Origin of the sequence: Alcaligenes sp. SMD-FA, assembly GCF_025960365.1 — a bacterium.
Taxonomy (GTDB): Bacteria; Pseudomonadota; Gammaproteobacteria; order Burkholderiales; family Burkholderiaceae_B; genus Alcaligenes; species Alcaligenes aquatilis.
On record NZ_CP110108.1, the window covers coordinates 461374 to 575797 of the forward strand.

At 55.0% G+C, this 114424-nt stretch carries 101 protein-coding genes, 1 tRNA gene and 6 pseudogenes (2 of these 108 running past the window's edge); 52 read left to right on the plus strand and 56 right to left on the minus strand.

The annotated features are described in order from the left end of the window. The 7 genes from OKX01_RS02060 to OKX01_RS02090 form a co-directional block, all read right to left on the minus strand. Positions 1–442: the 5' portion of a hypothetical protein gene (locus OKX01_RS02060; protein WP_264672372.1), read on the minus strand. It extends 734 nt beyond the left edge of the window; only the first 442 of its 1176 coding nucleotides appear in the window; its start codon is at positions 440–442; its stop codon lies beyond the left edge, outside the window. Further along, positions 439–1413: a hypothetical protein gene (locus OKX01_RS02065; RefSeq protein ID WP_264672373.1), complete on the minus strand. Its 975-nt coding sequence runs from the start codon at positions 1411–1413 to the stop codon at positions 439–441. The genes OKX01_RS02060 and OKX01_RS02065 overlap by 4 nt, the downstream gene beginning before the upstream one ends. Before the next feature lie 16 nt (positions 1414–1429). Beyond that, the gene (locus OKX01_RS02070) at positions 1430–4384 is read right to left on the minus strand and encodes a type I restriction endonuclease subunit R (protein WP_264672374.1); all 2955 of its coding nucleotides are present in this window, start codon (positions 4382–4384) and stop codon (positions 1430–1432) included. Between the two features lie 9 nt (positions 4385–4393). Further along, a complete protein-coding gene (locus OKX01_RS02075) occupies positions 4394–5686 on the minus strand; it encodes a restriction endonuclease subunit S (protein ID WP_264672375.1) in 1293 nt (430 codons plus the stop codon). Then, a complete protein-coding gene (locus OKX01_RS02080; protein WP_264672376.1) occupies positions 5683–7527 on the minus strand; it encodes a DUF262 domain-containing protein in 1845 nt (614 codons plus the stop codon). The genes OKX01_RS02075 and OKX01_RS02080 overlap by 4 nt, the downstream gene beginning before the upstream one ends. After that, the gene (locus OKX01_RS02085) at positions 7527–9878 is read right to left on the minus strand and encodes a type I restriction-modification system subunit M (protein WP_264672377.1); all 2352 of its coding nucleotides are present in this window, start codon (positions 9876–9878) and stop codon (positions 7527–7529) included. The genes OKX01_RS02080 and OKX01_RS02085 overlap by 1 nt, the downstream gene beginning before the upstream one ends. A gap of 76 nt (positions 9879–9954) precedes the next feature. After that, a complete protein-coding gene (locus OKX01_RS02090) occupies positions 9955–11130 on the minus strand; it encodes a Fic family protein (RefSeq protein WP_264672378.1) in 1176 nt (391 codons plus the stop codon). Between the two features lie 231 nt (positions 11131–11361). Here OKX01_RS02090 and OKX01_RS02095 point away from each other — a divergent pair, with 231 nt between their 5' ends. The 6 genes and pseudogenes from OKX01_RS02095 (at position 11362) to OKX01_RS02120 (ending at position 16506) form a co-directional block, all read left to right on the plus strand. Continuing rightward, the gene (locus tag OKX01_RS02095) at positions 11362–11748 is read left to right on the plus strand and encodes a hypothetical protein (RefSeq protein ID WP_264672379.1); all 387 of its coding nucleotides are present in this window, start codon (positions 11362–11364) and stop codon (positions 11746–11748) included. A gap of 22 nt (positions 11749–11770) precedes the next feature. Further along, a pseudogene (locus tag OKX01_RS02100) lies at positions 11771–12664 on the plus strand (DUF932 domain-containing protein); the annotation flags it as partial. A gap of 149 nt (positions 12665–12813) precedes the next feature. Next, a pseudogene (locus OKX01_RS02105) lies at positions 12814–13809 on the plus strand (YqaJ viral recombinase family protein). 97 nt (positions 13810–13906) lie between these two features. Then, entirely contained in the window at positions 13907–14407 is a 501-nt protein-coding gene (gene radC, locus OKX01_RS02110) for a RadC family protein (RefSeq protein ID WP_264672380.1), read from the plus strand. 82 nt (positions 14408–14489) lie between these two features. Further along, positions 14490–15305 (plus strand): annotated as a pseudogene (locus OKX01_RS02115) (hydrolase or metal-binding protein). A gap of 472 nt (positions 15306–15777) precedes the next feature. Further along, a complete protein-coding gene (locus OKX01_RS02120; protein WP_264672381.1) occupies positions 15778–16506 on the plus strand; it encodes an SH3 domain-containing protein in 729 nt (242 codons plus the stop codon). Positions 16507–16665: 159 nt separating this feature from the next. On the opposite strand, the gene OKX01_RS02125 is transcribed toward OKX01_RS02120, so the two are convergent. Continuing rightward, entirely contained in the window at positions 16666–16917 is a 252-nt protein-coding gene (locus OKX01_RS02125) for a helix-turn-helix domain-containing protein (protein WP_199265322.1), read from the minus strand. 160 nt (positions 16918–17077) lie between these two features. On the opposite strand from OKX01_RS02125, the gene OKX01_RS02130 reads away from it, so the two are divergent. Then, a complete protein-coding gene (locus tag OKX01_RS02130) occupies positions 17078–17890 on the plus strand; it encodes an FkbM family methyltransferase (protein ID WP_264672382.1) in 813 nt (270 codons plus the stop codon). Positions 17891–17941: 51 nt separating this feature from the next. On the opposite strand, the gene OKX01_RS02135 is transcribed toward OKX01_RS02130, so the two are convergent. Both OKX01_RS02135 and OKX01_RS02140 read right to left on the minus strand, forming a co-directional pair. Continuing rightward, entirely contained in the window at positions 17942–18196 is a 255-nt protein-coding gene (locus OKX01_RS02135) for a helix-turn-helix transcriptional regulator (protein ID WP_199265324.1), read from the minus strand. A 90-nt stretch (positions 18197–18286) separates the two neighbouring features. After that, entirely contained in the window at positions 18287–18868 is a 582-nt protein-coding gene (locus OKX01_RS02140) for an inovirus Gp2 family protein (RefSeq protein WP_264672383.1), read from the minus strand. 514 nt (positions 18869–19382) lie between these two features. On the opposite strand from OKX01_RS02140, the gene OKX01_RS02145 reads away from it, so the two are divergent. Together OKX01_RS02145 and OKX01_RS02150 are read left to right on the plus strand one after the other, a co-directional pair. After that, positions 19383–20204 (plus strand): CopG family transcriptional regulator, encoded by an 822-nt coding sequence (locus OKX01_RS02145; protein WP_264672384.1) that lies wholly within the window; start codon positions 19383–19385, stop codon positions 20202–20204. 360 nt (positions 20205–20564) lie between these two features. Next, positions 20565–20891 (plus strand): type IV secretion system protein, encoded by a 327-nt coding sequence (locus OKX01_RS02150; RefSeq protein ID WP_413544468.1) that lies wholly within the window; start codon positions 20565–20567, stop codon positions 20889–20891. Between the two features lie 62 nt (positions 20892–20953). Here the strand turns inward: OKX01_RS02150 and OKX01_RS02155 are convergent, their stop codons facing one another. Next, positions 20954–21694 (minus strand): hypothetical protein, encoded by a 741-nt coding sequence (locus OKX01_RS02155; protein ID WP_264672385.1) that lies wholly within the window; start codon positions 21692–21694, stop codon positions 20954–20956. Further along, entirely contained in the window at positions 21691–22542 is an 852-nt protein-coding gene (locus tag OKX01_RS02160; RefSeq protein WP_264672386.1) for a hypothetical protein, read from the minus strand. The genes OKX01_RS02155 and OKX01_RS02160 overlap by 4 nt, the downstream gene beginning before the upstream one ends. Positions 22543–23108: 566 nt before the next feature. Between OKX01_RS02160 and OKX01_RS02165 the strand changes: the two genes are divergently transcribed. Then, complete coding sequence (locus OKX01_RS02165; RefSeq protein WP_264672859.1) at positions 23109–24284, plus strand: DUF4236 domain-containing protein; 1176 nt, start codon at positions 23109–23111, stop codon at positions 24282–24284. A gap of 131 nt (positions 24285–24415) precedes the next feature. Here the strand turns inward: OKX01_RS02165 and OKX01_RS02170 are convergent, their stop codons facing one another. From OKX01_RS02170 to OKX01_RS02185, 4 genes and pseudogenes are all read right to left on the minus strand, one after another. Further along, positions 24416–24961: a hypothetical protein gene (locus tag OKX01_RS02170; RefSeq protein WP_264672387.1), complete on the minus strand. Its 546-nt coding sequence runs from the start codon at positions 24959–24961 to the stop codon at positions 24416–24418. Positions 24962–25046: 85 nt separating this feature from the next. Next, a complete protein-coding gene (locus OKX01_RS02175) occupies positions 25047–25601 on the minus strand; it encodes a hypothetical protein (RefSeq protein WP_264672388.1) in 555 nt (184 codons plus the stop codon). Positions 25602–25661: 60 nt separating this feature from the next. Then, complete coding sequence (locus tag OKX01_RS02180; protein WP_264672389.1) at positions 25662–26084, minus strand: hypothetical protein; 423 nt, start codon at positions 26082–26084, stop codon at positions 25662–25664. Between the two features lie 535 nt (positions 26085–26619). After that, positions 26620–26871: pseudogene (locus OKX01_RS02185) on the minus strand (MFS sugar transporter); the annotation flags it as partial. Here OKX01_RS02185 and OKX01_RS02190 point away from each other — a divergent pair. Both OKX01_RS02190 and chrA read left to right on the plus strand, forming a co-directional pair. Beyond that, positions 26862–27539 (plus strand): annotated as a pseudogene (locus tag OKX01_RS02190) (LysR substrate-binding domain-containing protein); the annotation flags it as partial. The pseudogenes OKX01_RS02185 and OKX01_RS02190 overlap by 10 nt on opposite strands. A gap of 69 nt (positions 27540–27608) precedes the next feature. Continuing rightward, positions 27609–28838 carry a chromate efflux transporter gene (chrA, locus tag OKX01_RS02195; RefSeq protein WP_264672390.1) on the plus strand — a complete coding sequence of 410 codons (1230 nt, stop codon included), beginning with the start codon at positions 27609–27611 and terminating at the stop codon, positions 28836–28838. Between the two features lie 103 nt (positions 28839–28941). Here the strand turns inward: chrA and OKX01_RS02200 are convergent, their stop codons facing one another. Together OKX01_RS02200 and OKX01_RS02205 are read right to left on the minus strand one after the other, a co-directional pair. Further along, positions 28942–30504 carry a sulfatase-like hydrolase/transferase gene (locus tag OKX01_RS02200; RefSeq protein WP_264672391.1) on the minus strand — a complete coding sequence of 521 codons (1563 nt, stop codon included), beginning with the start codon at positions 30502–30504 and terminating at the stop codon, positions 28942–28944. 18 nt (positions 30505–30522) lie between these two features. After that, positions 30523–31500, minus strand: a complete 978-nt coding sequence (locus OKX01_RS02205; protein ID WP_094195501.1) for a Bug family tripartite tricarboxylate transporter substrate binding protein — start codon at positions 31498–31500, stop codon at positions 30523–30525. 101 nt (positions 31501–31601) lie between these two features. Here OKX01_RS02205 and OKX01_RS02210 point away from each other — a divergent pair, with 101 nt between their 5' ends. The 3 genes from OKX01_RS02210 to OKX01_RS02220 all read left to right on the plus strand — a co-directional run bounded on the left by OKX01_RS02210 (position 31602) and on the right by OKX01_RS02220 (position 33881). Next, complete coding sequence (locus OKX01_RS02210) at positions 31602–32123, plus strand: MarR family winged helix-turn-helix transcriptional regulator (protein WP_108728183.1); 522 nt, start codon at positions 31602–31604, stop codon at positions 32121–32123. A gap of 97 nt (positions 32124–32220) precedes the next feature. Next, positions 32221–33222 carry a 2Fe-2S iron-sulfur cluster-binding protein gene (locus OKX01_RS02215; protein WP_264672392.1) on the plus strand — a complete coding sequence of 334 codons (1002 nt, stop codon included), beginning with the start codon at positions 32221–32223 and terminating at the stop codon, positions 33220–33222. Positions 33223–33320: 98 nt separating this feature from the next. Further along, complete coding sequence (locus OKX01_RS02220; RefSeq protein ID WP_230018954.1) at positions 33321–33881, plus strand: GNAT family N-acetyltransferase; 561 nt, start codon at positions 33321–33323, stop codon at positions 33879–33881. A gap of 204 nt (positions 33882–34085) precedes the next feature. On the opposite strand, the gene dld is transcribed toward OKX01_RS02220, so the two are convergent. The 4 genes from dld to lldP form a co-directional block, all read right to left on the minus strand. Further along, positions 34086–35807: a D-lactate dehydrogenase gene (dld, locus tag OKX01_RS02225; RefSeq protein ID WP_094195505.1), complete on the minus strand. Its 1722-nt coding sequence runs from the start codon at positions 35805–35807 to the stop codon at positions 34086–34088. 2 nt (positions 35808–35809) lie between these two features. After that, positions 35810–36949: an FMN-dependent L-lactate dehydrogenase LldD gene (lldD, locus tag OKX01_RS02230; RefSeq protein WP_094195506.1), complete on the minus strand. Its 1140-nt coding sequence runs from the start codon at positions 36947–36949 to the stop codon at positions 35810–35812. Further along, the gene (gene lldR, locus OKX01_RS02235) at positions 36946–37725 is read right to left on the minus strand and encodes a transcriptional regulator LldR (RefSeq protein ID WP_108728179.1); all 780 of its coding nucleotides are present in this window, start codon (positions 37723–37725) and stop codon (positions 36946–36948) included. Before lldR ends, lldD begins: the two co-directional genes overlap by 4 nt. A 79-nt stretch (positions 37726–37804) precedes the next feature. Then, positions 37805–39472 (minus strand): L-lactate permease, encoded by a 1668-nt coding sequence (gene lldP / locus OKX01_RS02240; protein ID WP_264672393.1) that lies wholly within the window; start codon positions 39470–39472, stop codon positions 37805–37807. A 540-nt stretch (positions 39473–40012) separates the two neighbouring features. On the opposite strand from lldP, the gene OKX01_RS02245 reads away from it, so the two are divergent. Both OKX01_RS02245 and OKX01_RS02250 read left to right on the plus strand, forming a co-directional pair. Next, positions 40013–40441, plus strand: a complete 429-nt coding sequence (locus tag OKX01_RS02245) for a hypothetical protein (RefSeq protein WP_264672394.1) — start codon at positions 40013–40015, stop codon at positions 40439–40441. A 108-nt stretch (positions 40442–40549) separates the two neighbouring features. Continuing rightward, a complete protein-coding gene (locus OKX01_RS02250; RefSeq protein ID WP_094195510.1) occupies positions 40550–41254 on the plus strand; it encodes a GntR family transcriptional regulator in 705 nt (234 codons plus the stop codon). A gap of 43 nt (positions 41255–41297) precedes the next feature. Here OKX01_RS02250 and OKX01_RS02255 read toward each other — a convergent pair whose 3' ends face one another. Then, positions 41298–41759 carry an Lrp/AsnC family transcriptional regulator gene (locus tag OKX01_RS02255; protein WP_094195511.1) on the minus strand — a complete coding sequence of 154 codons (462 nt, stop codon included), beginning with the start codon at positions 41757–41759 and terminating at the stop codon, positions 41298–41300. 143 nt (positions 41760–41902) lie between these two features. Here OKX01_RS02255 and kynU point away from each other — a divergent pair, with 143 nt between their 5' ends. The 9 genes from kynU to OKX01_RS02300 all read left to right on the plus strand — a co-directional run bounded on the left by kynU (position 41903) and on the right by OKX01_RS02300 (position 52655). After that, the gene (gene kynU / locus OKX01_RS02260; protein ID WP_264672860.1) at positions 41903–43153 is read left to right on the plus strand and encodes a kynureninase; all 1251 of its coding nucleotides are present in this window, start codon (positions 41903–41905) and stop codon (positions 43151–43153) included. A gap of 35 nt (positions 43154–43188) precedes the next feature. Next, complete coding sequence (locus tag OKX01_RS02265; RefSeq protein ID WP_230018957.1) at positions 43189–44562, plus strand: amino acid permease; 1374 nt, start codon at positions 43189–43191, stop codon at positions 44560–44562. Positions 44563–44919: 357 nt separating this feature from the next. Continuing rightward, entirely contained in the window at positions 44920–46782 is a 1863-nt protein-coding gene (locus OKX01_RS02270) for an amidohydrolase (RefSeq protein ID WP_264672395.1), read from the plus strand. Positions 46783–46947: 165 nt separating this feature from the next. After that, on the plus strand, positions 46948–47718 hold the full coding sequence (locus OKX01_RS02275) for a DeoR/GlpR family DNA-binding transcription regulator (RefSeq protein WP_094195515.1): 771 nt from the start codon (positions 46948–46950) through the stop codon (positions 47716–47718). Further along, on the plus strand, positions 47715–48809 hold the full coding sequence (locus OKX01_RS02280) for an ABC transporter ATP-binding protein (RefSeq protein ID WP_094195516.1): 1095 nt from the start codon (positions 47715–47717) through the stop codon (positions 48807–48809). The genes OKX01_RS02275 and OKX01_RS02280 overlap by 4 nt, the downstream gene beginning before the upstream one ends. A 19-nt stretch (positions 48810–48828) precedes the next feature. After that, on the plus strand, positions 48829–50091 hold the full coding sequence (locus tag OKX01_RS02285; protein ID WP_094195517.1) for an ABC transporter substrate-binding protein: 1263 nt from the start codon (positions 48829–48831) through the stop codon (positions 50089–50091). Positions 50092–50103: 12 nt separating this feature from the next. Next, positions 50104–50994 carry a carbohydrate ABC transporter permease gene (locus OKX01_RS02290; protein ID WP_094195518.1) on the plus strand — a complete coding sequence of 297 codons (891 nt, stop codon included), beginning with the start codon at positions 50104–50106 and terminating at the stop codon, positions 50992–50994. Continuing rightward, on the plus strand, positions 50994–51836 hold the full coding sequence (locus tag OKX01_RS02295) for a carbohydrate ABC transporter permease (RefSeq protein ID WP_094195519.1): 843 nt from the start codon (positions 50994–50996) through the stop codon (positions 51834–51836). Before OKX01_RS02290 ends, OKX01_RS02295 begins: the two co-directional genes overlap by 1 nt. A gap of 9 nt (positions 51837–51845) precedes the next feature. Beyond that, the gene (locus OKX01_RS02300) at positions 51846–52655 is read left to right on the plus strand and encodes a phosphodiesterase (protein ID WP_094195520.1); all 810 of its coding nucleotides are present in this window, start codon (positions 51846–51848) and stop codon (positions 52653–52655) included. Positions 52656–52758: 103 nt separating this feature from the next. Here the strand turns inward: OKX01_RS02300 and OKX01_RS02305 are convergent, their stop codons facing one another. Beyond that, positions 52759–53007: a TonB-dependent receptor gene (locus OKX01_RS02305; RefSeq protein WP_199827854.1), complete on the minus strand. Its 249-nt coding sequence runs from the start codon at positions 53005–53007 to the stop codon at positions 52759–52761. Between the two features lie 289 nt (positions 53008–53296). Between OKX01_RS02305 and OKX01_RS02310 the strand changes: the two genes are divergently transcribed. The 5 genes and pseudogenes from OKX01_RS02310 (at position 53297) to OKX01_RS02330 (ending at position 55918) form a co-directional block, all read left to right on the plus strand. Further along, complete coding sequence (locus OKX01_RS02310) at positions 53297–53998, plus strand: TerC family protein (protein WP_094195521.1); 702 nt, start codon at positions 53297–53299, stop codon at positions 53996–53998. 98 nt (positions 53999–54096) lie between these two features. Next, positions 54097–54381: pseudogene (locus OKX01_RS02315) on the plus strand (peptidylprolyl isomerase); the annotation flags it as partial. Between the two features lie 360 nt (positions 54382–54741). Beyond that, complete coding sequence (locus OKX01_RS02320; RefSeq protein ID WP_094195523.1) at positions 54742–55008, plus strand: hypothetical protein; 267 nt, start codon at positions 54742–54744, stop codon at positions 55006–55008. 3 nt (positions 55009–55011) lie between these two features. Further along, entirely contained in the window at positions 55012–55473 is a 462-nt protein-coding gene (locus tag OKX01_RS02325; protein WP_094195524.1) for a YaiI/YqxD family protein, read from the plus strand. Positions 55474–55543: 70 nt separating this feature from the next. Continuing rightward, a complete protein-coding gene (locus tag OKX01_RS02330; protein ID WP_094195525.1) occupies positions 55544–55918 on the plus strand; it encodes a nucleotide pyrophosphohydrolase in 375 nt (124 codons plus the stop codon). Between the two features lie 13 nt (positions 55919–55931). Here the strand turns inward: OKX01_RS02330 and OKX01_RS02335 are convergent, their stop codons facing one another. The 5 genes from OKX01_RS02335 to OKX01_RS02355 form a co-directional block, all read right to left on the minus strand. Continuing rightward, on the minus strand, positions 55932–56573 hold the full coding sequence (locus tag OKX01_RS02335; protein ID WP_094195526.1) for an HD domain-containing protein: 642 nt from the start codon (positions 56571–56573) through the stop codon (positions 55932–55934). A gap of 115 nt (positions 56574–56688) precedes the next feature. Beyond that, positions 56689–57663: a Bug family tripartite tricarboxylate transporter substrate binding protein gene (locus OKX01_RS02340; protein WP_094195527.1), complete on the minus strand. Its 975-nt coding sequence runs from the start codon at positions 57661–57663 to the stop codon at positions 56689–56691. A gap of 30 nt (positions 57664–57693) precedes the next feature. Beyond that, positions 57694–58848 carry a mandelate racemase/muconate lactonizing enzyme family protein gene (locus OKX01_RS02345; RefSeq protein WP_094195528.1) on the minus strand — a complete coding sequence of 385 codons (1155 nt, stop codon included), beginning with the start codon at positions 58846–58848 and terminating at the stop codon, positions 57694–57696. Between the two features lie 434 nt (positions 58849–59282). Then, positions 59283–59663, minus strand: coding sequence for an RNA-binding S4 domain-containing protein (locus OKX01_RS02350; RefSeq protein ID WP_026484973.1), 381 nt, complete (start codon positions 59661–59663; stop codon positions 59283–59285). Positions 59664–59697: 34 nt separating this feature from the next. Further along, on the minus strand, positions 59698–61206 hold the full coding sequence (locus OKX01_RS02355) for a DHA2 family efflux MFS transporter permease subunit (protein ID WP_094195529.1): 1509 nt from the start codon (positions 61204–61206) through the stop codon (positions 59698–59700). 144 nt (positions 61207–61350) lie between these two features. Here OKX01_RS02355 and OKX01_RS02360 point away from each other — a divergent pair, with 144 nt between their 5' ends. Next, positions 61351–61959, plus strand: a complete 609-nt coding sequence (locus tag OKX01_RS02360; protein WP_094195530.1) for a TetR/AcrR family transcriptional regulator — start codon at positions 61351–61353, stop codon at positions 61957–61959. A 158-nt stretch (positions 61960–62117) separates the two neighbouring features. Here the strand turns inward: OKX01_RS02360 and OKX01_RS02365 are convergent, their stop codons facing one another. The 3 genes from OKX01_RS02365 to OKX01_RS02375 form a co-directional block, all read right to left on the minus strand. Next, positions 62118–63431, minus strand: a complete 1314-nt coding sequence (locus tag OKX01_RS02365; RefSeq protein WP_108728168.1) for a ferric reductase-like transmembrane domain-containing protein — start codon at positions 63429–63431, stop codon at positions 62118–62120. Positions 63432–63683: 252 nt separating this feature from the next. Continuing rightward, entirely contained in the window at positions 63684–64859 is a 1176-nt protein-coding gene (locus OKX01_RS02370; RefSeq protein WP_264672396.1) for an amidase, read from the minus strand. Between the two features lie 15 nt (positions 64860–64874). Further along, positions 64875–65867, minus strand: coding sequence for a Bug family tripartite tricarboxylate transporter substrate binding protein (locus OKX01_RS02375; RefSeq protein ID WP_094195533.1), 993 nt, complete (start codon positions 65865–65867; stop codon positions 64875–64877). Between the two features lie 154 nt (positions 65868–66021). Here OKX01_RS02375 and OKX01_RS02380 point away from each other — a divergent pair, with 154 nt between their 5' ends. Continuing rightward, the gene (locus tag OKX01_RS02380) at positions 66022–66915 is read left to right on the plus strand and encodes a LysR substrate-binding domain-containing protein (protein WP_264672397.1); all 894 of its coding nucleotides are present in this window, start codon (positions 66022–66024) and stop codon (positions 66913–66915) included. On the opposite strand, the gene OKX01_RS02385 is transcribed toward OKX01_RS02380, so the two are convergent. Next, positions 66907–67761 carry an AraC family transcriptional regulator gene (locus tag OKX01_RS02385; protein ID WP_094195535.1) on the minus strand — a complete coding sequence of 285 codons (855 nt, stop codon included), beginning with the start codon at positions 67759–67761 and terminating at the stop codon, positions 66907–66909. The two genes, OKX01_RS02380 and OKX01_RS02385, sit on opposite strands and share 9 nt — an antisense overlap. 131 nt (positions 67762–67892) lie before the next feature. On the opposite strand from OKX01_RS02385, the gene OKX01_RS02390 reads away from it, so the two are divergent. Next, positions 67893–68435, plus strand: coding sequence for a carboxymuconolactone decarboxylase family protein (locus OKX01_RS02390; protein ID WP_094195536.1), 543 nt, complete (start codon positions 67893–67895; stop codon positions 68433–68435). Between the two features lie 144 nt (positions 68436–68579). Here OKX01_RS02390 and OKX01_RS02395 read toward each other — a convergent pair whose 3' ends face one another. Next, entirely contained in the window at positions 68580–68891 is a 312-nt protein-coding gene (locus OKX01_RS02395; protein WP_121737896.1) for a monooxygenase, read from the minus strand. A gap of 166 nt (positions 68892–69057) precedes the next feature. On the opposite strand from OKX01_RS02395, the gene OKX01_RS02400 reads away from it, so the two are divergent. From OKX01_RS02400 to OKX01_RS02420, 5 genes are all read left to right on the plus strand, one after another. Beyond that, positions 69058–69942, plus strand: coding sequence for an EamA family transporter (locus tag OKX01_RS02400; RefSeq protein WP_094195538.1), 885 nt, complete (start codon positions 69058–69060; stop codon positions 69940–69942). Positions 69943–70035: 93 nt separating this feature from the next. Further along, positions 70036–71940, plus strand: coding sequence for a molecular chaperone HtpG (gene htpG, locus OKX01_RS02405; RefSeq protein WP_264672398.1), 1905 nt, complete (start codon positions 70036–70038; stop codon positions 71938–71940). Positions 71941–72350: 410 nt separating this feature from the next. After that, positions 72351–74546: a TonB-dependent receptor gene (locus tag OKX01_RS02410; RefSeq protein ID WP_230018973.1), complete on the plus strand. Its 2196-nt coding sequence runs from the start codon at positions 72351–72353 to the stop codon at positions 74544–74546. Between the two features lie 98 nt (positions 74547–74644). After that, complete coding sequence (locus OKX01_RS02415; protein ID WP_264672399.1) at positions 74645–75325, plus strand: Fe2+-dependent dioxygenase; 681 nt, start codon at positions 74645–74647, stop codon at positions 75323–75325. A gap of 21 nt (positions 75326–75346) precedes the next feature. Then, entirely contained in the window at positions 75347–76459 is a 1113-nt protein-coding gene (locus tag OKX01_RS02420; RefSeq protein WP_264672400.1) for an alpha-hydroxy acid oxidase, read from the plus strand. Here OKX01_RS02420 and ampD read toward each other — a convergent pair. Genes ampD through OKX01_RS02435 form a run of 3 tightly spaced genes read right to left on the minus strand, consistent with a single transcriptional unit; the run spans position 76447 to position 78158 of the window. Next, the gene (gene ampD, locus OKX01_RS02425; RefSeq protein ID WP_094195542.1) at positions 76447–77058 is read right to left on the minus strand and encodes a 1,6-anhydro-N-acetylmuramyl-L-alanine amidase AmpD; all 612 of its coding nucleotides are present in this window, start codon (positions 77056–77058) and stop codon (positions 76447–76449) included. The two genes, OKX01_RS02420 and ampD, sit on opposite strands and share 13 nt — an antisense overlap. A gap of 4 nt (positions 77059–77062) precedes the next feature. Beyond that, on the minus strand, positions 77063–77314 hold the full coding sequence (locus tag OKX01_RS02430; RefSeq protein ID WP_094195543.1) for a PP0621 family protein: 252 nt from the start codon (positions 77312–77314) through the stop codon (positions 77063–77065). Beyond that, positions 77307–78158 carry an inner membrane protein YpjD gene (locus tag OKX01_RS02435; protein WP_094195544.1) on the minus strand — a complete coding sequence of 284 codons (852 nt, stop codon included), beginning with the start codon at positions 78156–78158 and terminating at the stop codon, positions 77307–77309. Before OKX01_RS02435 ends, OKX01_RS02430 begins: the two co-directional genes overlap by 8 nt. A gap of 103 nt (positions 78159–78261) precedes the next feature. On the opposite strand from OKX01_RS02435, the gene ffh reads away from it, so the two are divergent. Next, a complete protein-coding gene (ffh, locus tag OKX01_RS02440; RefSeq protein ID WP_094195545.1) occupies positions 78262–79686 on the plus strand; it encodes a signal recognition particle protein in 1425 nt (474 codons plus the stop codon). 101 nt (positions 79687–79787) lie between these two features. Here the strand turns inward: ffh and lysM are convergent, their stop codons facing one another. The 4 genes from lysM to trmB all read right to left on the minus strand — a co-directional run bounded on the left by lysM (position 79788) and on the right by trmB (position 82319). After that, positions 79788–80231 (minus strand): peptidoglycan-binding protein LysM, encoded by a 444-nt coding sequence (gene lysM, locus OKX01_RS02445; protein WP_094195547.1) that lies wholly within the window; start codon positions 80229–80231, stop codon positions 79788–79790. A 133-nt stretch (positions 80232–80364) separates the two neighbouring features. Next, on the minus strand, positions 80365–80565 hold the full coding sequence (gene thiS / locus OKX01_RS02450) for a sulfur carrier protein ThiS (protein WP_094195548.1): 201 nt from the start codon (positions 80563–80565) through the stop codon (positions 80365–80367). A 42-nt stretch (positions 80566–80607) separates the two neighbouring features. Then, entirely contained in the window at positions 80608–81555 is a 948-nt protein-coding gene (pip, locus tag OKX01_RS02455; protein WP_125277411.1) for a prolyl aminopeptidase, read from the minus strand. Further along, on the minus strand, positions 81552–82319 hold the full coding sequence (trmB, locus tag OKX01_RS02460) for a tRNA (guanosine(46)-N7)-methyltransferase TrmB (RefSeq protein ID WP_264672401.1): 768 nt from the start codon (positions 82317–82319) through the stop codon (positions 81552–81554). Before trmB ends, pip begins: the two co-directional genes overlap by 4 nt. Before the next feature lie 202 nt (positions 82320–82521). Here trmB and OKX01_RS02465 point away from each other — a divergent pair. Together OKX01_RS02465 and OKX01_RS02470 are read left to right on the plus strand one after the other, a co-directional pair. Next, positions 82522–82595 (plus strand) — tRNA-Gly (locus OKX01_RS02465). Between the two features lie 620 nt (positions 82596–83215). Next, on the plus strand, positions 83216–84253 hold the full coding sequence (locus tag OKX01_RS02470) for a DUF72 domain-containing protein (RefSeq protein ID WP_264672402.1): 1038 nt from the start codon (positions 83216–83218) through the stop codon (positions 84251–84253). A 108-nt stretch (positions 84254–84361) separates the two neighbouring features. On the opposite strand, the gene OKX01_RS02475 is transcribed toward OKX01_RS02470, so the two are convergent. Further along, entirely contained in the window at positions 84362–84997 is a 636-nt protein-coding gene (locus OKX01_RS02475) for a cysteine hydrolase family protein (protein ID WP_125277112.1), read from the minus strand. 285 nt (positions 84998–85282) lie between these two features. Here OKX01_RS02475 and OKX01_RS02480 point away from each other — a divergent pair, with 285 nt between their 5' ends. The 3 genes from OKX01_RS02480 (at position 85283) to OKX01_RS02490 (ending at position 87016) form a co-directional block, all read left to right on the plus strand. Continuing rightward, positions 85283–86230 carry a helix-turn-helix domain-containing protein gene (locus OKX01_RS02480; protein WP_166727028.1) on the plus strand — a complete coding sequence of 316 codons (948 nt, stop codon included), beginning with the start codon at positions 85283–85285 and terminating at the stop codon, positions 86228–86230. A gap of 165 nt (positions 86231–86395) precedes the next feature. Beyond that, the gene (locus OKX01_RS02485) at positions 86396–86806 is read left to right on the plus strand and encodes a hypothetical protein (RefSeq protein WP_063688876.1); all 411 of its coding nucleotides are present in this window, start codon (positions 86396–86398) and stop codon (positions 86804–86806) included. Continuing rightward, positions 86807–87016 carry a helix-turn-helix transcriptional regulator gene (locus tag OKX01_RS02490; RefSeq protein WP_094195553.1) on the plus strand — a complete coding sequence of 70 codons (210 nt, stop codon included), beginning with the start codon at positions 86807–86809 and terminating at the stop codon, positions 87014–87016. Between the two features lie 147 nt (positions 87017–87163). Here the strand turns inward: OKX01_RS02490 and OKX01_RS02495 are convergent, their stop codons facing one another. Beyond that, on the minus strand, positions 87164–87937 hold the full coding sequence (locus tag OKX01_RS02495) for an SDR family oxidoreductase (RefSeq protein ID WP_108728155.1): 774 nt from the start codon (positions 87935–87937) through the stop codon (positions 87164–87166). 193 nt (positions 87938–88130) lie between these two features. On the opposite strand from OKX01_RS02495, the gene OKX01_RS02500 reads away from it, so the two are divergent. Then, complete coding sequence (locus OKX01_RS02500) at positions 88131–89030, plus strand: LysR family transcriptional regulator (protein ID WP_264672403.1); 900 nt, start codon at positions 88131–88133, stop codon at positions 89028–89030. Positions 89031–89058: 28 nt separating this feature from the next. On the opposite strand, the gene OKX01_RS02505 is transcribed toward OKX01_RS02500, so the two are convergent. From OKX01_RS02505 to OKX01_RS02550, 10 genes are all read right to left on the minus strand, one after another. Next, entirely contained in the window at positions 89059–90198 is a 1140-nt protein-coding gene (locus OKX01_RS02505; protein ID WP_264672404.1) for a calcium:proton antiporter, read from the minus strand. A gap of 311 nt (positions 90199–90509) precedes the next feature. Beyond that, positions 90510–91388, minus strand: coding sequence for a DNA-binding response regulator (locus OKX01_RS02510; RefSeq protein WP_094198250.1), 879 nt, complete (start codon positions 91386–91388; stop codon positions 90510–90512). Positions 91389–92081: 693 nt separating this feature from the next. Then, the gene (locus tag OKX01_RS02515) at positions 92082–92690 is read right to left on the minus strand and encodes a 2-hydroxychromene-2-carboxylate isomerase (protein WP_264672405.1); all 609 of its coding nucleotides are present in this window, start codon (positions 92688–92690) and stop codon (positions 92082–92084) included. After that, on the minus strand, positions 92687–94015 hold the full coding sequence (locus OKX01_RS02520) for an MFS transporter (protein ID WP_094195558.1): 1329 nt from the start codon (positions 94013–94015) through the stop codon (positions 92687–92689). The genes OKX01_RS02515 and OKX01_RS02520 overlap by 4 nt, the downstream gene beginning before the upstream one ends. A 39-nt stretch (positions 94016–94054) precedes the next feature. Continuing rightward, a complete protein-coding gene (locus OKX01_RS02525) occupies positions 94055–94840 on the minus strand; it encodes an aldolase (protein WP_094195559.1) in 786 nt (261 codons plus the stop codon). A gap of 376 nt (positions 94841–95216) precedes the next feature. Beyond that, positions 95217–96626, minus strand: a complete 1410-nt coding sequence (locus OKX01_RS02530) for a GNAT family N-acetyltransferase (RefSeq protein WP_264672406.1) — start codon at positions 96624–96626, stop codon at positions 95217–95219. 371 nt (positions 96627–96997) lie between these two features. Further along, positions 96998–98167: a YncE family protein gene (locus tag OKX01_RS02535; RefSeq protein WP_094195561.1), complete on the minus strand. Its 1170-nt coding sequence runs from the start codon at positions 98165–98167 to the stop codon at positions 96998–97000. Positions 98168–98295: 128 nt separating this feature from the next. After that, positions 98296–98769: a nucleoside deaminase gene (locus OKX01_RS02540; RefSeq protein ID WP_094195562.1), complete on the minus strand. Its 474-nt coding sequence runs from the start codon at positions 98767–98769 to the stop codon at positions 98296–98298. Between the two features lie 172 nt (positions 98770–98941). Beyond that, positions 98942–99778 carry a bifunctional allantoicase/(S)-ureidoglycine aminohydrolase gene (locus tag OKX01_RS02545; RefSeq protein ID WP_094198251.1) on the minus strand — a complete coding sequence of 279 codons (837 nt, stop codon included), beginning with the start codon at positions 99776–99778 and terminating at the stop codon, positions 98942–98944. Between the two features lie 158 nt (positions 99779–99936). Continuing rightward, on the minus strand, positions 99937–100200 hold the full coding sequence (locus OKX01_RS02550; protein WP_264672407.1) for a hypothetical protein: 264 nt from the start codon (positions 100198–100200) through the stop codon (positions 99937–99939). Positions 100201–100362: 162 nt separating this feature from the next. On the opposite strand from OKX01_RS02550, the gene OKX01_RS02555 reads away from it, so the two are divergent. Beyond that, a complete protein-coding gene (locus OKX01_RS02555; RefSeq protein ID WP_094195563.1) occupies positions 100363–101265 on the plus strand; it encodes a LysR family transcriptional regulator in 903 nt (300 codons plus the stop codon). A gap of 45 nt (positions 101266–101310) precedes the next feature. Here the strand turns inward: OKX01_RS02555 and OKX01_RS02560 are convergent, their stop codons facing one another. From OKX01_RS02560 to OKX01_RS02570, 3 genes are all read right to left on the minus strand, one after another. Continuing rightward, positions 101311–102207 carry a cation diffusion facilitator family transporter gene (locus OKX01_RS02560; protein WP_094195564.1) on the minus strand — a complete coding sequence of 299 codons (897 nt, stop codon included), beginning with the start codon at positions 102205–102207 and terminating at the stop codon, positions 101311–101313. Between the two features lie 195 nt (positions 102208–102402). Further along, the gene (gene metG, locus OKX01_RS02565) at positions 102403–104472 is read right to left on the minus strand and encodes a methionine--tRNA ligase (protein WP_264672408.1); all 2070 of its coding nucleotides are present in this window, start codon (positions 104470–104472) and stop codon (positions 102403–102405) included. A gap of 218 nt (positions 104473–104690) precedes the next feature. Next, positions 104691–104948, minus strand: coding sequence for a hypothetical protein (locus tag OKX01_RS02570; RefSeq protein WP_094195566.1), 258 nt, complete (start codon positions 104946–104948; stop codon positions 104691–104693). A gap of 102 nt (positions 104949–105050) precedes the next feature. Between OKX01_RS02570 and apbC the strand changes: the two genes are divergently transcribed. From apbC to OKX01_RS02595, 5 genes are all read left to right on the plus strand, one after another. Beyond that, the gene (gene apbC / locus OKX01_RS02575) at positions 105051–106136 is read left to right on the plus strand and encodes an iron-sulfur cluster carrier protein ApbC (RefSeq protein ID WP_094195567.1); all 1086 of its coding nucleotides are present in this window, start codon (positions 105051–105053) and stop codon (positions 106134–106136) included. 6 nt (positions 106137–106142) lie between these two features. Beyond that, the gene (locus OKX01_RS02580) at positions 106143–107921 is read left to right on the plus strand and encodes an autotransporter assembly complex protein TamA (protein ID WP_264672409.1); all 1779 of its coding nucleotides are present in this window, start codon (positions 106143–106145) and stop codon (positions 107919–107921) included. Next, entirely contained in the window at positions 107921–111991 is a 4071-nt protein-coding gene (locus OKX01_RS02585; RefSeq protein ID WP_264672410.1) for a translocation/assembly module TamB domain-containing protein, read from the plus strand. Before OKX01_RS02580 ends, OKX01_RS02585 begins: the two co-directional genes overlap by 1 nt. Before the next feature lie 127 nt (positions 111992–112118). Further along, positions 112119–112682 carry a dCTP deaminase gene (dcd, locus tag OKX01_RS02590; protein WP_094195570.1) on the plus strand — a complete coding sequence of 188 codons (564 nt, stop codon included), beginning with the start codon at positions 112119–112121 and terminating at the stop codon, positions 112680–112682. Between the two features lie 9 nt (positions 112683–112691). Then, positions 112692–114424, plus strand: the 5' portion of a protein-coding gene (locus tag OKX01_RS02595; RefSeq protein WP_264672411.1) for an arginine/lysine/ornithine decarboxylase. Its footprint extends 541 nt past the window's final position; only the first 1733 of its 2274 coding nucleotides appear in the window; its start codon is at positions 112692–112694; its stop codon lies off the right edge, out of view.

Genomic DNA, 114424 nt, shown 5'->3' on the forward strand with positions numbered 1-114424 from the left:
CCGCCTCCTTGGCCCGACGCTGACGCAACAAGGTTTTTCCATGATCCAGCTCTGTGTACTCGACCTTAATCTTTGTTGCTCCACCTTCAGAAACAATCAGGTTTATGGCCTCATGGTGATCGCGGCGCGCTGTTCTTATAGCCTCAACAGCAGCCTGTAATTTCGTGCTGTCAACTGACGTTTCAATGGCTCTTGAGGTTGTCCGCTCAGGGCGCGGAGCGACCTCAAGCTGGTTGTATATTTCCTCAAAGTCCGAATATCCATGTGTGAGGCTGGCAAGGGTTTCGATAAGGTCATCACGCGATGAGGAGCCTGAAATCAATACCCCTCTACAACTCAAGAAATCAAAAAGAAACTCTTTTGATATTCTTTGCTTGGAGGAAAGCAGAGCATCGCGGATGTCGCGGTAGGTTGCGTAAAACGTAGAGCCAGTCGCGATCATCTTGCCTCCATTCCAATCTCAATTTCCGAAAAGTTCGGTGTGACTTTTTGGATGGTCTCCAGCCGTATTTTCTTAAGCTTCTCGCTGTCTTTGGCCGATTCCCCCAGGGGGTCTGCATACTCTTTGACTGCGAGTGCAAATGTCGCAGCAGCGTTCTGGGAGGCATAGGGGGCACGAAGGCGAATCGTCGCGCACATCGCCACCCATTGAAAGTGAACTAGCTTGTCGATGAGATAGATGAACTCTTGGACAGTATCGCCTGTTCCCCGGTAGTAAATTAGCAAATGGACGTTTCCATCGCTCATTCGATACTTGATGATCTGCCATGGAGCTTTTAGGCATTCCAGCGTTGCTGCACACCCCCAGTCATCTTGAACAACTTTTGAGCGAGACAGGTCAGGATAAAGGAAGCTGCAATCACTAAGTTGAGGCAACTCTCCATCGCCTCGCAAAGCCTTCATGTCGAAGATAATATTGTTCAGGTACCAGATGTCCTGTGGACCGAAAATATACAGCCTCACCCCCGATGGTATTCTCGGATATTCATCGAACATCTTGCCCAAGAAGGTGGGGAACTCAGCATCCCACCCTTGATCATGGTTGAATATGAAGAGCATCCCAACCAGATCAGTATTTTCTGAGCCAGAGATGAATCGCCGCCTCCATTCATCGCTGATCTTGGCGCACTCGACTGACAGAGCTAGGTTTGTTACGCTGCCTTTTACGGTATCGGCAGTAATTGAACCGCGAGCGTAGCTTTTCAAGTCTGTTAAGAGATAAACTCGACTGCCCTTGTATGGGTCTTTGTACCAATAAACAACATCGGCAGGATGTGTTTTCTTGCCGTGAGATTCGGAAAGCACGCACGGATAATTGGTATTCATTGGTGCTTCCTGTTGCCACTTGAGCTCCTTGAAAATGGCGGATGCCAGCAGCTCTGCCATTTTGGAGATATTCTCGGTTTCTGCCATAGATCCTCCTTAATTTTCAACCCAAAATGGCAGCGCTAGCTGCCGATGTCAGTAACCTCGACACGCTCGCATCAAACGCCCGCTTGAAATCCGGGTCAGATGCATACCGCTTGTAGAGATCCAGTTCCCGCCGCCGCTCGACGCTGATCGCCTGTTGGATCAGGCGCTCCAGCGCCAGTTGTCGGTTCTGACCGTCGGGGTTGTCTTCGACCTGTGCCTTGTAGTCGGCGTGGCTCATCACATGCTTGGCGATGTTGATGAACTTTACGCGCTGCTCTTCCGGCGTGGCTTCCCAGCCTGCGAAGTGGCGCTCGTTGAAAGCTCGCACAATCTCCTCAAGCGGATCAGCCTCGCCTGGACCGAAATGTGGGCCACGGATGTTCGGGCTCTGGGGTTCCAGTTCAGTTTCCGAATCATCCAAGCCGATCCTCACCTCAAGGCGTGACCGTTCCAGCCCGTAGGTGGAAAGGTCAACGCTGTTCAGCAGTTCATCCAGCTTATCCTGATCGGGGTCTTTCACTTTCAGCTTCGGGATCAGGAATTTCAGGAACCAGTGCAGCATTTCCCAGCCCACTTTGTTGAATGGGATGATTGCCGCCACCTGGGCGTAAATCTTCACGAACTGCTTGGCCTTGATTTTGAAGTCGATGCGCTGCTCGTCGTCGAGGTCGGCCTCAAAGCGGGCCACTACGGCATCAATGATCGGATGCAGTTCCTCGGCCTCGGCGCTGGCGAAGAACTTCTCATTGAAGCTCGTCACCTCCGACCAGTCGTAAATACCGAAGTTATCCAGCACATCCTTGAGGTCGTGCAGCACGTTGACGTCGGTGGGTTCGCTCAGGGTCGTAGCCGTGTAGAACGGATCGAATGCCGCCTTGATGTCGTCCACCGTGTTGTAGAAGTCGAGCACGAAGGTGTCGGTCTTCCCCAGCTTCCAGTTGCAGCGGTTCAGGCGTGACAGCGCCTGCACCGCGAGTAACCCTTGCAGCTTTTTGTCCACATACATGGTGTGCAGCATGGGTTCGTCAAAGCCGGTCAGGTACTTGTTGGCAACGACCAGAATCTTGAAATCATCCTTCTCAAATTCTTCGGGCAAGTCACGAGCAGGAATACCGTTGATTCCATCCTCGGTGTACTTGATGCCATCGACGGTTTTCTCGCCCGAGAAGGCCACCAGCGGCTTAAAGGGCGCGTTGGCCTCCTGCAAGGCGGTACGGATGGCGAAGAAGTAGCGGATCGCGCATTCGATGTTGCGCGTGACGACCATCGCCTTGGCCTTACCCTTAAGCTTCTTGGCTTGCCAGACATTGCTCATGAAGTGATCGATCACGATCTTGGCCTTCACTTCGATGGTTCGGGGACTGGCCTCCACGAAGGCCTTGAGCCTCTTCTGCGCCTTGGCGGTGTCGAACAGCGGGTTCTCTTCGACCGATTTCTGGACCTCGTAGTAGCTCTTGTAGGTCGTGTACTTCTCCAGCACATCGAGGATGAATTTCTCCTCGATGGCCTGTTTCATGGAGTACAGGTGGAAGGGGTGGAACCTCCCGTCCAGCGCTTGCCGTCCGAATTTCTCCAGCGTGGCCGGTTTCGGGGTGGCGGTGAAGGCGAAGTAGCTGGCGTTCTGGCTCATCTTGCGGCCCTTCATGGCCGCAAGAATCTTGTCCTGGAGGTCTTCCGGTACTTCCTCATCTTCCGCACCCAGCGTCATGTTCAGCTTGTCCGAAGCACTGCCAGATTGCGAAGAATGGGCTTCGTCGATGATGACGGCAAAGCTGCGGTCGGTCAGATCATCAATGCCATCTACGATAAACGGGAATTTCTGCACCGTGGTGATGATGATCTTCTTGCCCAGCTCAAGATGCGCCTTCAGTTCGGCAGCGCTCTCAGCGTGGGCAACGATGTTCTTCGTCTCGGAAAAGAGCTTGATGTTGTCCTTGAGCTGGGTATCCAGTACCCGGCGATCAGTCACCACCACCACGGAATCGAACACGTTCTCGATACCTGCCGTGTCGTACAGCTCCACCAACTGGTAGGCCAGCCAGGTGATCGAATTGGACTTGCCCGAACCTGCGGAGTGCTGGATCAGGTAGGTTTGTCCGACGCCATGTTGTTTGGCGTCTGTCAGGATGTCGCGGACCACATCCAGCTGGTGATAACGGGGAAAGAACAGCGCCTTGCGCTCCTTACCCGTCTTCTTGTCCTTTTCGACAGTGAACTTGGCAAACTGCTCGATGATGTTGGTCAGGCTACGGCGCGGTAGGATGTCGTCCCAGAGGTAGGCCGTTTTGTGACCTTTCGGGTTGACCGGGTTGCCTTTGCCGAAGTTGAAACCCTTGTTGAAGGGCAAGAAATTGCTATCATTTCCTGCCAACTGGGCACACATGTAGGCCTCGTCCGGGTCCACTGCGAAGTGGACCAGGCAACGGCCAAATTCGAGCAGCGGCTCTCGCGGGTCGCGGTCAGTGCGATACTGCTTGATGGCGTTGTGGACGTTCTGGCCGGTCCAAGGGTTCTTCAGCTCCAGCGAGGCAATAGCCAAGCCGTTGACAAAGAGCACCATGTCCACCGATTTGAAAGTATCGGACTCGCTGTAATGCACCTGCCGGGTGACGCTGAAGATGTTGGCAGTAAAATTGGCGACGACCTCCGGGTTCAGGTCGTTGTAGGGCAGCCGGTACAGCAGATCGAAGTGGGCATCATCGATGTCCAGTCCCTTTTTGAGGACCGCCAGCACGCTGCCCTTCTTGATCTTCTTGTTCAACCGCTCCAGCAACAGGCGTTGCCAGTTCGGGCGATCCTTCAGCTTCGCCAGTTCCTTGGGCTGCGTGGCCTCGAGGAATTGCCAGAAGAGTTTGCCGTCGAGGGCAAACTCTCTGTCAAAGTCAGCCGCATTACCAATGCAGTAGCCGTCCTTGGCGAGGGCGTTTTCGATGTGCGTTTCGAGCGCGGCTTCGTTGGTTTGGCTGACCATGTTTCTCCCTTAGACCTTGAAGTGCCCAGTGACGCAGGACGCGACTGTGTTTGTCTTTAGTTCGCGTAGATTTTCAATCTCGCCTTGAATATGCGACTGCAACTCTTGGATTTTCGCCCCGGCCTCATCTAGGTATTCCACGATGCGGTTTTGCTCTTCCAGCGATGGTGCTGCAATCTTCAATTTATGTAATTTGCTGGCCTTAATGCCTAGCGCTGTAGACCCAGTGGCCTCACGGGCAAGAAGGGCCTGAAAATACGTTGCCGACATTGCATAAACCACAAACTTCGGTAGCAAGCGATCTCTATTAAGGCGCAGCTTGATGATTCGCTGTGCAAAGGCAACATCGGTACGATCTACCAAGGCAACTTCGCCAAGAGGAGCCTCGGTAGTGAAAAGCAGATCCCCAATCTCTGGCAGTCCCCGTACCATTATTTTTGGATAGTCTTTTTCGGATACGAACTCAGTCGAAGCAGCATAATCAATCTGCCCCTTTTTGATGTTTTTCGCAGTAACCAGGAAAACCCCGCTTGCGACCTTTTCAGGGGTTTTACCGCGATAATCGACAATTGACTTGATGTATTTGGTCACCGGGATAATACCCCACCCAGGTGGGATATCACCTATCCACTCGACTCCGCTGTAATGTTGCGGAACTGTTTGATCGAGCCCTGCCGTTACAGCCTGGTTAATCAGGGCCTGCCGCTGCTCAATCAGAATCTCGACCACCCGCTTTTTCTTCGCTATCGCGGCATCGATCTCGGCGGTTTTTTGGTCGAGGAAGGCAACGATGCGCTCTTGTTCGACCTTGTCCGGAATGGGCAAAGGCAGCTCACGAAACTCGGCGAATCGGAAGTCTGTTGAGCGCTCGCGAATACCTTTTGACAGCGACTCGATGTACCCAGAGTGTGCCATATAACGCAGCAGATAGGCGTAGTAGTAGCGGTTAACAGGGTACTCGCCGCGAGGAACGCAAGCCGCATACACAGGTGTCGATTTACCGTCTGAGTCGGAAACACCAATAGCACCGGCGAAGGCGTCCATCGCATGGATCACCAAGTCACCCTTGCGGATACCTTGATAGCCATGTTCTTGAATTGCATTGGTGAAGCCTTCTGTTCTGCGATTGGTACGCAGAGTAACTTGACCATCTCGAAACGCTGTTACCACATTGTCTTCGGGCTTTACAGGGCGCTCCATCCTGTTGAAAAGCCACTTGGCGCGTTCAACGCCCCAGTGGCTTGGGATTTTCTCTACCCACTGAATGCCACTCGGCTTGTAGCTTTCGTAGCGCTGCATCATGTCACCTCCTTCAGACGATCCGCCGACCACAGTAGTTCGGCAATGCCCTTGTACAGACTGAAACGTTCGTCGAAGTTGGCTTTCTTGAACTCGGCGAATGCTTTGAACGGGAGGCCGGTTTCCGCCTTCAGCTTGAGGAAACCGGGGTTGTGGACGTAGCACATGGGATGCAGCGAACGCGCTAGCAGATTTTCACTTTGGTAGTGCTCCAGCTTGTCGCTGTATGCCTTGTCGTTCAGGCTGGCATTGATCTTCTTCGGCAGCAACACAAGCCCGCCCACCTTGTTGCGGTGCGTAGAAAACTCCTGCGCATGGGCGAGTTCATCGGTGTGGCGCTCGAAGTGGTTTGCCCACAGGTGCTCGATCTCGTAGGCGTTTTTGCCTGAGCGAACGATGTATTCCAGATACCGCCCAGGCTGTCCGCTTTGCTCTTCCAGCCAGTGCGTGAAACGGGCCAACTGGCGATGCAGGCTCTTGGCATTCCAGTTGTTGAGATAGGGCTGGTCATCGAGCGACAGCTCCTTTTGATCGTTGGTCAATCGGGTGATCAGCTTGTCGCGCAGCGCATCCAGCGACAGGTCGCGCAGTTCCTTGGTCAGTAGGAAGGCCGCGTATTGCATGGTGGAATAATCAATTGACTTGAAGTTCCACAGGCGGCGATTGAGCCAGCAGTCGAGGTAATCCGCTGTCAGCTTGAGTTTGGCCTTGACCGTAGCGTCATCGTCGGTCGGCAGCAGCGGGGCAAGTAGAACCTGAAATTGCTGGGTGAACCCGTGGTCCGCATTGAAACGAATCGATGCCAGTCCCGGCTTGAATACTTCTGATGCTTCGAGCAGCTCAAGGTAGACCCGTGCGAAGAAACGCAGGTCTTTCTTGACCCAGTCATTGAACTGCTCGCTGCCGCTCAGGCCGATGAGAGCTTGCTTGTTACGTACCCAGCGGTGGTACTCAGTGCCGATCAGATCGAAGTCCTCAGGCTTCGCGCCCTTCTTACGCTCCCGGATGTCGGCTGCGTACTTGGCTCGCAGCCATGCCTTGAAGAAATCTGCTTCGGTCTCTTTCGTGTCTTTGTCGTTATCGCGCTTGGCAAAGGCCAACAACCAATGTTTGATTTCCTTGTTGGCCTCGGCCCGTTTGGCGGTGTCGGTGATGCTCGCCAGCAGGTAACCTTTGAGCATGTCAGTGTTTGAGAGCGACAGCCCCCGGTCATTCATGGTCTCGAAGATGGTGTAGGCGTCAGCATCGGCATAGGCCGTGATCTCGACCAGATGCACCTTCTCCAGCAACCAGTCTACGAAATAGGGGAGCGCCTTTGTGCCTGCGATGTCTTGGGGGAAGGCATCCGCGATATCGTTAAAGCGTCCAATCAGGTTCTGTACCGACTCAGATTGATCGACGGTGTCATAGGCCTTGCCGTCGAACAGCGCCTCCATGCAGTCGTTTCGCTCCGGCACATTGAGGTTGAAGGACTTGGTGCCGAACTTCTTGGAAAAAATCAGTTCTTCTACAGGCTCTGCATCATTCCGGCCCTTTTGCTGGCTGTGCAGATATAGCAGCAGCAAGGTCAGGCTGGTCATGCGTTGCTGGCCGTCAACGATCAAGCGTTCGTTGTCTCGCTGGCTGATAACGATGGAGCCTAGGAAGTAGTGGCCGTAATTCGCCACATCAGCACGCTGGTGGGCTTCTTGGTAGTCCTCCAAGAAGGCTCCCGTTAAGTCAGATACTAGCTCAGCCATCTGCTTGGTTTGCCACTTGTACTCACGCTGGTAATAGTCGATTCCGTACTTGGCCCCGGACAACAGTTCTCGCACGGAACGGGTCTTGCCTTGTATCTCTTGCATCACTTTGTCCCCGAAACAAAGCTCACCAACTGCTTGAGCAGACCATCCGTCTCAGCCTCCAGCGCCAGAATTTCCGACGTAACCTCTTCCAAACTGCGCAGTGGCTTGTGCTGGTAAAAATACTTGTTGAAGCTGACCTCATAGCCGATCACGGTCTTGTTGATGGCGATCCAGGCTTCATCCACATGCGGGCGCACTTCGCTGATGAAATAGTCGTGGATCACGCTGGGAGCTGGCAGGCTGGTGTCCAGCGCTAGCGGGACGTTTTCGGTATCGCGCAACTCGCTGTCCGGCTCGTACTCGATGTGCTCGCCGGTCGGTGTCGCCATGTAGCCATAGTCGCCCAGCTTGTCGCGGGTTGTGCCCAGTTGGTTCAGCAAGTCATTCAGCTTGGCAGCATTGAGCTTGTGGGCCTTCTTGATAACCTTCTCGGCTCGTTCGTCACGCCAACTGACCGCGTTGAGGATTTGCTTGCGGGCGGGTGCGGCCAGCTTCAGGCCCAGCGCTTTGAGGGAGTCATCGACGATGCCATCAAAACGGTTGAAGTCGAGGAATTCGCCGTTGCCGATTTTCTCGGCCAGTTGCTGCGCGGTCTGCATGATGTCGCGCTGCTGGAGCCATGTGGCTTCGGACCGTAGTTCCTTGCGGTTCTTGGGCGAAAGGGAGATTTCTTCGCGCTCAAGGTGAGCTTCGATCGCCTCAGTATGCGCCTTCAGACCGGTGTAAACCTCGTCGCCATACTTGCCGTATGCCCATTTCATGATGTCCTGCATGCCTGGCGTGAAACGCAGAGTGGCGATGCGCTCGGGGCTGAACTGAGCTGCCAGTCGCAGCGGGCGTTCCACCGTGACCTTGTAGTAGCCGAAATCGCGGTTGTTGAAAACTTTGGAAATGCCGTCATTCGGCATTTCCAAGTACAACTGAGTGATCTGGTGAATGTGGTCGTCGGTGAATGCGCAGTTCTTCTCACCGAGGTTCTTACGCAGCTTCTGGTACAGGTTGCTGGCGTCGATCAGTTGCACCTTGCCCTTGCGTTTCTCAGCCTTGTTGTTGGAGAGAATCCAGACGTAGGTGGTGATGCTGGTGTTGTAGAACAGGTTGTTCGGCAGTTGGATGATGGCTTCGAGGTAATCGCTCTCGATGATGTGACGGCGGACGTTGCTTTCGCCTCCACCAGCATCCCCTGTGAACAAGGCTGAGCCGTTGTGGACGGAAGCGATGCGAGAGCCCATCGGGCTGTCGCTAAGTCGCTTCATCTTGTTGACCATCTCCATCATGAACAAGAGCTGGCCGTCCGAAGAGCGCGGAATAGCCGGGTAGAAATCGTGCTCCTGTCCGGTGTGGTCGGTCAGATTGACCTGGAAGCGATGGTCGATCACGTCCTTGCCATCGATGATGCTTTTCTGGTCGGTTTTCCAGCTCTTGCCGTAGGGCGGGTTCGTGAGCATGAAGTCGAAACGCGTACCCGAGAAGTCGTCAGTCGCCAGCGTGGAGCCGAACTTGATGTTCTCCGGGTCGTTGCCTTTGATCATCATGTCGGACTTGCAGATGGCGTAGGTCTCCGGGTTTACCTCCTTGCCGTAGAGGAACACGCCCACCTTGGCTTTGATCTCTCCTTCTGAATCGGTGATGAAGTCTTGCGATTCGGTGAGCATGCCGCCGCTGCCGCAGGCCGGGTCGTAGATGGTCAGTGGGTTGGGCAGTTGGTCCTTGACCGGAATGAAGACCAGATTGGTCATGAGCTTGATCACTTCACGGGGTGTGAAGTGCTCACCAGCCTCTTCGTTGTTTTCTTCGTTGAACTTGCGGATCAGTTCCTCGAAGACGTAGCCCATGCCCAAGTTGGACAGTCCCGGCTGGGTGCGCCCATCCGGACCTTTGCGGTCGTTGGGGCTAAGATTGATTTCGTCGGAAACGAACTTCTCGATCACGTCGTGCAGCACATCCGACTGCGCCATCTTGCGAATCTGGTTGCGCAGGTCGAACTTCTCGACAATCTCCTTGACGTTGTCCGAAAAGCCATCGAGATAATTCTTCAGATTGGCTTCCAGCTGCGATGGGTTACCCAGCAAGGTCTTTAGGGTAAAACGGGAGGTGTTGTAGAACACATAGCCCGATGCCTCGCGCAGACCGTGGGGATCGAGGTCGGCCATTTCCGCATCTTCACGTTGGAAGCGGACCTCTTCGAGCACAGCATCCTTGGTGGGCTCCAGCAGGCAGTCCAGACGGCGCAGGACGAACATTGGCAGGATGACGTCGCGGTACTTGCCGCGCACAAAAACATCCCTGAGGCAGTCGTCGGCGATTGACCAGATGAAGCTGACGATCTTGTTGTGTATTGAAAAATCCATTCGTGTCGTTCTACTTTGGGTATTGACCTGTGTCGATATTGGAGACCTGCTAACTACAAACGTATATTCAATTTTTTTAAGGTTTTTCTTGAGAGGCATTGACCTTGACGCCATGCTCCTGCGCATTGCTCGGGGCCACCAGCAATACATAACTAGTGCTACGCCCACCTGCCACAGACTTCTGCAGGATGTTGTGCTCGACGAGCTCTGTAATGTCCCGTAGCGCCGTGTCCGTCGAACACTTTGTCATCGCTGCCCATTTACTGGTGCTCAGTCTGCCTTCAGATCTATCCAAGAGGCGACTCACCACCTTAATCTGTCTTTCATTCATCGGAATGGTGGCCATTTTTTGCCAAAACAGGGCCTTGACTAATACTTGATCCAGCGTTTCATGCGCCTGCTTGATTGCTTTCAATAGGGCGGCCAAAAACCATTCCAACCAGGCAGTTACGTCCAAATCGCTCTTTTGCGTTCGTTCCAGAATGTCGTAATAGGCTTTACGTTCTCGCTGGACTTGTGCGGATAGGCTATAGAAACGCTGCGGGCTACCGTCAGCGCGGGCCAGCAAGAGATCGCCTATGGCCCGTGCGATCCTGCCATTGCCATCCTCAAAGGGATGCAAGGTAACGAACCACAAGTGCCCCAGCCCTGCACGCAGCAAGGTAGATTCTTGAGCTTTATTATTATTTAGCCACGCCAGGAAGCGAGCCATCTCTTCAAGTAAGAGCTTAGCAGGCGGCGCTTCAAAATGGATTTTTGCGCGCCCAATAGGACCCGAAGTTACTTGCATGGGGCCTGAAGAGTCATCTCTCCATGCACCCACACGGATCTGGCTTATGCAAGCATAACCAGCAGGAAACAATGCAGCATGCCAGCCGAACAGACGCTCAGACGTTAACGGTGTGCTGGCATTGCCAGTGGCATCCAGCACCATATCCACCACGCCCTCCACATATCGGTCCACCGGCGCTAAAGCACCAATATCCAGTCCCAGACGACGCGCAACCGAAGATCGCACCGACGCCACGTTTAGGATTTCGCCTTCAATGACGCTGGTTTGGACCACATCATCGGTCAACGCCGCCAAGCAGGCTTCATCACGCGAAGCCACACCCACATCTGCTAACCGACCTAGCAACAGCCCCTGCGCACGACTAACCGCTGACAAGGGCTCAACCAGAGCGGATAAGTCGTAGCGCCAGGCAGGCCAGTCGCATTGTTGCCAGATGTAGCGGTTTTGTCCTATTAACATTGACTGAATTGTCGCTTTTACTTACAGAGCAAGCAAGAGTTCACCGCATTTTTTTCGGCGAATTGACGATTTTCACTACCAATTTTGTATGACCGTAGGTGGCTGTGAGTCTCTTGCTGTTTGGTAGATTTCTAGATTTTTTCACACATATATCACCTTGATGAGAGCAGGCAGTTATTTCTGCCTGCTCATTTATGCCGTCTCCCCTCCCCCCTCATCAAGGAATCCTCTATGTCTGAGTCATCCAGTGCATCACGCCCTGGTGGCGTGTCCGGCCCTCAGCGGCCGTCTCGCACGGTCGTCTGCCCAAAATGCGGCTCCTTTAACTCCCAAACCAAAAACCACGCCAAACGTATCGGTGGTGCCCTAGGCACTTGCGTAGGCGTCATGAGTTCTTTATCTGGTGCAGTCAAAGGCGCCAGTGTCGGTGCGGCCATGGCCTATCGCGCTACCGCATCAACCATGCCTTTAATCAGCGTCACTGCCGCCGTGCTAGGCGCGTTAACGGGCGGCACAATAGGCTGTGCAACCGGCGCAGCCCTGGGCCAAGTCGTTGACGAGACGGTGCTGAACAACCACCTGTGCCTTCGCTGCGGCCATTCCTTTCAAACCCCGTAACGCTTGCTACTGGAGATCCATCATGGCCCATCGTGTCGAACAAATGGCCTACGTCGGCCAAACGCCCTGGCATGGCTTGGGCAATCAGCTTTCTGCCAATCAACCTATTGAAGTTTGGCAACAGCAAGCATGTATGGACTGGGACATCAAGGAAGCCCCGGTGCAGTTCATGGATACGGTGGATGAAACCCAAAGCCGTCTTATCACCTTTCCTCAGAGCAAAGTCTTGTACCGATCCGATACGCAAGCTCCTTTGTCAGTCGTCAGCCAACGCTACCAGGTCGTACAACCCCGCGAGATTCTAGAGTTCTACCGTGACTTAACCGAAGTGTCAGGCTTACAGTTGGAAACTGCCGGTGTCTTAAAAGGCGGTAAAAAGGTCTGGGCACTAGCTCGTACTGGACACTCTGCCACCCTACAGGGTAACAATGTCACCAATGCCTATGTACTGTTAGCGACGGCCTGTGATGGGACACTTGCCACAACCGCCCAGTTCACTGCCGTTCGGGTCGTATGCAACAACACCCTGGCGGTCGCCATTGATGACAGTACGGGAGCCGTCAAGGCACTGCACAGCACGACGTTTGATGCGGAAGCCGTCAAGCGTCAGCTAGGCATATCCGTGGCGAATTGGGATACGTTCATGTATCGCATGAAACTACTGAGCGAACGCCAAGTGAAGCACGCCGAAGCAGAAACGTTTTTCAGGCAACTGTTCACCAATCCACAGTTGCACCCATCGCCCAAACCCAATGAACAGGCCATGGCCAAGACCTTGAGTATCTACAACGGTCGTGGTCGCGGAGCAGAACTGGGTTCATCCAACGGTACCGCGCTGGGGCTGCTGAATTCGGTCACAGAGTTTGTCGATCACGAACGCCGTGCCCGTAATACCGACTATCGGCTGGATTCGGCCTAATTCGGCCAAGGGGCAACACTGAAACAAAAAGCCCTAGACCAGACGCTATTAATGCTGGCATGAAGCACCCACCCTTTTTCACGATTACGGCATAAGGCCCGGCGCAATTAAGTCGCCGGGCCTTATGCCATTTATGGGGTAAAACCATGAATCACGCACACGTACAACCACACTCACGCCCTCATCATCTTCGACCCGCACTACGCCTAGTTAAAACCAACACCCTGTCACGTGACGAGTGGCTGGAGGTCCGTAAACATGGCATTGGCAGTTCAGACGCCGCCGCTGCCGTGGGCCTAAACCCGTATAAAAGCCAGTTGGAACTGTGGATGGAAAAAACTGGCAAAGATGCCGATCTGCCTAAACCCGACCCACACGATACAACCGCCCCAGTCTACTGGGGTACGCTGCTTGAACCCATCGTAGCGGCATCCTACACGCAGCAAACGGGCCGTAGGGCACGTAAGGTCAATGCTGTACTGCAACACCCCGATAAGCCCTGGATGCTCGCTAACATTGACCGTGAAGTGGTTGGTGCGAGTGACGTACAAATCCTGGAATGTAAAACTGCCGGGGAATTTGGTGCACGGCTTTGGAAAGAAGGCGTACTCGAATACATCTGACTACAAGTCCAGCATCAATTGGCTGTGACCGGTAAACACGCAGCGGACGTGGCTGTGCTGTTATGTGGCCAGTAATTGCAGGTTCATCGGATACAACGGGATGAAGCGCTCATTTCCCTACAAGAGCGATTCTGGCAGTACGTAACCTCCGACACACCGCCCCCTGTGGACGGGTCCGACTCCGCTGCGACCGCCTTGCAATACCTCTACCCACGCGATACCGGCGAACAATTGGACTTCAGCCAGGACAGCCAAATGTCAGCCTTATTTACCGACCTAGAAGAGGCGCGATTTCAAGCCGATAAATACAGCAAACTGGAAGAGCAGTACAAGCAGAAAATCCAACAAGCTATGGGCGATGCTAGTAAAGCCACCTTTGAAACGGGGTCCGTCACCTGGAAGTGCAGGAAAGACAGCACGCTGTTGGATACGAAGCGGCTGCTGACCGTTCAGCCGGAGTTACTGGCGCAGTACAGCCTGCCCCGTTCTGGCAGTCGTCATTTTCTAATCAGTGCTTAGCCTCTAGCCATTTTCACGGCGTCATTCAACGCCATCCCTACTGCCTCTATATCTGCCGTCCTCGTGGGGCGGCATTTTTGTTTTCAAAGGAACACCTATGCGTTATCACAAACTCAAAGTTGGGACTGAACCCGGTACCTATGTCATGGAGTCGAACATCGTGACCGAGCACGATATTTTGACCATGGCCAAACAATTATCACGCAAACGCCTCGCCAAAGGCCGCTGTCTGGCAAACCCCAACGATGTGAAGGAGCATCTGCTTACGTTGTATCGCCATTACGAGTATGAAGTTTTTGCCATCTTGTTGCTCGACACCACACAACGCCTTATCGGATTGCATGAGCTGTTTCGCGGCACTATCAATTCTGCTGTGGTCCATCCCCGTGAAGTGGTAAAGCTGGCCCTGGAGCATAATGCGGCTGCCGCCATCTTGATACACAACCATCCTTCGGGTAACCCTGAACCCAGTCAAGCCGACATAGACCTGACCGGTGTCTTGAAAGATACCCTGGATCTGATTGCCGTGCGGGTCGTGGATCACATGGTGGTGGGTGCCGAGTACTGCACGTCACTGGCGCAGCGTGGTCTGCTCTAAGGCCATGAACTACCCCTTCTTATCACCATTACCTATCCACTGCCCGCTGCTCACCCAGCGGTTTTTTTTGGAGGCTCCCATGATGAAAGGTTTATCCATTACCCCACCTGTTCTTGGCCGTATTTCCATTGGTCGCATCGTTGAGCGCAACGGCAAGCGATTCCCAGAGAAAGACGATCAGGCCACCATTACCAGCCAAATTCAAACCAAAGAGGGCTGGATCATGCATCCGCTAGATGAGGCGCTACGTAAAAACAGTCCCAACGGCAAACTGCGATCCATTCCTATAACCTTACTGTTTAACGACCCTGAACTGAGCTTTCGCGCCGAGTATTCGCTCTTTGACCGCAGCACGGGTCGCCCCATGTGTGTGGGTAATGGCGATACGTGTCGCCGGGTTACCACAGTAGGCGTTAAAACCCTGCCATGCCCAGGGACCGCGATGGCTGTGGATGGCTATGGGAGGTGCGCGTAAGCCCTATGGGCGCTTAAATGTGAAGCTTGGGGGTGATGATGAGCTTGGCACGTTTATCTTCCGTACAACAGCATCCGCACCTTGGCCGCTCGCCTGTATTACTTCAAGGCGGTGTCTGGCGACTTACTGGTCTGTATGCCGCTGGCGCTACGTCTGCGTGGCAAAAGCACCGCACAGTCGCTTGGCACGCCCATCTACTACGTGGATCTCACCATACGTGATGGGATGACTCTGGAAGAAGCCTTGACCCAGGCCCAGCAAACGTTCATGCAACGTGAAACCATGGCGTATAACCAGCAGGTGCTGGATGCTGTAGCGCGTGCAGGCTTAGGTAACGGAGTCTTTGAAGAGGACCTGGATGAAGCACGGGATGTGATTGGGGAGTTCTATCCTGACGGCCTGTCAAAACTGCCGAACCTGTAGGTAAGAAATCCTTAAACGAAAAGCTGGCACGGATGACAACTAACACGGATATCGTTTTGAACTGATTCCCAGTGTTCATCTAGCATTTCATTCTTCAATTCTCATTCACTGAGGGTGGATCATGATTAAAAACGTATTTGCCACGATAGGCTTCGCAGTGCTTGCTCACCAAGCCTATCAACATTACGTGAGATATCGGCAACTAAAGGCTGAAAACGCCTGTTTACGCCAACGCTGGAAAGAAGGCATAGCAAAAAAGCCTTCTTAAGATGGTGTAGCGACAACGTGGCATGCCAGTTAGCCGATTCTAATCTGACAGACGAGCAAACAGTTGTCACACTTGCGGCATCTGTTTGTTCAACTTCAGAGATCAAAGCATCTACCATCCAAATTTAGCTGCAAATACCTACCATTCGCAATTAAAAATGTCCACATGTAATATGCCAGGATATCCTACTGAGCGGAGAGATTCATGCGTTTGCAAACACAGCTTTTTCACGGGCTACTCATAGCCTTTTTTCCGCTAGCAACACTGGCAGCCACCTACGAATGGTCCAGTGGATATGGCCAGGGTACGACGGAATACCATGTTGATGATGGGAATGGGAATAGTCTTCTACTTTCTTGCCCTTCTGGCCAGCCTCGTCCAGCAACTGCCACGATGACAACGCGAGGGTTTGATTACCACTCACCCAAAGACACCATAGAAATGAGCTTCGTCATTGATGGTGTGGAGTTTGATGATCCCTTCAATACCTCATGTAGAGCTTGCGAAAATAATTTTGTACAGTCTTTTTGGCCTGCTCTATTAAAAGCAAATAACCTTTTCGTACGTGCTGATGGTTATGAGGTTCGCTTTTCTACTAAGCGGCTACGTGATGAATTGCTGCCTTTGAATGATCCAGCCAACCCATGCCTTACCTCTTCAGAGGTATTGTTGATGGAAAACGAGCTCAATACTCCTGTACAGGCGATCCGTTCGACCTTACCAGCAGGCTTTACGAGCCGAGCTGTTATTGATGACCCGGATGGTTATACAAACATGCGCAGCCAGAAAAATGTAAAAAGCCAGATTGTTGCTCGTGTTGTGCAAGGTGAAGAGTTTTTTACCTATATGCAAAATGGTAATTGGTGGCAGGTCAGAACTGCCCAAGGTAAGGTGGGATACATACACATCTCACGTATCCGACTGCTTGATTAAAGGCTGGTAGTTGATTTCATTAAAAAGGGTCTGAAGGCCCTTAATCAAGCCTCGTGCGATAGCTTGATCCGGCTGTGTTCTGTTCTAAGCGGCTACCTAGAGCTACGCCGAGCTTCGCTGTCTCGGGGGAGGGCGTACTCTTTGAGCAAACCCTGCTATTCACTTATTGGGCTTATCCAGCTCTCGAAAGAACTCGGATGCTTGGAGCCCCAGCGTATCAATAATTTTCATAATGCTGAGAAGTGTGGGGTTGTGCTCACCTCGTTCGATACGGCCCATATAGCTCCGGTCTATGCCGCAGGCGTCGCCGAATGCTTCTTGTGAGTAGCCAAGGTCCTTTCTGCGTTGTCGGACCACCTTGCCGAAGGCAACTAGCAGCGGCGTCTTGATCTTAGGTGATTTCAATGTCATTTCCCAATCTTGCTAGGTAGGGAAACAAATCGCCACGGCGTATATTTACGCGGACTATAATTACACGGCATATATATCCCTTTTTGAGGTAAGATGGCGCATCGATCGGGCATGAGTCCATGCGCCTTCTCCCAAGTTTCTAGTCAAAAAGGGTCATCGGATGAAATTGAGAAGTTTTTTGGAGGTCCTTGGGTTTCGTGGAAAACCCAAGCGCTATGGTTGTACTGTCAAGGTTTTTGATTTTGATTGGCTCCCACACCCCATCCATTACGCCCAGTGGCTTCATCCGAAAGAAAGTGCTAAATCCATTAGTGCAGTCGAAGTGGCTGACTATAGAAAGTTTCTACATAAGGGAGATTTTTGCATCGATATCGGGGCACACTCAGGCGATTCTGTTCTACCCATGGCTGTTGCTGTTGGCAACGAAGGGATGGTTCTGGCCTTAGAGCCAAATCCATACGTATATTTTTTGCTCGAGAAAACGGTTCGCTTAAACCGAGGTGTCCTTAATATTTTTCCTCTGATGGCCGCTGCGGCACATGCTGACGGCTACATGACATTTGAATATTCTGATTCTGGCTTTTGTAATGGGGGGCGACATGAGGGGATCTCAAAATTCAGGCATGGACATGCCTTCGAGCAGGAGGTGGTGACTGTAAATCTAGCTGATGAGCTAAAGCAGTGTTTCAGCAAGGAGCTACCTCGTCTCAAATTCATTAAGGTAGACACGGAGGGCTTTGACCTTCAAGTGTTGAAGTCTTTGGTCAGTATCATTGACCAGTACCGTCCCTACATTAAAGTAGAGGTCTACACGAAACTGACTCGAGGTCAACGAGAGCAACTAATGGGTTTCTTGGTAAAGCATGGCTACGAGCTCTACAAGGTGACTGATGATGCTATGCAAGGTCCTAAGTTGACGATAGCTGATGCCATGAAATGGCGGAATTATGATGTTTTTTGTATCCCTGTTTGAGTGTAGAGTCGACAAGTATGCTGGCGATGGTGTCTATATTTCCGTCAGTGCTCAGACAGAGGTTGCCCGAGATTCCTGGATACGTTTCTGTGTCCAGGCTTCAAGTTCACTTCGCAGCCATCGGGAGCTACGTCCGAACTTCACTGGCGGTGGGAACTCGCCATTTTGAATAAGTTTATAGAACCATTTGTCAGTCAGGCCGGTGTACTGGGCTATGAACGCCATGTCAATAAATTGATCCTCAATCAAAGGGATGTCTGCGCTAGCTCGTGAAGTTGAAGACGCTAAGGTGAGTGTGGTGTTCATGTTGATCTCCTGTCTTTTTTAGAGGCAGAAGTCGATGTCGATCAAGGTAATCGACACCTCTTCTACAACATGAACCAAAGCCATTAAAAGTTACAAGCTACTGCCTATTGATCGTTTGCCATCGCCGTAGCGTTTGGTCAGGTTTTTGGCTAAGTAATTGCCACGCTCCGCCAGCTCTTCGATTTGGTGCTGAATGCCTTGTCTGTTTCTATCTAAGTAGAAAACATGGGCAAAGTGAGTCAGCGAGGAAAAATCCCGATGACGTAATCGCGTTGCGCTGCACCAAGCCTGCTTAATCATTGCAGAGAGATTCCCACTAAGTGCGGAATAGTCGCCTAGTGAGTGGTACACGTCTTTGTTGAAAAATAATAGGACGTGGTAATGTTTTTTTCCATTCACATCGCCATACTCACGAACCCAAACGTAGTCCAGAACGCAGGATAGTCTCCTGCGCCATGCTTTCTCTTTTCGTTTTAGATCAGCATTGATTTTGGCTTTCAAAGAGGCGATAAATCGTGTAATCACGCTTGCGTCTGTTTCAGCGTGGGTAGCTTCAAAAGGGAAGCGCAGATCGCACCGAACTACCATCAGTCTTGGGTAGGCCTCTACGGCCTGAAGAATCGTGTTGAGTATGATGGTCTGATACTCAGGGTTGTAACGGCGTTGACGCATGTCTAGCACCTATGTTGTTGAGGACATAGGTACAAGCAACAGTATGTTTTTTTATTGCCTTGAAGAGGCTGTTAGCCCAATCAACTCCGTTGGGGGCTTATCTATTCTTATTACTACACCATCAATGGCTGGCGAAAGAAGTTTATGAAACCTAAGTGACTCAGTAGCCTGAAGGGTGTTAACGCAGTGCTTGAAATTGCAGGATTTACTCTTAAGTTATCAATGAATTCTTGGATTGTTTAGGGTTATTCCTGTGTGGGGAGGGTATAGCGCCAGGGGGCTGCTCACACTGGATAATAGAGGGGTGGTAGCAGTGAGTAGCCTTATGTATATTGAGGTTGCATAGTAAAATAGTGAGAAATAAGAGGTATAGTTCTAATATAGTTCTTATAAAGTTCACATATAACTAAGTTATAGTTCCTATGTAGTTATATTCTAGTCGTTGGTCGGCCACATGCCATGCTTACTGGTTTTAGTTAGATTTTTACTATCGGCATTAATAGGGAGATAGAGCATGGCCATTAGAAATGATGATAGGTTGCAAAAGATTTTTTCTGGTTGGATAGTAGATGACCGCGCCACTAACTGGCTTTGGCTTGTGCTCCGAGATAATGGAGCAGAGTTCGATGTTGAGGATTTTGGAACACCAGGTATGCGCGATAGGATGGCTGAATATCTAGATAGTCGTAGACGCTTTATTTGTGAGATTGAAGATACTCAAAGCCGCGCCTTCGTTCCTGAGCGAGACCTGCAATGGATAGAGAAATTTGGGCGTCAACCTGCTTGGTTATTAAAAAAATATTTGCAAGGTCAACGTAATTCGGTACTTAGCTATTTTGTTGGTCTTACAGAAAAGCAAAAGTTAGTATTGCTTCTCGATTATTTGGATGAAACAATATTTGAAAAAAAACGTATACTGGATCGCCTACAAATGGCCTGGGTTCAGCAACAGGTCGATGATAGGCACTTCGATTGGTACGACAGCGGTGGCAAGGAAAATGAAAAATGTAAAATTGCCTGGCAGTGGTATCAGATCAATCATCAGTGGGCAGCAAGACATGCTCTGGAGTTTGTCGGTAAAAAGGACGTTTTGACATTTCTCGACAGCACCAATTTCGACTTGGACGCAAAGCTCTATCATCTTGGGCAGATCAAGAGGAAGTTCAAGGCTGAACAGACTAAAGCTAATCGCCAAGGCAAGACTCAAACCAACCTTTCTTTATCTGAGCATGCACGAGAGCAACTCGACGAGCTCGCTAAGAGAGGGGGGAGGACCAAAACCGAATTAATTGAACTGCTGATCCACAATGCTTACGAGCATGGCGTGCCAAACTAGGATAATTTTTTGTTGGTATATTTGTTGGTATAAAATATATTATTAAATATTTTTTCGTTTAATATCAAATAATTAAAATTTAGGTCGAGTCCGGCCCCGGCACCACTCAAAAATCCCTAGTGTTCATAAGCACTTAGCGCGATTCAAGTCTTAGCCCTATGCTGGGAACTCTAAAAAATTAGCTTACTTATCTTATTGTCTGGGCGTTCTGTGTTCTAAAGGTTTGTCGTGCCCTTGAGGTAAGTTGCAGCTTGGAAAGACGCTAGAGTTCATGGCTCTACGCTCCTTATCGCCATTCCAGCCGGTGCCATAGTCATTACCTCCAAAGTCATGCTGGGTATCGGCCCCTTTTTCATCGCAATGCTGATGTTTCCGGTGACGGCCAAGTGGTTTGATAGTTGGTTTGGGCAAGTGATGACTCCCATCATGCAGAGCGCCTTGGTTAACACCGTCCTTGGCATGGGCACGAAGTTCTTCAGTTCGCTTACTGCCAAGGTACTGGCAGTGACCACTGATCACCCGATGGCTACCATGCTTGAAATCCTGATCGTTACGGGCATCACCAGTCCTTGCAGCGACTGGCATACGAAGCAGCATCGTACTTGGCTGGAGGTGTGTCATCAGTGGTGTCATGCTGAGGCCGGTTACTCAAGTTGTTGCATCTTTTGTCAATCAACTGTTAGCTAGCCGCCATACGTTCCATCATGAATAATCTGTTTTTTGTAAAAATTAATGCGGTGAGACATTTATCAATACAGATCAAATTTCAATCCCACTGCATCTAGAGTTGCCTGGAGTTCGGAGTGAGACTTAAGGAAATCGGCGTAAGGCCCCGTGGTAAATTGAGTGGCTATTAAAATCAATCTTAACTGCGAAAAATCGGTGAAATTAATTAATGTTTGATAATGACTACTTCGCTCCATTAAAGAAAATCCTTCAGCATCACTCAGTCTATCTGTCACTAGCCTTGAGGCAAGATAAAAGGAACGAAGCATTCCGAAGATGCAATCTTTAAAATCAACCTCTTCTAGATATTCCTCTATATCCTTGTTAGAGGCCCCGCCTTCTCTCAGCGCCTCAATTTCCTGCTCAAGGTGCAAAATAGCATCAATACCAGAAATTTTTTTACTGGCTACTCCTGCTCTAGTCTTAATAGAAAAATTCCCAACTTGGGTCTTTTGAGCTTCTAGTATGTTAAAGAAAAGAAGATTGAAAGAGCGGAGCTTTTCATGCTGCTTTGTTTGTTTCAATTCTGCACGAAGGTCTGAGTTTGCTTGATTCTGCAGTGTCAGCGACTGGATGAGGCATATTAACGCTATGAAACTCAATAGTGGGTTCAAAATTCCACCGAAGTAATCTCCAAACTGCCCCCACGCATCTGTACTAAATGAGATGCCGTAGTTCAGTGTCCCGTAAAAATGATATACATAAACACCGATCGTCAAAAGCAAGACAAGAGCAGCAGCAGCTATTAGGCCGAAGTATTTCACTCGTAGTAGCCTTCGATTAGGTATTTAATCAGTGTCCCATCGACAAGGTTTATAGGCCTCACCAAGAGCTTCAAGTAAGCCCAGTCCTTTTCCTCCAAGCCATTGTTGTGGTCAAGATTTGCCGAGAAAACCTTTTTTGCTTTGAGACTAATAACTTTATATTCTGCGGCAAAACTAAACGGAACTGTATGATCGGATCCTTCTTCTTGAAGCCTGCCATTACCGGTGTGTATGTTCAGACGTGAGATTATTGCAGAAAGGGTCGACTGCTGTTTTCCTTCAATGGCTTTGAAGAACTTAGCGGTATTTTGATCAAAACGGGCAAGCACCGTCTGATTGTCTCGATTCTTTCTAAAACGTAGCTTGACATCTTGATTGAACTTGATTGGAACCTCATGAATGTTTTTGACAGATGACTTGCGAAGCTGGTTCGTTAGTGCTTCAGAAACCTCTCCAAGACTTTCGACAATTTTTTCAGCTTTTGGGCTTAAACCTCGCGAATCAACATTCATTGCTTCGTTCAAATAGAAAGCAATTAGTTCAGAAAAGGCCTCACGACCTATCCGATTGAATGCTGCTTGAAGCTCATCATCAAGGATTTCAAGCTGAAAAACCTGCCCATAGGATCCCCTGAAGCTTTGCTTGAGCAAAGTCCGAACTTTACTTTTATGTGTCAATCGCTCCGGAACTTGCTTCGTCAATATTGACTCGGAAATGCACCTGATAGCATCAGACGAACCTTGCAGGGTATCCAGCCCTGCCTTCATATCAACATCATCCTGTGGTGTTTCAATCACTACGTCTAAGTTATATGCCATGAATTTCCCGGTAAAGATTAATTTTTTCAAAATAATTTACCTTTTACTACAGATTCATCGCTTAGTATCTTTCTTCGTCAGGGCTGTTAGTTGCGAGCAACACGAACTAGGAATATTAAATTTCAAATAATTTATATAAAATTATATAACCTGCTGATTTGAAAATGGTTTTACCTATTTCAACCTACGCTAGAATTCGCCCCATTTCCCTGTATAAACACTGTAAACCACCGACTCAGAATCCCCCGCCGCAAGACGCGCTGGCCCGATTTAGGCCCTGGCTCCATCCCTAAAACTTCCCACAGCTCAAATAGCTAGAAGATAGGCGCAGTTTCGATCCCTGATCAGGGAATCTTTCCGGGCATTTAGACAAATACAGAATAGCTACTGTGCCGTTTACCTTTGTCTGTAGTTGTCGCATTTCTTGCTCCTTTCTGCCTATCTCCCTGCAGTAGATAGGCCATGTCGTTCGCTGCCTTTAGCTTTGAGTTAATGGCGGCTCAGTGTTATATATCTCCATCAGATTTTCGGCATTTCAAAGCCTTTTTCTGAAAAATCATAAGCTTCTAAAACTATTAAAAAGCGTGGAGGGAGTTGTGGCTGTACGTTTTCGGCGATCTATCAAGTTGGCTCCAGGCATACGCATGAATTTGAGTGGCTCGGGTGTGAGCTGGACTTTGGGGCCGAGAGGCTCAACGGTGAATGTTGGGAAACGTGGGGCGCATCTCAATACCAGTTTTTTGGGTTTTTCTGCCCGTCATTCCTTATATAAAGCAGCGCCTGCCCCCAAGCCGCGCCAGTCTGTTAAGCAAGTACAGACTTTCTCTTTGGTGTGTGAGGTCACGGATCAAGGGATGTTGACTTTCCATGATCAGGACGGAGAGCCTGTTTCTGAGTCGCTTATGGAGTTGGCTAAGAAGCAAAATCGCCAGGCTATCCAAAGCTTGATCCAGCGTAAATGCGATGAAATAAATAGTGAGTGTGAGGCGGTGGCCAGCATTCATCTAGATACTCCTGCTCCTGATATTGCCCCTAAGTACGTCCCGGATATGTTTCATGTCCCCGAGCCTATAGCCCCTGTCTTGCCGCGAGCCAAGTGGTGGGAGAAGTTATTCCCGAGACGTGTGGAGCAACTGAATCTGCGTAATCAGCATAGGGTCATGGAGCATCAAGATTTGTTGGCAGCGTGGAAAAGTGAGCAATCCCAACATGCTTATGAACAAGAGCAGCGGCGTAAGCTTCTAGAACAGGACATCTATCACGATACAGCCGCGATGGAGCAATGGCTGGAAGCCACTTTGCGGGATATTGCGTGGCCTAGGGAGACATTGATATCGCTGGAGATTTCGGAGCAGGGGGCTCGTGTTTGTTTGGATGTGGATTTGCCGGAGATTGAAGACATGCCCTCGAAGATTGCTGCGGTTCCGGCAAGGGGGTTGAAGTTATCTGTGAAGGAGCTGCCCATGGTTCAGGCTCGTAAGCGTTATATGGCCCATGTGCATGGGGTAGGCTTCCGAATTATTGGTGAGACCTTTGCGGCACTTCCCGTTGTTCAGCGCATTACGCTATCGGGCTTTTCTCAGCGCCATGCCCCGGCTACTGGGCAGTTGCGTGATGATTATTTGTATTCTGTGAATGTGAGTCGGGAGGCATGGGCAGGGATAAATTTTGAGATGTTGCCCATGATTGATGTGGTGGAGGCACTGGCTCAGTTTGATCTTCGGCGCAATATGAGCAAGACGGGGGTTTTTAAACCTATTGAGCCCTTTTGATGGGCTGTTTGCTCCAAATCCTTTGACACTAAGACGGAGCAGTTGGAATTGCGTTTTTAAAAAGGGAGCCTGTGAACAGCCCCCTGTTGGCTTCATCAGAACATGTAGCCTTTAACATCGGATAGGCCGAATCAAGTCGGCTTAACCAGATACCCCCTCATCCCCAAAAGCCGTGCAGGTTGTTTGGACGTCAAGTCTGACAACTTGTCATAAATATCAATAAGCGGCGTGCCCTTACTTAGTTCCAGCTCATACAAGGCGACTTTCTCCGCCTGGTATTTGGTATCAGCCATCATGAAATAGGCGGTGCTTTCTTCCGTGACCGGCTCCCGTGTATTTGAGTAGTACATCGGTCCACCTTTTAGCCAGTCGGTGATATCAACCATGATTTCGTGCAGGGCTAGTCTTTTGGGCCCTCCTTCATACACGATATCTTTCAGAAAAGCGCCAAATTCCCTTTCGTCCATTTTGCTGACGGTGTCGCGCATTGCAAAGCTGCCATGCTTAAGCTGGGTGACCTGAGCTTGTTGTTGAGCTGCAGGCGAGATCGTCACTTGTGTAGATGCTGCCGCAAGAGCAGCTTGGAAACTGGAGGTAGTCGTGTTTGCATTGGGCTGCCGTTGATTGACGGTTGTGTCAGCTAAAGCAAACTGTGGTGTTGATGAGTTGATAAGCATAAGTCGCGTCCTGGAGTTGTCTGTTGCAGTTGAGAAAGGCGGGTATATCAATGCTTCGCTTATAGGTCTTCAAGTGAACAGCGATTTACGTTGGTGCAACCAGATACCCCATCATCCCCAGGAACCGGACGGGTTGCTGTGACGTTAGCTCACACAGGTTTTCATAGATCTCGATCAGTGGGGTGCCGTTTCGTAATCCTGTCTCAAGCACTGAAATTTTCTGTGATCGGTATTGGCTTGCTGCCGCATTGAAATAGGTTTTGCTCTCTGCAGTTACCAGTTCACCCGTATTGGAGTAACGGATAGGTCCTCCATGTATCCACTCGGTCAGATCCAGTAATCCTCCTGGGCCATCTCCTTTGCCTGTTATGTCTTCGTAAACCATCCCTTTAAGCAAGTCTCTCAGCATGGCATCGTCCATTTTGTGAATGGACTCGTCCATGACGAAGACGCTTTTAACGATATTTTCTTGAGGTTTTGGTGGGGTGGGGCTGGGTAAATCGATTTTTGAAATGCTGACCTGTTTGGAAAGTTCAGCAAGAACCTCCCTAAAATTGGAGGAGTTTGTAGTATCAAACTGTCGCTTGTTGTTGACTGGCACACCAGGCACAGCTTCAGGGGTAGAAGAGCGAACAAACATGAGTGGACCTTTTTGAACAGGTATCAGGGCAGGGGCGTGAGGATGACGTCTGGTCGTGGCTTAGAGTTTGTAATAAACGGTGACCGTTATGGGCACATAGACAGCAGGATAGAGACCACCAAAGCTGGTTGCGCGAAGCACGACGTATATTGGCTTGCTAGCGTCGCGGTTTCTGAAGTTGTAGGTGGTGAATTCCTTGCCGTACATTGGTACGCACTCCGAAATGCCGTTCCAGCAAACATGAGTTATTGACGAAACTCTGTCGATTTGGTCTCCAAACATAGAGGCTTCAACACGCTCGATTTTTGCTCCTGCTGGCAAGGAATGGCCAAACTGGATGGGGTTGAAGCTCAGGTGATAGGTTTCCAGCCTCGTTATTTGGAGAGTGTGTTTCCCCGTCCAGAAGTTCTGCGCGTATGCGTTAGATGTAAATAAAAAAAACTGAATGACAATAAATGAAGTTAAATTGAATATTTTTTTCAATTCTATTCCTTGGTTGGTTCTGTTTTTTTATTCTATTCCCCATTAATTATTTTTAATTGGTGGTTTGTATTGGTAAAGTTGCCTAATTCATTGTTTTGTTTGTTTGTTTTTTCTATTTCTATTAGTTAGGCGATTTATTTTTAATGTCTAATTTTATTTTTTTGAATGATTCTATTGTTTTTTAGTGTCTGCTCTTTTTTTCTGAAATTCACATTAATGCAGAGTGTTCGTAATCGGATATGGTGTATCTGGCCTAGGGAGCACAGTGTTCGTTAGCCACTATGTTTCTGGCTTTACACTCTCAGCCTTGTATCTCTGGCAAGTTGCCTTTAGGCATCTAGTGGGAAGCCGCCGAAAGCAGGCTAATGTAGTGCTTAATTTTTCGCAGGCTGTATCGAGATGAGGATTAATCGCAGGGGAGTCACAGACATACTCCCTTGCAGATAAGTTTGAGCAGATTCGGGCTGTGATATGAGTTTGTCTTGGCAAGAGGCTGGCAGGATGGGCCCTCATCACTGCCAGCCGTAACGCCCACTTAGCAATCCACTGCTTTCGTCTTGCAAGCCCTCAACGTCGTAGTAGGCGTCCTGCTCGCCCCCTCCCGATCCCGCCGATCCAATCTCCCTGCCAACACCGTCAGTCCCAAAGCCAGCAACACAATCTCAGCCCCGATCCAGGTGGTATGGATCAATCCCATCCGTTCCACGATCACCCCGCCGCCCAATGCGCCGATAGCAATCCCGATATTGAACGCCGCAATGTTCAGCCCAGAGGCCACGTCTACAGCCTGCCGGGCGTTTGCGTGTGGATTCGGCCTCGCCTTTTATCCTGCATTGTGTGATCCCTTTGGTGGGCGGTTACCGGGAGCGCTATCCACAAGTGAATCTGGAGCTGACCAGTAACGAGGGCTGGATTGACTTGCTGGAGCATCGTATTGATGTGGCGATCCGTATTGGTCGGCTCAAGGATTCCACCTTGCATGCGCGGCCTATCGGCAGTTGTCGTTTACGTGTTCTGGCGTCTCCTGCTTATTTGAAGAAGCACGGTCAGCCGCGTGATGTGGCGGAGCTGGAGAATCATGTGCTGCTGGGTTTTACCCAGCCCTTGAGCTTGAATGACTGGCCTTTGCCTTTGCCTGTGCCGGACGGGATGCCTTTGCATATCAAGCCGACTATTGCGTCTTCCAGCGGGGAAACCTTGCGCCAATTGGCGTTGGCAGGTCAGGGGATGGTGTGCTTGTCGGACTTCATGACGCATCGGGACCGTGCGGAAGGGCGCTTGGTGGAGGTGCTCCCCAAGCAGGCGCTGGAGATGCGTCAGCCTATCAATGCTGTTTACTATCGCAACACTGCTTTATCGGCCAGGATCTCTACGTTTGTTAGTTATTCGAGTGAATGCTGGGATGCCAATGCGGGTGGTTGTAGTGTAGATAGGGGGCGGGAGCCTCACAAATAATAAAGAGTAGTGATTTGAGGTGTCACACTATAGTGGCGCTTGATTGTTTTCGGGGGAGTTCTAACAGCGATGAATGGTTCTAGGAATACGCCTTTACCGCAGCAGGCGGCGATTCAACAAGGCAAGCCTCTGGAGGTCTTTTGGGCCTTCCTGAAACTGGGCCTCACCTCATTCGGTGGGCCGATCGCGCATCTGGGCTATTTCCGCGCGGAGTTTGTGGAGCGTCGTCGCTGGCTGGATGATCGCAGTTATTCGGATCTGGTCGCCTTGTGTCAGTTCTTGCCGGGGCCGGCCAGCAGTCAGGTGGGGATGGCGATTGGTTTGGGGCGTGCGGGCTGGTTGGGTTTGCTGGCTGCCTGGATGGGTTTTACCTTGCCTTCGGCGATGGCGTTGATTCTGTTTGCCTTGAGTGTGGCTGGGTTCCCAGGTGTTGCCGAGTCTGCTTGGGTGCATGGCCTCAAGATTGTGGCCGTCGCGATTGTGGCGCAGGCGGTGCTGGGGATGGCTCGCTCTTTATGTCCTGATCGCGCCAGAGCGGCCTTGGCGATTCTGGCGGCTTTGTTGAGTCTTTTGCTGCCCTCTGCGTTTGGGCAGGTGGCCGCAATTGTGATCACGGGTCTGCTGGCTTGGTGGAGGTTGGATGTCATTCAGGCAGGTGCGGCGCAGGCCCATGCGTATCCGGTGTCGCGCAAGGTGGGGATAGTGGCTTTGCTGCTGTTTGCGGGCCTGCTGATTGCCTTGCCTGTTTGGGCAGCGGCGACGGGTTCGTCTACGGCGCAGTTGCTGGAAGGCGTGTATCGCTCCGGGGCCTTGGTGTTTGGGGGTGGGCATGTAGTGTTGCCTTTATTGCAGGCCTCGGTGGTGCCGAGCGGGGTGGTCAGCAATGCGGATTTGATGGTGGGTTATGGTGCCGCTCAAGCGGTACCGGGACCCTTGTTTACCTTTGCGGCGTATATCGGGGCGATGGCTCAAGGGCCCTTGCACGGATGGCTGGGTGGACTGGTTTTATTGGTGGTGATTTTTATACCGGCGGTCTTGATTCTGATTGGCGTTTTGCCTTTTTGGCAGGGCTTGCGGCATAGGGCAGGGATGCGGACGGCGATGGCCGGTGTGAATGCTGGTGTGGTCGGCATTCTGGGTGTGGCTCTGTATGACCCGGTGTGGACCAGTGCCATTCACAGTCGGGCAGATGTTGCGCTGGCTTTGCTTTTGTTCGGTTTGCTGACGGTAGGGCGGGTGCCTCCTGTCGTGGTGGTGTTTTTGGCGGGGTTGGGAGCCTGGGGGATTTCTGTCCTTTGACGATAGCGGCTCCTGGTTGCTTGCTCTTGACCTGTAGAAAGACGGTGGCCTGGCGCTTTCAGACTTCAGGCTGACAGCGCCAAGCCAAGCAAGCTTCTAGGCTTTACCACTGCCCAAAAAACACCCCTGCCTTTTTATACGCATTGGTGCCGCGTTCGACTTCTTCTTCCGTCACGGTAGTACGGCGTTTCAGGCTGGTGAACCATTGCAGCAAGCGTTCTCGGCATTCCTCTCGTATATGCTCATGCTCGGCAGATTGGCCCAGGTCGTTGAACTGTTCTGGGTCTGCATGCAGATCGTAAAGCTGCTCGGGCTCGTCCAGCCAATACACATAACGCCAACGGTCGCTGCGCAGGGACCAGGCTCTGGCATTGGACGGTGATTTGTCACGTAGCACGCGCGCCAGTCGATAGCTGTAGTCCAGTTCGGAAAACACGCAGTCGCGCCAAGGGGGATGGGCGCCGTGCAGCAGGGGCAGCAGGTCTCGTCCCTCAATGCGGTGCGGGGCCGGTGGCAGGCCCAGCCAGGAGAGCATGGTGGGCAGTACATCCACGGCTTCGACCATTCTGTCATCGACGGTTCCACGCGTAGCGTCTGCTTCCGGAGACGGGTCGTAGACGATGAAAGGTACGCGCTGCACGGTGTCGTAGAACAGCTCTTTCTCGCCCAGCCAATGATCGCCCAGGAAGTCCCCGTGATCGGCGGTGAAGATGATCAGGGTGTTGTCCATCAGGCCATTGCGGGACATGAAGTCGAACAAGCGACCCAGGTGGTCGTCCAATTGGGTGATCAGCCCCTGGTAGGCGGGGCGGACGGTCTCCACGCAGGCGTCGCTGGAGAAGCTGACGCATTCTTCTTGCTGGCGGTAGGCTTCTAGCACAGGGTGCGCGTTGCTAAGTTCGGCCTCGTTGCGGACCACGGGCAGGCATTGATCTGCGCTGTACATATCGTGGTAGGGCGCGGGGGCAATATAGGGCCAATGGGGTTTGACGTAGCTCAGGTGCAGGACCCAGGGTTCGTCTCCCATGCGCTCCATGAAGGACAGGGCCTGATCCGTCATATAGGCCGTTTCCGAGTGCTTTTCTTCCACCAGAGAGGGGTAGCGGGCATTGCGCATATGCCAGCCGCTGACGGCCTCTCCATCAGGGCCGCGTGCGGAGATGACAAAGTCTGTCCATGGGTCATCGGACTGGTAGCCATGACGTCGCAGGTAGGCCGGGTAGCCGCTTTCTTCGCCCGGTTCGTGATGGCCGTCGTAGCGGTCTATTTCCTCAAAGCCACCTGTTTTCAGCAGGCGGGCCAGCTCGCTGCCGCCGTCCAGTGCCAGTCGCTCCAGCCCTTTGTGGTCAACCATGATATGGGTTTTACCCGCCAGCACCAGCTTGTGCCCACCGGCGCGCAAGTACTCGCCCATGGTGACCTCGCCTACCGACAAGGGCACGCGGTTCCAGGTGGCACCATGAGTAGAAGGATAGCGGCCTGTGTAGTAGCTCATGCGCGATGGGCCGCAAACGCCGGAGTTAACGAAAGCGCGATCAAAGCGCACCCCTTTGGCAGCCAGTGCATCCAGATGGGGGGTACGAATATGAGGGTGCCCGTAGCAGGCCAGGTGATCAGCGCGTAGCTGATCGGCCATGATGAACAGGACGTTCTTGCGTTGTGTCATGTTGTTTGTGTTGCTGGTTTATTGCGTGACTTTAAAGCCGGAGGCTTGAATAACGGGTGCCCATTGTTGGCGGAATTGTTCGATGCGGACGCGGGTTTCTTCTGCATTGGCAGACACAGGGATCAATTCATTTTTCAGCAGTGTCTCTTGCAGGGCCGGGTCGCTGGTGACAGCCTTGATTGCTTCGCCCAGTTGGGTCACTTTGTCGGCAGGCATGGAGGCGGGGGCGAAGAAAGCATTCCAGCCCGAGGCTTCCAGCTCAACACCCGACTGCTTTAGGGTGGGGACGTCTGGCAGGGCGGTTTCACGCTCGCTGCCGGAGGTAGCCAGAATGCGGATGCGTTTGCCTTGGTGTTGGGCGGTCAGCACATCCAGCGTATCAATAGCCACGGGCAAAATGCCGCCGATCAGGTCGGTAATCACAGGGGCCGAGCCACGGTAGCCAATAATCTCGCCCTTGGAGCCAATTTGCTGGGACAGCATCAGGCCAAAGAAGTGGGGCAGGCTGCCGGTGGCGGGAACACCGATATTGAAAGCACCGGGATGCGCTTTGGCCCAGGTGATCAGTTGATCCATGGTTTTAATGTCGCTGTCTGCCGATACGGCCACCCCAAAGCCGTATTCGGTCACCATGGAAACCGCTTGAAAGTCGCTGTCGGGCTTGTACGGGATGTCGTTGAAAACCAGGGGGGCGACCACCATGATGGCGGGATTGGCCAGGATCAGCACATTCTTGTCTGCTGCTGTATTTTTGACATACTGGGCGGCAATTCGGCCCCCCGCGCCGGTTTTGTTCTCGACCACCACGGGAATGCCAAGTTTTTGGTGCAGGCTGTCTGACACAATGCGGGCAGCTCGATCAGAGGCGCCTCCGGGGGCATAAGGGACAACGACGGTCAGGTCTTCAATGGGGGTGGCTGCATGGGATAAGCCAGTGAACAACAGCCCTGACAGCAGACAGCTTGTTAGCGTGGCGCGAAGGCGGTTCTTGGTCATGATTTGTCTCCTTTTTTTGATTTCCATCAGTTTTTACCGCAGCTTACCAAGGGGGCTGATACTTGTTCTAATCAAGTATCTTTAAGGCTAAAGGTCCTTCTATGGTCAGCCCCTCCCCGTCTTCTTCTACCCCGGCAAGCGCCGTTCCGGCTCCTACGCTTCCGGCCATGATGATGTTCCAGTTGTATCGGGCCTGGTCAGCAGGCAACCCGATTTTTATTCGCTTGTGCGAGGGGCGCTTCAATATCACGCGCCGTGAATGGCGCATTCTGGCTATCGCCAGCATGCACCCCGCCTTGACGGGCACGGCCTTGGCTGAGGCTGTATCGCTGGATACGGCACGCTGTTCACGGGCGGTCAGCTCTCTGTGTGAAAAGGGCTTGTTAAAGCGCACGCGCGATACCAAAGACACGCGTGTGGTGCATGTCTCGGTAACGGAGTTGGGTATGCAGCGTTACAAGGAGGTCATGCCGATTGTGGCTTCCTTGAACGAGGAGATCTTTCAGGACCTGAGTGCCGCAGAAATGACGGCCCTGAGCAGCATGCTGGACCGGATTAGCAGCCGGGCGGCTTTAGTGCTGGAAAGTAATGTGGTGCAGGAGCGGGCTCGTCGGAATCGATAAGTTGGTCCGCGCACCGGCTTATGACTTCTGGTTCTTCTGATTGCTTCGCGAGCAAGAGTGCAGCACTATGGCCCGAAAGGAGCGAGGAGAGGCAAGCATGGCTGGCAAAACTATTCTTATCCAGCAGAGACAAGAGCACATTCAGGCACAGGATCATCAAACCATTTTGCAGGCTGCCCTGGAGCACGGGATCTCTTACCCTCATGGCTGCAAGACAGGGGTATGCGGGGGCTGTAAGACGCGCCTGGTCAAGGGGCAGGTGGAGATGATGGAGTACTCCCGCTTTGCGCTGACCGAGGAACAAAAGGCCAGGGGCCTGATTCTGGCCTGTAGAGCGGTTCCCCAAACCGATGTGACGGTGGGCTGGATAGGGACCGATGATGTTCGGGGCTTGATCCCGTCCCGGGAACTGACGGGCACCGTGTCCTGTATCAAGGATCTGACCCACGATATCCGGCTGGTGCGAATACGTTTGGATGGTCAGGAACCGTTGATTTTCTTTGCGGGGCAGTACGCGGATATCAAGTTTGGACAGGCTCCGGTGCGTAGTTATTCCATGGCCAATCCTCCGGGGGCGCCAGAGCTGGATTTTTACGTGCGCCGCGTGCCGCGTGGGGTGGCTTCGGCCTATGTGCATACGGTCTTGCAGCAAGGTGAGCCGGTCAGCCTGACGGTGCCGCTAGGCTCATCCTATCTGCGCGATGGCTATGGCGGGCCGATGCTTTGTATTGCCGGTGGAACAGGCCTGGCACCGATCCAGTCGATTGTAGAGACGGCCTTGGGCTGGGGCATGAGCCAGCCTATTCATGTGTATTTTGGGGTGCGGGAGCGGCGGGACTTGTACTGCGAAGACGAGTTCAAAGCCTTGCAAGAACGTTACCCCAATCTGAGCTTTACGCCTGTGTTATCTGGGATGCCGGTGGTACCGTACCGAAGGGGCATGGTGACTGATGCGGTGGGCCAGGACCTGCCTGATCTGAATGGCTGGAAGGTGTATGTGGCAGGGTCCCCCTCCATGGTGGATGAGGCTGTCGGTATGGTGCTCAAACGCGGAGTGAAGGTGCAGAACCTGCATGTGAATGTGTTTTTTACGCCTTGAGTAGGCCATGTCTGCATAGCAGCGCCTGTGGCGATTGTTTACTATCGAGCCTTATGCGTTTTAACTCTTGTTTTATCCCATCATCTGCATGGAATACTGTGCCTGACTCCTCTCTTTCTCTGCCTGACGGCTGCGCGTTTCGTCCCCTTCAAGAATCCGAACTGAACCTGCTGTGGTCCATAGACCGTAGCGAGCGGATCGACGGTTTGTACGAGTTGCGTAATGGCGTGTTGCACAAGCAAGCGGCTGATATTGATCTGCGCGGCTGGCCGGAGGGCGACCCGGAAAAATATCACCCTGAACATGAGGACGCCTTTCATCGTGGCGCCTGGTTCATGGGCGTATTCAAGGGGAAGACTTTGCTGGCTGCTGTGGGTCTGGACAGCTTGCCTTTGGGGCCACAAGGCGATTGGCGTCAACTTTTCTTTCTGCATGTCAGCCAGTCCTTGCGAGGGCAGGGCATGGGCGTATGGCTGCTGGATCAGGCCAAGAAACAGGCTGTGGAATGGGGTGCGAAGGCGGTCTATGCCTCGGCCACGCCTTCAGTGAATACGGTGGATTTCTATAGGGCGCATGGTTTTGAAATCGCGCCAGAGCCTGATGCCCGTTTGTTTGAGCTGGACCCGGAAGATATCCATCTGCTGTGTTGCTTGGAATAGAAACTTGGTTTCGACCGAGTTCGGTCAGCCAACCGTTATTCCTGCTCCCGCCACAGTGACGGTTACCGTGTAGTGAGTAAGGCTTGCCCGTTGGGCAGGCCAGCGACTTGCGGGTCTCAACGAAGGGGGCATGAAAGAGACAGGCTGCAGGACAAGAAAAAGAGTGGCTGGCAGCCTGTGGGTGCCTTCAAGAAAAGGCGGTCTTTAGTCGTGCTTGCCGCCGCAGCAAACTGTCCACCACTTGCGACGCGAAGTGTGGCCGATACCGGGGTTGAAGGTGTTGGTCGGGTCCAGCTCGCGGTAAAACCCGGCCAGGGCAGGTTTGGCGATATACAGGTGGCCCACATTGTGCTCGGCCGGGTACTCGGCACGGCGTTCATCCAGCAGCTTCCACATGCGGTGTTCCATATCCAGAGGAACCACGCCTTTTTTGACGATGTAGTCCTGGTGGAACACGTGGCACAGGAAGTGGCCGTAGTAGAGTTTGTGGACGATGTCTTTTTCCATATCGTCCGGCAGTTGCTCCACCCATTCCTTGTCGTTGCGGCGCAAGGCAATGTCCAGCGCCACAATATCTTCCACGCTGTCGGGGTGCGACTCACGGTAGCGGATGGCGGCACCGGCAATGGCAAAGCGGTGCAGAAAGGCTTTGCGGCCTTCTTCTGCATCGCACTCAAAATAGGCACCTTGCTGGCTGCCTTCAAATTGCTGACTTAGAAATTCGCGCGTGGCCTGGGCGGTGTCGTTGGAGACGCGCAGCAGCAGGTGGTGCTCGAAGCGATCACGCCATTCACGCATACGCGGCGGCAGGTGGCTGGGCAGGCGGTTCATGATTGCCTGGATCACGCGATCGGTGACGCCGCGCCAGCCAAAGCGTTCAAAAAAACCATCGATACGGCTTTTCATAGCGAAGGCGGACGGCACTTTGGCCGTACCAAAACGGTCGATTAGCAAGAAGGTGTCTTTGCCGTATTGTTCGCCAATATCGTAGGCGGTGCGATGGATGTACTCGCCCGCAATAGGTAGGCGGGGCAGGTCCGTCAGCAGGTGGCGACGTACGGCAGTCAGCTCGTCCGGGTCATTGGTGCCGATGTAGAAAACGGTACTGGCCTCTTTGGGGAAAGTATCCAGACGTACGGCAAAAATGCACAGCTTGCCGGCCGAGCCGGAGGCTTCGTAAAGGCGTGAAGGGTCGGCATTGAAACGGGCTGGGGTCTGGGCATCCACATCGCGCACAGCTTCGGCGTAGCGTGGGTCGCTGGCCTTGCGTTCCGGGTCGTTGATGATGTCCGCGACACTGTACTTGCCTTGTTCCAGGCGGCTCAGAATTTCTTCCGGGGTATCCCCCAGATGGATGCCCAGGTGATTGACCAGTTGCAAGGTGCCATCGTCCAGCACTTGCGCGTACAACGTCAATTCCGTGTAGGCCGGGCCGCGTCGCACCAGTGCACCGCCGGAGTTGTTGCAAACACCGCCCAGCACAGACGCACCGATACACGAGGAGCCAATCACCGAATGGGGTTCACGCTCCAGCGGGGCCAGGGTCTGTTCCAGACGATCGAGCGTGGCACCGGGTAGGCAGACAACCTGCTCGCCATCGTTAATGACCTGTATGCCTTGTAGGCGCATGGTGTTCATCAGCACGATGTCACGGTCGTAGTCGTCACCGTCGGGGGTGGAGCCGCCCGTCAGTCCGGTATTGGCCGCTTGCATGATCACGATGCAATCGGCAGCGACAGCGGCTTGCAGGCTGCGCCATTGTTCCAGCAGCGTTCCAGGCCGCACTACGGCCAACACCTTGCCTTCACCCGTACGGTGGCCCTTGCGGTAACGACGCGTGCTGCGGTCGTCCGTCAGGACGTGGGGGTTGCCGACAATAGCGCGCAATTGCTGCAACAAATCCGCAGCGCCGGTGGAAACTGACATGGTCAAGACTCCTGTACAAGCAGGTCAGAGCTGATCTGGGAAATACTGCTGACACTGGTCAGCGTCATGGCGACCCGAATTTCTTTTTCAATCAGGCCAAGCAGGTGATCGACGCCGGATTGTCCGGCGGCGGCCAGTGCATAGATGTAGGCGCGGCCTAGCATGGCAGCATCGGCACCCAGGGCAATCATGCGCACCACGTCCAGTCCGCTGCGTACACCAGAGTCCGCCAGAATCTTGATCTGGCCTTTGACGGCATCGGCAATGGCGGGCAGGGCGCGGGCCGAGGACAGGACGCCATCAAGCTGGCGGCCACCGTGGTTCGAGACGATGATGCCATCGGCACCAAAACGTACTGCATCGCGGGCGTCATCGGGGTCCAGAATGCCTTTGATGACCATGGGACCTTTCCAGAATTCGCGTATCCATTCCAGGTCTTTCCAGGAAATGGAAGGGTCGAAGTTCGCACCCAGATAGCCCATATAGTCGGCCAGGCCCGTCGGCTTGCCCAGGTAGCGCGAGATATTACCCAGATCATGCGGACGGCCCAGTAGGCCCACATCCCAGGCCCAGCGAGGGTGCATGACGGCCTGTACGTAGCGGCGCAGGGCGGCGTTCGGGCCGCTCATGCCTGAATGGGCATCACGGTAACGTGCGCCGGGTACGGGCATGTCCACGGTAAAGACCAGAGTGCTGCAGCCAGCGGCTTGCGCCCGTTCCAGCGCATTGCGCATGAAGCCACGGTCTTTGAGCACATACAACTGAAACCACATGGGCCGTGTCAGTCGTGGAGCCACTTCCTCGATCGGGCAGACCGACACGCTGGACATGGTAAAGGGAATGCCGTGTGCATCGGCCGCCTGGGCCGCCTGTACTTCGCCTCGACGCGCGTACATACCGGTCAGACCCACCGGGGACAGGGCCACCGGCATGGACAGCTTTTCACCAAACAGTTCAATGCTGGTATCCAACTGGCTCATGTCTTTCAGCACACGCTGGCGCAGGGCGACATTGGCCAGATCATCCACATTGCGGCGCAGGGTGTGCTCGGCGTAGGCACCGCCGTCAATGTAGTGGAACAGGAAAGGAGGCAGTCGTTTTTGGGCGGCACGCCGGTAGTCGGTCGAGGAGGAAATAATCATGGCAGGGCGGAGTCCGTTAAGGTCGAGGGCAGTGTCTGCAAGCGCGCGGCTCGTTCGCGGCGAGCAAGATCTTCGTCGGCCTGAATAAGGGTGTTGCGTACGTAACCAAGGTGTTCATTGACAACGTGGCGAGCACGGGCCGCATCGCCATCAATAATGGCTTTGACCAGGGCCTCGTGCTGCGCGGTCAGATGTGTGATGGTTTCGGGCGAGTCGTGCACAAACATGATGATGTCCCGGTTCTGGGTCACACTGCTGAGCACCAGGTCGAACAGTCCTCGCATGACTTGAACCAGCACCAGGTTGTGGGAGGCTTCGGCAACGGCCAGGTGAAACTGGGCATCGGCCCGGGCAGATTGCTCGGTGTCGCCACTTTGCTGGTAGCGAATCATTTGCTCGAAGCACTGCAGGATCTTGTCTTTGTCGTCGGGGGAGGCGCGCAGGGCGGCGTGCCAGGTGGTGCTGCTTTCCAGAGCAATGCGCGCTTCCAGCACATCGTAGCGGTACTGGGGATCGGACAGCATCAAGGCGGCCAGCGGGTCTACAGAACGCTGCGTCCATTGAGACGTTTGGGAAGTCAGGTAGGTGCCTGAGCCAACCTGACTGCGCAAAATGCCTTGGGTGTTCAGTTGCTGAATGGCCTCGCGCAGCGAAGCACGCGACACGTTCAATTGGGCTGCCAGCGTACGCTCGGCGGGCAGACGTTGCCCTGCCTTGAAATCGCTGGATTGAATCAGCGCCAGTAGTTGTTGGGCGACGTGATCAGAGAGGCGCATAGTTCTTGAAAGTGGCGAAAAGATAAATCAGCAAGGCGCGAGTCTGTGCACCTTGCTGATAAAGGATGAGGGCGGGCCCTTAGGGGATCATCCAAGGTAACACATAGGCTTGCAAGGTCGTCAGCAGGCCGACAAGGACAGCAAAGACCAGGCTGTGCTTGACGGTAAAACGGAACAGATCGGATTCTTTACCAGCCAGTCCCACGGCGGCGCAGGCAATGGCAATGGATTGGGGCGAAATCATCTTGCCGGTGACGCCCCCAGTGGTATTGGCGGCCACCATCAGCACTTCAGGTAGGCCCAACTGCTGCGCCGTGGTTGCCTGCAAAGCACCAAACAAGGCGTTGGCAGACGTGTCGGAACCGGTCAGGAATACACCGATCCAGCCCAGAAACGGCGAGAAGAAGGTGAAGGCTTTGCCCGTGTGGGCCAGGGCCAGTGCCAGGGTGGCAGACAGGCCCGAGTAGTTGGCGATAAAGGCGAAGGCCAGCACCATACCGATCGAATAGATAGGTACAGCCAGCTCCTTGAAGGTTTCACCCAAGGTCTCGACCGCTTTTGCGGGCTTCATGCGCAAGAAGATAATCGTGAGCAAGGCGGCAAGCAAAATGGCCGTGCCGGTCGCAGACAACCAGTTAAAGGCGTAGACCGCGCCATAGGGTGTGGCCGAGGCGACCACGGGTGGTGCTTTTTCGACCAGATTGTGCAGGAAGGGCACGGGAATGTTCACGATGGTCGAAGCCAGCGGGCCGTTGGCGGCAAACAGCACTTTGAAGGGCTGCACACTCCAGATCGTGACCATGGCAGTCAGGATGATGAAGGGCGACCAGGCTTTGAGGATGCGGCCTGTGGTCAGTGCTGCAGGGGCCTGTTCGGCAGTCTTGTTCTGGGGGGCCGTGCCGTCTTGTGTCTCAAAACGGAAGATGCGTTTGGGTTGCCACACTTTCAGGAACAAGGTCAGCACGACCAGGGAAACCAGGGCCGAGGTAATGTCCGGCAGTTCGGGGCCAATGTAGTTGGCCGTCAGGAACTGCACAATCGCAAAGGAGCCACCACCGACCAGCACCGCAGGCCAGGTTTCCTTGATGCCGCGCCAGCCGTCCATGATGGCCATCAGCCAGAACAGCACGATGATAGTCATGAAAGGTAGCTGGCGACCGGCCATCTGGCCGATTTCAAAGGGATCAATACCCGATACCTGACCGGCCACAATGATAGGAATACCCATGGCACCGAAGGCAACCGGAGCGGTGTTCGCAATCAGGCACAGACCGGCAGCGTACAAGGGGCGGAAACCCAAACCTGCCAGCAAGGCCGCGGTGATGGCAACGGGTGCACCAAAACCGGCCGCCCCTTCCAGGAACGCGCCAAAGCAAAAACCGACCAGAATCAGCTGTAGACGCTGGTCAGGTGTGACGGACAGGATGGAGGCACGAATCACGTCGAATTGGCCAGTCTTGACCGAGATCTTGTACAGGAAAACGGCGGCCACAATGATCCAGGCAATGGGCCACAGACCATAGAAAAAGCCATAGACCACCGAGGCCAGCGCCGCAGAAACCGGCATGCGGTAGAAGAACAGGGCAACGCCCAGAGCCAGCAGCACCGTAATCGTGCCCGCCAGATAGCCCTTCATGCGCAACTTGGTCAGGGCCAGGAAAAAAAAGATGATTGGAATAAGGGCGATCAGTGCCGACAGCCAGATATTGCCGGTGGGATCGTATTGCTGCAGCCACGCTTGTTGCATGTTTGTTCTATCTCCGCAGGAGCAAAGGGGAGGCGCTTGTAACGCAAGCGAACCTGAAGGTCAGTAGATTGGTCTGACCATTTCTTGAGATCGTCAAGGGTAGAGCGCATTGTATCCACGGGTTTATTGGCTTGAATCTCAGTGTTTACCCTAATAATTTAAGACTAATTGGTTTTTTCTTTTTTAAATGGTCTGACCAATTAATGAGGGTAAGTCAGGGAAACCTGCCGAGTTAATGCCTTTGCTGGGCTTGATCGCAGAGCAATATCCTGTCCTGCGCTTGCATGGGGGCTGCATGCCGTTACCCAGAAATGGGTGTCGCCCAATTAATTGGGGCGCCAGATGGTGTTCTTCTGCCGACCTGAGGTGTCGCCTGCTTCTACAACCGCTGATTGTCCTTCGGGAAAGTTAGTGGTTTTTTGGGCTACCCAGGACGAGTGAGTGAGTACCTACGTGTTTTCCCGTCTGGCTTCACGTCAGTATTGGCATGACAATGCCTGTATTGTCATAACAATAGTCAAACACCACAGGAGACAGTAAATGAAAGATCCACATTGTCATTCCAGCAGCATCCTGGTTGAGCGGTCCGCGCCAATCGCGTTTGCCATCATGTCCGATGGCATCCAGCAAGGTCAGTGGGCCTGGGGCAGTGCCAATCGCACTGAGGTGGAGCCGGGCCTGTTCAAGGGCACATCGGTCTTTAACGGTCAGGACACGTATGTGCGTCTGAATGTAGATACCGAGCGTTTCCAGGTTGATTACGACGTCGGCACCAGCAAGGAAAGCATGCAGTTTCGGAACATGTCGCGTGTGATTCCGGGAGAGGTCCTTAAACTGGGCGCGGACAAATGTGTGGTGAGCCTGTTGACCTGGAGGCTGGCAACGCAGGGCGATGCCGCGTGGGAGCAAATCTCTTGTGTGCATGAGGCTGAAATGTTCTTGATCAAGGGACTCTTGGAGCGGGCGTAAACGATGTTGCTTGCGGGCCGCCAAGCAACGGGCCTGATGCTTGCTGAACGCAGTGCATCGGGATGCCAAGCAGCAGCGCCTTGCCATCTATAAGAACGAGATCAGACAGTGAGTACAAAGCCACTTTATGAACAGCTTGCCGACAAGCTGACCCGTTATATCCAGAACGGTCGTCTGAAACCGGGGGACCGCTTGCCGACCGAAGCGGAGTTGGGCGAAATGTTTGGCGTCAGCCGAATTACGGTTCGCCAAGGTCTGGCGATACTGACGCGCAACGGTTTGATTGAACGCTTTGCCAGCCGTGGCACTTTTGTGCTGGAGCGCAAACAGACGGGCTCCTGGGAGTTAGGCTCCATCAATGATCTGGTGCAACTGGGCAAAGACACTACCACCCGTATTGCCAACTGGTCCTTGGTGGCCCCCCCTGCCGAGATTGCCGAGTTCTTTGCGTCCGATGAACCGGTCTACAAGCTGCAGGCGGTGCGCTACAAGTCGGCTGTTCCTCTGTATTGGGCGGAAAACTACTTGCTGCGCTCGATCGGCGAACGCATCCCGGTGCAGGAACTGGAAACACGCACCATGGTGGAGATGTTGACCTGCGTGCTGGCTGTGCCCATCCAGCATGCCCAAGAGGAGATCAGTATGGCCAATGCGTCGGCGGAGATGGCCAAGCAGTTGTGGATCAAGGAAAACCAAGCCGTGATCGTGCAGCGTATCGACTTGTTCGATACCGATGGCAAGCCGGTGCAAAGTGGCAAGGGCTGGTGGCGCAGCGAGCATTTCAAACGACGCTTCAAATTGAACTACATCTGAAATCCGGTGCTGGTGCCAACCCAGACCTTGTCGGTACTGCGGTTTACACAGGCAAATGCTGCCCTTTGGCCTTGATGCAAGACAGCACAATCTGTGAATGGATTTTGGTGACGCCGCGCAGCGTGTTGAGCTTGTGGACCACAAAATTAGAGAAGGTCTCGAAGTTGCGCGTGCGGATGTGCAGCATGTAGTTCGCCTGCCCGGTCACGATGTAGGCATGCAGCACTTCATCCATGTTGGCTAATGCCTTGCTCAGGTACTGATGTTCGCTCTCGTTGAGCTGCGCAATATTGACTTCCACAAAGGCCTCAATGGCAAAACCCAGCTTGCTCGCACTGAGATTGGCGCTGTAGCTCTCGATCAAGCCCTCTTGCTCCAGAATCTTTACCCGCCGATGGCAGGAGGACGGAGAAAGGGCGATCAGGTCAGCCAGCTCCTGGTTACTAAGCCTGCCGTTGCCCTGCAAAAGGCGCAGGATTTTCAAGTCTGTCTCGTCTAGTCTCATGTTTTAGAATTATCTATGTTTATGTGTTTTTAGAATCGAATTTTCTTCCAGATTTAAGCATAATCCTGATTGATTTGGAATAATTCGCCAGAGCCTCGATGCTAGACTAAATGACGTAAAAAGCAGAATCGAGGAGCATGAACATGATTACTTTGCCGCAATGTGAGCAGTGGGATCAAGCCGATGAGCTGGCTGCCTTTAAGGCCAAATTTGACCTGCCGCCCAATACGATTTATTTGGATGGAAACTCCCTGGGGGCCATGCCCCGGCATGCCATGGAGCGCGCCCAGGAAGTGATTGGCCAGGAATGGCGCACCGACCTGATCAATAGCTGGAACAAGGCAGGCTGGTGGACCTTGCCGGTGCGTCTGGGCGACCAGATGTCGCCCCTGATTGGTGCCGGTCAAGGCGAAACCATCGTGAGCGATAGCACCTCCGTGAACCTGTTCAAGGTGCTGGCTGCCGCCGTCAATTTGCAAAAAGAACGCCATCCGGAAAAGAAAGTGATTCTGGCCGAGCGCGACTCTTTCCCTACCGATCTGTACATTATTGAAGGGTTTAACGCCTTTTTTGGTAATGACTATAGGCTGGAGCTGATTGATGAGCCGGCAGAGCTGCAAGCCGCGGTCAATGCTGAAACAGCCGTGGTCGTGCTGTCCCACGTGAACTACCGCACGGGTTACCTGCACGATATGCAGGCGACCAACCGGCTGGTGCACGAGCACCAGGGTCTGGTGATCTGGGACTTGTGCCACTCTGCGGGCGCCTTGCCGATCGAGCTTAAAGACAGCGGTTCGGACTTTGCCATTGGCTGCACCTACAAGTACCTGAATGCCGGTCCGGGCGCACCGGCCCTGCTGTGGGTGAACCCTGAGCTGATGAGCCAGATCAGCCAGCCTCTGTCTGGCTGGTGGGGACATAAGCACCCCTTTGCGATGAGCCCTTCGTACGAAGCGGCCAATGGTATTGAGCGTTTTTTGTGCGGGACTCAGCCCATTGTGTCCTTGAGCCTGGTCGCTTGTGGTGTGGATGTGTTCCTGCAAACCGATTTACAAGCCGTGCGCCGTAAATCCCTGGCCCTGACAGACTTGTTCATCGCTCTGGTGGAGCAGGAATGTGCCGAGTTTGGCCTGCGTCTGGTGACCCCACGCGATCATCACTACCGTGGCAGCCATGTCAGCTTTGCGCACGAGCAAGGCTATGCCGCCATCCAGGCCCTGATCGCCCGTGGCGTGATTGGGGACTACCGCGAGCCCGAAGTCATGCGCTTTGGAATCACGCCTTTGTATTTGTCGTTTGTGGATATCTGGCAGGCCGTGCAACACATCAAGGCCGTGTTTGCGAATAAGGAATGGGACAAGCCGGCTTACAAAACACGCTCCAAGGTGACTTGATGACAACGACAGAAAAATAATCATAAGGAGGAGACATGAGTCGATTTGAGCAAATTCAATCGCGCGAAGCCGGGCTGCATAAAAAACTGAGCGCCCGTCAAATGAGCATGATTGCGATCGGGGGGGCTATTGGTACCGGCTTGTTCCTGGGCAGCAAATTTGCTATTGGTTTTGCCGGTCCCGGTGTGGTGTTGAGCTATGTGATTGGCGGCTTTATCGCGCTGGTCCTGATGGGTTGCCTGGCTGAGATGACCGTGGAACATCCCACATCGGGTTCCTTTGGGGCCTATGCGGAGTTCTACATTCATCCGCTGGCCGGGTTTCTGGTGCGCTATAGCTATTGGGCCTGCATTGTTCTGGCGGTGGGCACCGAGGTAACGGCGGTGGCGGACTACATGAAGTTCTGGTTCCCGGACGTCTCGCCCTGGATCTGGATCGTCTTTTTCTCGGCTGTGCTGATCGCGGTCAATGCTTACAGCGTCAAGGCGTTTGGCTCGGTGGAGTATTGGTTTGCCCTGATCAAGGTGTTTGCGATTATTGCGTTCATCGTGCTGGCCATCGGCATGTTGACGGGTTATTACAAGCCCGCGCAGGTGCAGGAAAACCTGTTCGGCCAGGGTGGTTTCATGCCCAATGGCTGGTATGGGGTGTGGGTGGGTGTGATTATTTCTATCTTCAGTTATCTGAGTATCGAGATGATTGCCGTGGCGGCGGGTGAGGCCGAAAACCCCGAGCAAGCCGTGCGCCAGGCCTTCAAGGCCACGATCTGGCGCCTGATCATTTTCTACCTGCTGTCCTTGTCTCTGATCGTGATGCTGGTGCCTTGGCAGGTGCTGGTTGCAGAGGGCACCACCAGTCCCTTCATTACGGTGATGCAGTCCGTGGGCATCCCTTATGCCGACAGCATCTTGAACTTCATCGTGATCATTGCGGCCTTGTCGGCCATGAACAGCATGCTCTACATTTCGACCCGCATGATGTTCAGCCTGTCGCGTGCCGGTGATGCGCCTGCGGCGCTGGGTAAAGTGGCTCGCAATGGTGTGCCTTTGAATGCGCTGGCCTTGTCGGCCAGCGGTGTGGCTGTGGCTGCAGTGGTGTATGCCTACAATCCGGAAACTGCCTTTCCGGTGATGATTGCCTTGTCCATGTTTGGCGCCTTGTTCACCTGGGGCATGATTTTCCTGACCCATCTGTTCTTTCGCCGTCGTGTGGCTCAGGATGGTGTGCAACTACGCTTTCGTATGCCCGCCTATCCGATTGGCACCTTGTTGGGTCTGATTGGCATTGTGGCGATTTTGGTGACGACCTGGTTCATCGATATCTTCCATTACACCCTGTTGTTTGGAGTGCCGTTTTTGCTGATCCTGATCGGGGCTTACATGGTGCGGACACGGATCCGAACTCCTTAATGGTTGTACTGGTTTCATACCCCCTTGCTGTTGAACTGATCTCAAGAGCTTGGGCCGTTTGAATATCAAGGTCCGAAGGCCTGAGTCCGGTATTGCACCGCGCTCAGGCCTTTTTACGTGAGTTTGATACGTTCATGATTCAGTTGTGAAGGCATGGCCGTATTGCGCTTTGAGGGAGGGAGAGGAGGCTTTCTAGGGTGACTTTGTTCAGGCTGGGTCATGGCAACAGATAGTTTATTGCGGGTGTTCGATGCCTATCGAATGTGTCGCTGCGTGAAGATAAAGCAGGACGTTATGTAGCTTTTTGTGGCAAATTAAAAGAATCGACAACTTTTGCTAAGCAAAAAAGGGGAGCGCATGTCGTTCAAAAGCAGATTGAAAGTACATGTCCTAGCCGGGAGCGTCTTGCTGAGTGCACCGGTCTGGTCGGCGCAAGTCGCTGATCAAATCTGGATGGGGGGGCCGGTGCTGACGATGAACGATCGTCAGCCGACCGCAGAGGCGGTGGCGATCAAAGATGGCCGTATTCTGGATGTAGGCACACTGCAGGCGATGCAGGCTTACAAAGGCACCGGGACGAATACGATTGACTTGCAAGGCAAGGCATTGCTGCCGGGTTTTGTCGATGCGCATGGGCATGCGTTCATGATTGGCGTGCAAGCCATGTCAGCCAATTTGTTGGCGGCCCCCGACGGCCAAGTGAAAGACATCAAGAGTTTGCAGGAAACGCTGAAGCAGTGGCTTGATGAACAAAGCCAGACCCGGCAAGTCGGGCTGATTCTGGGTTTTGGCTACGACGATGCTCAATTGGCGGAGCAGCGGCATCCCACCCGTCATGATCTGGATGCGGTCTCTGAGTCATTGCCCATCGTCATCATTCACCAGTCCAGTCATATTGGGGTGTTGAACAGCAAGGCACTTGAAATGGCGGGTATTACGGCCCAGACCCCTAATCCGGAGGGTGGCGTGATCCGTCGGGAAGAGGGCAGTCAGCAACCGAATGGGGTGCTGGAGGAAATGGCGTTTTTCTCCGGGGTGGCCAGTCAGATGGGCAAGCTCACGCCAGAGCAGGCTCAGGCTTTGTTTGTGGCCGGAACCGATCTGCTCAAACGCTATGGGTATACAACCGGGCAGGAAGGGCGGGCAACCTCCAGCATCGTTCCTTTGATGCAAGCGGCAGCCAAGGCCGGCAAGATTGATATTGATGTCGCCACGTATGTGGATATCTTGCAGGATCGGGATTTTATTCTACGCAACGCATCGCGGGAGTACACCGACGGATTTCGGGTGGCAGGTGCCAAGTTGACCATTGATGGCTCGCCACAAGGCTTTACCGCCTATCGTGATCGTCCTTACTACAACCCGCCTGCCGGTTACCGTGCCGATTATCGGGGCTACGTGGCCGCAACGCCTGATCAGGTGTTTGAATCGGTGGATTGGGCGTTTAAGAATGGAATACAGATTCTGACGCACTCCAATGGCGAGGGAGCATCAGATCTGCTGCTGGCGGCAATTAAAACCGCACGCGAGAAATACGGCCCGCAGGACCGTCGCGCAGTACTGATTCATGGGCAGTTCTTGCGTCGGGATCAGGTGGCTACCATTGCCGAGCTGGATGTGTTTCCGTCCTTGTTTCCCATGCACACCTTTTACTGGGGGGACTGGCACCGTGACCGCACGGTGGGGCCGGTCAATGCCGATAATATTTCTCCCACTGGCTGGGTGCGCGAGCACGGCCTGATGTTCTCTTCGCATCATGATGCCCCGGTGGCCTTTCCGAATTCGATGCGTGTGTTGTCAGCCACGGTCACGCGTCGTTCCCGATCCGGAGACATCCTGGGCCCGGATCAGCGGGTGGATGTGCCAACGGCACTGAAAGCCATGACGATCTGGCCGGCGTACCAGCATTTTGAGGAAAAGGAGAAAGGCTCGATTGAGCCGGGTAAGTTGGCGGACTTTGTGGTTCTGTCTCAGGATCCGACAGCGGTTGATCCCGAGCAGTTGTCGACCCTGGAGGTCATTCAGACGATCAAGCGAGGCAAACTGATCTATGAGCAGGGCGTAGCCTCAGAGGGCGAACGGCTTAGCCAGTTACAGACTGGAGAGATGATTTCCCGCTTTTTGAATGAGTGGCAGCATCAGGCTCATGAGGCGGGCTCGACGGATCATGGTCATGGTCCGGAGTTGTTAATGGGCGCCTTGCTGCAGGGTATGGAGTAAGGCCGTTTGCAGGCAAGACATCCGGGCAGCCAGGCTGCCCGGTTCAGACGCCAAAATGTTCATATGAACATTTTGGCGTCATAAAACTTTCATCTGAGCGTCACCGAGTCGTAACGTCGCGTTCTTACACTGCCGGGTATTCAAACGAAACCTAGATGCCGTGTTATGAACCTATCTGTCAGGCAAAGCATTATTGTGGATTTGCTGGCCGCCCAAGGGGCCGTGTCAGTCGATGGCTTGGCCGCACATTTCGGGGTGACGCCTCAGACCATACGGCGCGACCTGAACCACTTGTATGAAGCCGATCTGGTGCGCCGCCGTCATGGTGGTGCCGAGCTGAACGTGGTCGAGCGCAATGCGCCTTTTCAGACGCGACGCATTACCCATTTGCAAGCCAAGGCCCGTATCGGGCGAGCGGTTGCCCAACTGATTCCTCCCGGTGCCAGTCTGCTGCTGGGTTTTGGCACCACTCCTGAACAAGTTGCCTTGGCGCTGGCCGATCATCGTGACTTAACCGTGGTCACCAATAACATCAGCGCGGCCTTGGCCCTGTCTCACAATATGAGCCACCGCGTGGTGCTGACAGGCGGTGAGCTGCGTCAACCCAATCCTGAAATTCTGGGCCCCGGTGCCGAGCGCCTGTTCAACAGCTTCAAGGCCGACTTTGGCGTGTCCGGGGTAGGGGGCTTTGATTCGGACGGTGCCTTGCTGGACTTTGATATGGCCGAGTCCGATTGCCACAAAGCCCTGCGCGGTAATTGCCGGGTGCGGATCCTGGTGCTGGATCACACCAAGTTTGGCCGTCGTGCGCCTGTGCGTAGCGGCTCTTTGGATGATGTCGATATTCTGGTCAGTGACCAGCCTATTCCCGAGCCTTACCGCGAGCAGATTCCGGCGCGCGTTCAGGTGGTGATTGCCGATGAGGTGCAGGCATGAGTCGCGCCGCTATCGAGTTGCAAGGGATAGGCAAAGCCTGGGGTGAGCAGGCCGTGCTCAAGCAGATGGATCTGTCCATTCAGGAAGGCAAGTTCACGGCCTTGCTGGGGCCGTCGGGCTGCGGAAAATCCACTTTGCTGCGCATCATTGCTGGGTTGGAAACACCCGATCAGGGTCGTCTCTTGATCAATGGTCAGGATGCCACCTATATGGAGCCTGCCAAGCGTGGTCTGAGCATGGTGTTCCAGTCCTACGCCTTGTTCCCGCATTTGAATGTGGCCGACAACATCTTGTTCGGTCTGCAAGTACGGCGTGCCGATCGTCAACAGCAAAAAGAGCGTCTGCGCGAAGCCTTGGCCTTGACCAATCTGGAGGGGCTGGAAGAGCGTAAGCCGGGTCAGCTCTCGGGCGGACAGCGGCAACGTGTGGCGCTGGCACGCAGCATCGTGTCGGGTCATCGCATCTGTTTGATGGACGAACCACTCTCGAACCTGGATGCCAAGCTGCGCCATACCGTACGCCATGAAATCCGTTCCTTGCAGCAGCGTCTGGGTTTGACCGTGGTCTACGTTACTCACGACCAGACCGAAGCCATGGGCATGGCTGATCACGTGGTGTTGCTCAATGCTGGAAATATCGAGCAGCAGGGCAGTGCCCAGGATTTGTACGGCCAGCCCAATAGTGTTTTTACCGCCGGTTTTATTGGCAGCCCGCCCATGATGATGATTCACAGCGACCATGTTCCCGTGGAACTGTGGCCGTCGCGTCGTCAGTACGACCAGCCACATCGTGTGCTGGTGGGCGTGCGCCCCGAAAACCTGAATTTGCACGAAGCGGGCGAACAGCATGTGGCCGCCACCGTAGTGCATCAGGAGTTTCAGGGGGCTGATGCCTATGTGTATGTGCAGCTTGATGACGGCCATACCCTGATCGTGCGCGCGCCGCACAGCCGCAGCGTCCAGGCGGGCGCTCGCTGTGGTTTGAGCTGGAATCCCGTTCACGCTTTTTACTTTAACCAGGACAGCGGGGCTCGCCTGCCGACACCGTCTGCGGATGCTCTGACTGCTGCTCCTGTTGCTGTTCTTCCCTAAACGTACTGCGAGTCTACCCATGTTGAAGAATTGTTTGCTTGCTACCTCCAGCGCCTTGTTGATGAGCCTGGGCGCCAATGCCCATAGCGCGGTGGAATTGACCATGTATTACCCCATTGCCGTGGGTGGTCCATTGACCGATGTGGTCGATGGCATGATCAAGGACTACCAGGCCCAAAATCCGGAAGTTACGGTCAAGGCCGTGTACTCCGGCAACTACGATGAAACCCGTGTGCGCGCCTTGTCGGCCCTGCGCGCAGGCGAGCCGGTGCAGTTGTCTGTATTGGGCGCACTGGACACCCATGATCTGGTCGAACAAGGTCTGGTTGAAGCCTTTAGCGATGTGGCCCAGGACGCCTCCAGCCAGGATTGGCTGAAAAGCTTTTATCCTGCCTTGATGGCCAATGGCACCTTGGAAGGCAAGGTCTGGGGCATTCCGTTCCAGCGCTCTACCATCGTCATGTTCTATAACAAGGATATGTTCCGCGCAGCGGGCCTGAATCCCGATCAAGCACCTAAAACCTGGGACGAGTTGGTGCAAACCGCCCAGAAGCTGACCAACGATCAGCACCACGGTTTGATGATCCCCTCGACCGGCTACCCCTACTGGATGTTCCAGGCCATGGCCTTGCAAAATGGCCGTCAGTTGATGAATGAAGAAGGCACTCAGGTCTATTTCAATGACCCCAAGTCGGTAGAAGCCTTGCAGTTCTTCCATGACCTGGCCTACAAGCACAAAGTCAGCCCCACCGGCACCATCGAATGGGGCACGCTGCGTCAGGCTTTTGTTCAGGGCAAGACGGCCATGATGTGGCACACCACGGGCAACCTGACAGCCGTCAAGAATGAAGCCAAGTTCGACTTTGGCGTTGCCATGCTGCCTGCCAAGGAAAAAGCCGCTTCGCCTACTGGCGGTGGCAACTTCTACCTGTTCAAGGGCGCTAACGACGAGCAGAAAAAAGCGGCTCTGGATTTTGTGCGCTGGATGACGGCCCCCGAGCGTGCTGCCAAGTGGTCCATGGCCACGGGCTATGTGGGTGTCAGCCCCGCCGCTTATGAAACGCCGGCCTTGGTCGAATACGCCAAGACCTTCCCGCAGGCACTGGTCGCCCGTGATCAACTGGCCGTGGCCTCGCCCGAGTTTGCCACTTACGAGACAGCACGTGTTCGTGAACTGCTGTCCAATGCCGTGCAAGCCGTGTTGACCAATGCCAAAACGCCCAAGGACGCGTTGGATCAAGCCCAGACTGCCGCAGACCGTCTGCTGCGTCCTTTCAACTAAGCAGGTGCAGGAATGGCTGAACCATTACGTGTGCTGCGTAAAGAGTGGGTATTTGCTTACCTCTTGTTGACGCCGCTGTTTGTGCTGCTAAGCGTGTTTGCCTTTATCCCGGCGCTGCACACGTTCTGGTCCAGCCTGTTGAGCAAAGGTACGGCTCGTCGTCCCGCCCAGTTTGTGGGCATGGATAACTACGATGCCATGCTGGCAGACCCGACCTTTTGGTTGGTTTTGAAGAACAATCTTTGGTACGCCGCCATTGTGATCCCGGTATCCATGGCACTAGCCTTGTTGATGGCCTTGTGGGCCAACCGGGCCATGAGTATGCGGGCCTGGGTGCGCTGCGCGTATTTCACGCCCACCATGTTGCCCATGATTGCCGCTGCGAACCTATGGCTGTTTTTCTACACGCCGGATCTGGGTTTGCTGGACCAGATTGCCAAGCTGTTTGGCGGTGGCGCCACCAATTGGTTGGGCCAGCCTCAAACCGCCTTGGGGGCAGTCATGGTGGTGACGATCTGGAAAGAGGCCGGTTTTTTCATGATCTTTTATCTGGCGGCCTTGCAAACCATTCCGCCCGAACTGCGTGATGCTGCCCGCCTGGAAGGGGCGACGCGCTGGCAGTATGGCCGTCGCGTACTCCTGCCCTTGCTGGCACCGACAACCTTGTTCATTTTGATCAATGCGCTGATCAACTCGGTCAAGCTGGTTGATCACCTGTTTATCTTGACCAAAGGTGGCCCCAATAATGCTTCCAAGCTGATGCTGTACTGGATTTGGGAAACCGCTTTTGCCTATATGGATACGCCTAGCGCCGCCGTGCTGACGGTTGTGCTCTTGCTGGGGCTGGGCGCCGTCGCTATTTTTCAATTCCGCTACGCTGAACGACGCGTGCATTACCAGTGATGAACATGGACACCGTTTTGACTGCTCCTGGCCGCCCGCTGCGTTTGCCATCTTTGGACACAGTGGGGGCGCACGCTTTGGCCCTGCTGTGGATTGCTCCCTTGCTGTACGCGTGCTGGGCTGCGTTTCGTGACCCGTCCGCCGCCTTGAGTTTTGACTGGAGCGCAGGCTGGACTTTGGATAACTTTGCCGCCGCCTGGGACCGTGCGCCCTGGCTGCGCTACATCTTCAACACCACCGTACTGGTCGTGACCATTCTGGTCGGTCAATTTGTATTGTGTACCTTGGCCGCGTACGCCTTTGCCCGCTTTCGTTTCTTTGGCAGCCAGTTTCTGTTCATGCTGCTGCTTTTGCAGTTGTTCATCCTGCCCGAAGTGCTGATTGTCGAAAACTACCGCATGGTGGCCTTGCTGGGCTGGACGGACACGGTCTGGGGCATGGGTGTGCCCTATATGGCCAGTGCCTTTGGTGTGTTCTTGTTGCGTCAGGCTTTCAAACAAGTGCCGCGTGAGCTGGAGGACGCGGCACGTCTGGAAGGATGCAGCCGTCTGGGTGTGCTCTGGCGTGTTTATGTGCCGCTGGTCAAGCCTGTGTACCTGGCTTATGCCCTGGTGTCGGTGTCCACACACTGGAACAATTTTCTATGGCCCTTGGTGATCAGCAGCTCTGACCACACCCGGCCGTTGACAGTGGGTTTATCCCTGTTTGGCGCACCGGAAAGTGGTGTCAGCATCTCTCTGATCAGTGCCGCCACATTAATGACTATCTTGCCGCTGTTGCTGGGCTTTCTGCTGTTTCAAAAGCAGTTCATGCAGGCCTTTTTACGCGCCGGCATTCGTTAAGGAATTCTGATGAAGATCATCCAGTTTTCGGATCTGCACATTACCCCGCCCGATGGCCTGTTGTTTGGCTCGGACCCTCTGGATCGCTTGCGTCGCTGTGTGGAACACGTCAACCGCCACCACGCCGATGCGGACTTGTGTGTGCTGACGGGCGACCTGACCCATGCCGGTCATCCACGTGCTTATGAGCGCCTGCGCGAAGGCCTGCAGGACTTGATTCCACCTGTGCGTTTGTTGATGGGCAACCACGACAGCCGCAGCGCGTTTCACAGCGTGTTTCCACAGGCCGCAACCGATTTGCCCGGCTTTGTGCAGCATGCCGACACCAGGGGGGATTGGCGTCTGATTTATCTGGATACTTTGGAAGATGGCTACACCAACGGCTATTTGTGTACACGTCGTCTGGAGTGGTTGCAGCAGGAACTGGCCGCGCATAGTGGGCCGGTGATGCTGTTTTCGCACCATCCTTTGCCGGCCCTGCAGTACCCGTCCATGGATTGGCTGCGTTTGAGCAATGCGCCGGAGCTCTTGCCTGTGTTGAAAGCGCATCCCGCACCCGTGCATTTGTTCTCCGGCCATGTGCATCGCTGCGCCAGCGGCGTGTGGAATGGGCTGCATTTTGTGACGGTCAGCGGCACCAATCACCAGCATGAGCTGGATCTGGAACGCGAAGGGGCGGCCACGTCCACGTTTGAGCCGGCCAGCTATGCGGTGATCTTACCCAATGCAGATGGTCTGACTGTGCACTTCCAGCCCTTCGCTTATGAAGAGCTGCGCTTTCCGTACACGGGCGATTTAAGCGCCTTGAAATGCCTTTGACCCCGGCTGTGCAATAACAGGGTGGCCTTGTTGAACACGACTCCCGATGCCTGGCGGCAAGCCAGAGCTCGGGAGCCGTTGTTGCTATTTGGCCCTGTGCTGCTTAGAAGGAATAACGCAGGTTCAGCATGGCATTACGCGGTGCACCGTAGTAGCCGGTGTAGAAGGTCTGATCCAGTGCGCTCAGATATTTGCGCTTGAACAGATTGTTGATGTTCAAGGTGGCTGTCAACTGCTTGCTGAAGTCGTAGCGACCAATCAGATCGACCAGAGCGTGACGCGAGCGTGCAACGTCGATCCGGAACTTGCCTCGAAAAAACGCCATGTCCGGCGAAAAGCTTTGTTGTTTCACGCAAGATCGTTATACTTGCGAACTATCAGGGGGAGTAGCTTACTTTCCGGCGCATCGTCATCACGGTAATTTGTGTTTTTCACGTATTCCCGGTGCCCGGGCAATCTCAGGGTTGCAAGCAAGACCTTGCCATTAACGGGCAAGGTGCATCCTCCACAAAGAGATGGCCTGTGTCCTTAATGGATCAGGCCATTTTTGTTTTGTACAACGCCCGTCATTTTTTCGTTGTACAGTTCTGCAAGATGGTCGTCAGCGTTCAATCAAACAATATAAAAAGGCGGTCTTACCTATGATGGAGTTTTTGCAGACGATGAGTTGGGCGGCAGTATTTCAGATCATTTTGATCGATATATTGCTGGGGGGCGATAACGCCGTGGTTATTGCATTGGCTTGCCGTAATTTGCCTGCCCAACAACGCGTGAAAGGTATTTTGTGGGGTACGGCCGGTGCGATTGGCTTGCGTGTTGTCCTGATTGCCTTTGCCTTGACCTTGCTGTCCGTACCTTATCTGAAAGTGGTCGGTGCCTTGTTGCTGGTCTGGATTGGCGTCAAGCTCTTGATTCCTGAAGAAGATGGTCACGGTAATGTTGAGGGTGGTGCCACCTTGTGGAAAGCCATCAAGACCATCATTATTGCCGACTTTGTAATGAGTCTGGACAATGTGATCGCGATTGCGGGTGCGGCTCAAACTGCCGATCCGGATCATCAGATCGGTCTGGTTGTCTTTGGTCTGGTCGTGAGTGTGCCTATTATTATCTGGGGCAGCACCTTGGTGCTGAAACTGATCGACCGTTTCCCTATGGTTGTGACATTGGGTGCCGCTTTGCTGGGTTGGATTGCAGGTGGCATGCTGGTGACAGATGTTAAATACATCGAGTACTTCGGTGAGCCCAGCACCACGGTCAAGTTGGCTGCGGAAGTGGCGGGTGCCTTGCTGATTGTTGTTTTGGGTCATGGCATTGCTGCGGCCAAGCGCAAGAAAGCTGCCTAAGCCTGAAATTGAAACAGCAGGTGTAGAACCAGGGCCGGGGGCTTCGCTTCCGGCATGGTTCTGGGTTAAGCTCAAACGATTTTCTAAAAAAGGAGTACACCATGGCACAAGCCTCCGCACGCCACATTCTGGTCAGCACCGAAGAGAAAGCGAACGAATTGAAAACCGCTATCGAAGGTGGTTCTGACTTTGCTCAGGTGGCCAAGGAAAATTCCAGCTGCCCATCGGCCCGCATGGGCGGCGAGCTGGGAACATTTGGCCGTGGCCAAATGGTGCCCGAGTTCGATCAGGTTGTGTTCAGCGCCCCCGTTGGCGTTGTACAAGGCCCCGTCAAGACTCAGTTCGGCTACCACCTGGTAGAAGTGACTGCACGTCAGGACTGATACGATCAGGCCAATAAAAACCCGCCTCGGCGGGTTTTTTTGTGCATGCTGGGCTCTGGTAACTGGTGGCTATTGATTAGGAGCCGGGCTTGGCGGTTTCTGAGGCTGACGGGCCTGGCAAGCATTGAGTAGCCCTTAAAACTGACGTGGCACCCGATAAAGAGGCTGCTTTTTTGTCTCTTTCCTGGTGAAACAGGCCTGCTTATGAAAGCTAATACGTTGATTATCAGGGTGTATACATAAAAAACCTGGACATTTTCCCGCAAGCTGCGCAGTATGCCAGCCATACTGGCTAACGGTCTTGTTGCCGTATTGTTCGCTTACCTTGAGCGAACCAGCCCATTCTTATAAAGAAAACCCATGAAACGCACCGATATGGAAAAACTCAGCGCCGTCAAACTGCTGAGCAATGTAAAAAAAGCGGGTACGCCACAACGCTTTGCAGGTGATTCTGCGGCAACTGATCGGCGCGAACAGCGTCGCCTGGATCAGGCTGCTGGTTTGGTGTCCTTTCCCGTGAAGCTGACTCAACCTGTTATTGATGCCGTGCGGGCTCGTGCTGCCGAGCAAGGCGTATCGACCCATGAAGTGATTGACCGCCTGCTGGCCCAAGCCCTGGACCTGTAATCCATGCAGATTTGGGTCGATGCCGATGCCTGTCCGGTGGTTATCAAAGAAATTCTTTACCGTGCCGGGCAACGTTGGAGCCGCCACGTGATCTTGGTGGCCAACCAGATGTTACGTACCCCGCCGTCGCCCTGGCTGCGGGCGGTGCAGGTGGCACGGGGCTTTGACGTGGCAGACGATTACATCGTCCAGCATGCCAGCGTCGGAGACCTGGTGATTACTGCCGACATTCCCCTGGCCGCACAGGTATTGGAGCGCAAAGCTCTGGTCCTGACCCCCAGGGGGGAACGTCTGGATGCCAACAGCATCGGCGAGCGGCTGGCCATGCGCGACATGATGGAAGAACTGCGCAGCACCGGCGTGGATATCGGAGGCCCGGCCCCCTTTAGCCAGGCTGACCGGCGCGAGTTTGCCAATGCACTGGACCGCCTGATGATGAGCCTGAAAGCGGCGGCGAGATCGTAAACAGACTTGCCATTCCCCGGCCCTTGTGTGAGTCTGTCGCTGGATTGAGATTTTTTAAGTGACGTACCGAATGACAGACTCAAAACGCCCCCTGATGAATTTGACTGGCCTGAACGAGGCCGTTGCCCAGTTTGCGCGCGAGCGTGAGTGGGACCAATTCCATAGCCCCAAAAATCTGGCCATGGCCCTGACCAACGAAGTGGGCGAGTTGATTGAAATCTTCCAATGGCTGACAGAAGACCAGTCCCGCGAGGTTGGTAACGATCCGAAAACCGCCCAAGCCGTGCGCGATGAGCTGGCTGACGTGCAGATCTACCTGAGCCGTCTGGCCTTCGTTCTGGGGGTGGATATGAATGAGGCTGTCACCAACAAGCTGGTGAAAAACGCCCAGAAATACCCCGCCGATAAGGTGCGGGGGACGAACAAGAAATATACGGAGTTGTGAAAGAAGCTAGGGCTTACAGCTCCCCCAGCATTTCCTCTACAAACCGCTCCATTCGTTCATGTCGTTCACGCGCGATTGCTTGCCCACGCTTTGTCTGAAAACCCTCGGCCAATTTGAATAATTTGGCCGGGAAGTGATCCAGCGCGTAGCACTTGTCATCCAGAGGGCGATGTTCTGCTTGTGGATCTTCCGGCTCATACAAGCTGGATCCCATTCGTCCCGCTGTGTAGAAGCAGCGAGCTATCCCTAAAGCACCAATGGCATCCAGGCGGTCTGCGTCCTGCAAGATGCGGGCTTCCAGGCTGGCTGGCGCTATGTTCGCTGAAAAACTGTGGCTTTGAATCGCTTGACCGACGGCTTCACAGTCTTGCTGGGACCAGCCCATCGCCCCCAGAATATGCTGCGCTTGTTCGGCCGACAGGGTGGATGCACGAGAGCGCAAAGGCGAGCTTTTCTCCACTGCAACGCAATCGTGCAGCACCGTTGCGGCCAGCAAAATGCGTAGATCCCCGCCTTCTTGGGCCTGAATGGCACAGACGTTCTTCCAGACCCGTTGCAAGTGCGATTGGTCGTGAGAGCCGTCGTTGTGACTGGTGCTGCTGTGGGGTAAGAGTTGGGCGGCAAGCCCTTCAAAGGGGTGGAACAGGCTGGACATGGCTAGGGTTCGCTGTAGATGGTGCCACAGCATAACGCGAAGCAGCAGGGGCAGGACAGGCTCAAGAAAAAGGGCCGCCAGTGGCAGCCCTTAAAGCGAATTGACGCTTGTAGAGTTAGAAGTTGCTCAGCCCCAGATCACTGACCGAGTCGGCCCAATAGTTCAACTGCTGATCCACATACACGGTGAATTCGGCTGGGCTATTGGTGACCAGAGTTGCTCCGTTCCCCTCCCAGATTTCCTTGATCTTGTCGGTATTCAAGGCACGGTGGATGCTGTCTGCCACGCTTTGTACGGTGGTGTCCGGCACGTCCCCTTGCATGAAAATTCCGTACCAGGTCTGGGCGCTGATTTCATCCATGCCCAGCTCCTTCAGGGTCGGCACATCCGGCAGGGCAGGAGCACGTTCGGGGCTGGAAACCGCCAAGGCGCGCAAGCGGCCATTGCGTATCTGCGCCACCGCAGATGGCATGGTCTCGAACATAAAGTCCACCTGATCGCCACTGATCAGCGCCATGACTGCCGGACCGCTGCCTTTGTAATGCACGGCGGTCATGGTGGTGCCGGATCTCTTTTCCAGCTTGCCCGCCATCAGATGCAGCATGGTGGCCACGCCGCTGGTGCCATAGTTCACGCCAGCCCCTTGTTTGGCGGCGGCCAGCAGGTCGTCTACGCTGTGATGGGGTGAATTGGCGTTCACCACCAGCACATTGGGCATGGCGGCAATCAGGGTGACGGCTTTCAGGTCTTTGCGGGTGTCGTAGGGAAAGTTTTTCAACACGGCAGGTGCAATCATGTGATGCACGGCACCAAACAAAAGCTGATTGTCTGCGGGGCTGGAGTTGGCCACCATGCTGGCACCCAGCACGCCGCCTACGCCTCCTTTATTTTCCACAACAACGGTTTGACCAATTTCATTGCCCAAGGCTTCGGCGAGCGGCCGGGCCAGGGTATCGCCCGAACCGCCTGCGGCAGAGGGGACGATCAGCCGCACCGGGCGCTCGGCCCAGGCGGGGGGCGCTGCCCAGCTTTGGGGCGCGGCAGCAAAGATAAAACTGAGGGCAAGTACAACACGGGACCAGGGTTTCATGTTTTTTTACCTCCTCGGTAGTTGTTGGTTTCAGCCTTTGCCAGAGCCCAGGCTGCCGGGGTTGCTGCGCAGCTTGTCGATTTGATCGTGTCGTGGTGTCAGCCCCAGGCCGGGGGCGTCAGGCATGCGCAGCCAGCCTTGTTCGGGCTGGGGCAGGCCGGTGTAGATCTCGGCCATCATGGCGCTGGCGGCCAGGTGCCATTCCACATCGCCGCCATTTAACAGGCCGCAGTGCAGGTGACCGTTGTGGGAGGGGAAAGCCCCGCCATTGGCGACCGAAGCGTTGAAGCTCTCTGCCAGGGCGAAGATCTTGCGGGACTGGGTGAAGCCGCCGGAAATCAGCACGTTGGGTTGCAGAATGTCCACGGCTTGCTGCATCAGCAGATCACGGAAGCGATAGGACTGGCCTTCGTTCTGGCCAGCGGCAATGGTGATGCCTGTGCTTTGGCGCAGTTCACGCAGGCGGCCCGTGTCGTTCTGGGTAATGGGTTCCTCAAAAAAACCGACGTCCAGATCGCGGGCATGACGGGCGATGGCTTTGGCATGCACATAGTCCAGGCTGCAGTTGCCGTCGATGTATAGCGACATGTCGGCGGGAATGGCCTCGCGTACCAGGCTCATGCGGCGCATGTCCTGGCGGATCAGGTCGGCCAGCGGGCGCGGTTCGTCGCGACGTTGCAGACCGTGATGGCCCACCACCATTTTCAGGCCTTTGAAGCCTTGATCCACGCAGTCGCGAGCGACTTTGACCAACTCTTCTTCACCCAGAAAGGCAAAGCCGAACGTCGCGTAGGCAGGCACTTTTTCACGGGCACCGCCCAGTAGTTTCCATACCGGCAGACCCAGGGCTTTGCCCTTGATGTCCCATAAAGCGATGTCCAGTGCCGAGATGGCGTGCATGGCATAACCTGTCTGGCCCCGAGGGCACACGTTCCAGTACATGCGATCCCATAGGCGCTCGGTGTTCAAGGGGTCTTGCCCGATCAGGTCGCTGGCCAGAATATCGTTGATGGTGCTGGCAACGGGGTGCTCCTCGGTAATGGCACTCAGTCCATAGCCGGTGATGCCTTCATCGGTCTCGATTTCGACATGACAGATGGCTAGATTCGTGGGTTTTTTGATGCCCGCGCTATCGAACTGAAAAGGCACGTTCAAGGGAATGGCGCGTACGGCCGTGATCTTCATTTTCCTGTCTCCTCACACTTTTTTGAATGCGTTTGCATGTAATTGTTTTAGATTTATAGCTTTTTGTCGCAAGCGCAATCAATGGTGTAAACCCTTGATTTAATTGATATATATACTCGTAATCTGATATATCAAAAACGAATTTCTGGAGTGCGTGGCTAGCTTCTCGGGGGAGGGCTTGCAGGATAAGAAAATCTTTTGGAGGACGGAAAGCAGACGCTTTGTACGCTGTTTAGCAGCAGCACAGGGGCTTGTTGAGTAGGTCGGAAGACCAGCGGGGAAAAGGCAAACAGTGGTTGGTTTTACTTCCTGTCTAGATCGTTGTGAAACGCGGTTGATAGACGCGCCAAAAGAGCGGTTCACAAAAAAGCCCTGCCAAGCAGGACAGCGTGGCAGGGCTTTTTCAGTCGTGCGAAGTATGCGCAGCGAGCGGTCTATTTACCTCGCAGCAACTGCATTTGACGACGATCTTTTTTGGTCGGACGCCCCGCATCAAAATCCAGTGCAGGCTCGGGGGCCAGACGGCGTTGTTCGGCGGCCTGGGCGCGCCGTGTGCTGCTTTCTTCCGTTTCCTGATACAACTGGCGCGCAACCGGGGCTGGGCCACGCACGCCGCTCAATGCGGTGACGTGAACTTCCATGGCCGGTGTTTCTTTGCGCAGGGTAATCACATCACCAATGGAGACTTCGCGGGCAGGCTTGGTGCTTTGCTGATTCAGCAAAACCCGTCCTTTGGTGATCTCCTCAGAAGCCAGGCTGCGCGTCTTGTAAAAGCGCGCTGCCCAGAGCCATTTATCCAGTCGTAATTTGTCCATGCGTTATTGTAAATCCAGTCTGTCATAGCTGGGCTTAATGCAGTTCCACCGCAGCGGCAGGCGCTGCCTGCACACGAGGCAAACGCAGACGCAGCAGCAGAACCAGACTGAAGACGGCCAGCAATCCGGCCCAGAACATGACGCGGTGGAAGCCGTCCGCCCAGGCGTGCTGGATGGCGTGCATCCAGAACACGGGATCGGCCGAGGCAGGCAGATTTACCTGACCGGAGCTAATGATGTGCTGAGCCTGCTCCAGCAGGGGATTGACCGGATCAAGGCGGCTGGACAAAGAGCTGACGGCGCCCTGGCTCATCAAGGACGCCAGCAAGGCAACGCCCAAGGTCATGCCGGTTTGGCGGATGGCGTTGGTAGTGGCCGATGCCATGCCGGAACGCTCACGCGGCACCAGATTCATGACCAAGGTACTGCATGCCGGAACAGACAAGCCCATGCCTATGCCCAGTACGGCCAAAGCGACACCCGCCATCCAGTAGGAAGTGCCAGGTTGCAACAACATCATGAACCAGGAACCGGCTGCCATCAGGCCAAAACCCGTAGTCAGGATCAGCTTCAAGCCAAAGCGTTGGCTTAAGGCACCGAAACGGGAGGCCAGCACGGCCATGCTGATGAACTGCGGGGCCAGCCCCCAGCCGGTTTGGGTTGCGCTCCAGCCTAAGGCGTTCTGGAAGAACAGAGACAGGAAAAACACATTGCTGTAGGCGGCAAAACCCAGCACAAAGGAGGCGATATTAGCGGTGCTGAAGCGGTAGTCCCGAAACAGGCTTAACGGCAGCAAGGGGCGGGCGACGCGGGTTTGGGCATAGATAAACGCCACGAAAGTGACCGCGGCCACGCCCAGGGAGCGTAGCGTCTCGGTGGCGTGCCAGCCTTGTTCACCCGCGCTGATCAGGCCGTAGGTCAGGGAACCGAGCCAGATAACGCTCAGCAACTGGCCGATCGGGTCGAAGGCCGCGTGTTCGGGGTTGGCCGATTCCTGAATGCCCCACATGCCCAAGCCCAAGGTCAGCAGACCCAATGGCAGGTTCAGGCTGAAGATCGCAGGCCAGTCGGCCACATCAACCAGCACACCGCCCAGAATCGGGCCCAGCACCAGGGCCAGCCCGCTGAAGGAGGACCAGCCGCCAATCACCCGGGCACGCTGGGCCGTGTCCGGAAAGGCGTGTGTCAGGATGGACAAGGCACCGGGAATAAGCAAAGCCCCCGCCATGCCTTGCACGATGCGGCCCCAAAGCAGGGCGCTCAATGAACCGGCCAAGGCGCACATCATGGAGCCGACGGTGAAGGCCAGCACGCCCAGCAGCCAGCTTTTCTTGCGTCCGTAGCGATCCCCCAGCAGGCCGGCGGACAGCATGAAGGCGGACAGACACAGCGCATACGCATCCACAATCCACTGCAGCCCGGCCATATCGGTTTGCAGGGCTTGCTGCATGCGGGGCAAGGCAAGATTGACGATGCTGATGTCCAGGGTAACCATGAAGGTCCCCAGGTAAATGGCGATGGTTAGAGCAAGTCGGCGAGTCATAAGATTTGATAAATGAGAATTATTATCGACGACTATAAAATATTGACTGACTGTCAGTCAATGAAAAATAAACAGGCTGGCTAAAATAACGCGGTAAGCTCCGACCAAGCACATTGTCGGGTTTTTTCTGATACCTTGACGCCCATGACCGCCGCTAAAACACCTCGTACCCAACCCTCTGAAGTTCGTCGCCGAGATTTATTGGAGGCGGCCGCCGCCTTGTTTCTGCAACAGGGGTTTGATGCCACGCCAGTCGATGAAATTGTGTTGCGGGCCGGCATGTCCAAGGGCTTGTTCTATCACTATTTCAGTTCCAAACAGGAGATCCTGGCCGCCTTGCGCGAGCAGTTCATCCAGCAGTTTCATGACCGGGTGCAAGGGGCGTTGGAGCAGGCCCCGGAAGATGATTGGGTGCAGCGTCTGACCTGTTGGATTCGGGCCTCGGTACAGGGGTATAGAGACACGCTGGACATGCATGATTTGGTGTTTTCAGACCATATACGCAGCAATTACCAGGGTGAGCGCAACGTGGTGACCGAGCCACTGCACCGGATCCTGAGCGAAGGGCAAAACGCCGGAGTCTGGTCTGTGGCGGATGTGGATTTGACCGCTTGGGTGATCTACCAGGGCATGCACGGCGCAGTCGATAATATGGGTCTGGAAACCGCTGAGCAGTGGGCAGCCCTGGAAGACAATCTGGTGACTCTTTTTGTGTCCATGCTTGGGGCGAAGCTCCCTCACCCGTATAAATAGCGTGGTAGAGCGGTGCTGTGTGTTTACGCGGCATTCAGAGAAGCTGAACCAGAACCGGTAGCGGTCTCAGAGCGGTGTTTCCTGGATGTAGACAGTCATCAACAGAACTGGCCCTGCTCCTTAATCGAGGCAGGGCCAGTTTTTGGATCAGCAAAGACTTAGCGGAACTGGAAGTGTTCTTTGTGCAAAGTCCAGGATTTCGCCGGTAAGGTCTGCTTGAGTTCGCGCTTCAATTGCCTGCCCATGGCCGCCGGCCCACAGAACCAGATATGCATGGGCTTGTCGGCGTGATAGTGTTGCATGACCTCTTTGGGTGACCAACGACGGCCATCGGCATAAATTTCAAGATCCACATCCGGGTGTTCCTTGGCGGCTTTGCTCAACGCTTGCGCCAGCGGATCATAGCCATGCTGACAGGCATATTGCAGATAGGCGTAGGGAGCATGACCTTCTTTGTGCTCCTGGCTTAACCAGGACAGAAAGGGCGTGGCGCCTACACCGGCACCGACCCAGATATAGATACCGTTGTCGTCACCTTCCGGCTGAGTAAAGCGGCCATAGGGGCCATCGAGCTCGATGTTTTGGCCGATATGCAAACGCTCGGGCAATTCGCGTGTCCAGTCGCCCAGTTGCTTGATATGAAAGCGCACAATCTGGTTGTCCTGATCGGCATCGGACAAGGTGAACGGATGGGCTTCAGATTCCCCCTTCAAGCGTAGAAAGGCGAACTGTCCGGCCTGGTGCCCAGGCCAGGACTGGTCCATGCGGCATTGCACCTCCAGCACATCGCCTTGTGACGTACAGGAGATGACGGTGCCTGTGTGTGGATAGGCCGAACTCAGGTTGCGTAGCAGTTGGATGCCGGCTGCTACCGTCCCGATCACCATGGTGATGGCCAGTGCCCAGCCGCCTATGCCGCTCCAGTAGGCAGGGGGGGTCAGCACCACACCATGAAAGATCAGGATCAGATAGGCCACGGGCATCAGGCGGTGCAGGCTGTACCATTTCTTATAGGAAATCGTACGGCGCGCCAGCGTGATGATCAGCATCAGAATCAGCGCGTAAAACGTCCATTCGCCCAGTGATTTGGCATAAGGTTTGAACAGGCTGACCCATTCAGGAACAGGAGTTTTGGCCAGCCGGCCGCCCGTGCCAATCGCCGCAGAAATCAGACCTTTGGATTCCTTGCTGAGCCAATGGGCCAGGCTGAACAAAATGGCGATGATGCCCAGCCACTTATGCAGTCTGTAGGCTTTGTCCATGCCCCCTAGCCAAGGCTCCAGACGGCGGGGGCGCAGGGCCAGGACCATAATGGCCGTCATGGTGCCCAAGGCCAGAATGCCGGTCAGCAGCATGCCTTCTTGTCGGACTACCCACAGCGTATCGCCAGGCGGCGAAGGGGCAAGCCACAGGGCTTCAACAGCCCAGATCAAAAAGAAGGCAGAGAGCAGCAATAAGAGAGGGCGACGCATGGCCTGTTCCGAATTGTTTGAAAGAACTGGGCGCTGCGTGGTCGTGATGTGAAGAACGTACTGACGCAGCGCACTGAAAACACTTCATTCAGGGTAATACGTTGCCTAGTCGTTTGTGGAGCCTGTATTCAAGGGCCAGTTGAGAAAGCTCAAAACACCTCTAAATAGTTGTTATTTAAAATATTTGTTAATGATTCTGGTTGCTGTTTACTCTGTTTCCGCGTGTTGCAGAGTAAGTGGCTCGATTGCTTTTCAGACCTGTTTGACGGGGCACAGCAGTGAGGCAAGGTCTAGCAATGCCCCATCTTGATGAGCTTGCCCGATCAGTTGCAAACCCAAAGGCAGCGGGCTGTCTTGTCCCGGTGCGGGCAGGCTCAAGGTAGGCCAGCCCAGCAAGGACCAGGGGCGGTTCAGAACTGAAGAACCGGTACTGTCCAGCCCATAGGGCGCAGGCCCAGGAGCAGCCGGGGTCAATAAGGCATCAAAATGCCCATAGCGATCCTGCCATTCCTGTTGCAGTTGACGGCGGCGCGCTTGCCAGACGTGGTAGTCCGCCGGAGGCAGTTCCAGGCCCTGCTTGATGGCTTGCACCGTAACGGGCCGCAAGGCATCCGGGCTGGCTTGCCAGACGGGCAGCAGGCTGCGGGCCATTTCATACGCCATGATCTGGCCTTGCAGGATCAGCAGTTCTTTCAGTTGCGCATCGGCAGGCAGACGTTCCAGTCGGGCGCCTTGTTGCTCCAGGTGCTGGCAGCCCTGTTCCAAGGCGGCTAGCGCAGCGGGGGTAATCGGGCCCAGGTCTTTGCCATCGAGCACGCCGATACGTGGCGCGCTGGGGACTCGACTATCCGGTAACCCTTGCAAGACCGAGGCGACACGGCGCAGCACAGACAAGTCCCGGCTGAAGTAGCCAATGGTGTCCAGGCTGTCGCACAACAAGAACAGACCGCTGCGATGCACCGCGCCAAAGCTGGGTTTGAAACCCAGGATGCCGGTAAACGCAGCGGGGCGCATCATGGAGCCTCCCGTTTGGGTGCCCAATGCAAAATCCACCATACCGGCCGCTACGGCTGCTGCTGAACCACTGGAAGAACCGCCAGGCGTATGGTCCAGGTTCAGCGGGTTACGGGTGGGGCCGGGGGCGGCGTAAGCAAACTCTGCCGTGACTGTCTTGCCCACCGCTGTGGCACCTGCCTGGCGCAACAAGGCGACGCAAGCTGCATCGCGCTCTGCGGGCAAGGCATGGGGGAAATGTGCACCATAACGTGTCGGCATGCCTTGGACATCCAACACGTCTTTTACGCCGAAAGTCAGGCCGGCCAAGGGGCCGTCGGGGGCAGTGCTGATACAGGTGGCCGGATCAGCCAGCCAGGACCAGGCCTGGATGGACTGGTCCTGCAAAGCGAGAGAGGAAGGGGGGGCAGTCATAAGGGAGAAGCAGGGTTACTGGATCGAGATGTTCTGATCCTTGATCAGTGCAGTCCAGCGTTTGGTTTCTTCTTTCACAAAAGCGGTGAATTCTTCAGGCGTGCCACCGACGACTTGCGCACCTTGGGACTCCACAATCTGACGATAGTCCGGATCTTTCAGGGCGTCATTGACAGCAGTGTTCAGTTTTTCCAGCACATCAGCGGGCAACCCTGCGGGAGCAATCACGCCAAACCAGTTCGAGGCCACCAGGTCCACCCCTTGTTCTTTGAAGGTGGGGGTGTCCGGCATGGCTTTCAGACGCTCTTGCGAGGTCACGCCCAGCACGCGCAGGCGCGGGTTGTCGATTTGCATGTGGGGCAGGAACAAGCTGGCCAGCTCCAGATAGAAGGAAATATTACCGGCCAGCAGATCGTTCGATGCGGGAGCACCACCACGGTAAGGCACGTGTACGGCATCAAAGCCGGAGGTGGCCTTGAATTGTTCAGTTAGCAAGTGCGATGCACCGCCTGCGCCGGTCGAGGCGTAGTCCAGTTTGTTGGGGTTTTGCTTGCCGTCGGCCACCAGATCGGCCAAGGACTGGTAGGGCGAGCTGCTGTTCACACCCAGCGCCATGGCGCCGCGCTCGATCAGGGCGATGGGTTGCAAATCCTGTTCAGGATCGAAGGGCAGGTTGCTGCCGTACAGTGCCTTGTTCACCGACATGGGGCCAAAGTTGCCCAGGCCGATGGTGTAGCCGTTGGGCTTGGCGCGGGCAATCATGCTGGTGCCGATATTGCCGCTGGCACCGGGCTTGTTTTCCACCACAATCGTCACCCCCAGGCTGTCGCTCATTTTTTGAGCCAGCATGCGCGAACGGGTGTCCGAGCTGCCACCTGCAGCGTAAGGCACCACAAAGGTAATGGCTTGCGACGGGTAAGGCGCGTCGGCCATGGCCGAACCGGAACCCAACAACGTCAGTGTGAGCAGGCCACTCAATAAGGGGGCGCGATGCTTGAATACAGTCATGTTCATCTCCTGCGTTGGGCCAATATTCGCAGTGACGTGCAGTATGGCCCTGTTTTTGATAAGTGTCAGGATGGATGGTAGTAAGCGTTAATTATGTTGTCTAATATTAAAAATAGTCATTATTAATTCATTTTTAAACCTTATTGGTGGACATATGCTGGACTCCAAATTAAGCGAGATGTTCTTGGTGGTGGCCGAAGAGCTGCATTTTGGCCGTGCTGCTCAGCGTTTGTTCATGACCCAACCGCCCTTGAGTCAGGCCATACGCAGGCTGGAAGAACAGATAGGGGCGACCTTGTTTATCCGCACCACGCGCACGGTGCAATTGACGGCGGCCGGACAGGAGTTGCAGCGTCGCCTGCGCCTGATCGGCAACGAGCTGGAGCAGACGCTGCAGGCGGTACAGCAAGTGCATAGAGGCGAAACCGGCATGTTGCGTATTGCACTGACGCCCAGCAGTGCCTATGCCGGCGTGTCCAAGCATCTGTATCGCTTTCGCCAGGACTTCCCCCAAGTAGATATTCAGATCTACGAGATGAATTCCAGCGAGATGCCCGCTGCCCTGTACGAGCGCCGGGTGGATGTGGCCATGATCCGGCCTTCCTTTGCTGTGCCGGACTTGAACCCGCAGTTGGTGGAGTCCGAACCCATGATGTTTGTGCTCAGGCGTGATGATCCACGTGCCCAGGAACATAGCCAGGGACTGACCTTGCATCAGGCTTTTTCTTATGAAATGGTGGCGTACTCACGCCAGCAGTCGCGTTATTTTCATCTGCTGCAGCAGCGCATGTTGCAGCGCTCGGGCTGCTTGCCGCGCTTTGCGCAGGAAAGCATGGTGCCTACGGTGCTGGTCATGGTCGAAGCGGGTATTGCTCCAGCGATTGTGCCCGCGTCCTTGGCGCGCTTGCGTACCGATACCTTGGAGTATCTGCCTTTGCTGGACGCAGACGATACTACGGCCGAGCTAATGAGTGCTTATGTCTCGGACAATACCAACCCGGCTTTGGTGAATTTTCTGGCGGTGCTGGAGCAGCATCGCTCAAGCTGATTGACGGGCAGCCAGCCATTGCCGCATGGATTGGCCCGTGCGCTGCCGAAACAGACGGGATAGGGCAGAGGGATTGGCATAGCCTAGATCCAGGGCAATGCGTTTGGCAGACTGGCCCTGGGCCAGCCGCTGACAGGCAAGCGACAGGCGCCATTGGGCCAGATAGTCGGCTGGCGTATCGCCGACCCAATGCTTGAACTGCACGGCAAATGCGCTGCGTGACATCTTGGCTTCCTGTGCCAACGATTGCACGGTCCAGTCCCGGCCCGGATCGGCCTGAATGGCCAGCAAAGCTCGCGCCACAGGCGGGTGCGACAAGCCGCGAAACAAACCTACGGGAATCTCGCAACGATCAGGATGGTCAAACAGCCAACGCAGCAATTGCAACAAGACAATCTCGAACAGACGGTCCGCCAACAGCCGATGGCCGCAGCGTACCGACTCCGTTTCCGCAAAGAGCAGGTCCAGTGCCTGCTCCAGACCAGCGGCCTCTTCCAGCGGGACAATAATCAGATCGGGCAGAGAGCGGGCCAAGGGGTGATGCTCTCCCCCGTCAAAATCCAGGGTGGCGCAGGTGAAGTCCGAGCCCTCCTCAGGTAGATCGTAAAAGGCATGCTCCAGCGGGCGAGGATAAAACAACAGGCTGGGGCGATCAATCGTCATGATTTCCGGCACCGGATCACGCGGGTCGTGGCGCACGCTTAACTGGCCGCGTCGCAGAATGTGCAAAAAGGCACGCCCTGGCTGGGCCGAGAAGCGGGTTACCCCACATAAAGAGCCGTTGTAGAACAAATGGGCGCGAACGCGGAACTGTTCCAGCAGAAGGGAGAGGCGATCCAGGTTCATGAAACCATCCTTGTCTGGATGAAAAGGTAAGTTGTCGAGACTAATCTTATCCAATGATCCTGCTCTTGGCGAGACACTATGCCTACTCGCTTCTTTTTGGCCACCTTGGCCGTCCTCACCAGGAGATCACCATGTCCCGCCTTACTTTGCCTGACGTTGCCCAAGCTCCCGCTGCCAGCCAGCCCGCTTTGCAGGAAATTCAAAAAGCGTTTGGTGGCAGCGTGCCCGCCATGTTCCGTATGGTGTCCAATTCGCCCGCCGCCTTGCGCAGCATGTGGGGCTCCTTCGGCGCTTTTGCCGGTGGCCAGCTGGGTGCGAAATTAGGTGAGCAATTGGCCGTAGCCATTGCTGATCGCAATCGTTGCGAATACTGCTTGGCCGCCCACAACGTGCTTGGTGCCAATGCCGGCTTGAGCCCGGAGACGCTGGCCCAGGCCCAGCGTGGTCAGTCCGATGATCCACGTACCGCAGCGGCCTTGAAGTTTGTGCTCAAGCTGGTGGATCAGCGTGGACAAGTGTCGGCTGCCGATGTGCAAGCCGTGCGCGATGCCGGTTTTTCTGAAGGTGAAGTGGTGGAACTGGTCGGTGTGACCGCCTTGAACCTGTTCACCAACTACATCAATAACGCGCTGGAAGTCCCGGTTGATTTCAAGGCTGTTGAACTGACTGCGTAAGCACGCTGTGTGATGGCCCGCCCGCGTACTGGCAGGCGGGCCTTTTCTGTCGCCGGGCCGTCCCCAAGGCAAAACGCACCCCCTTGGGGGGCAGCAAGCCAAAGGCGCAGCGTGGGGGCCTTTTCTGCGTTTGCAAGCCGTGTTTTACTTGGCCGACAAGGGGCCAGAATTAATGTCTGTCAGTGGCTGGTTCACATCAAAGAAGCGTGCATCAATGCCGGTGATGCCAAAGCTATTGAGCCGCTTGCTGTGCATGTCCAGATACGCCTGCGCGCTGGACTTGTCCTTGAACAGATAGACCCCGCCTGCTTTGGATTGTTCCTTGTTTTCTGTCCAGATTTTCCAGATCAGACCCGGTTCCAGGCTGATTGATTGCGCCAGTTCTTGCATGGCGTCGCTCATCTCTGACCCCCACGGGCCTGGGTAAGGAAAATCAACATACAGCAAGGTACTCATGATTGGCTCCATATCAAAATACGTGCCGAACATCATACCTTGATGGTTGAATTGCCCGTTACTGTCTCTTATTTGTCATAGGACGTTGCGGGCGGCTTGATTGGCTGGCCTCGCCCATGAAGGGCGCGTATAGTTTTTCTTTTGCTATTTGCTGCTGGAAGCCCTCATGTCCTGGACCGCGTTGTTGTTGGTGGTGTGTGCTGCGTTCATTCATGCGGGTTGGAATCTGCTCTCAAAACGGGCTGCGATGGCAGGAGCGCATTTCGTATTTGCCTACTCTTTTTTCGCCATCCTGTTTTACTTCCCCATCATGCTGTGGGTGGTTTTCACTCAAGGCAATATGCCTTGGACTAGCGAAACCATTACCTGTTTGCTGCTCAGCGCCTTGCTGCATATGGGCTATAGCCTAAGTCTGCAAAAAGGCTATCAGGTGGCAGACCTATCGGTGGTGTATCCCATCGCTCGGGGCACCGGGCCCATGCTCTCGTCTATTGGTGCCTTCATCTTGCTGGGCGAACCGGTACGGCCTTTGGGCGTGCTCGGTATTTTGTTGGTGGTGATGGGGATTTTGCTCATTGCCACACAAGGTCACCTACGACGTTTTTTCAGCCCCTCTGCATTGACGGGGGTGCGCTGGGGCATGCAGACTGGGGTTCTGATTGCCGCCTATACCGTGGTGGATGCCTATGGCGTTACCGTCTTGTTGATCTCGCCGTTTCTGCTGGACTGGTTCAGCAATGTGCTGCGGCTGGGCATGTTGGCCCCCTTCATCGCCAAGCGTGGGCGCGATGGTTTCGTCAAACTTAAACCTTATTGGAAATTGGCGGCGGCCGTGGGCCTGCTCTCGCCCATGTCCTACATTCTGGTTTTGCAGGCCTTGAGGCTGGGAGCACCCTTGTCCATGGTGGCCCCAGCTCGTGAAATGTCCATGATGGCAGGCACGCTGTTGGGCATGGTCGTGCTGCGCGAGAAGGCCAATATCTGGAGTTTGTTGGGCTGTGCCGTCATGATCAGCGGGGTTATTGCCCTGACCTCCGGTCCTGCTGCCTGATCGCTCTCTTGAAATATCGCAGGCTGTCCCTATCTGCTTGCAATAGGGCGTGCTTTGGCGCGCGGCAATCAACCCATTTTTTGCTTTTTCACCATGAGCCAGACTGACACTGCGAATACGTCCGAAACCCTAGGTTTTCAGGCTGAAGTCAAACAATTATTGCATTTGATGATTCACTCCTTGTACAGCAACAAGGAGATTTTCCTGCGTGAGCTGGTATCCAATGCGTCGGATGCCTGTGACAAACTGCGCTTCGAGGCCATCGACAATCCAGCTTTGCTGGAAGGCGATCCGGAAATGCGTATCCGTGTGCAGTTCGATAAAGAACAGCGCACGATCACCATTTCCGACAACGGCATTGGCATGTCGCGTGACGAGGCAATTGCCAACCTGGGCACTATTGCCCGCTCGGGCACCAAAGAGTTCTTTTCCCAACTGACGGGCGACAAGCAAAAAGATACTCAGCTTATTGGTCAGTTTGGCGTGGGCTTTTACTCTTCCTTTATCGTGGCTGACAAGGTGTCCGTGCTGACACGTCGCGCCGGTGAGGATCAGGAAGCGGTGCTGTGGGAATCCTCCGGCGAAGGCGAGTTCACCATTGCCGCCGCTGAAAAAGCCGAGCGCGGCACCACCATCACCTTGCATCTGCGTGAAGGCGAGGACGATTTCCTGGACGGCTGGCGTTTGCGCAACGTGCTGCGTCGCTACTCCGACCACATCTCCTTGCCCGTGCAAATGCGCAAGGAAGAGTGGGACGAAGAGAAGCAGCAACAAGTCACGCAGGACGAATGGGAAAGCGTGAACCAGGCCAGCGCCTTGTGGACACGCTCCAAGTCGGAAATTACCGACGAGCAGTACCAGGAGTTCTACAAGCACATCGCTCACGATTACGAGAACCCTCTGGCCTGGACACATAACCGGGTCGAAGGCCGTAGCGAATACACCCAGCTCCTGTTCGTTCCCAAGCAAGCTCCTTTTGATCTGTGGGACCGCGATGCCCGCCGTGGCGTAAAGCTGTACGTCAAGCGTGTGTTCATCATGGATGACGCCGACCAACTGTTGCCCGCCTACTTGCGCTTTGTGCGTGGCGTGATCGATTCGGCTGACCTGCCGCTGAACGTCTCGCGTGAAATTCTGCAAGAAAGCCGTGATGTCCGTGCCATCCGTGAAGGCAGCGCCAAGCGCATTCTGTCCTTGCTGGAAGATCTGGCCGAGAACCAGCCCGAGCAATACGCCGAGTTCTGGGGCCAGTTTGGTCAGGTGCTGAAAGAAGGCACCGGCGAAGACATGGGCAATCAGGCTCGTATTGCAGCCTTGCTGCGCTTTGCGTCCACGCATCAGGAAGGCTCGGCCCAGACCGTGTCCCTGAACGACTATATCGGTCGCATGAAAGAAGGTCAGGACAAGATTTACTACGTCACCGCTGACACCTTTGCTGCTGCATCGAACAGCCCGCATCTGGAAGTATTCCGCAAGAAAGGCATCGAAGTGCTGCTGATGTCCGACCGCGTGGACGAGTGGATGCTGTCCTATCTGCGCGAATTTGAAGGCAAGCAACTGGTGTCCGTGGCCAAGGGCGGTCTGGACCTGGATTCGCTGGCAGACGAGCAAGAAAAGAAACACCAAGCCGAAGTGGCTGAAACCTTCAAGCCGCTGGTCGAGCGTCTGCAAGCCACGCTGGGCGAGAAGGTCAAGGAAGTGCGTATTACGGCCCGTCTGGTCGATTCCCCCGCTTGCGTGGTGGTCGATGCCAACGAACTGAGCCCGCATTTGCTGCGCATGCTGCAAGCCGCTGGCCAGGAAGCCCCTGAAGTTAAGCCAATCCTGGAAATCAACCCGGAGCATGCTTTGATCACCAAGGTTCAGGCCGCTGACGATGAAGCCTTTGAACAGTGGGCCCAGTTGTTGCTGGAACAAGCCATGCTGGCTGAAGGAGCCGCCTTGCAAGATCCCGCCAGCTTTGTGAAACGTGTGAATCGCTTGCTGCTGAATCTGTAAATCTGAAGCTTGCTGGCTCTGCCTGAAGGTGGAGTCAGTTGCCAATACATAGGCCTCTATCGTGATGTGTACGATAGAGGCCTTTTTTGTGCGTGTTGACAGACCATTGATGGAAGAAGGGCGTAGTTAAAGGGAAAGGGGTGTTAAGCGATTTTTTGGTTTTTGTCTATCTTAATGAGAATTGATCGTAATACGATGCATGCACACGACACTGTGGGCCAAAACCCGCTAGTTTTGAGTTGAATTTAAGGAAATCGTAATATTTGGATAGACTTAATAATAGGAATGATTAATATTACGGTTCCTATTAAAAGCACTTATCAGGCATCGAAACACCGCTAATGCGCGCGATCAACCCTGCTTTGATCGCACAGCCTTGAAAAAGTGATACCTACCATATGGAGCTGGTAATGTCGTTCGTTTCCTCTGTGCCGCCTCGTCGCTTTGCCGAGACGGTCTTGTCTGCTGCCCTGTTTGCCGCCCTGACGAGTCCTGTGATCGCTCAAACCGCCAATCCAGGCGTGACCGAGTTGCAGTCGATCAAAGTTCAAGGCTCGGAAGATGCCAATGGCATTGAGGGCTTTCAGGCCCATAAAGCGCAATCGGTGAAGTTCTCTGAGACTTTGCTCAACACACCGCGCTCTATCACCGTGATCCCAGAGGAGGTGATCAAGGATCGTGGTGCGACATCGCTGCAAGACGTGTTGCGCACCACTCCCGGCATTACTTTGGGTTCGGGCGAAGGCGGCACTCCCGTGGGAGATCGTCCTTTTATCCGTGGTTATGAGGCCAGTACCGATATTTTTATTGACGGTGTGCGTGATTACTCCCGTGGCTCGCACGAGACCTTCAACCTGGAATCGGTTGAAGTCTTGAAGGGCCCCAGCTCGGCGTATACAGGCCGTGGCGGCACTGGCGGTAGCCTGAATCTGGTGACCAAGTCTCCCAAGCTGAAAGACTTTTTCCAGGTGGAAGCAGGTTACGGGACGTCGGACCAATATCGTCTGACGGCAGACGGCAATTATGCTTTTTCGGACACAGGTGCAATCCGCTTGAACCTGATGCGCATGGGGGGGGACGTCGCAGGTCGTGATGGCGTGACAATCGACCGTTGGGGGATCGCTCCTTCCATTGCTTTTGGTTTGGGTACCCCCACACGTGTGACCTTGTCGTATTCGCATCTTGAAAACAAAGATATGCCGGACCTGGGCTTTCCCTTCCGGAACGCGGCCAATCCGGATCGTGTGACCCCCTTGGAAGCAGACCGAGACAATTTCTACGGTCGTCATCAGGTCGATTTTCGTGAATATACGGCAGATACCGCCACGGCACAGATTGAGCATGACCTTAATGAGCGTTTCACAGTTCGCAACGTGACGCGCTATGGCAAGACCTTGAATCATTACTTGATGACCAGACCGTCGTTTGACAATTGCAAGGCCAATTCGGGTGGTGCGTGCGCCAGCGAGGGGGAGGGCTTGCTGTTCACGAGATCGGATCGGGCGCGCTGGCGCAGTTCGGAGTCCTTGCTGAACCAAACCGACGTATACGGTACGTTTACAACAGGTACCTTGAAACATGATGTGGTAGCCGGGCTTGAGTTCAGCAAGGAGGATATCTACAACCGAAGCATCACGGGCACACCTGGCTCGGATACGGACTCTTTTTATAATCCGAATCCCAATCGCAGCTACAGCTATTCCTTGAACTATGGCTCCAAAACCAAAGCAGGCGATATCAAGACACGCTCGGCGTATATCTTTGACACCATTGCGTTTAATGAGCAATGGTCGGTCAATGGTGGCGTGCGATTTGATCGTTTTGAGGTCGACAATACCCAGGAGTCCCGCAAAGATGATATGTGGAACTATCAGTTGGGTGTGGTCTATAAGCCAGCGCGCAATGGTTCTATCTACCTGAGCTATGGCACCTCTTCCAACCCGACAGGGGAGAACCTGGGTCAGGCCGGTGGTGCAGATGGCCCGGCAGGTGGCGCCGCTATTCGTGACCTGAAGCCCGAGCGCAGCTACAGCTGGGAGTTGGGGACAAAGTGGGACGTGGCCGACGAGAAGTTGTCTTTGACAGCGGCCATTTTCCAGACCGACAAGAAAGATGCTCGTTCTACCGATCCTTTGACTGGCGATGTGTCCTTGAGCGGCAGCAACCGTGTACGTGGCCTGGAGTTGGGTGCGGCCGGTGCAATTACCCCGAACTGGAATGTATGGGCGGGTTACACCTATCTGGACCCCAAGATCAAGAAATACCGCAGCGGCAATAATGTCTTTGACGGTAAGCAGATGAAGTTCATCTCCAAGCAGAGCTTCAACGTCTGGACGACCTACAAAGTCATGCCCGAGCTGACCTTGGGCGCAGGTGCCACGTTTGTGGGCAAACGCTTTGTGGATGACGCCAATCAATTGAAGCTGCCTTCCTACTGGCGCTACGATGCAATGGCGCGCTACGACCTGAACAAGAACGTATCTTTCCAGTTCAACGTCAACAACATCAGCAATGTGCGCATGTATGATGCTTCCCACGTCGGCCTTTTTGCCAACGTTGGCCCAGGCCGCTCTTACATGTTCAATGCCTCTTACCGCTTCGAGTAAGTTGCGTTTTGTCGTGTAAATTCAGATGGGCCGCCTTTTGGGGCGGCCTGTCTGTTTCTTGCTTTACCTTGTATTCCTTTTTTTTTGGCAGGTGACCCATGCTGATTACGATCCCCGATGTGCTCAATGCTGAACAGTTGCATGACTGTCGCCAGGCCCTGGAGCAGGCACAGTGGGAGGATGGGCGCACGACGGCGGGTTATCTGGCCCAGCACAGCAAACGCAATCTGCAATTGCCTCTTGATACAGCTGTCGCCAGGCAGATGGGGGAGTTTTTAATGCATGTATTGGGTCAGCACAGCGGCTTTATTGCCGCTGCCTTGCCCCTGCGTATGTTGCCACCACGTTTTAACCGTTACGAAGGCGGCGGGGAGTACGGCAACCACATCGATAACGCGATTTTTACGATTCCTGGCACGGGACAGCGTCTGCGTACTGATGTCTCCACAACCTTGTTTTTTAGCGACCCCGACGAATACGAGGGCGGGGAGCTGATCATCGAAGATATATACGGAACACAGTCCATCAAACTGCCTGCAGGGCACATGGTGGTGTATCCGGGGACCAGTTTGCATCGTGTACAGCCGGTGACTAAAGGAACACGCTATGCCTCGTTTTTCTGGACGCAAAGCATGGTGCGTCATGCGCATCAACGCAAACTGCTGTGGGAGCTGGATCAGAGCATTCAGCAACTGGCCAAGCAGAACGCAGATGCCCAGGAGCTGTCGCGCCTGACGGGGATTTATCATAATTTGCTGCGTGAATGGAGCGATGTCTGATCGCCAGGAGCTTGATTGATCATGTCCCAAGAACGGCTGCCCCCGCTCAGTAATATTCCGGCCCAGATTGCCTGCCTGAGGGATTACGAACCCTATGCCCGTGTGCGTATGCGCGCACAGGACTGGGCGTATTTCAGTGCAGGGGCGGCCGATGAGTTTACTGTGCAAGACAACCTGGCCAGCTTCGGGCGCTGGGGTTTATGGCCTGCTGCTCTAGGTGAGTTTGATCAGCCTTCCACCCGTTTGACACTGCAAGGGCAGTCTATGGACTACCCGATTCTTCTGGCGCCCGTGGCTTATCAGTGCTTGGCTCATCCTGAAGGTGAATTGGCCAGTGTGCTGGGCGCGGGTGCGATGGGCGCGACCAGCGTAATCAGCATGCAGGCCAGTCATTCCTTTGAAGAGATTGCCGCACAGGCGCATGCCCCGTTGTGGGCACAGTGGTATTGGCAAACGGATCGCGCATTTACGTCGGATTTATTGGGACGGCTCAAGGCAGCGGGTTATGCCGCTTTGATGTTGACGGTGGATGCTGCTGTCAATGGCTTGCGTAATCAGGAGCAGCGTGCGGGTTTTGCTTTGCCCGAGGGTGTGGACGCCGTGAATCTGCGGGGCGCTCCCAGGCAGCAGGCGGTTTTAGGTGCAGCAGGCACCAGCCCTTTATTTGGCAGTGGCCTATTAAATAGTGCTCCCACCTGGGATGATCTTGCCTGGCTGGTGCAGCACAGTCCTTTGCCTGTTTGGGTCAAGGGAATCATGCGCCCCCGTGACGCTCAGCGAGCGCTTGATGTAGGGGTCGCCGGAATGGTTGTGTCCAATCATGGTGGGCGCACTTTGGATGGTGCTCCCGCCTCTGTGGACGTCCTGTCACAGGTTTGTCAGGTCGTGGGGGAGAGGGTGCCGGTATTGATGGATGGCGGTATTCGACGCGGTACCGATGTACTCAAGGCTCTGGCTTTGGGGGCGACGGCGGTGATGATTGGCCGTCCCTATATTTATGGTTTGGCGACTGCCGGAGCCGCTGGCGTGGCCCATGTATTGCATATTCTGCGGGCGGAGCTGGAAGTGGCCATGGCACTGACCGGCTGTAATGCTTTGGCCGATATCAGCCCCGACGTACTTTATCGGCCCTGATCCAATTCTTGTTCCGGCAAGGTTTCTTTGGGCCAGCCGTGCTCGCGTTTTACCCGTTCCCAGTCAAAGAACGGCCCCGGATCTGTCTTGCGTCCTGGGGCGATATGTTCGTGGCCTCGTACTGCGTTCAGGTTATGGCGCATGCGCAAGGCGCGGCTCAAACGGGACAGTTCCCGGTACTGCGCTTCAGTAAAGGGCTCGAAATCGCTGCCTTCCAGCTCGATACCAATAGAGAAGTCGTTGCAGCGTTCGCGGTCTTTAAAACGCGACACACCTGCGTGCCAGGCGCGGCGGGTAGTAGGGACAAACTGGATGATGTGGCCGGTACGCTGGATCAGAAAGTGGGCTGAAACCTTCAGGTCCCGGATGTTCTCGAACCAGGGGTGTGCACTGATATCCAGCTTGTTCTGGAAGAAATCCCGGATATACGGCCCGCCAAATTCTTGCGGTGGCAGGCTGATATTGTGCAGCACCAGCAGGGTTGGGGTGTCGCCCTCGGGGCGGTCATCCTGATTGGGTGACAAGGCACGCAGGACATTGGCATGGGGTTTAAGCCAGCCCTGGCGGTCCAGGTCATAGGCGTGGTGCATGCGGGCCATGAGCTTAACTGCGCGGGCCGCGCTTGGCGTGTTCCAGGCTGCACCAAGTGTGATGGTTGCTCATCAGGGCTTCGGAGCGAGGTAGAAAAATGCCACAGTGCGCGCAACGAACCATCTCTTCTGCCTTGCCTGGTTTGCGTGGCGGGCGCATGGTCGGGTTGGGTGGGTTGCGTTTGCGGGCCTTGTTTTGTGACACGATGCGGGCAATGATCATGGCCACCAGGATAGCGACAACCCAGAATAAGACTTTACCCAATTTTCCCTCGTTGCAAGATGACGTCCAGTACAAAGTGGCTGCCTGTATAGGCCAGCAGCAGGAAGGCAAAACCGGCCAAGGTCCAGCGCAAAGCAACGCGACCCCGCCATCCATACTGTTTCCGGCCCCATAGTAAGCCACCAAATGTAACCCAGGATAGTAAGGTAAAGACAGTTTTATGGTCAGCGGGTAAAAATTTACCGTCTATTGCCATGGAGACGGCGGCACCGCTCAGGATCGTGAAGGTCAGAATGACAAAAGAGACGCGGATCAGGCGAAACAGCAGTTCTTCCTGCACCAGCAGGGGCGGCATGGTGTCCAGCACCCGGCTGAATAAACCACGTTGTTCCTGATGCAAAATAGGGCGGTGCAACTGGCGGTCCAGCGCTGTCATCAAGACGGCGTGCAGGGCGGCCACGGTGCTCAGCCCGTAGGCGACCAGTGCAATCAGCAAGTGGATGCGTAGCCATTCATTGCCTGCATGGTGGACGATATGGCCATTGGGAAAGGCCATGGCCAGCAGGCTGACGATTGTGGCCGCAGGCAGTAGAATGAGCAACAGGCCGTCCAGACGCAGATACAGGCTTTGGAACCAGAACACCACCATGCCCAGCCAGATTGCCGCCGACAGGGCCAGTGCCCAGCTCAGATGCAGCCCTTGGGGCAGTACAATCGTCAGCAATAGGCCCGCTCCGTGCACAATGATGGCGCAGAGCAAAGCCACCCGGCTAGGGGCGTTCAGTACGGTTCGGGTGCTGCCGCGAGTCAACGGACGCCATAGCGAGATCGACAGCACGATGTACGCCAGTGCGGCGAGCAAGTGAAATACAATACTTGCAGACATAAGTCCCGGATTTCCTGAAAAACGGTACGGGGCGTACCTCAAGTGGCCATTTTATTCTTATTCGTAGACCACACGATAACCTAGTTTAAGCGAACCCAGTCCTATGTTTGAAAATCTGACCCAGCGTATGTCGCGTGTGGTGAAAACCATGCGCGGACAGGCTCGTCTGACCGAATCCAATACTCAGGAGATGTTAAGGGAAGTGCGTCTGGCGCTGCTGGAGGCGGACGTGGCCTTGCCTGTCGTACGCGATTTTGTTGCACGGGTCAAAGAAAAGGCACTTGGCGTTGAAGTGGCCGACAGTTTGAATCCTGGTCAGGCGCTGGTGGGGGTTGTCCACCAGGAACTGACCAATCTGATGGGGGCAGACCTGGGCGATGACGCCAGCGAGTTGTCCCTGGCGGCGCAGCCACCGGCCATTATTCTGATGGCGGGTTTGCAAGGGGCGGGTAAAACCACCACCACCGGTAAGCTGGCCAAGTGGTTAAGTGAAGGCGGTCATGTTCAGCATGGTCGTAAAACGGGCAAGAAAAAAGTGCTGGTGGTCAGTGCTGACGTTTACCGTCCCGCCGCTATCGAGCAGTTGAAAACCGTTGCCGCCCAAGTGGGCGTCGAATTCCTGCCTTCCGATCCCAGCCAGAAACCGGCCGACATTGCCCGCAATGCCCTGGACCACGCCAAGCGTCACCACTTTGATGTGCTGATTGTCGACACGGCCGGTCGCCTGGGTATTGATGAAGAAATGATGCGCGAGATTCGCGCTCTGTACGACCTGCTGAACCCCATCGAGACTTTGTTTGTGGTCGATGCCATGCAGGGTCAGGACGCGGTGAACGTCGCCAAAGCCTTTGCAGACGCCTTGCCGCTGACCGGTGTGGTGTTGACCAAGCTGGACGGTGACGCCCGTGGTGGTGCCGCCTTGTCGGTGCGCCATGTCACCGGCAAACCGCTGAAGTTTGTGGGTGTGTCGGAGAAACTGGACGGTCTTGAGCCATTCCACCCCGAGCGTATGGCTCAGCGCGTGCTGGGTATGGGCGACATTGTTTCTCTGGTGGAACAAGCCCAGCGCAATATCGACATTGCTGATGCGCAAAAGATTACCGACAAGATCAAGGCGGGCGACAAGTTCGATTTGAACGACTTCCGCGACCAGTTGCAGCAGGTTAAGAAGCTGGGTGATATGGGTTCACTGCTGGAAAAACTGCCCGCGCAGTTCTCCCAGGCGGCGTCTCAGTTGCAAGGCGGCCAAGCCGAGCAGCAATTGCGTCGTACCGAAGGCATCTTGAACTCCATGACGCCAGCCGAGCGCGCCAAGCCTGAATTGTTGAAGGCCTCGCGTAAGCGCCGTATTGCGGCGGGTTCGGGTGTGCCTGTGCAAGAGGTTAACCGCCTGCTGAATCAGTTCGAGCAAATGCAAGGCATGATGAAGCAGATGAAAAAAGGCGGCATGGCCAAAATGATGCGCGGCCTGGGCGGTATGGGCGCCTTGAAAGGTCTGGCTGGTAAAGGCTTCAAGGGCTTTCGCTAAGAAGCGCTTGGAGCTTGCCGCAAGGGCGTGAATCGCTCTGACAGGACCACCAAGAAAAAAGCCCGCGTATGCGGGCTTTTTTTCGTCCTGGGCTGTTGCTATTACAGCGCCGGAATACGTAGTACCTGACCAGGGTAGATTTTGTCAGGATGGCTGAGCATGGGTTGGTTAGCCTCGAAGATAACGGTGTATTTTGCACCGTTTGCCTTGCCGTAATTGGTTTCAGCAATTTTCCACAGTGTGTCGCCTTTCTGTACGGTGTACATGGTGGCTTCGGCGGAAGGCTGAGCAACGCTGAGCTGGTTGTCGACTTGAGACACCCCCAGGGTGTTACCCAGAGCCAGCACAATTTTTTCGGCTTGTTCAGTGGAGGCAGCTTGGCCGCTAACCGTGACTTTGTCGCCATCAACCGCCAGATTCAGACCGTCGGCGGAAAGTTGGTGTTTGGCCAGTTCTTTCTGGAGTTCGTCTGCTGTGGCTGCGTTGGCTTCGTTGGCACCAAAGAGTTTTTCGCCGACATCTTTAAGAAAACTGAATACGCCCATCGCTTTGCTCCTGAAGTTAGGGTTCTATGGCTGCTACCTGCGTGATGGCAGGCGAGACGGTTCATTATGACCTTATTTTTAGCCGTAAAGCCGTACTCGAATGTCAGCAATTGTGCATTTTAAAGGGTGAGTCTCAGCCGCCACCGACGGCAACCACGATCTCGATGGTGTCGCCTTCTTGAATAGGGGTACTGGCGTGCTGGCTTTTGGGCACGATGTCGCCGTTCAGCTCTACGGCAATGCGCTTGTTCTCATAGCCCAGCTCGATAATCAGTGTGCCAACCGTGTCGGAGTTTGCCAGAGTCTTGCTCTGGCCGTTCAGGGTAATGTTCATTCTTGTCTCTGGATATGGTCCGGATAGTGCCGGACGAGTGATTCAGATGGCAAATTTCTGGGTGGCGGCCAGCAGCCGAGCCAGAATGCCGGGTTCGTCGTAGGCGTGGCCTGCGTCTGCAACCATGTGAAACTCTGCTTGTGGCCAGGCGCGATGCAGTTGCCAGGCTGTATGCGCCGGAGTGCACACATCATAGCGTCCCTGCACAATCACGCCTGGAATGCCATGCAAGCGGTGGGCGTTTTTAAGTAACTGATCCGGCTCCAAAAAGCCCTGATTCATGAAGTAGTGGTTTTCAATACGCGCAAAGGCCAGGGCGGCTTTATCACTGGATTTGGCATCCAGGTGATTCTGGCTGGGCAAGAGCGTGATCGTATTGCTTTCCCACTGCGACCAGGCATGTGCGGCGCGTAGCTGTACAGCGGGGTCATCGCCCGTCAAACGCTTGTGATAGGCGGTAATCAGGTCACCATGCTCTTCTTTGGGGATGGGGGCCAAATATTGTTCCCAGATGTCCGGGAACAAGCGCGAGGCACCTTCCTGATAAAACCAGCGTAACTCTTCAGGGCGGGCCATGAAGATACCGCGCACAATCAATTCACTGACGTGTTCGGGGTGGGTCTGGGCATAGGCCAGCGCCAGGGTCGAACCCCAGGAGCCGCCAAAGACCAGCATCTTGTCGGCTTTGAGCTTTTCCTGGCGCAGCCGCTCCATGTCCTGAACCAGATGCCAGGTGGTGTTGTTCTCCAGGCTGGCATGAGGGTAGGAACGCCCGCAACCGCGCTGATCAAACAGCAGCACATTATATTTTTGCGGGTCGAACAAGCGGCGGTGATCGGTAGAACATCCTGATCCCGGCCCACCATGCAAGAAAATAGCCGGTTTACCTGCCGGGTTGCCGCAGCATTCCCAGTAGATATGATGCCCATCCTCGGTGTGCAAGGTGCCTTGGGCGTAAGGCTCTATAGGCGGGAACAGGGTAGCGCTCATTGTTCTTTCTTGGGCCAGTTCAGTTCAGGGGTCGGGGTGTCATTGCGGGTGAAGATCAGATCCCACACGCCATGACCCAGACGCAGCCCACGGTTCTCGAACTTGGTTAGGGGACGGAAGTCGGGGCGGGGTGCGTAGCCTTCCTGCGTGTTGCTGAGCATGGGCTCGGCCGACAGCACTTCCAGCATTTGTTCGGCGTAGTTTTCCCAGTCGGTCGCGCAGTGAATGTAGCCACCGGGTTTCAGACGGCTGGTCAGCAGTTGGATAAAGGGAGACTGCACCAGACGACGCTTGTGATGGCGCTTTTTTGGCCAGGGGTCCGGGAAGTAGATGTGAATACCGGCCAGCGAGGCAGGGGCGATCATGTCGCGCACTACTTCCACCGCGTCATGCTGGATGATGCGGATATTGCTGATCTGGTTGTCATCAATACGCTTGAGCAAGGCGCCGACACCGGCGTTAAACACTTCCACACCCAGGAAGTTGTCGTTGGGGCGGGCCTGAGCAATTTTCTGGGTGGTTTCACCCATGCCAAAACCGATTTCCAAAATCAGGGGATGGTCGTTGCCAAACACGGTTTCCGGTTTCAGAATGCTGTCGCGGTAGCTGATCGACCACAGAGGCAAGAGGCGCGCCAAGGCTTGTTCCTGGCTGGGCGTAATGTGCGCGCGCCGATGAACAAAGCTACGGATATGGGTCTCGCCGGAGTTGCTGTTCGCGACATTGGGCGAGAGCAGGGATGTTTTTTCGTTGCTGGTGGTCATGGTTGGGGCGCGGGCATCAGGAATGGCTCGCGTATTAGCTAAAAGCGGGAAAGCTCTATTGTAGTGAGTCTTGCCGCCGAATTCATGGGGAGGTGCGTGAAAAAGATAGGGTGGGGGCAACGCATGAGCCGGAGATCGCGCTATAATTTTCGCTTCCCCATTCGCGGGATCGTCTGCTTTTGACGCAGACTTCTCCATCAGGGCGGGTGTAGTTTAATGGTAAAACTGATGCTTCCCAAGCATCCGTCGTGGGTTCGATTCCCATCACCCGCTCCAGTTCTGCTTTGTTTCCAACTCCCCCGTTTTTCTGCAACGATTTCCCAAGTCAGGCTTTGCTGCTCTCGGGAGCTGGGTGTGTTGGCCTGCAACACGACTGCATTTCTACTTCTTAGACGGTGGTAGCCGCTGATCCTTCAAGCGAAACTTGATACATGTCGCTATTTATCGAAATTGGGTACACGTTTTATTGACGTGTCGACGAAATCGGAATGTTGAATCATGGCTCTTGCTACGGCTTGGAATCCGGGTCAGCTTGCTGCGTGAGCAGTTACCCCAGCGCGTCAGGCGCCCACGGCGTATTAAAGCGGGTCAAACCGCGGGGGCCAAGTCGCAAGATGATTCGGACTCTGTGGATCCTGACAAGTTGGAAGGTTTCTGATGACGACACGATCTGCCAAGCGCTCAGACCTGGAGGTGCACCTGGGTTCGAGTGCGCATATTGTGGGGCACCATACTTCAGGTTAACGGTGGGGGAAGCAGAAGCAATCTGGGCGGAGCTTGTTCAGGCTGTCAGTCGTTGGCGCAGCGTCGCCAAAGGGTTAGGCATGCAAAGTACGGATCTGGTGGATTTTGAGCCGGCATTTGCTTAACTTCATTCCCATGGCACTATACCCAGCATGCAAGAAGATCTTTTCGGCGATGCCATTGCTCAGCCACCCGCTTCAAAGCCCGCCGCTCCCTCTCGACGCAAAATCACCAAAGTCAGCCTTGCTGCTTCCGCGCTGGAGCTAAGCGATCTGGCGGCCCAGCTTCCTGAAACCCTGCGTTTTGGTGTCTCCACCTGGTCTTACCCCGGTTGGGAGGGCTTGATCTGGGATGGCGAGTACGAGTCGAATATCCTCTCTAAGCACGGCCTGCAGGCCTATCACCAGCATCCTTTGATGCGTACAGTCTGTGTCGATCGCACCTTCTGGCGTCCTTTGACGGTCACGCAGTATTCCGCCTACGCCGCGCAGGTGGATGACGATTTCCGCTTCGTTGTGAAATGCCCGTCCATGATTACGGATGCTCAAGTTCGTGATGAGCAGGGCAAGGTGCGCAAGTCCAATCCTGACTTTCTGGATATCCGTTTGGCTGTAGAGCAGTTTGTGCAGCCTGCGCTCGAGGGTTTGCGTGAAAAGCTGGGCGTGCTGGTCTTCCAGTTAAGCCCACTGTCCTGGGGCTGGTTGAATCGCCCGGCAGAGATGTTCGACAAGTTGGGGCAGATGCTGGCGGCGGCGCGTGAGGCTTTGCCTCAGGGTTCACAAGTGGTGCTTGCTGTAGAAGTCCGAGATCCGGAGCTGCTGACCCAAAGTCTTGTCGATACGCTCAAGGCCAATGGCGCGACGTTTTGTCTGGGTCTGCACGGCAAGATGCCGCCGATTGAGGAGCAACTGCCTGTACTGCGTGCCTTGTGGCCGGGACCCTTGGTGTGTCGCTGGAACTTGAACCGGGAGTTTGGTGCTTACGGCTATGCCGATGCTCAAAAAAAGCATACCCCCTTCGATGCCATCGTCAGCGAGGACCTGCATACCCGCACGGTGCTGGCGCGCACGATTCGCGGAATTACGGGGGCGGGGCAGGCGGCTTATGTGACGATCAGCAATGATGCGGAAGGCTGTGCGCCGCTGTCCATACAGCGGCTGGCGCAACTTGTTGTGGCACAAGAAAAATAACCGCAGGTCTTGAGAAGCGATCCTCAAAAGTGTGACGATTCACAAGACCTGTTGTGTTGCCTGATGAGCTGGGGGCTCAATGCATGCAGGTTCTGGCCCCGTTCGTGATTATTGTCTGGATTTCTGAATCAGCTCATCTGTCGTCATGACATGAGCGGTGGATACCGCCAGCACTCCCAGGGTGACGCGGTGCACTTCTTCAGCGGGAATCGCCCCAAAGCCCATATCCGGGTAGTGGTAGGTGCCGGTCGCATCGGAGATGAAAGCCACTTTGTAGCCATGGAACATGGCATCGCGGGCCGTGGCGTGGCAGCAGTTCTCAGTGGTCACGCCGGTGATCACAACCGTATCGATCTTGCGGGTACGCAGGATGATGTCCAGGTCTGTGCCAAAGAACGCGCTGTACCGATGCTTCTTGATGACGACCTCGTCCCCTTGTGGAGCCACTTCGGGGTAAATATCAACGCCAGCGGTCTCATCGACCAGTCCTACCTGGTTTTGAATCGGAGGGTAAATCTCCCCGAACAGGCCCATATCGCAGCCGTTGCGGCGGTGGGCGTGGGCGGTGAAGATCACTTCCATGCCGGTTTGGCGGGCATGGCCCAGCAGTTTTTGCAGGCGGGGCATCAGCTCCATGCCCATGGGCGTTTCCAGCGGGGCGCCGGGGGCGATGAAGTCGTTTTGCATGTCGATCACAATGACCGCCGTGCTGCCAGGATTGATTTGATCAATCTGAATAGCCATCTCATTCTCCTTTGGTTTGCTCAAGGTCGGGCGGCTGTGTAGTTGGTATTGTCGCTGCCGGTGTCATAGACGCTTGTAGAGTAGGAGGATGAGGCGGATTCGGCTTGGCTGTCTGTGCCATTTTTATGAACTTTTTGACTGTGTCTGCCATCTTGAATAATGCACAGGCAGGGGGCTGGGGCTGGGTGTTTTCCGGGCTTGTCTGTGCTTGGGGAATGGACGTAATCTTGTTGAAAAACGATTAATCCATCGGTGCAGAGAGCGCCGATTATGGAGACTGAACCTATGACAGCGATCATAGCGGTCAAGCCCGGAGACAGCTTTGAACACTGGCACGAGGTCACTTGTAGGCAGTTTTCACAGACCGAGTGCAGCCAGATTGCCCGACACCAGTTTCAGGCGCGGGTCACGCTCAATAGCTTTGGTGGTTTGGGCCTGAGCAGCATCTGGTCTGCCACCCCTCAGGGGGAGGCCATACGCGTCAACAGACGGCAGGCCGATATTCGTAAAGATCAGCGCGACTGCTTCATGCTGTGGCTCATGCTGGATGGCCATATTCAGCTGAGCCAGGACGGACGCTATGTCAGCCTGGGAACAGGTGACTTGGTCCTTCAGGATCAGTCACGGCCTTTTGATCTGGAGCTGGGGCCTTTGGCTCATGCGGCCATGGTCATGATTCCTCGTCCCTTGCTGGCAACGCGCCTGCCCTCGGTGGGGAATCTGGCTGCGCGCCGTATTGCGGCCAACTCGCGTCTGGGGCCGATGGCGGGGGCTTTGGTCAAGCAACTGCTTGGTATGGGGAGATCTGCTGAGGACGGCATGGATCAGCGTGTGACGGCTTCGGTGCTGGACATCTTTTCTGCGGTCTTCGAGTCTGAAACTTCTGCGCTTTCTCTGGCCAATCGTCAGGAGCGGCGTCTGGAACAGATCAAGGCTTATATACGGGCGCATCTGCATGAGGATGCACTGGATGTGGAGCAAATTGCGCGTGCTTCGTCCATGGCGACTCGAACTCTGTACCGGCTCTTTGCACAAGAAGCGACAACCCCCATGCAATGGCTGTGGGAGCAGCGTTTGATCCGGAGCTACCGTTTGTTGGAGGAGGGGAAACACAAACGGGTGACCGAGGTGGCCATGGCCTGTGGCTTCAAGGACCTCTCCCATTTCAGCCGTTTGTTTCAGGCGCGGTTTGGGCAAGCTCCTTCAACGCTAGGATACGCGGTCAGGTCTTGAACTTTGCTTGTTCAAGCGGCTTTATATCCAGGCTGGTTGTTGTGGCGGACCAATGCTTGCTGGCTGACTCACTCGCTTTTCAAAAATGTAAAGTTTGCTTTACTTATTGACAGGTATTTTTGACTTCTATAAAGTCAGGTTTACTTTACATTCAGGTGCTCAAACATGCTCACCAACAGCAATTCCTCTTCTGCGCCATCAGCAGGCCGCCGCTATCTGATTCGCACTTTGCTCTTTATGGGCGTGTATATCCTGGTCAATGCCTTGACCATTGTGGGGCTGTTCGACAGCCTGCTTGGTCGACCTGTTGGCTGGTTGATTGCCATTGCTGTCGCCTTGCCGGTTGCCGGACAAGTGTGGGCCACCTTGCGCTTGATGGCGCAAAGCGATGAGTTCGTGCGGGTGATTGTGGCCAAGTGCTTTGTGCTGGCTTCGGGAGCGACACTGACCTTGTGGACAGCCTGGGGCTTTGGGGAAACCTACGCCGCTGCGCCCCATATTCCCGCTTGGTTGATTTACCCCTTCTTTTGGGCTGTGTTTGCCCTGGTTTCACCCTTTGTCCGGACTAGCGATTAAATGAAAAACCGATTGCGTGTATTGCGGGCTGAAGCGAATTGGACGCAGGCCGATTTGGCAGAGCGCTTGGGCGTGTCCCGGCAGGCGGTCAATGCGCTGGAAACGGGTAAACATGCACCGTCCCTGGATCTGGCCTTTAAGATCAGTGCTGTGTTCGGGCAGACCGTAGAAGAGATTTTCGAGAACCCGTATCGGGGACCTCGGGCCTAATCGGGGATGACGGCCTGGAAGGCACACTTGCCTGCTAATTCCTTTTTGGAGTCAGCAGGCAAGTGTCGAAAGAGCGCCATTATTCCAGTCCGAAGCTGTGATCTTGCGGACTCGACGCAAGCATTGCCTTGTCTGCTTCTTATTGGCTTATTTGGTGGTGTAGCCACCGTTGATCAGAATAGTCTGGCCGGTAATCCACCAGCCGTCGCTGACCAGATGACGAATAAAGGGCACGACATCTTCAATGTCTGTCAGTCCGGTCTTGGAGTAGGGGGACAGCGCGGCAGCCGTCTTGTGATAGGCCACAGCGTCCTCGCCCTCGGCGGGGTAGAAGAAGGGCGTATCCATGGGGCCAGGGCCCACTGCCGTGACGGAAATACCGCGTGCGCCATATTCTTTGGCGGCGGCGCGAGTGTAGTGTTCTACCGGCGCTTTGGTGCCCGCATACGCGGCGTAAAACGGGGTGAAAGCCCCCAGCAGGGACGTCACCAGGGTGCAGACTTTGCCATTGTCCTGTACGTGTTTGCCGGCTTCTTTCAGGAAGAAAAAAGCGGTTTTGGAGTTGATGTCGCTCATCTCCTCGTACTCGGCTTCGCTGACCTCGGTCAGTGGTTTTTTCAGTACCTTGCCGACCGTATTGATGGCGATATCGGGGCGGCCAATGGCGGCGACGGTATCGCTAAACAGTTTTTCCATGGCGCTGGCCGAGCGCAAGTCAGCCTGGAAGGCGACGGCTTGTGCGCCAGTTGCCTGGATGGCTTTGACGGTGGCGTCGGCCTCTGCTTTGGAACTGTCGCTGTTGTAGTGAATGGCAATGGCGCGTGCGCCTTGTTCTGCCAGGTCGCGGGCGATCAGGCCACCCAGATTCTTTGCTCCGCCTGCAATCAGAACGGTTTTACCTTTGATGCTGTGCTTTGCCATGATGACTCCTTGCTAGTGTGGGCTGCGACGTGCAAGCCGTTTCGTTTTTTCATGATATAAGTCGCTGAAATTGTTTAAATCACCTATTTCTGACATCATTTGTCAAAAAAAACGAACAATAATCGTTGCTGCTTGAGCAGACTCGGGTTGGCAGTTCAAGCTGCGAGTTGCGGCTGCTTATCTGGAGAACGCCATGGATCGCATTGACCTGTTTCGCATCTTTACGCGGGTCGTGGAGTGTGCCAATTTCACCCGCGCGGCCGATACCTTGGGTATGCCGCGCTCTTCGGTGTCGATGGCCATTCAGGAGCTGGAGGGCCGAGTTGGTGCTCGCTTGCTCAATCGCACCACGCGCAAAGTGACTGTCACGCAAGATGGCGCGGCGTTTTATGAACGTTGCCTGCGCGTGATTGCCGATGTGCAGGAAACCGAGAACCTGTTTCGCCAAGCCAGTGTCGGGCCAATAGGCACGATCAAGGTGGATGTGCCCGCGCGGGTAGGCCGCTTGATTGTGGCGCCTGCCTTGCCGCAGTTTCTGGAGCGCTATCCGCATGTCCATGTGCATTTGGGCGTGACTGACCGCGAGGTGAATTTGATCGAGGAGCAGGTGGATTGCGTGCTGCGGGTGGGCGCCTTAGGCGATTCGGGCTTGATCGCCAGAAAAATGGGCAGCCTGCCTTTGATCAATGTAGCCAGTCCCGCTTATCTTGCCCGTTATGGTATGCCCCACACGCTTGCGGATCTGGAGAACCATCAAATGGTGCGCTACGCCTCGCCCACCAGTGAGCGCGTCGCCCCTTGGGAATGGATGGAGCAGGACAAGCGGCAGGTGTTGGACTTACCAGGTCGCGTGACCGTGAATAATGCCGAAGCGTATATCGCTTGTTGTTTGTCCGGCTTGGGGTTGATCCAGATTCCTGCCTATGACGTGCAGGCGCACCTGCAGGCAGGTGAATTGCTGGAGGTGTTGCCGGAGCATCGCGCAGCCCCTATGCCTATGTCTTTGTTGTACTTGCATCGCCAGCACTTGTCGCGCCGTTTTCAGGTGTTTGCGGATTGGTTGGAAACCTTGCTGCGCGACTGTGCGTTGTAGCGCAGAGTCACGCAGCAAGGCAAAGCAGTTAGGGGTAAAACAGCAGCAGCCCAAACACCACGAAAACCATCAGGTGCAGATAACCCTGAATGGGGGAGGTTCGCTTGCCGCTAAAGCTCAAGATGCTGAGCAGGGCAGTGATCAGAAACAGAACGGTTTCTGTATTGCTGATGCCCATGATCACCTGTTTGCCGGTAATCAGGCCAATCATCAACACCACTGGCACCGTTAGTCCTACGGTAGAGACAAAGGCGCCCAGGCACAGGTTGATGGCCCGTTGCATCTCATTGTTCATCGCCGCCTTGATGGCGGTAATGGACTCGGGGGTGAACACGATAATCGCGATCAGTACACCGCCGACGGCGACGGGGGCGCCCGAGGCAGCGATACCGTAGTCCGTCACGATAGCCAGATCGTGGGCCAGCAAGACGATAGGCAGGATCAGGGCGATCAGCACCAGGCTGCGTATCAGCATGGCGCGGGTCGCCTGAGGATCGCGTGGTGTGGGTGCCTTATCTTTAGCGCTCTGCACCGTCTGATTGGGTTGTACATAGTCATGGCGGCGACTGCCCATTTGCAGATACAGAAAAATGGCATAAGTCAGCCCCGTCAGCACTGAAATGCCGATGGCCTGGGTTGTGCTGAACTCGCCTGCATTGCGGGTGTAGTTGGGCAGAATCAGGCCCACACTGGTCAGCAGCACAATCATGGACAAGTAGGTGTGGGTGCCTTGGCGGTTGAACTCCTGATCGCCATTGCGCGCGGCGCCGGCAATCAGACAAAGGCCCGTAATCAGGTTCAGGATGATCATCATCACGGCATAGATCGAGTCCCGACCAATGCTGGGGAAGTCCCCTGGTCCCAGCAGTACCGAAGCAATCAGGATGACTTCGATCAGCACAATGGACAGAGTCAGAATCAGGGTGCCGTAAGGCTCGCCCAGTTGATGGGCCAGGTGGTCTGCTTCACGCACCACCCCAAAGGAGGCGGCCAGAATGGTCACAAACAGGGCCAGAAAGACGATGGCCGCGGTGGTGCCGTTCAAAGAATCTCCCAGCCATTGCCCGCCAAAAATCATGAACAGGACAACCATAGACCAGGAACCGAGCAGGCGCAGCCAGGTGACGGGGGTAAAGAGTTCAGGAGAGGGAGATGCAGGGTAGGCCATCGTGAATGCTCCGCTAAAAGCTAGGGCCGTCCCTGTGCTGAAAAAGCAGATCCAGGTCGTCCCGGATCTGTTTTGAATTGAACAATTCAAGTAGCCACAATTTTATCACCTGAACCTCAAGTGGCAACTACGGTTCGTTCGTACGCGGCCCTTTGTGGTTTGGAGCCGTCTTCCTGCTCGTCAGGCCACGATGAAGGTGTGAAGGGCAAAGGCCTTTATCCTCTTTCAGGCGTTGTCAGCCAGCGGTTTTATTTTTCTGATGGAGTTTTGGGGCAAGCCTGCTGTGGGAATGATTCTTTTCCTGTTGCTCGCTACGGTGGACACCAGCCCGATGAAAAAACAGGTGGCCCCATGGAGCGCATACACGGTTTGTTATCCGTATAGGGTTTGTTTCTTTCAATAGCTTGTCGAAACTTTCCAGGGGCTACACCCGCATAGGTTTTGAATGCGGTAGAGAAATTGGCCGGGCTGGAGAATCCTAAGTCAGTCGCAATGACGTCAATTTTCAAGGCTGTGGTTCTTAGCAAGTACTCGGCCCGATACATACGTTGCAATCGGATGTAGCTACTGACGCTCAAGCCAAAATTACGTTGAAATATATTCATGATTTTGCGCCGTGAAATCTTGAACATATCGCACAGTTCTTTTTGGCTGGGTGGAGAGCCCAGATTGGCCTCTATCGTTTTCTGAATGGCATGGATCAGCATGCTGGTTTCAGCGGTCGTGCTGGGCTGCGGGCTTTGCACCTTGCCTGAAACCATGGCTGGCCATATTTTTTTTGGGCAACGCAAAGGCACGTTGATACGCTCTTTGACCTCGTCGACGGCGTATGGATTGCCAATGTAGTCCACCGCCCCTGCTTTTAAAAAAGTGACGCATTCCTCACTGCTGCCGTCCATGCGCGAATCCAGAATGATGAGGGGGATTTGGGCTGTGGCTTTTAATCCTTGGAGCATATGGGTTAAGGACAAAGCATCTATCCCTGTCAATTGCTTATCCACCAGGATAAGTTCCGGCAGGGTTAATTGGGCCTTGGTATATCCTTGCACTCCGTCAGCAGCAACAGAAACTCGAAACGCACCAGCCAGCAGCGCCTGAAGAAGTTGTTCGTGCTGTCGAGTGTTATTGGAGATCAGCAGAATCCTGATTTTTTGATCTGGCTGATACTTTATAGTGGCGTATTTGTTCAATATAAAGCCCCGCGCCCTTCTTCTGATGAAGACGGCTACCTTTACTGACATTGCTCAAGTAGCCAATTTCCTCAGAATACAGACTCAATGAATAGATAAAATCTATCGATATGATTCGTACGGCAGACATAACATTCTGTATTAGTGGGAAAAGTAAATTTTCAAAATTGCTCATTGCATTTCATTTTTGGCAGGCGGCATGCCGAAAGCCCGAAACCCGTGCCGTAAGCAGGACCTAAAAAGTCCAATATCCGGAATGCTACGCTGGCGTATCGGTGAATTTTCCTGATAGGAAAAGGCGTGATTCTACGGCTTTTACCTCTGAACAAAAGACCATGTCCAGATAGGTTTGCCGTGGTTTTGCCCGCATTAGTGTGCATCTGGACAGATGTTGTCGGGGAAGTGTGTGAAGCTCTTTTTATGATGACTCGCAGGTGCAGGAAGCACGGCCCGAGGCAAGGCGCTTATTTGCCGTTTTTTTGTTGGATTTTGATCTAGTTTGGGCGTTCAGTTTTTACAGATTGTTATGCTTGTTAGAGCGAGTTTGGTATAGGGCGGTTAAATCATTTTGGTGGGCCCCGGGGCAGGGCCTGAGCCGGTTGACGAAGCAAAAAACAAGAAGGGCGGGACAAGGTTTATTTCCCTTGTCCCGCCCTTGCTTTCACCATACCCAGGCTTGGTGTGGAGCCTGGCTCAAGCTGGTGCAGGGTGTCCGGTGATGGCCTGGTCCAGCATGTCCAGCCTGTCCTGACCCCAGAACAGCTCACCCTGGTACACATAGGAGGGAGAACCGAAGACACCGGCTGCAATGGCCTCTTCGGTGTGGGCTTGATACCGCGCTTGCATCAGCGGTGCTTGTTCAAGCCAGTAGTCTGCATCTAATTGGTGAGCTTGCAAGATCCCGGCCAGTAGCACGGGATCGGCAATATTCTGGTCCTCGCACCATTGCGCTCGCAAAATGGCTTTGTACAAATCCCGCACCGGCAAGCCAGCCTGGTTGATGGCGATCACCAGGAGGGAGGCCAGCGTGGCGTCTGGGCACATGAAGCGTGGTGTGGGATTGACGTGTAGGTCCAGCTTGCGACACCAGCGCTGCAACTCTGTAATGCGATAAGCCTGCCGTTCGGGCGAGCGCTGTCCTAGTAGAACACCGCCCGTACGGGCATAGACCTGAGGCAGGTCCACAGGTTTGTAGTGGATCGGCACGCCCTGTTGGCGGGCAATCGCCTCCAGCCGGTCGGCCCCCAGGTAAGCCCAGTCTGAATTCATCCAGAAGTAGTAGTGAATGCCGGGCCTGTTCATGTGCGTACCTTTGGGCTGGATAAGGCGGGAAGGGAGAAATGCGTCGGCCCGTGCATGAACCAGGTACTGGCAAAGGCGATCAGACCCAGCACGCTGAGATACCAGACGATGTAGTCGGGTTGGCCATCGCCATAGGCCAGCAAGGAGGTGGCCACCAAGGGAGCCAGGCCGCCACCGATGGCACCGGATACCTGCACGGCAATGGAGATGCCGCTGTAGCGCACTTCAGGTGGAAATTGCGTGGAGAACAGGCCACCTTGCGGGCCATACAGTGCGGCGTAGACCAGGCCAATCGCAATCACCAAAGCCAGGGTAATGGTGTTGGAGTCCAGGCTTCCCAACATGGAAAAGAAGGTGGACGAGAACGCCAGCATGCAGACCGTGCCGGCCATGAATACCCATTTGAAGCCGATCCTGTCTCCCAGTACGCCAAACAAAGGCATGGTGAACAGGGCGGCAAATGCTCCCCAGACGGTCGCATCGAGCATCACGCCGCGATCAACTCCCAAGGTGGTGGTGGCATAGGCCAGGGCAAAGGTCACTACGGTATAGAACCAGGTCACTTCAGCTAGACGGCCCCCCACGACCAGCAGGACTTCACGCGGGTAATGACGCAGGACTTCCAGGGCGGGAATCGCCACTTGTTTGCCTTTCTTGCTCATCTGCTCGAAGTCAGGTGACTCGGCCACTTTGGCGCGTATCCACCAGCCTACCAGCAGCAAGACAACACTGGCCAGAAAGGGGAGACGCCAGCCCCAGGAGAGCATGTCTTCTTCAGGCAAGCTGGCGACCGCTCCCATGGCCAGAGAAGACAGGATCAGACCGGGAGCAACGCCTGTTTGTGGCAAGCTGCCGAAAAAGCCTTTCTTGCCTTCCGGGGCATGTTCAACCGCCATGAGCACGGCGCCGCCCCATTCGCCGCCTACCGCAATGCCTTGCAGAAAACGCATCAGGACCAGCAGGACGGCGGCCCAATAGCCAATGCTTTCATAAGAGGGGATCAAGCCGATCAGGATAGTGGGAATCCCCATTAGAAAGAGCGTGATCAACAACATGGATTTTCGGCCCAGCTTGTCACCGAAATGGCCGAAAACAAATCCTCCCAAGGGACGGGCAAAAAAGCCCACGGAGTAGGTGGCAAAGGCCGCCAGTGTGCCCGTAATCGGGTCAAAGGCGGGGAAAAAGATCTTGTTGAAAATTAGTGCGGCAGCGGTGCCGTACAGGAAAAAGTCATACCACTCTATGGTGGTTCCCATCATGCTGGCCAGGCCAGCGGTAACGTACTGGCGCGACGAACGCGCCTGTCCATGATTAGGCATCGTCATAGCGACCTCCTGGTGGAAGCGGGGTGTTGAGTGTGGGCGTCAGCGAGTTTTAGTTAAGGGCGCAATGCCTTGGGTCTGACGGGACCAGTAATCAAAGGTCGCGTTCACAATGGAGGGCTTGAGCAGGTAGTCGTGCGCTTCGGCCGCCAGGGTGTCGTCCACGGGGGTAAGCGGGCCAAAGGCCGCCTGTGCGCGCACTTGCAGGCGTGCAGCACGCTCCAGATACACGGACAGATACGTGGCTTCCTGACAGCTTTGGCCTGCGGTCAGATAACCGTGGTGGGCCAGGATAATGGCGCGCTTGTCGCCCAGAGCTTTGGAAATGATGACGCCTTCCTGGTCGGCAATGGGGACACCTGGCCATTCGCCCAAAAAGGCACAGTCATTGTGCAGGGGCGTCATGTCCATTTGCGAAATCACCAAAGGCTGACGGGCGGTGGCCAGCACGGTAGCCCAGGGCGAGTGCGTGTGGATGATGGAGTTGACGTCCGGGCGAGCCTCATAGACCCACAAATGAAAGCGGGTGGCCGGGTTGGCCATGCCTTGGCCGCTCAGGGTATTTAAGTCGCGGTCAACTTCAATGAAGTCTTCAGGGGTGGCTTCGTCAAAACCCAGACCAAAGCGCAAGGTCCAGTAGGCACCAGGGCGTTCGGAACGGACACTGATCTGGCCTGCCAGACCGGCCTCCTGCTCGGTCATGGCCAGGATGCGACAGGCAAATGCCATGGTTTCGCGGGTGTCGCGTTGCACGTGCTGCAGATGAGAGGCCATCTCTTTGGTGGCACGTTCATCAAAATAGGATTTGTCTCTGAGTGGGGTATCCATGTGATTTGTCTCCTTTGGTATGCCTCGTCGATCCTTGTGCCGACGATGGGATTCATTGTCTTGATTTAAATCAATAGGAGCTATGTTCGGTGGCTCATAGCTCCTATTCCATTTGCTTGCAAGACGGTGTCACCCATGCAAACCCGGCTCGAGTGCCGGGCTAGGAGACAATCGGGGCCGGGTTCAGCTTTGGCGCCAGCGAGAGCGTTCGCGGCGTCGAGAGCGGGACCAGGGATGTTGCACCTTATGCGGTTGTGGCCGGGGATCAGGTGGATGACGTGTGTCATGGTTTTCCACGGGATTGGAGTCCGGCTTGGGCGAGTCTAGAAAGACACTAGTGGCACAATCGCAGTCGATGTACATGGACAGTCCTTTGTCAACGTAAAGAAAGGGGAGGTGGTAGCGAGGCACTGTTCTGGGCCTGGGTGCCTCCCGAGAAAAACGAGTTGTAGCTGTCTTGCAGGGCATGCAGGATCAGTTCGGGGTAGTTGTCCTGCTCGGCGGGCAGTTGCGATTGCAGCCGTGCCAGATGCTCGTTGTCCTGCTGGTCACCCCACTGTTTGTGATAGTGACCATGCTGATAGCCGCGTAGCTGACGCAAGCGGTTCAAGGCGTTTTTGCCCGCGTAGGAGTGGTAAAGCGTGTCCAGCGTCAGACCACTGAGGCGGGCCAGTTGAACAAAGCTGCTGAAGTCGAACTGACGCGTCTGCAGCACCCGCAAAGCAAAGTGTTCCAGCGCCGTCATGAGGGTTGCAGAGTCGCTGGCGTTTGCAGGGGCCTGCTCAAGCTGATCCAGTGCGGTGGCGGCCTCTTGCTCGCGCAGCAGGTCGTTGGCGCGCAATACATCGCACAGACCAAAATGCAGGATGTCGATAAGCTCTAGCTGTAGTTGCGGCAGATTGCGTTCGCGGTGTTGCCACCACTTCCAATCCAGGTAGTTGGCCAGCTCTGCACACTCCAGCCAGATCGCCCGGTAGTAGTCCTGTTTGGCCACTCGCCAGTTGGGGTCGATCAGGTGATTCAGCTCGGTTTGCAGGGTCAGCATCTGCTTCAGGCGGCGGGCCCCAGAGCCGGCTGGGATAATCGTCTCTTGTTGCCCGAGGCGGTGCTTTTGACGGCCTTGTTCATCAAAGTTCTCGGGTGCCAGCCAGGCCTGGAAATTTGCTTTCAGGGCAGGCCATTCTGTGTCGGTAATCGAGAACCAGGCTGTATCGCGTGAGCGCCCTTTGTAGACAATCGCTTGGCGGAAAATGCCTTCATAACGAAAGCCCAGTCGTCGTGCAGCCGCTTGTGAAGGAGCATTGTGCGTATCGCACTTCCATTCGTAGCGGCGGTAGCCCAAGCCGTCAATGGCATAGGCCATCAACAGATAGTGGGCTTCGGTGGCCATGCGGGTTTGCTTCAGAGCGGGTGACCAGGCTACAAAACCCACTTCAATGCAGCCGTTTTGCGGGTCAATCCGCATCAGGGACAAGGTGCCCAATGCCCGCCCTGTGGCTTGTTCTACGACGGCGTAATGCACGGCGTTGTCGGCCTGACTGATGGTATGCAGATGCTGATCGAATTGCCCTCGGCTGGTAAAGGGCCCTACGGACAAGTAGGTCCAGTCACGGCCATCGTTGGCGCTGCTGTAGGCCTCGTACAGGCTCTCGCCGTGTTGCTCCGGGTTCACTGCTTCCAGTCGGCAGTACTTACCGTGCAAAACACAGCGGGTGGGTCGCGGGCGGGCTTGCCAATGAGGGAGCGAGGGGCCGATAGGCTGGTGATAATCGTTCAACTGAACCATGAGATGTCTTCAATAGAAAACGCTCCTGAAATGCCAGTTCGTGGCACATCGGGAGGCGGGAAAGGGGAGGGCGGGGCTGGGGGACAACAGGTGTTGTGCTAGGCCACTAATTGATTCTATTGAGCAAGTGGCCGGTTACAGCAATCCGCTTTTTTGCTTGCTCCCAGACCACATTGAGAAGATGGCCGTGAAACGTGACGGAGCCGGCCCTGGCGGGTCTTGGCGTTGGATTTGAACGGCAGACACAACTATCCTGAGCGCTAAGCACAGATGCCGTAGCGTCGGTTGGGCAGACCAAAGTGGCAGGCATCAAAAAAGCCGAGCTACCTGGTGGGTAGTCTCGGCTTGGGTCCAGGCTTGACGCCAGAGGCTTAGAGCTGGTTGAGGTTCAGACGCAGAACGCTGTCTTTGGCACCTTTCAGGTAGTGCGGGCTCTTGTCACCGTGAGGAATCTTGATGGTGACAAAAGCGGTCTGGCCGTCAGCGCTCAGCGTCACGCTGTTGGGGTGTACAGGAGCGCTGATGCGGTGTTTCACAGCCAGGGTGTTGGCATCCAGAATGGTTACCGAACCGGTACCGGCAGGCGTTTGACGATCCACGCCACGGTTGGTGGCGATCAGCTCTTTACGGGCATCGTTGTAGACGATGTCCAGCAGACCCAGGCCGACTTCAACCGTGTTTTCCACTTTGCCGGAGGTGGTGTCGAATACGTAAATCTTGCCGGTGTTGGCGTCAGCTCCAAACAGTTTCTTGCCATCTGCGCTCAGGGTGATGTTCACGAAGAAGTGACGGGAATCTTCCCGCTTGTCACTTTTCGCATCGCCTGTCGTGAAGCGCTGTTCGATAGTGCCTGTAGCCGGGTTGATGACAGCAATTTCGTCCTTGCCGCCGTGGCCCACGAACAGGCGTTTGGTGTTGGCATCGTAGGCAGCGCCGGCAGGCCACAGGCCAACGTTGTCGATATTGTGCAGGATGCGGCCTTGGGCACCGTCCACAATCCATACGCGGCCACCTTCAGAGGGGTTGGTCACGAAGATGCGGTTGTCCTGTTCGTCAATCACGACTTTACGGGTGTGTTCCCAGCCGTCCTTGCCTTCTTTCTGGCCCAGTTGAATCAGTTGCTTGACGGTGCCGTTCAGGCTGTTGATCGCCAGCAGCGAGCCGTCCAGAGTGTTACCCACGTACAGAGTGTGAGTTTTCTGGTTCAGGCCTAGTGCGAAAGCACGGCGTGGCAACTGGATGCGCTGCGACTCACGCAGAGTGTCCTGGTCCAGAACATGCAGAAAGCCGGCCGCACGGTCTTCAAACAAGGGGGTGGCGGCAACGAATAATTGCTTGCTGTCCTTGGCGGCCAGAATTTCGTAGGCACCCTCAATGGTGTCCTGACGGAAAGTGACTTGTGCTTGAGGGGCAGTTGCATTGAAAGACGATGTTTGGCCCACTTGTTGCGATTGCGGTGCGGTCTGGCATGCGCTGAGCAGCAAGGCCCCCATTACGGAGGCAACAATCATTTTTAAAGAGGCAGGGCGGGACGCAATCATGTATTTCCTTTGGGATTCAATAAATGAGAATCGTTACTATAACTGCTCTGTTTTATAAACTTTTCTGACCTGCCTGTCTATGTAAATACGTAGAACCCTGCTTGATCGCAGGGTTTTGAATGACGTTTTCAGTCTTGCTGGGAGCCTTGTCCAAAACGGGCTTGCCAGGCTTCATACACTTGGCGTTTTTCAGGTAAAGGCAGGTGTTCCATTTTCACGCCCTGCTTGCCAAAATCCTGCTGCATTTTTTTGTAGAAGGATTCGGTGGACCAGCCAAAGGGTTCGCCTTGTTCGTCGTCGGCGCAATAGACCACACGCTCTACGCCTGAGGCGATCATGGCGGCCATACACATGGGGCAGGGGATGCCACTGGCATACATGGTGCTGCCTGCATGGTGACTGCTTTTTACCGCCTGGCTGGCGTGGCGCAGTGCCTGGATCTCGGCATGGGCGGTCGGGTCGTGGGCGAGGTAGGTCTCATTGACCCCTTCGGCCAGAACCTGGCCGTCACGCACCAGCACGGCACCAAAAGGCTGGCCGCCACGGGCGACATTCTCTGCTGCAATCTGGATCGAGCGCAGCAGATAGTGTTTATCGTTCATGTTTTTCTCCTGTAGAGAAGCAGGGTTGGAATGAGCCTTGAAACCAGAGTCTGTGTTTGTGCCTTGTGGCAGGCCTGCGGGTGCAGGTGGCATAAGGGGGGGGTTCTGGTTGGGCGTGTTGGTAATGCAAAACAGCCGCTGACGGGCAGCGGCTGTTTTGTTTCGGGTCCTATTAGCGATGGCCGCCAATAGTCAGGTTGGCATGACGGTTCACATCTTTATACAGCAAGTAGCGGAAACGGCTTGGGCCGCCCGCGTAGCACGCTTGTGGGCAGAAGGCGCGCAGCCACATGAAGTCACCAGCTTCCACTTCAACCCAGTCCTGGTTCAGACGGTAAACGGCCTTACCTTCCAGAACGTACAGACCGTGTTCCATGACGTGCGTTTCAGCAAAGGGGATGACGCCACCGGGTTCAAAGTTCACGATGTTCACGTGCATGTCGTGACGCAGATCGGACATATCGGTAAAGCGCGTGGTGCTCCAGCGGCCTTCGGTGTCGGGCATCACCATGGGGGTGACGTCTTTCTCGTTAGTCACGAAGGCTTCAGGTGCTTCCAGGCCTTCCACACGCTGATAACGCTTGCGGATCCAGTGGAAGTTGGCCAACTCGCCCGTGCGGTTGTGCAAGGTCCAGTTGGTGGAAGGAGGAATAAAGGCATAGCCGCCTTCTTCCAGGATGTGCTTGGTGCCTTCCAGAACCAGTTCCAATTGGCCCTTGACGACAAAAATCACGCCTTCGGCTTCGGGATCGGACTCAGGGTTGTTGCTGCCGCCTTGAGGACCCACTTCCATGATGTATTGGGAGAAGGTTTCGGCAAAGCCGGACAGAGGACGAGCCAATACCCATAAGCGGGTATTTTCCCAACCGGGCAGGAAGCTGGTCACGATGTCTTGCAGCACGCCTTTGGGCAGCACGGCATAGGCCTCGGTGAACATGGCGCGATCTGTCAGCAACTGAGTCTGAGGAGGATGGCCACCGGGAGGGGCGTAGTAATTGACTTTGGACATGTTGATTCCCATTGACATTCAGTAAGGAAAAATCTGTCGAACGGCATGGCGCAATCCCGGCGGTTGGCAAAAGGCACAGGCGGGATGTCGTTGTAATGCGCGGGACTAATACACAGTAACGATTGCTGGTGATATTTACAAATTAAATGTATAAATCTCTAGTATTTGTTTTTTGAATGTGTTGAGCTGTGGAGCCTGTTGGCAGCAACAGCAACAGCAACAGCAACAGCAACAGCAACAGCAACAGCAACAGCAACAGCAACAGCAACAGCAACAGCAACAGCAACAGCAACAGCAACAGCAACAGCAACAGCAACAGCAACAACTGCTGCAAGTGCTTTAATGCCAATGCCAATGCCAATGCCAATGCCAATGCCAATGCCGAAGCAGGCAGCAGTGTTACTACCTATATTGATGCTCATTGATGTCGCGTCCGTCTTGGAGCAGCGGTTGATCTACGCTCCGTGCCCACACCCAGTAGCTTGGGGCCTCACGAGCCATCTTTGATGCACAGCTAGTATCCACAGGCAATAGCCAGCACTTTGCTTGGGCCAAAGGCGTGATGTCAGAAGGATTTTGAAGATATGGATCATCAACTATCGAGCAGTCCCAGCCTGAATCGGCCCTTGTACGACCTGGACCTGTTGCTGGCCTTGTTGACGGTGGTCGATTGCGGCAGCTTTACGGCAGCAGCGACGCGTTTGCATTCCACCCAGTCCACGATCAGCCAGAAGGTACGACGTCTGGAAGAGCTGGCCGGACTGCGTCTGCTGGATCGGGCCAGCCGGGGAGTCAGCACGACCGAAGCGGGGCAGACCTTGCTGGGTTACGCCCGCCAGATGCTGGCCCTGAATCATCAGTTGTCAGAAGCCTTGTCGGGTTCGTTGGTGACTATCTCGGTACGGCTGGGTGTGCCAGAGGATTTTACCAACGGCCAGACCATGCGGGCCCTGGCGGGTTTCAATCGGCAGTTTCCGCAGGTGCGGCTGGAAGTCAGCAGCGGTTTAAGTAGCGATTTGCTGGCCGCCTACGATCAGGGTGAGCTGGATCTGGTGCTGGTCAAGCAGCGTCATAATGCCCGCGAAGCGGTGGTCTGTTTACCCGAGCAGACGGCCTGGGTCGATAGCGCGACCGATCCGGTCTTTCATCTGGACCCTATCCCCCTGGTTACTTTCCCACGCCGTGGTGTTTACCGTGAGGAGATTATCAGTGCAGTGGAGTCCTTGGGGCGGCGTTGGCGCATCAGTTTTACCAGTTCCAGCTTGAGCGGCATTCAAGGAGCGGTGGCAGACGGGATGGGCATCAGCCTGTTGCCACGGCGTGCTGTGCGGGACGACCATATTGAGCTGGGGCAAGCACAAGGCCTGCCCCGGATTGATGCTTTTGAACTGGCGATTTTGCATAGGCCCCACGCCAATGAGATGGTGACGGCCTTATCCCGTGTGCTGGTAGAAATGTTGGCTCCCGAGAGTGAGCACCGCGTTTGATACCTGGGTGTTCGGCCTGCGAGAGTGGCAAAGACGCGTCAGGCTTTAGTGCTTGGGCGTGACTGGATCAAAGTGCGTCATTACATCCAGCACGGGTTCTTCGGCCATCACACGCGCCCGTGCAGCCACGGCAATCTCGTGCCCCTGACTGATGGTCAGCTTGCCATCCATTTCCAGGTCTACCTCTACCCAGATCATGTCGCCCAGCTTGCGGGTGCGTAACTGGTGTATCCCTTCTACGCCGGGCGTCTCGCGCAAGAGTTTGGCAATGCGCTCTTCCGTTTCCTGATCGACCGCTTTATCTGTCAGATCGTGGAAGGCGCCTATCGCAAACTTCCAGCCCGTGCGCAGAATCATCAAGCCCACAATGCTGGCAGCCAAGGGGTCGCCCAAGGGCAGGCCTGCCAAGTTCGCCATGACTCCGACACTGACAACCAAGGAGGATGCGGCATCCGAGCGTGCATGCCAGGCATTGGCAGCCAGCATGGTCGAGCGTAACCGTTTTGCTACACGCAACATGTAGCGAAACAGGAGTTCTTTGCTACAGAGCGCAGTCAAGGCAATGGCCAAGGCAATGGGGTGTACAGCCTCGATGCTGCTGGGGTCGCGCAAGGCAGAGACGGCATTCCACAACATCCCGGCACCCACGGCCAGCAAAAGGCCTCCAATGGCCAAGGTAGCGACCGTTTCGTAGCGCAAGTGACCGTAGGGGTGGTCTGCATCTGGGCCTTGGCGGCTATGGCGGTTGGCAATCAGCACTACAAAGTCCGACAGCAGGTCAGATAAAGAGTGAATGGCGTCGGCAATCAGGGCTTGAGAATGGGCAAACAGGCCCACCACAAGTTGCAGCACGCTCAAACCAATATTGACAAGGACGCTGACCCAGGTGGAGCGTTGAGCGCCGCGGTGCCGGTCCAGATCAGAAGGGGGGGTATTTTTCATGCCAAACGGTCCTTGCAAGCAAAGCGGCAGGCTGTGTATCAATACAGCAGTTTCAAGATAAAGAGTGTATCGACTTTCCCGGCCTGTAGGGTGCTGAAAGGGGCTTGGCAGGCTGTTTTGAGCCTATTCTTTGATATGTGGATACAAAAAAGCCTCGCTTTTGAGCGAGGCTTTTGGGCGTATCAGGAATGCGTCTTAATTGATGCGCATGCCGGGCTGGGCGCCAGGGAAGGGCTCTAGAATATAGATACCTTGGTCCACGGCGTCATCAGCATGGCTGGCAGCCAGAACCATCCCTTCGGACACACCAAAACGCATCTTGCGAGGAGCCAGGTTAGCTACCAGAACCGTCAGCTTGCCGATCAGGTCGTCGGGTTGGTAAGCCGACTTGATGCCAGAGAACACTTGGCGCAAACGACCTTCGCCAGCATCCAGGCTCAGGCGCAGCAGCTTGTCCGACCCTTCTACGGCTTCACAGCTGACGATCTTGGCAATGCGCAGATCAACCTTGATGAAGTCCTTGATGTCGATGGTGTCGGCAATCGCTTCGCCACCGGGCAGGACGACTGGGGCTGGCGGGGGGGCCAGCAGTTCGTCCACCATGGCGCTGTCTACCCGCTGCATCAGGTGTTTGAATGGAGCGATGTAATCAGGCAAGGCAGCCACGTCATCCCAGACAAAGCTGCGATCCAGACCGAATAGCTCGCGGGCAACGCGATCGGTCAGGGTAGGCAAAATGGCGGTCAGCATGACAGACAGACCCTTGAAGCCAGCCAGGGTGCGCGAGCAAATGTCTTGCAGCGCATCTTTCTGGGCTTGCTCGGCAGTTGCAATGCCTTTGGCCATGACCCAGGGCTGGGCTGTATCGAAAGCCTGGTTGATGATGTCGGCTTGAGCCATGATTTGGCGCACAGCACGGCCGTACTCGCGGCTTTCCAGATCGGCACGGACTTTCTCGGCAACTTCTTTGAGCTGGTTTTGCAGCTCGGAGGTGTCGCCCTGGTAGGCCAGCTTGCCATCAAAGTGCTTGCTAATGAAGTTGGCGGCACGGCTGGCGATGTTGACGTATTTGCCAATCAGGTCGCTGTTGACGCGGGCAATGAAGTCATCAGGATTGAAGTCCATGTCCTCAACGTGCGAGTTCAGCTTGGCGGCCATGTAGTAGCGCATCCACTCGGCATCCATACCCAGTTCCAGGTAGCGCAGGGGTGAAATGCCTGTGCCACGGCTCTTGGACATTTTTTCGCCGCTAACCGTGATGAAACCGTGTACGTTCAGTGCATCAGGCACTTTACGGCCGGAGAATTTCAGCATGGCAGGCCAGAACAGGGCGTGAAAGTACACGATGTCCTTGCCGATAAAATGCACCTGCTCGGTGCTGCCTTCCGGATCCAGCAAGGCATCAAAGTCCAGACCGGCCTTGGTGCAGTAGGCTTTCAAGGAAGCCAGGTAACCAACAGGCGCGTCCAGCCAGACGTAGAAGTACTTGCCGGGCGCATCGGGAATCGGAATGCCGTAGTAAGGCTCGTCGCGGGAAATATCCCAGTCGTTCAGGGACGCTTCGGCCCCTTCGCCTGTACCCAGCCATTCGCGGGTTTTGCCCAGCACTTCCGATTGCAGACGTGGCTTGCCCTGGGCGTTCTTGCCTGTGGTCCACTCTTGCAGGAAGGCCACGCAGCGCGGGTCGGACAGACGGAAGAAGAAGTGTTCCGAGGTCTTTAACACCGGACGCGCATTGGTCAGGGTGGAGTAGGGTTCGATCAGCTCGGTCGGGGCGTAAACCGCGCTACAGACCTCGCAGCTGTCGCCGTACTGGTCCTTGGCGTGACACTTTGGGCACTCGCCCTTGATGTAACGATCGGGCAGGAACATGCCTTTGACCGGGTCATAGAACTGTTCGATGGTGCGTGTATCGATGAAACCGGCACTTTTGAGCGTACGGTAGATATCCTGGGCCAGCTCGACGTTGTCAGGCGAGTCCGTACGGTGCCAGTGGTCGAACTTGATGTTAAAGCCGTTCAGGTAGGTGGGGCGTTCGGCCGCGATCTTGTCTACCAACTGGGCGGGGGTAATGCCCGCGCTTTCTGCCTTGAGCATGATGGGGGCGCCATGGGCGTCGTCCGCACACACAAAATGTACCGTATGTCCCGACATTCGCATGGACCGAACCCAGATGTCGGCCTGGATATATTCCATGATGTGGCCGATGTGAAACGAGCCATTGGCATACGGCAGGGCGGTCGTAACAAATATCGTTCGTGACATGACTTAACAAAATAAAAGAGAAAGGGAACAAGGATTCTACGGTCTATTGGACACTTGTGCAGCGCCAGACCGAGGAATGTCCACGGGTAAAGTGCTGATGAGGAATTGCGAATGATACAAATGCACACACCCTGAGCCTATGACGACTCAGGGTGTTCGGGGGCAATACCTATTCAGCGTTGCTGTGAACCAACTGCTTGGCGCACAGTCAAGAACTGTTAAGGAATCTCGCGCATCTCGATGTCGGTGACATCACGCGAACGTGGTGCTGTCGACTGTTTGCTGGCAGTAGTGGGGCGGCGGCGCTGGTCCCAATAGGCTTTAACGCCGAAAGGACGGCCACTAATACGCGCCACAATGTATAAAATGCCGATCGCAATCGCGGTGGAAACCATGAAGATAAACGCCATGATTGCACCGAAAATTGTCAGCAAGACAAAGAGGGCTGTGCGGATAATCTGGTTAAATGTGCTCATAGGTTTAGTATGACACCATAAGTGTAAAAAAATTCCTCTTGAACCGCTAAATTTCTGGTTTAAAGGTATGGTGATGTTTCTTTATATCAAGGTTTTGTATAAATGACAGTGAGTTCCGAGCGCGTGTTGCAAGCCCTGGCGAGTGTGACCGATCCCAACACGTTAAAGAAGTTATCGGTCGATGCGGGTCGATGCGAACTGGGCATTGACCAGAACCAGGTTGAGCTGACTTTGCATCTGCCCTACACGGCTTATGACATTCAGGGGCAACTGCGCGAACGTATCGAGCAAGCTTTGGCGGGCGTGGGTGCCACCCTGTCCAAGCTGCATTTGAGCCCTCGCATTGGTATACATGCCGTGCAGGAAGGCTTGCGCCCCATGCCCAATATCCGCAACATTATTGCGGTGTCCTCGGGCAAGGGCGGGGTCGGTAAAAGTACGACGTCGGTGAACCTGGCCTTGGCTTTGCATATGCAAGGTGCGCGTGTCGGTTTGCTGGACGCGGATATTTACGGCCCTAGCGTGCCCACCATGCTGGGCCTGCACGAGCGTCCGCGCAGTGCAGACGGCAAGATGATGGAGCCGCTGATTGGCCACGGTCTGCAAGCGAACTCGATTGGTTTCTTGTTGGATGAGGACGCTCCAGCGATCTGGCGCGGCCCGATGGCAACCCAGGCGCTGACACAGCTGCTTACACAAACGCGTTGGGACAATCTGGATTACCTGATCATCGACATGCCTCCGGGCACGGGCGACATTGCCTTGACCCTGTCGCAGAAAGTCCCGCTGACGGGCGCTGTGATTGTGACCACTCCGCAGGATCTGGCGCTGATCGATGCCAAGCGTGGCTTGAACATGTTCCAGAAGGTCAATGTGCCAGTCTTGGGTATCGTGGAGAACATGTCGGTTCACATTTGCTCGAACTGTGGTCACGCTGACCCGGTCTTTGGCCAACACGGTGGCCGCGATATGGCCAGCCAATTCAACGTGCCTTGGCTGGGTGCCTTGCCGCTGGCAATGAGCATTCGGGCTCAGACCGACTCCGGTACCCCTACCGTGATTGCCAGCGCAGACAGCCCCGAGGCTCGGCTCTATCATGAGATTGCCAATCGCGTTTCGGCTAACTTGTCGCAACTACCTCCAGACACGTCGGGGCAGCGCCCCAAGGTTGTTCCTCGTCCTCTTTGAGTACGTATGCGCAAATCCGGCTTTTGCCTGTTGTTCTCGATAGTCCTGAGCCCTGCTGTGTGGGCTCAGTCTTCCGTTCCTGATGTCATTATTGATCCGGGGGGCGTGCCCCCCCAGGCGTTGAAAGAAATTCAGCGTGCGGTCAGTGCCATTACGCGTTTGGCGGAAGATCAGGACTTGGGAGAGGTCTCGCGTCTGCGGCGCCGGGCCCATGATGCGACCGTTTCCGCCTTGCAGACCCAGGGCTATTTTGACTCTGTGGTTACGCTGGAGGTGGGTGAAGATTCCAGCGGGGAATATTGGGACATTATTATTCAGCCAGGTGAAATCACGCGTGTGCGCGACATTGCCTTGGACTTCAAAGGCAAGATCCAGGAGCCGGAATACCAAGTGCGTCTGGAAGGGATCAAGGCCAGTTTTCCCCTGAAAGTGGACGATCCTTTTTTAAATTCAGTCTGGTCGTCGGCCAAGGCGGATTTGTTGGAAAGCGTACAGCGCCAGGACTTTTACTACGCTCGCTATATAGACACGCGGGCGACGGTACTGGCTGACGAAGGGGTGGCCGACCTGTCCCTGAGCGTCGATAGCGGGCCACGGGTTCGCATGGGGCCTCTGGAGACCACCGGCTTGAAGCGAGTCCCCCAGTCACTGGTGGACCGCTACGTGCGCTATACCCCCGGTGACCCCTACGATCAGGACAAGCTGGACGAGTGGCAGCAATCTTTGGCGGCCACCACTTTTTTTCGGGGTGCCTTTGTCACTCTGGATGAGCAGGCCAGCAAAAAGAAAGAGCTTCCTGATGGTGATGTAGAGCTGCCTGTAAGGGTGCGAGTGACCGAAGCACCATCCAAGCAGTTCACCGGCTCTTTGGGTTTTGACAGCGACCACGGAGCGCGTGCCGAAGCCCTGTACCGAAAGAATATTGTGTTTGGCCTGCCCATTTGGTCCGAGGCCGGTCTTGGGGTGGATAAAAACCGCCAGAGGGCTTTTTATGACATCCATTTGCCGCCCACGATTCGTGGCTACAAGAACAGTTTCGGTGTTTTGTATGATCGCTCTGACGTTGAAGGCCTGGACACTGAGCGTTTGGCCTTGGGCTGGAAGCTGCGCCAAGAACGAAAGGCGGCGGGTAATAGCCGCGTTGAGTACGAAACTGAGTGGGGTGTGCTGGGGGCCTGGGACAAGACCAAGATTTCTGGACTGCCCACTCGTGAAACCCCTTCTGCCATTGCAACTTGGCAGTGGCTGCGCCGCGATGTGGACAAGAAATACGATCCGCGCGAAGGCAATTTGATTGACTTTGGTGTCGGTGCTGGTGTCACGCTGGATCGGGGCGAAAGGTTCTACCGCAGCAATTTGCGGCTCCAACAATGGTGGCCGGTTGGGGATCGGGACGTCTTGTCCGTACGCGGGGAAGTCGGCAAAGTGTGGGGGATGACGGATCGGACGCCGCCTGATTTCGGTTATCGCACTGGGGGCGCGCGCAGCATCCGGGGCTATAAATATCAAAGTATTGGTCTTGAACGCAGCGACGCCGTGGTGGGCGCGCCGGCCATGGCGGTTGCTAGTGTGGAGTACACGCATTTTTTCACCAGCATGTACGGCATGCGTGCTTTTGTGGACGTGGGCGATGCGGCGTCCAGCTTTGGTGATATGGACTTGGCCTGGGGTTACGGTTTGGGAGCGGTGGTCCGAACCCCTGCCGGGCCCTTCAATCTTGATCTGGCCTATGGTCAGCGGGACAAACGTTTACGTTTGAGCTTTTCTTTGGGAATCGCATTTTAATGGCTTGGGTTCGGCGCTGGTTCCGATATTTTGCATTGTGGGGCATCCCCTTTGTGGTGGTGGCCCTGCTGCTTGTGTGTGGTTTTGTGTATTGGGTGCTGGCCAGTCAGGTTGGTACCCGTTGGGCGCTGCGCACGGCCTTGCCTTATGCACAGGGCAGTGCACAAGGCGTACGCGGAACGATCTGGGACGGTCTGAGTATCGACCACCTGGTGCTGGCCCTGCCCGATACCCATGTCGATATCGAACGTTTGCGCCTGCAGGCCAACTGGAAAGAGCTCTGGGAGCGACGCTTGCATGTGGTGGAGCTCAGTGCCCATAAAGTGGATGTGGCCTTGACATCCTCGGACGAGCCCAAGTCCGACGCCCCCTTCAAAATGCCTGAGTTGCCTATCAGTATTGCCGTGGACAAACTGGCCTTGGGTCAGTTCCTGTTGACGCAAGATGGTACGCCCTTGCCGGTAGCCATTGCGGATTTGTCCTCGGCTCTGGCTGTGGATTCCGACAGCGCACAGTTGCGTCTGTACGATTTGATGGTGGCCAATGAGTCCATTCGCGCTGGTTTTCAGGGTGAAGTAGAGCTGGCGGGCCTGGAAGCGCCATATCCGGCACGAGCCGATATCCAAATCATTGCTCGTGGTTTGACGGCGGATTCTCCGATTTGCGCCAAGCAGTATTTGCCCGCTTATGCGGAGCAATCGAAGTCCGACCGGCCTGCTGCAAAAGTCGCCGTTGCTCAGTCCACAACGACAGCCGCTGCACAAACGCTGAAAGCCAATGCCAATGCCAATGCCAAGGCTGCGGCGGCCTCTGTTGCGGCACAAACTCCTCAGCAAAGCCAAACCAAGGCCAACACGCAGGGCCAGCTCGCCCCTGACAGCCAATCGGTCGATCAGCCTGTAGATACCCCTAGTGCCGCCGGAGTCATCAGCTCCGAGCCCGGGGGCAGTGCAGGTCTTGTTGATGAAGAACGTATCCAGGAGCCGGTTGCTGTTCCTGAGCCCGAGCCTTTGCCCGATTGTGTGGTCAATGCGCAAATCACCTTGAATGGCTCTTTGGAACAAGCCACCTTGCTACTTAAGGGGCATGGTCAGGGTTATAGCCTGGACGCCAGTGCAGAATTGAGCCCGTTGGATTCCGTACCCGTGCGTCAGGCCAAGCTGGCCGTGAAATTGCCAGACGAGTCCTTGCTGGATGCAGACTTTGCCTGGGATGCCACACAGGAGGGTGTGCACGTTCAGGATCATTTCAAAGGTCAGTTCAGCAGCAACAAGCTGGACTTGCATGCATTATTAGGCGATGTCTTGCCTGACGCTCTGCTCAATAGTCAGGGCAAGTTTGATGTGGTGCTGGCGGATAAAGAACAAATACTTTCTGCGGATGTCGATATTCAACTGCTGCAAGGCAGCCGTTGGAACAAACAACCGGCGATTGGGCAGATCAAGGCGAAAGCGGCCGCACCAGCGCAGCCGGGTGAGCCGACCTGGTGGCGTCAACTGCACTTGAGCGATGTGCTGACTGATTTGAAAGTGGGCGATAACCAGGTGCTCTTAAAGGGCGATTTGGGTATAAGCGGCACGGCGGCGCTGGATTTGCAAGTCAAGATGCCCAAAGCAGAACAATTGTGGCCCGGCCTGGAGTTGGGTGTGGCATCGGCGCAAGGCCAACTGCGTGGCGACGTGTCGCGCCACACCTTACAGCTACAAGGCCAATACGATCTGGGTGGCAAAGACAGTACTCAGCTGGGTCAGGGCATCGCGCAAGCGGATCTGGCCTTGGAAGGCGGCTGGCATTTCGCCGATCAAGGCAAGGCAGCCTACTGGGATGGCCAGCTAAGCCGTTTGCAGGCTGACCATGCAGGTCTGGCTGTGCGTTTGCAGTCGGCTATGCCACTGCGTTTTACGGATGCACTGCGTGCACCCGAGCCAGCGCGAAAAGAATCCCTTGCCAAGACAGATGCGACGTCTGCAGAACAGCCGGCGGTAGAGCCTGGCGTGGCTCCGGCCCCGGCTTTGGCGAATGAAGGAGCCAGGCCGGTCGACGAAGTACAACAGGGTGCGGGTACTGGCTCGGTAGTCAATGCGGCAGATGGTAGAGCGGCACAAACTGACAAAGCGGCATCGATGGAGGGTGGTGCAGCCGCAGCGCGCGCTGCCCGGCCACCTCTGGAGCCCTGGTCGGTTCGCGTGGGTGCGGCTACCTTGAGCACCTCCGTCGACGGCGAGCCTTGGATCAATCTGCGTCATCAGGAATCCACGTATCAGCCGGGACAGTGGGCCAGCCGGGGTGAATTGCTGGATCTGGTCTTGTCCGAACCTCGCATCGCGCGTTTGTTGCGCAAGGTAGGGGTGCGGGAAGATCCGGAGAAAGCCAAAGGGGGCGGGGTCAAGATTGCCAGGAACAAGAAAACCCAGCCGCCTGAAATTGATATCAAAGCCCGTTGGGACCTGAAGTTCAATGGCGCCTTGGCTGGGCAAGTGCGTGTGGATCGTGTCGCGGGTGATGTCCAGGTTTTTGCCGAACCTCCCATGTCTCTGGGCCTGGAGGATCTGAGCATCGTCATTGATGCGAAACCTACCTCGGGTACTACCAGCCGTCTGGATGCTCAGATGGATGTGCGTACCAAGGACATGGGCTACGTCACTGCCAAGGCTCAAACCCCCATTCACGGGCTGACCCTGGACGAGAACGATCGCAAAACGGTCAGCATTCAAGCCAATATTGATGACCTGAGCTGGACGCGCCTGTTCCTGGGTGATGCCATGGAATTGGGCGGCCGTCTGAATGCGGACGTGAATATTGATGTGGGCGCGAAATGGGCCTGGACCAGCCGAGGCACGGTAACGGGCCGCGAGTTGCGCTTTACTCGTCTCGATGACGGTATCCGTTTGATTGACGGGCAGTTGGATGCCAGTTTTGATGGCGATATTTTCCGCTTGGATTCGCTGACTTTCCCGGCTCGTCTGCGGGTAGAGCCGCAAGAGTGGCGTACGGCTACGTGGCTGAAAGAGAGTCCGGATGCCAAGGATGGCAAGCTGACAGTGTCCGGGCAGTGGGACTTGGGTACTCAGCAAGGGGCATTTGGCGTCGATATTTTCCGTTTCCCCATTTTGCAACGCTCTGACCGTTACGCCATGATGTCCGGCAATATCAATCTGGACATGGAGCTGCCTCGTATTGCGATTACCGGCAAGGTAGTGGCTGATGCAGGATGGTTCAATCTGGATATGTTGGGCGGCATTCCCACGGTAGATAGCGACGTGGTGATTGTGCGGGCTGGCGATGAGCCTGCTGCCGAGCCATCTCAGGCCGCCACTGATATGAGTATGGACATTGATGTGGATTTGGGCCGACGCTTTTATCTGACCGGTTATGGTGTGAACTCGGGCTTGGTCGGCAATCTGCGGATCACCATGGCCGGTGGCAAGTTAACCGGCATTGGCGCCTTGCGTACTCGTGGTGGTCGTATCGAACTGTATGGGCAGAAGCTCTTGCTCAAGCGCGGTACGGTGACGTTTCAGGGCGACATCACCTCGCCCATCCTGGATATTGAAGCCGTGCGTACCGGGCTGGCGGTAGAAGCAGGTGTTAAGGTGGTTGGCACGGCGCGCAGACCCCGAATCGATTTGGTGTCCTATCCGGAAGTCAGTGAAGTTGAAAAGCTGTCCTGGCTTTTGTTGGGCCATGGCCCGGATGACTCCGGTGGCGATATGGCCTTGTTGCTCAGTGTGGGCACCTCTTTTCTAGGGGATGGCGAGCCCTTTTACCGCAAGTTCGGTATTGATGAGGTGGCCATGCGCTCAGGCGACCTGGGTAGTGCTGGTAGCATCTTGCCAGTCGAAAGTGTGGTCAAATCCCTGAACAGTGGCACCAGCAATGAAGAGCGTAAGTTCATTGCAATTACCAAGGCGTTAACGGCCGATTTTTCGGTCAGCCTGGAGCAGGCCATGGCCGATACCGGCACGGTAGGTCGGGCCAGCTACCGCTTGGCGCGGGGCCTGACCGCTGAAGTCAGCGCGGGTACGGTAAACGGTCTGGCCCTGATTTACCGCTGGTTCTCGAAAGATTGATGCAGGCTGCCCGGCTTCAAACGGGCAGCCAATTGTGGTGCAAATGATATATTTGCGCCGCAATTGGCTTGTGTGTGTATCTAAACGATAAAATAACCGGTTACTGATTTAAGGCGGCTAATTTCTTATGAGTATCAAAAGCGACCGTTGGATTCGGCGGGCTGCTGCCCAAGGCATGATCGAACCTTTCGAGCCAGGCCAAGTGCGCAATGTAGACGGACAACGTATCGTCAGCTACGGCACCAGCAGCTATGGTTACGATGTGCGTTGTGCCAGCGAATTCAAGATTTTTACCAACATCAATTCGACCATCGTGGACCCCAAGGCCTTCGATGAAAAGTCCTTTGTGGATTTCGTCGGTGATGTGTGCATTATTCCGCCCAATTCTTTTGCGCTGGCCCGTACGGTTGAGTACTTCCGTATTCCTCGCAGTGTGCTGACCATGTGTCTGGGCAAAAGCACCTATGCCCGTTGCGGCATTATCGTGAACGTGACTCCGCTGGAACCCGAGTGGGAAGGCCATGTTACCTTGGAGTTTTCCAACACCACCCCGCTGCCAGCCAAGATTTACGCCGGTGAAGGGTGCGCACAGATGCTGTTCTTTGAAAGCGATGAAGTGTGCGAAGTGTCGTACCGCGACCGCGGCGGCAAATATCAGGGTCAACAGGGCGTTACCTTGCCCCGTACCTAGGAGTTCTGGATGAAGTTTCGTTTTCCTATCGTCATCATCGACGAAGACTACCGTTCCGAAAATACGTCGGGCCTGGGCATTCGAGCCCTGGCCTCGGCGATAGAGGCCGAAGGCGTAGAGGTTCTCGGGGTCACCAGTTATGGTGACCTTAGTTCTTTTGCGCAACAGCAAAGCCGCGCGAGCGCCTTCATTTTGTCGATTGATGATGAGGAATTCGATGTGGATTCCCCGGAGGATGTTGCCAACGCGATCAAGAACCTGCGCTCCTTTATTGGTGAGCTGCGGTTTCGCAACGAGGACATCCCTATTTATTTGTATGGCGAGACACGCACCTCGCAGCATATCCCCAACGATATTCTGCGCGAGCTGCACGGCTTTATTCACATGTTCGAGGACACGCCCGAGTTCGTGGCGCGCCATATCATCCGTGAGGCCCGCTCCTATCTGGAAAGCCTGGCACCGCCGTTTTTCCGCGAACTGGTCAAATACGCGTCTGATGGTTCCTACTCCTGGCACTGTCCAGGGCACTCGGGTGGCGTCGCTTTTCTGAAAAGCCCGGTAGGTCAGATGTTCCACCAGTTCTTTGGTGAAAATATGCTGCGTGCCGATGTCTGTAATGCGGTCGACGAGCTGGGGCAACTGCTGGACCACACTGGCCCGGTTGCCGATGCCGAGCGCAACGCGGCCCGTATCTTTCATGCCGATCACTGTTTTTTCGTGACCAACGGCACGTCCACCTCTAATAAGATTGTCTGGCACGCCAATGTGGCCAATAACGATGTGGTGGTTGTGGATCGCAACTGCCATAAGTCGATTCTGCACGCCATCACCATGACGGGCGCTATCCCGGTTTTTCTGCGCCCCACGCGCAACCACTTGGGCATTATTGGTCCTATCCCGCAAGAAGAGTTCTTGCCAGAAAACATTGCGCGCAAGATTGAGGCCAACCCCTTTGCCTGCAAGGCCAGGAACAAGAAACCTCGTATTCTGACGCTAACGCAAAGTACCTACGATGGCGTGATCTACAACGTGGAAATGATCAAGGAAACCCTGGATTCCAAGATCCCCACGCTGCACTTTGATGAAGCCTGGTTGCCGCATGCGGCTTTCCACGACTTCTATCACGACATGCATGCTATTGGTGCCGATCGTCCACGCACCAAAGACACCATGATTTACGCCACGCATTCCACGCACAAAATGCTGGCTGGTTTGTCGCAGGCGTCCCAAATTACGGTGCAGGATGCGGAAAACCGCCCTTTGGACCGCAACGTATTCAACGAAGCCTACCTGATGCATACCAGCACCAGCCCGCAGTACGCGATTATTGCGTCCTGTGATGTGGCTGCGGCCATGATGGAGCCGCCCGGTGGCACCGCGCTGGTTGAGGAAAGCATTTGCGAGGCCATGGACTTCCGTCGTGCGATGCGCAAGGTCTCCAAGGAATATGGCGAGAGCGACTGGTGGTTCAAGGTCTGGGGGCCGGACAATCTGCCCGAAGAGGGCATAGGCGAGCGCGATGACTGGATTTTGCGCTCTGACGCGCAATGGCATGGCTTTGGCAAGTTGTCGACCAACTTCAACATGCTGGATCCGGTCAAAGCCACAGTCGTGACTCCCGGCCTGGATATTTCCGGCACCTTTGCCGAGCAGGGTATTCCTGCGGCTCTGGTTTCCAAGTATCTGGCCGAGCACGGCGTGGTGGTGGAGAAAACCGGCCTGTACTCCTTCTTTATTCTGTT

Excerpts from the sequence above, each read along its gene's own strand:
- OKX01_RS02065 (WP_264672373.1), bottom strand. The coding sequence starts at position 1,413 with ATGGCAGAAACCGAGAATATCTCCAAAATGGCAGAGCTGCTGGCATCC.
- OKX01_RS02070 (WP_264672374.1), bottom strand. The coding sequence starts at position 4,384 with ATGGTCAGCCAAACCAACGAAGCCGCGCTCGAAACGCACATCGAAAAC.
- OKX01_RS02075 (WP_264672375.1), bottom strand. The coding sequence starts at position 5,686 with ATGATGCAGCGCTACGAAAGCTACAAGCCGAGTGGCATTCAGTGGGTA.
- OKX01_RS02080 (WP_264672376.1), bottom strand. The coding sequence starts at position 7,527 with ATGCAAGAGATACAAGGCAAGACCCGTTCCGTGCGAGAACTGTTGTCC.
- OKX01_RS02085 (WP_264672377.1), bottom strand. The coding sequence starts at position 9,878 with ATGGATTTTTCAATACACAACAAGATCGTCAGCTTCATCTGGTCAATC.
- OKX01_RS02090 (WP_264672378.1), bottom strand. The coding sequence starts at position 11,130 with ATGTTAATAGGACAAAACCGCTACATCTGGCAACAATGCGACTGGCCT.
- OKX01_RS02095 (WP_264672379.1), top strand. The coding sequence starts at position 11,362 with ATGTCTGAGTCATCCAGTGCATCACGCCCTGGTGGCGTGTCCGGCCCT.
- radC (WP_264672380.1), top strand. The coding sequence starts at position 13,907 with ATGCGTTATCACAAACTCAAAGTTGGGACTGAACCCGGTACCTATGTC.
- OKX01_RS02120 (WP_264672381.1), top strand. The coding sequence starts at position 15,778 with ATGCGTTTGCAAACACAGCTTTTTCACGGGCTACTCATAGCCTTTTTT.
- OKX01_RS02125 (WP_199265322.1), bottom strand. The coding sequence starts at position 16,917 with ATGACATTGAAATCACCTAAGATCAAGACGCCGCTGCTAGTTGCCTTC.
- OKX01_RS02130 (WP_264672382.1), top strand. The coding sequence starts at position 17,078 with ATGAAATTGAGAAGTTTTTTGGAGGTCCTTGGGTTTCGTGGAAAACCC.
- OKX01_RS02135 (WP_199265324.1), bottom strand. The coding sequence starts at position 18,196 with ATGAACACCACACTCACCTTAGCGTCTTCAACTTCACGAGCTAGCGCA.
- OKX01_RS02140 (WP_264672383.1), bottom strand. The coding sequence starts at position 18,868 with ATGCGTCAACGCCGTTACAACCCTGAGTATCAGACCATCATACTCAAC.
- OKX01_RS02145 (WP_264672384.1), top strand. The coding sequence starts at position 19,383 with ATGGCCATTAGAAATGATGATAGGTTGCAAAAGATTTTTTCTGGTTGG.
- OKX01_RS02150 (WP_413544468.1), top strand. The coding sequence starts at position 20,565 with ATGCTGATGTTTCCGGTGACGGCCAAGTGGTTTGATAGTTGGTTTGGG.
- OKX01_RS02170 (WP_264672387.1), bottom strand. The coding sequence starts at position 24,961 with ATGCTTATCAACTCATCAACACCACAGTTTGCTTTAGCTGACACAACC.
- OKX01_RS02175 (WP_264672388.1), bottom strand. The coding sequence starts at position 25,601 with ATGTTTGTTCGCTCTTCTACCCCTGAAGCTGTGCCTGGTGTGCCAGTC.
- chrA (WP_264672390.1), top strand. The coding sequence starts at position 27,609 with ATGAATGGTTCTAGGAATACGCCTTTACCGCAGCAGGCGGCGATTCAA.
- OKX01_RS02200 (WP_264672391.1), bottom strand. The coding sequence starts at position 30,504 with ATGACACAACGCAAGAACGTCCTGTTCATCATGGCCGATCAGCTACGC.
- OKX01_RS02205 (WP_094195501.1), bottom strand. The coding sequence starts at position 31,500 with ATGACCAAGAACCGCCTTCGCGCCACGCTAACAAGCTGTCTGCTGTCA.
- OKX01_RS02210 (WP_108728183.1), top strand. The coding sequence starts at position 31,602 with ATGGTCAGCCCCTCCCCGTCTTCTTCTACCCCGGCAAGCGCCGTTCCG.
- OKX01_RS02215 (WP_264672392.1), top strand. The coding sequence starts at position 32,221 with ATGGCTGGCAAAACTATTCTTATCCAGCAGAGACAAGAGCACATTCAG.
- dld (WP_094195505.1), bottom strand. The coding sequence starts at position 35,807 with ATGTCAGTTTCCACCGGCGCTGCGGATTTGTTGCAGCAATTGCGCGCT.
- lldD (WP_094195506.1), bottom strand. The coding sequence starts at position 36,949 with ATGATTATTTCCTCCTCGACCGACTACCGGCGTGCCGCCCAAAAACGA.
- lldR (WP_108728179.1), bottom strand. The coding sequence starts at position 37,725 with ATGCGCCTCTCTGATCACGTCGCCCAACAACTACTGGCGCTGATTCAA.
- lldP (WP_264672393.1), bottom strand. The coding sequence starts at position 39,472 with ATGCAACAAGCGTGGCTGCAGCAATACGATCCCACCGGCAATATCTGG.
- OKX01_RS02245 (WP_264672394.1), top strand. The coding sequence starts at position 40,013 with ATGAAAGATCCACATTGTCATTCCAGCAGCATCCTGGTTGAGCGGTCC.
- OKX01_RS02255 (WP_094195511.1), bottom strand. The coding sequence starts at position 41,759 with ATGAGACTAGACGAGACAGACTTGAAAATCCTGCGCCTTTTGCAGGGC.
- kynU (WP_264672860.1), top strand. The coding sequence starts at position 41,903 with ATGATTACTTTGCCGCAATGTGAGCAGTGGGATCAAGCCGATGAGCTG.
- OKX01_RS02265 (WP_230018957.1), top strand. The coding sequence starts at position 43,189 with ATGAGTCGATTTGAGCAAATTCAATCGCGCGAAGCCGGGCTGCATAAA.
- OKX01_RS02270 (WP_264672395.1), top strand. The coding sequence starts at position 44,920 with ATGTCGTTCAAAAGCAGATTGAAAGTACATGTCCTAGCCGGGAGCGTC.
- OKX01_RS02275 (WP_094195515.1), top strand. The coding sequence starts at position 46,948 with ATGAACCTATCTGTCAGGCAAAGCATTATTGTGGATTTGCTGGCCGCC.
- OKX01_RS02280 (WP_094195516.1), top strand. The coding sequence starts at position 47,715 with ATGAGTCGCGCCGCTATCGAGTTGCAAGGGATAGGCAAAGCCTGGGGT.
- OKX01_RS02285 (WP_094195517.1), top strand. The coding sequence starts at position 48,829 with ATGTTGAAGAATTGTTTGCTTGCTACCTCCAGCGCCTTGTTGATGAGC.
- OKX01_RS02290 (WP_094195518.1), top strand. The coding sequence starts at position 50,104 with ATGGCTGAACCATTACGTGTGCTGCGTAAAGAGTGGGTATTTGCTTAC.
- OKX01_RS02295 (WP_094195519.1), top strand. The coding sequence starts at position 50,994 with ATGAACATGGACACCGTTTTGACTGCTCCTGGCCGCCCGCTGCGTTTG.
- OKX01_RS02300 (WP_094195520.1), top strand. The coding sequence starts at position 51,846 with ATGAAGATCATCCAGTTTTCGGATCTGCACATTACCCCGCCCGATGGC.
- OKX01_RS02310 (WP_094195521.1), top strand. The coding sequence starts at position 53,297 with ATGATGGAGTTTTTGCAGACGATGAGTTGGGCGGCAGTATTTCAGATC.
- OKX01_RS02320 (WP_094195523.1), top strand. The coding sequence starts at position 54,742 with ATGAAACGCACCGATATGGAAAAACTCAGCGCCGTCAAACTGCTGAGC.
- OKX01_RS02325 (WP_094195524.1), top strand. The coding sequence starts at position 55,012 with ATGCAGATTTGGGTCGATGCCGATGCCTGTCCGGTGGTTATCAAAGAA.
- OKX01_RS02330 (WP_094195525.1), top strand. The coding sequence starts at position 55,544 with ATGACAGACTCAAAACGCCCCCTGATGAATTTGACTGGCCTGAACGAG.
- OKX01_RS02335 (WP_094195526.1), bottom strand. The coding sequence starts at position 56,573 with ATGTCCAGCCTGTTCCACCCCTTTGAAGGGCTTGCCGCCCAACTCTTA.
- OKX01_RS02340 (WP_094195527.1), bottom strand. The coding sequence starts at position 57,663 with ATGAAACCCTGGTCCCGTGTTGTACTTGCCCTCAGTTTTATCTTTGCT.
- OKX01_RS02345 (WP_094195528.1), bottom strand. The coding sequence starts at position 58,848 with ATGAAGATCACGGCCGTACGCGCCATTCCCTTGAACGTGCCTTTTCAG.
- OKX01_RS02350 (WP_026484973.1), bottom strand. The coding sequence starts at position 59,663 with ATGGACAAATTACGACTGGATAAATGGCTCTGGGCAGCGCGCTTTTAC.
- OKX01_RS02355 (WP_094195529.1), bottom strand. The coding sequence starts at position 61,206 with ATGACTCGCCGACTTGCTCTAACCATCGCCATTTACCTGGGGACCTTC.
- OKX01_RS02360 (WP_094195530.1), top strand. The coding sequence starts at position 61,351 with ATGACCGCCGCTAAAACACCTCGTACCCAACCCTCTGAAGTTCGTCGC.
- OKX01_RS02365 (WP_108728168.1), bottom strand. The coding sequence starts at position 63,431 with ATGCGTCGCCCTCTCTTATTGCTGCTCTCTGCCTTCTTTTTGATCTGG.
- OKX01_RS02370 (WP_264672396.1), bottom strand. The coding sequence starts at position 64,859 with ATGACTGCCCCCCCTTCCTCTCTCGCTTTGCAGGACCAGTCCATCCAG.
- OKX01_RS02375 (WP_094195533.1), bottom strand. The coding sequence starts at position 65,867 with ATGACTGTATTCAAGCATCGCGCCCCCTTATTGAGTGGCCTGCTCACA.
- OKX01_RS02380 (WP_264672397.1), top strand. The coding sequence starts at position 66,022 with ATGCTGGACTCCAAATTAAGCGAGATGTTCTTGGTGGTGGCCGAAGAG.
- OKX01_RS02385 (WP_094195535.1), bottom strand. The coding sequence starts at position 67,761 with ATGAACCTGGATCGCCTCTCCCTTCTGCTGGAACAGTTCCGCGTTCGC.
- OKX01_RS02390 (WP_094195536.1), top strand. The coding sequence starts at position 67,893 with ATGTCCCGCCTTACTTTGCCTGACGTTGCCCAAGCTCCCGCTGCCAGC.
- OKX01_RS02395 (WP_121737896.1), bottom strand. The coding sequence starts at position 68,891 with ATGAGTACCTTGCTGTATGTTGATTTTCCTTACCCAGGCCCGTGGGGG.
- OKX01_RS02400 (WP_094195538.1), top strand. The coding sequence starts at position 69,058 with ATGTCCTGGACCGCGTTGTTGTTGGTGGTGTGTGCTGCGTTCATTCAT.
- htpG (WP_264672398.1), top strand. The coding sequence starts at position 70,036 with ATGAGCCAGACTGACACTGCGAATACGTCCGAAACCCTAGGTTTTCAG.
- OKX01_RS02410 (WP_230018973.1), top strand. The coding sequence starts at position 72,351 with ATGTCGTTCGTTTCCTCTGTGCCGCCTCGTCGCTTTGCCGAGACGGTC.
- OKX01_RS02415 (WP_264672399.1), top strand. The coding sequence starts at position 74,645 with ATGCTGATTACGATCCCCGATGTGCTCAATGCTGAACAGTTGCATGAC.
- OKX01_RS02420 (WP_264672400.1), top strand. The coding sequence starts at position 75,347 with ATGTCCCAAGAACGGCTGCCCCCGCTCAGTAATATTCCGGCCCAGATT.
- ampD (WP_094195542.1), bottom strand. The coding sequence starts at position 77,058 with ATGGCCCGCATGCACCACGCCTATGACCTGGACCGCCAGGGCTGGCTT.
- OKX01_RS02435 (WP_094195544.1), bottom strand. The coding sequence starts at position 78,158 with ATGTCTGCAAGTATTGTATTTCACTTGCTCGCCGCACTGGCGTACATC.
- ffh (WP_094195545.1), top strand. The coding sequence starts at position 78,262 with ATGTTTGAAAATCTGACCCAGCGTATGTCGCGTGTGGTGAAAACCATG.
- lysM (WP_094195547.1), bottom strand. The coding sequence starts at position 80,231 with ATGGGCGTATTCAGTTTTCTTAAAGATGTCGGCGAAAAACTCTTTGGT.
- thiS (WP_094195548.1), bottom strand. The coding sequence starts at position 80,565 with ATGAACATTACCCTGAACGGCCAGAGCAAGACTCTGGCAAACTCCGAC.
- pip (WP_125277411.1), bottom strand. The coding sequence starts at position 81,555 with ATGAGCGCTACCCTGTTCCCGCCTATAGAGCCTTACGCCCAAGGCACC.
- trmB (WP_264672401.1), bottom strand. The coding sequence starts at position 82,319 with ATGACCACCAGCAACGAAAAAACATCCCTGCTCTCGCCCAATGTCGCG.
- OKX01_RS02470 (WP_264672402.1), top strand. The coding sequence starts at position 83,216 with ATGCAAGAAGATCTTTTCGGCGATGCCATTGCTCAGCCACCCGCTTCA.
- OKX01_RS02475 (WP_125277112.1), bottom strand. The coding sequence starts at position 84,997 with ATGGCTATTCAGATTGATCAAATCAATCCTGGCAGCACGGCGGTCATT.
- OKX01_RS02480 (WP_166727028.1), top strand. The coding sequence starts at position 85,283 with ATGACAGCGATCATAGCGGTCAAGCCCGGAGACAGCTTTGAACACTGG.
- OKX01_RS02485 (WP_063688876.1), top strand. The coding sequence starts at position 86,396 with ATGCTCACCAACAGCAATTCCTCTTCTGCGCCATCAGCAGGCCGCCGC.
- OKX01_RS02490 (WP_094195553.1), top strand. The coding sequence starts at position 86,807 with ATGAAAAACCGATTGCGTGTATTGCGGGCTGAAGCGAATTGGACGCAG.
- OKX01_RS02495 (WP_108728155.1), bottom strand. The coding sequence starts at position 87,937 with ATGGCAAAGCACAGCATCAAAGGTAAAACCGTTCTGATTGCAGGCGGA.
- OKX01_RS02500 (WP_264672403.1), top strand. The coding sequence starts at position 88,131 with ATGGATCGCATTGACCTGTTTCGCATCTTTACGCGGGTCGTGGAGTGT.
- OKX01_RS02505 (WP_264672404.1), bottom strand. The coding sequence starts at position 90,198 with ATGGCCTACCCTGCATCTCCCTCTCCTGAACTCTTTACCCCCGTCACC.
- OKX01_RS02515 (WP_264672405.1), bottom strand. The coding sequence starts at position 92,690 with ATGAACAGGCCCGGCATTCACTACTACTTCTGGATGAATTCAGACTGG.
- OKX01_RS02520 (WP_094195558.1), bottom strand. The coding sequence starts at position 94,015 with ATGACGATGCCTAATCATGGACAGGCGCGTTCGTCGCGCCAGTACGTT.
- OKX01_RS02525 (WP_094195559.1), bottom strand. The coding sequence starts at position 94,840 with ATGGATACCCCACTCAGAGACAAATCCTATTTTGATGAACGTGCCACC.
- OKX01_RS02530 (WP_264672406.1), bottom strand. The coding sequence starts at position 96,626 with ATGGTTCAGTTGAACGATTATCACCAGCCTATCGGCCCCTCGCTCCCT.
- OKX01_RS02535 (WP_094195561.1), bottom strand. The coding sequence starts at position 98,167 with ATGATTGCGTCCCGCCCTGCCTCTTTAAAAATGATTGTTGCCTCCGTA.
- OKX01_RS02540 (WP_094195562.1), bottom strand. The coding sequence starts at position 98,769 with ATGAACGATAAACACTATCTGCTGCGCTCGATCCAGATTGCAGCAGAG.
- OKX01_RS02545 (WP_094198251.1), bottom strand. The coding sequence starts at position 99,778 with ATGTCCAAAGTCAATTACTACGCCCCTCCCGGTGGCCATCCTCCTCAG.
- OKX01_RS02550 (WP_264672407.1), bottom strand. The coding sequence starts at position 100,200 with ATGAGCATCAATATAGGTAGTAACACTGCTGCCTGCTTCGGCATTGGC.
- OKX01_RS02555 (WP_094195563.1), top strand. The coding sequence starts at position 100,363 with ATGGATCATCAACTATCGAGCAGTCCCAGCCTGAATCGGCCCTTGTAC.
- OKX01_RS02560 (WP_094195564.1), bottom strand. The coding sequence starts at position 102,207 with ATGAAAAATACCCCCCCTTCTGATCTGGACCGGCACCGCGGCGCTCAA.
- metG (WP_264672408.1), bottom strand. The coding sequence starts at position 104,472 with ATGTCACGAACGATATTTGTTACGACCGCCCTGCCGTATGCCAATGGC.
- OKX01_RS02570 (WP_094195566.1), bottom strand. The coding sequence starts at position 104,948 with ATGAGCACATTTAACCAGATTATCCGCACAGCCCTCTTTGTCTTGCTG.
- apbC (WP_094195567.1), top strand. The coding sequence starts at position 105,051 with ATGACAGTGAGTTCCGAGCGCGTGTTGCAAGCCCTGGCGAGTGTGACC.
- OKX01_RS02580 (WP_264672409.1), top strand. The coding sequence starts at position 106,143 with ATGCGCAAATCCGGCTTTTGCCTGTTGTTCTCGATAGTCCTGAGCCCT.
- OKX01_RS02585 (WP_264672410.1), top strand. The coding sequence starts at position 107,921 with ATGGCTTGGGTTCGGCGCTGGTTCCGATATTTTGCATTGTGGGGCATC.
- dcd (WP_094195570.1), top strand. The coding sequence starts at position 112,119 with ATGAGTATCAAAAGCGACCGTTGGATTCGGCGGGCTGCTGCCCAAGGC.